The sequence below is a fragment of the Bradyrhizobium sp. CCGB20 genome (assembly GCF_024199855.1).
Lineage (GTDB): Bacteria > Pseudomonadota > Alphaproteobacteria > Rhizobiales > Xanthobacteraceae > Bradyrhizobium.
The window spans coordinates 8,432,180-8,545,404 of record NZ_JANADN010000001.1; the positions used below are offsets into that span (position 1 = coordinate 8,432,180).

The window sequence follows — 113,225 nt, forward strand, 5'->3', positions numbered from 1 at the left end:
GCGCTGACCGAGGCGGTCGCCCGCTCCCTGTTCAAGCTGATGGCCTACAAGGACGAGTACGAGGTGGCGCGCCTCCACATGCGGACCGACTTCCTGGACGAATTGAAGCGTGAGTTCGACGACGGCTTCAGCATCCAATATCACCTCGCCCCGCCATTCCTGTCATCCAAACGCGACGCCCGCGGCCGGCCACGCAAGCGCGCCTTCGGCCAGTGGATCCAGATGCCGCTCACGATGCTGGCGCGGTTGAAGGGATTGCGCGGAACGCCATTCGATCCATTCGGCTACGCTGCGGAGCGGCGGGCGGAGCGCGAGCTGATCGGCTGGTATGAAGGCCTGATCGACCGGATGCTCGGCGGGCTCGACGCGGCGCATCTGCCAAGTCTCGTCGCAATTGCAAAGGCGCCGATGGATATCCGCGGCTACGGCCCGGTGAAGGACGCCGCGATCGCCAAGGTGAGGCCCGAGGCGGAGCGCCTGCTCACCGAATTGGCAACATCCTCGCCGGCAAAGCTGCGCGCCTGGAGTTGACGCGGCGCCAACAAGGCCTCAGCCTTCCGGCTCGGGCTCCCTGATGGCGCCCCTGCAACCGGGTGATGCATGATGGATCTCGATCAGTTGACCCTAACCCATGCCGCGGCCGACCTTCGCGCCGGAAAAGTCACGAGCACCGCCCTCACGACGGAGGCGCTGACCCGCGCCAAGGCCGGCGCCGATCTCAATGCCTTCGTCACCCTCGACGAAGCCGGCGCCTTGAAGGCCGCGAGAGCGTTCGATGCGACCGGCGACAAGGACCAGCCGCTCGGCGGCGTGCCCGTCGTGATCAAGGACAATATCGAGGTGGCCGGGCTTCCCTGCAGCGCCGGAACGCCGGCGCTGCAGGGTTACGTCCCGAAGGCCGACGCGCCAGTGGTCGCCAAGCTCCGCGCCGCGGGCGCGATCATCATCGGCAAGACCAGCATGCACGAGCTCGCCTTCGGCATCTCCGGCTACAATACCGCGTTCAAGACCGGCGCGGAGTTCGGCGTGCGCAACGCCTATGATCGCAGCCTGATCGCCGGCGGTTCCTCCTCAGGCACGGGCGCAGCGATCGGCGCGCGGATCGTCGCAGGCGGGCTCGGCACCGACACCGGCGGATCGGTCAGGGTCCCGGGCGCGTTGAATGGATGCGCCTCGCTGCGCCCGACGGTCGGACGTTATCCGCAAACCGGCATCGCGCCGATCTCGCACACCCGCGACACCGCAGGCCCGATGGCCGCGACCATCGCGGATGTCGAACTGCTCGACCGCGTCATCGCCGGTAGGGACGCGATTCAGCCGGCGGATCTGAAGCAGGTGCGGATCGGCGTCGTAAGATCGATGCTGACCAATCTCGACGCCGACACCGAAGCCGCCTTCCAGGCGGCGGTCGTGCAGATCAAGGCGCAGGGCATCACGGTCGTCGAGATCGAGATGCCGCAACTCGCCGAGCTCAACGGTCAGGTCAGCTTTCCCGTCGCGCTGTACGAAGCCTATGACGACATGGTCGCCTATCTCAGGCACACCGGCACCGGGATCAGCATCGAGGCGCTGGTGAAGGACATCGCCAGCCCCGATGTGAAGGGCACCTATGAGGGCCTCGTGATCCCGCGCAAGCTGCCCGGCCCCGGCGACACACTTATCGATGCCAAGCCGATCTATGACGCCGCGATCAAGACCGCGCGTCCGGTCCTGCAGGCGCTCTACAGCAAGACCTTTTCCGGGAATAAGCTGGACGCGATCGCCTTCCCGACCACGCCACGCGTCGCAATCCCATCCAATCCCGACTCCAGCAGCCTCGAAAATTTCGGCCTGTTCATCCAGAACACCGATCCCGGCAGCAATGCCGGCATTCCCGGGATCCAGATTCCGATCGCGCTCGGCGCCACCAGCAAATTGCCTATAGGCCTCGAGCTGGATGGTCCGGCAGGCAGCGACGAGCGGCTGCTTGCAATCGGCATGGCGCTTGATGGTGTATTCGGACGGCTGCCGGCGCCGCGCTGACGCTCTTGTAGGGTGGGCAAAGCGGAGCGTGCCCACGATTTCCACCGATTGGAAAAGATGGTGGGCACGGCGCTTTGCGCCTTTGCCCACCCTACGGCACTGACGTCTTGACCTCACGAATACGGATTGATCAGCTTCTGCTGCTCGGCGCTGTGATGCACGAGCATGTCGATGAAGGTCCTGACCTTCGCCGACAGATGATGCTTGTGCGGATAGACAGCGTTCATCGACATCTCGACCGGACGGTACTCCGGCAGGAGGCGCACCAGCCGGCCCGCATCGAGATCATCGGCCACCAGGAATCCGGCCGCGAGGCTCACGCCCAGGCCCTGCAATGCGGCCTCGCGCAGCGCTTCGCCGCTGTTGGTGATCAGATTGCCCGATACGCGCACCGAGGCCGGCATGCCCTTGCGGTCGAAGAAGCGCCACTCGTCGAACGGATAGTTGATGTGACGCACGCAATTGCGCTCGGCGAGCTCCTCGAGCTTCGAGACGCGCCCATGCGCCTCGATATAGGCGTGCGAGCAGCACAGCACGTGCCGCCAGGTCGCAAGACTCCGCACGATCAGGCTGGAGTCCGGCGGCGCGATCATGCGCAGTGCGAGATCAAAGCCCTCCTCGATCAGGTCGACATTGGTTTCGCCCATGCGCAAATCGACCTTGACCTCCGGATAGGTCGCGAGGAATTCGGCCATCACAGGCGCGACGAACGGCACCATGTGGGTGGCGGTGTGAATGCGCAGCGTGCCGCGCGGCGTCGATTGCAGTGCGCCGGCGATATCGTCGGCCTGTTCGATATCGGCGAGGATCTGGATCGCGCGGTCGTAATAGGCCTTGCCGATTTCGGTGAGGTTGACCTTGCGCGTGGTGCGCTGAAGCAGCCTCACCCCAAGCCGGTCTTCCAGCGCCTGAACGTGATTGCTCACCATGGTGGTCGACATGTTGAGCTTGCGGGCAGCTGCGGAGAAGCCGCCGGTCTCGACCACCCGGCTGAAGACTTCGAGGCTCGTCAATCGGTCCATGTCGCCTGATTATCCGCTTTCGATCGATAATCGCAAGGAATTCGACCGGATTATCCATCAAACGGTCTCACCCGCCGAGATGGTGCATGTTCGCAGCAATCGCTCGATAGGCGCGGCAATCGCTCTGGGGCAGTCGCACCTCTGGTTCGATAGACCAAACACTCCAAGGCGCCGACCCCGGACCATCCACTCGGAGTGGATAATCCTTCCAGCATTTTGCCGATTATCGCTCGAACCGGAAAGACCGATAGTCCCAGCCAGCCGATAGGAGACCGCGATGTCCGAGATGCCCCGCACCGAAAACTTCCAGCAAGCAACTGAAATCACTCAAGATCATCCTCAGCCCCCACAGCCTGCGCCGGCCCGGAAGATGGTCCGGCGCGCGGCGCTGGTACTCGCGCTCCTCGCAGGCACGGCGGCGATGATCTATTACGGGCACGACTACTGGACCAACGGCCGCTATCTCGAGACGACCGACGACGCCTATGTGAAGGCGGATTCCACCATCGTCGCGCCCAAGGTTTCCGGCTACATCGCCAAGGTGCTGGTCGGCGACAACGAGAAGGTCAGAGCGGGCCAGACGCTGGCGAAGATCGACGACCGCGACTTCAAGGCCGCGCTCGACCAGGCCCGCGCCGATGTCGCCGCGGGCGAAGCCTCGGTGCGCAACATCGACGCCCAGCTCGAGCTGCAGCAGCCGATCATCGAGCAGAGCACGGCCGACGTCGCCGCGGCGGACGCCAATCTGAAGTTCGCGCAGGAGGAACGCGCCCGCTACGACGACCTCATGAAGTCGGGCTCCGGCACGATCCAGCGCGCACAGCAGACCGATGCAGCGCTGCGCGCCAGCAACGCGCAATTGCAGCACGCGAAATCGGGCCTGGTGGCCGCGCAGCGCAAGGTCGACGTACTCACCACCCAGCGCGCCCAGGCCACGGCCCAGCTCGACCGCGCCCGCGCCGTCGCGAAGCAGGCGGCGTTGAACCTGTCCTATACCGAGATCACCGCGCCGGTCGACGGTACGGTCGGCGCCCGGAGCCTGCGCGTCGGCCAGTTCGTGCAGGCCGGCACGCAATTGATGGCGGTGGTGCCGCTCGATGCCGTCTATGTGGTCGCGAACTTCAAGGAGACGCAGCTCACGCACGTTCGTCCGGGCCAGCCGGTCGAGCTGCACGTCGATAGCTTCCGCCACCAGACCCTGCACGGCCATGTCGACAGCCTGTCGCCGGCGAGCGGTCTGGAATTCGCACTGCTGCCGCCCGACAACGCCACCGGCAATTTCACCAAGATCGTGCAGCGCGTGCCGGTGAAGATCGTGCTCGACGACCACCGCCTGACCGGCCTGCTGCGCCCCGGCATGTCCGCGGTGCCGACGGTCGACACCAAGGCAACGGTGCTCGCCGAGCGCGAGACGGCCAAACGCCTCGCCGACAACGCGGTCCGCCCGAACGGCGGCTGAGGCGGGGAAGACCGGCAGGATTATCAAGTCTTGCCGGACGATCCTTCCCACACTCCCTCGATTATCGAAACCGACCGCCCGATGCATCCTGTCTCCGAGACCGAGACGAGGCTTCCATGAGCACGCTCCAACCGACCGTCAGCGCCGCTTCCGCTGCCAGCATCCCCGCCCCTGCTGCGCCCGCCACGCCGGGAGTTTCCGCCAAAACCTGGATCGCGGTGATCGGCGCGACCCTCGGCGCCTTCATGGCGGTGCTGAACATCCAGATCGTCAACGCTTCGCTCGCCGACATCCAGGGCGCGATCGGCGCCGGCATCGATGACGGCGGCTGGATCTCGACCTCTTATCTGATCGCCGAGATCGTGGTGATTCCGCTGTCCGGCTGGCTCGCGCAGGTGTTCTCGATCAGGATCTATCTGCTCACCAATGCGATCCTGTTCCTGATCTTGTCCGCTGCCTGCGCGCTGGCGCAGGACCTGTCGCAAATGATCGTGCTGCGCGCGGTGCAGGGTTTCACCGGCGGCGTGCTGATCCCGATGGCCTTCACGCTCATCATCACGCTACTGCCTCGCGCGAAGCAGCCGGTGGGCCTTGCACTGTTCGCGCTGTCCGCGACGTTCGCGCCGGCAATCGGCCCGACCATCGGCGGCTATCTCACCGAGAATTTCGGGTGGCAGTACATTTTCTACGTCAACCTCGTGCCCGGCGCGATCATGGTCGGCATGCTCTGGTACGCACTCGAGCCCAGGCCGATGAAGCTGTCGCTGCTCGCGGAAGGCGACTGGGCCGGCATCATCACCATGGCGATCGGCCTGTCGGCACTCCAGACCGTACTGGAGGAAGGTAACAAGGACGACTGGTTCGGCTCGCCCTTCATCGTCAAGCTGTCGGTCATCGCCGCCGTCGCGCTGACCGTCTTCCTCGTCATCGAGCTCACGGTGAAGAAGCCACTGCTCAATTTGCGCCTGCTGGTTCGCCGCAATTTCGGCTTCGGCATGCTCGCAAACTTCCTGCTCGGTGTCGCGCTCTATGGCTCGGTGTTCATCCTGCCGCAATATCTGGCGCGCATCCAGGGCTACAACGCCGAGCAGATCGGCATGGTGCTGGCCTGGACCGGACTGCCGCAGCTCGTGCTGATCCCGCTGGTGCCGCGCCTGATGCAGAGGTTCGACGCGCGGATCATCATCGGCGTCGGCTTCGTCCTGTTCGCGGCCTCGAACTTCATGAACATCTACATGACCAGCAACTATGCCGCCGATCAATTGCTCTGGCCCAACGTGGTTCGTGCGATCGGCCAGGCGCTGGTCATGGCGCCGCTGTCAGCAGTGGCGACATCCGGCATCGAAGCGGAGAATGCGGGCTCGGCCTCCGGCCTGTTCAACATGATGCGCAATCTCGGCGGTGCCGTCGGCATCGCGCTGCTGCAGACCCTGCTGACCAAGCGCGAGCAGTATCACTCCAACGTGCTGATGCAGTCGGTCTCGGTGTTCGAGCAGGCGACGCGGACCCGGCTGGAGCAGCTCACCCAATATTTCGTCAATCACGGCATTCTCGATCGGGCGGACGCCGCGCACCGCGCCTATGTCGCGATCGGCCATATCGTACAGAAGCAGGCCTACATCCTCGCCTTCAGCGACACTTTCTATCTGCTCGGCATGGCGCTGATCGTCGCGCTCGCCGCCGTCCTCTTCCTGAAGAAGCCCGGCCAGACCTCGGCCGGTGGTGCACACTGACCTCAACCCAGCAAGCAAGGAGAACGACCATGAAACCCCGCATGAACTTCTACCAGGCCGCCCCCGACACGATGAAGGCGCTAATGGCGCTGGAGGAGCAGATCCAGTCCACCGGACTCGAGAAATCGCTGATCGAGCTCGTCAAGATCCGGGCGTCGCAGATCAACGGTTGCGCCTTCTGCATCAACATGCACACCGAGGACGCCCGCAAGCGCGGCGAGACCGAACAGCGCATCTACCTGCTCAACGCCTGGCGCGAGTCCCCGCTCTACACCGACCGCGAACGCGCCGCTCTGGCCTGGGCGGAATCGGTGACGCTGATTTCGGAGACCCACGCGCCCGACGATGTCTATGAGCAGGTCCGCGCCCAGTTCTCCGATGCGGAGACGGTGAACCTGACGATGCTGATCGGCGCCATCAATGCCTGGAACAGGCTGGCGATCGCGTTCCGTGCGGTTCATCCGGTGAAGGTAAAGGCATCGGCGGCGTGAAGGGCAGGCCGTCCCTCACGGGCGGCCCCGTAGGGTGGGCAAAGCGAAGCGTGCCCACCACTTCTATCGAGATACAAAAGAGAAAGATGGTGGGCACGGCGCAAGCGTGCCTTTGCCCACCCTACGACAGTTGAGTATGCGGCTCAGACCGCCGTCGCCTTGGCGAACTCCACGTAGATCTCGCGCAGCCGCGTGGCCATCGGACCGGGCTTGCCGTCGCCGACCTTCTTGCCGTCGATCGCAACCACCGGCTGGACGAACAGCGACGCCGAGGTGGCAAAGGCTTCCTTGGCGGCGAGCGCCTCGGCCACCGTGAAAGAACGCTCCTCGACGCGGAGCTGGCGCTCCTCGGCGAGCGCCACCACGGCCTTGCGGGTGCAGCCCGGCAGGATCGCGTTGGAGTTCTTGCGGGTCACGATGACATCGTCCTTGGTCAGGATGAACGCCGAGGACGAGCCGCCTTCGGTGACGTATCCGTCTTCCAGCATCCAGGCTTCGCCGGCGCCGGCTTCGGCCGCGGCCTGCTTCGCCAGCACCTGCGCGAGCAGCGCCACGCTCTTGATATCGCGCCGCTCCCAGCGGATGTCGGGCACGGTGATCACGTTGATGCCGGTCTTGGCCGGGCTGGCGTTGATGATGTCCTTCTCCGAGGTGAACATCACCAGGCTCGACTTGACGTCAGCCTTGGGGAAGGCGAAGTCGCGGCCCTTGTCGGCGCCACGCGTGACCTGGAGATAGACGAGGCCGTTCTCGACCTTGTTGCGCGCAATGAGCTCCTTCTGGAGCTCGGTGATGCGCTCGACCGTCTCCGGCAGCTTCAGCTTGATCTCGCCGACCGATCGCTCCAGGCGCGTCAGATGCGAGGCGTTGTCGACCAGCTTGCCGTCGAGCACGGCCGAGACCTCGTAGATGCCGTCGGCGAACAGGAAGCCACGATCGAGGACCGAGATTTTGGCATCCGAGAGCGGAACGAATGAGCCGTTGACGTAGGCGATCGGGTCCAAGGCAGGTCTCCTGACGGGAAAATGGGGATTTAAGGCGTTATAGCCGATTGAGGGGACCAATCACCCCTCTATTCGTCATTCCGGGGCATTCGCGCAGCGAATGAACCCGGAATCTCGAGATTCCGGGTCTGGTCCTTCGGACCATCCCGGAATGACGGTGGTGGTCAGTGCGACAGAATCTTCGACAGGAACTTCTGCGCGCGGTCGCTGCGCGGCTTGCCGAAGAAGTCGTCCTTCGGGGCGTCCTCGACGATCTCGCCGCGGTCCATGAAGATGACGCGGTTGGCGACCTTGCGGGCAAAGCCCATCTCGTGGGTGACGACCATCATGGTCATGCCCTCATGGGCGAGGTCGACCATGACGTCGAGCACCTCGCTCACCATTTCGGGATCGAGCGCCGAGGTCGGTTCGTCGAACAGCATGACGATGGGGTCCATGGCGAGCGCGCGCGCGATCGCGACGCGCTGCTGCTGGCCACCGGACAGCTGCGCCGGAAACTTTTGCGCCTGCTCCTTCAGGCCGACGCGCTCCAGCAGCTGCATGGCCTTCGTCGCCGCCTTGTCATGCGACCGGCCCAGCACCTTCTGCTGCGCGAGGCAGAGATTGTCGATGATCTTCAGATGCGGAAACAGCTCGAAGTGCTGGAACACCATGCCGACGCGCGAGCGCAACTTCGGCAGATTGGTCTTGGGATCGTTGACCTTGGTGCCGTCGACCGAGATGTCGCCGCTCTGGAAAGGCTCCAGCGCATTGACGCATTTGATCAGCGTCGACTTGCCCGAGCCCGACGGGCCGCAGACCACGACGACCTCGCCCTTGGTGACGCTGGTGGTGCAGTCGGTCAGCACCTGGAAGGTCGGGCTGTACCATTTGTTGACGTGGCTGATTTCGATCATGACCGATACGCTCTATCGAATGATGGCGATGCGCGCCTGGAGGCGGCGAACGCCGAAGGACGCGATACAGGAAATTGTGAAGTAGACCACGGCGGCGAACAGATACATTTCGACCAGCCGCCCGTCGCGCTGCGCGACCTTGCTGGCCGCGCCGAGGAAGTCCGTGATCGACAGCACGTAGACCAGCGAGGTGTCCTGGAACAGCACGATGGTCTGCGTGATCAGGACCGGCAGCATGTTGCGGAACGCCTGCGGCAGCACGACGTAGCGCATCGTCTGCGCATAGTTGAGCCCGAGCGCGCTGGCCGCGGCCGGCTGGCCGCGCGAGATCGACTGGATGCCGGCACGCATGATCTCGGAGAAGTACGCGGCCTCGAACATGATGAAAGTGATGAGCGAGGATGCGAAGGCGCCAACGCTGATCGGGCGCGAGGCGCCGGTCAGCCACTGCCCGATATAGGGCACCAGGAAGTAGAACCAGAAAATGACCAGCACCAGCGGCAGCGAGCGCATGAAGTCGACATAGAGGCCGGCGATGCGGCCCAGGATCTTGAATCCCGAGAGCCGCATCAGCGCGAGCGCCGTGCCGAAGATCAGGCCGCCAAGCGCTGCGAGAGCCGTCAGCGTCAGGGTAAACGTCATGCCCTCGTAGAACAGATAGGGCAGTGAGCGGCGGATGACGTCGAAATCGAAATTGCCGAGCATCGCTTATTTCCCCGTGATGTAGCCGGGGATCGCGACCCAGCGCTCGAGGAAGCGCATCGCGGTCACGACGACGGCGTTGACGAGGAGGTAGAGGATGGTGGCGGCGGTGAAGGCCTCGAACACCTGGAACGAGAATTCCTGCATCGAGCGCGCCTGTCCGGTCAGCTCGAGCAGGCCGATGGTGATGGCGACCGCCGTATTCTTGATGGTGTTGAGGAACTCGGAGGTCAGCGGCGGCAGGATGATGCGGAACGCCATCGGCAGCAACACGTAGCGATAGCCCTGCACGGTGGTCAGGCCCAGCGCCGTCGCCGCCATCTTCTGCCCGCGCGGCAGCGAGCTGATGCCGGCCTGCAACTGGACTGCGACGCGCGCCGACATGAACAGGCCGACGCCGATCGCTGCCGTCCAGAACGGCGCGTTCGGCAATTGCTTCAGCCACAGTCCGGCGGCCTTCGGCAGGATTTCCGGCAGCACGAAGAACCACAGGAAGAGCTGCACCAGCAGCGGCATGTTGCGGAAGAATTCGACGTAAGCGAAGCCGAACCAGTAGGCGCCCTTCGACGGCAGCGTGCGCATCACGCCGACGATCGAGCCGGTGATCAGCGCGATGATCCAGGCCAGCCCGGCAGTCTTGAGGGTCAGCGCCAGTCCCGACAGGAGCATGTCGAGGTAGGTACCGGTCCCCATCGGGTTCGGCTGGAAAAAGATTCCCCAGTTCCAGTTGTAGTTCACGTGTCCCCCGCGCGAACGCGCCCATGATGTCAGGGCGCCTATGCAAATGTCCGGCCACCCTGCTGTCAAGAGTGGCCGGACATGATCCCGATCGAAAGATCGAGGTCTATCTTACTTGTAGTCGTCCGGGTTCGGCGAGTCGCTCGGCTTGGCGAACTCGTTCTTCAGCTCGGCCGAGATCGGGGTGTTGAGGTTCAGACCCTTCGGCGGGATCTTGGCGGTGAACCACTTTTCGTAGATCTTCTGGCCTTCGCCCGAGGTGTAGACCGCGGCAGTCGCAGCATCGACCACCTTCTTGAAGGCGGCGTCGTCCTTGCGCAGCATGATGCCGTAGGGCTCGGGCTTGGAGAACGCGTCCTTGGAGATGACATAGTCATCCGGCGACTTCGAGCCGGCAACGAGGCTCGCGAGCAGGATGTCGTCCATGACGAACGCGACCGCGCGGTCGGTCTCAACCATCAGGAAGGCCTCGGCGTGGTCCTTGGCCGGGATGATGTTGGCGCCGAGGCCCTTCGCGACGTTGGCTTCGGTGAGCTGCTTGATGTTGGTGGTGCCGGCGGTCGAGACCACCGTCTTGCCCTTGAGGTCTTCGATCGACTTGAGGCCGCTCGACTTCTTGAAGACGTAGCGGCTGGCGGTCAGGAAGTGGGTGTTGGTGAAGGCGACCTGCTTCTGGCGTTCGGCGTTGTTGGTGGTCGAGCCGCATTCGAGGTCGATCGTGCCGTTGGCCATCAGCGGAATGCGGGTCGCCGACGTCACCGGATTGAGCTTGACCTCGAGCTTGTCGAGCTTGAGTTCCTTCTTCACGGCGTCGACGATCTTGTAGCAGATGTCCATCGCGAACCCGACGGGCTTCTGGTTGTCGTCGAGATAGGAGAACGGGATCGAGGAGTCGCGGAAGCCCAGCGTGATGGCGCCGGTGTCCTTGATGTTCTTCAGCGTACCGGTCAGCTCCTGGGCCCCAGCCTGGCTGACGGCGAAGGTCGCGGCGAGCGCGAGGCCGATGCTACGGAAGTGTTTCACTTTTAGTCCCCTTTCAGGATGATGCCGGCGGGATGCAAGCACAAATCGGGTTGGAATAGAATGTGACTTTTGGCTGGATCGCGGCCCAGGTTAACGGCTCAGGTTGACGGTCTTGTCAGCGGATTTGGCAATTCCCCGAGATCCCAGAACAGCCCGGCCATGACCGTCAAGGCCTCTTCGGTCAATGGCAGCAGGATGTGCTCATTGGGCGCATGCTGGGAGCAGCCGGGATAGGAGTGCGGGACCCAGATCGTCGGCAGGCCCAGAATCTCGGAAAACACGTCATTAGGCAGCGAGCCGCCGAAATTCGGCAGCACCGCCGGCGTCTTGCCGGTGGTGTTTTTGACCGAATCCGCGGCCCATTTGATCCAGGGGCTGTCGAAATCGGTGCGCGAGGCGGCAAAGCTCTGGGCCGCCCGCACCTCGACCATCGGGAAGCCCTTCTGGGCCAGATGCGTGCCGATGGCCTCGATCAGGCCATCGATCCGGGTGCCGACCACAAAACGCAGTTGCAGCACGGCGTTGGCGTGGCCGGGAATGGCATTGGCCGGCTTGTCGATATTGCCGGACGACATCGCCAGCACCTCGAGCGTGTTCCAGGCATAGAGCCGCTCGGCCGCCGACAGCCCTTCCTCGCCCCAGTTCTCCGCGAGCGCCGGCTCATCCTCGGTCGGCACCACCTGCACGTCGGCAAGATAGCTGCGGATCTGGTTGGTGAGGCGTGGCGGCTTCAGCGCGTCGAGCTGAAGGCGGCCGTGGCCGTCGACCAGCGTGGAAATCGCGTTGACCAGGATGGTCGCGGGGTTGGCGAGCACGCCGCCCCAATTGCCCGAATGGTGGCCGCCATCGCGCAGGTTCACATCCAGATGAATGCGGATCCCGCCGCGGCAGCCGAGAAAGAGCGTCGGCCGGTCGGCCGACAGGCGCGGCCCGTCCGAGGCCATGAACAGATCGGCCTTGAGCGCATCACGATTGAGATCGCAGACCTTGCCGAGATCGGGCGAGCCGATCTCCTCGCCCATCTCGACGATGAATTTGGCATTGAAGCCGAGCTTGCCGCCACGGGCCTCGCGCACCGCGCGGAGTGCCGCCATGTTGATGCTGTGCTGGCCCTTGTTGTCGGCGGTGCCACGGCCATAGAGCCGCGTGCCCGCGACCGTCGTGCGCCAGGGATCGCGGCCGTCGCGCCACTCTCCCTCCATGCCGTCGACGACGTCGCCATGGCCGTAGATCAGAACGGTCGGCGCTGACGCGCTCTCGTGATGCTCGGCGAACAGGAACGGCGCCTTGCCGCTCGGGGATTCGACGATGCGGCTGGTAAAGTCGAGCGCCGCAAAGGCCGGCTGCATCTCCTGTTCCAGATAAGAACGCAGCTCGGCGCCGCGTGCCGGATTCTGGCTTTCGGTCCGATAGGCGACGCGGCGGTCGAGCTCGGTGAGGAACGCGCCGGATTTGAAATCGTCACGGGCGTGGGCGATGGCGTCGGCTCTGGTCATGGCTGGTTTTTCGAGGCTTTGAGACGAAGGACCCTACCCGAGACAGGTAGCCCTTCGAAAGTGGCAGGGACTTGGATAGTTCTTCGAGTTCTCTTGGGATTTCGTTCTTGCTCTCTTGAGATTGGCTTGCCAAGAGCGGGAGCACCGCTGATTTTGGCCTTGCCAAGCACAAGCCTTTCTATTCTTGGCCCTTGCAAAGGGCCAATTATATGCAAGAACTTCGCCAAGTTGGGGCGCACGTCTATCATTCGAAGAGCGCTCGGTACAGGGCGCCGGGGACCATCATGGCCAAGCAGATCAGGCTCAACGCCTTCGCGATGAATTGCGTCGCGCATCAATCACCGGGGCTGTGGACCCATCCACGCGACCGCACCGCCGAATATAATCGCCTGCCCTACTGGATCGATCTCGCCAGGACGCTGGAACGCGGCCGTTTCGACGGGCTGTTCCTGGCCGACGTGCTCGGGGTCTACGACGTCTATGGCAACAGCCCTGACGCTGCCTTGCGCAATGCAGCGCAGACACCATCGAACGAACCGCTGCTGCTGCTCTCGGCAATGGCCGCGGTGACGCAGAATCTCGGCTTCGGCGTCACCAGCAATCTGTCCTTCGAGCCGCCCTACCCGTTCGCGCGGCGGATGTCGACGCTCGACCATCTCACCGAGGGACGGATCGGCTGGAACGTCGTCACCGGCTATCTCGACAGCGCCGCGCGCGGCGCCGGCAAGGACAAGCAGACCGGACACGACGACCGCTACGACATCGCCGACGAATATATGGAGGTCGTCTACAAGCTCTGGGAAGGCAGCTGGGAGGACGACGCGGTGCTGCGCGACCGCAAGCGCGGCATCTTCACCGATCCCACCAAGGTTCATCGCGTCAATCATGAGGGCGCGAACTACCGCATCAACAACACCATCCATCTCAGCGAACCGTCACCGCAGCGCACGCCCGTGCTGTACCAGGCCGGCACCTCGCCGCGCGGGCGGCAGTTCGCGGCGAAGCACGCCGAATGCGTGTTCATGTCGGGACCGTCGGCCAAGGTGATCGGCCCTCGCGTGTCAGCGATCCGCCAGGAAGCCGCGGCGCTCGGCCGCGACCCGGCGGAAATCCTGATGTTCTCGATGATGACCATCATCCTCGGACGGACCGAGGCCGAGGCGAACGAGAAATACGCCGACTATCGCCGCCATATCAGCCCCGAGGGTGCGCTGGCGCTGATGTCGGGCTGGACCGGCGTCGATTTCTCCGGCTACGACCTCGACCAGCAGGTGCGCCACGTCCAGAACGATGCCGGCCGCAGCGCGATGGACAACGTCACTCGCGCCGATCCCGACCGCGTCTGGACCGTGCGCGACGTCATCGAGCATGTCGGCGTCGGCGGTGCGGGTCCTGTCGTCGTCGGCACGCCCGAGATGGTCGCGGACAAGATCGAGGCATGGTTCGAGGCGACCGATGTCGACGGCCTCAACGTCGCCTTCGCGATCTCGCCCGGCGATTTCGAGGATATCGCCGACATGCTGGTGCCGGAACTGACGCGGCGTGGCCGGTACAAGCCGGAATACGCCAAGGGCACGCTGCGGGAAAAACTGTTCGGCGACGGCCGCGCGAGGCTAGGAGCGCCGCATCCGGCGGCGGGTTATCGGGTGGGGAAGAAGGGGTAGCGGCCACACCCTCCGCTGTCGTCCCCGCGAACCCGGGGACCCATACCCCCAGGGAAAAGTTTGGCGAAGACTGGTCGTTCGGGTTTGGCAGCTCCCACGATCGATGGATCACGCGGTATGGGTCCCCGCGTTCGCGGGGACGACAGCGGAGCTACACCTTCCCGTCCACCATCACCTCGATCAGCTTCGTCCCCGGCCGATTGAACGCCGACGCCAGCGTCGCCTTCAGTTCGCGGGGATCGCGGATCTTGATCGCCTCGCAACCGAGCGCCTTCGCAACGCCGGCAAAATCGACGGGCGGATCGGCAAAGTCCATGCCGACGTAATTGTCATCGCCGTGGAAGGCGAGCAGGCGCTGCTTGATGATGCGGTAGCCGCCGTTGTTGGCGATGACGACGTTGAGCGGCAGCTTGTGATGCGCCGCCGTCCACAGCGACTGGATCGAGTACATCGCGCTGCCGTCGCCGGAGAAACACACCACGGGGCGATCCGGATTGGCGATGCTGGCGCCGACGGAGGCCGGCAGGCCCCAGCCGATGCCGCCGGATGCAAGCCCATGATAGCCGAAGCGGTCGCGGTGCGCGCGAAGCGCCGTGATCTGGCGGCTGGAGGTGAGACCTTCGTCGACGAGGATGGCGTGGTCGGGCATAGCCTCGACCATTTGCAGCACCAGATAGTCGGGATCGATCGGCGAGCGGCTGGCGGTCTTGCCGATCTGCTCGACCAGCGCGGCGCGCCGCGCGGTCCAGTTCTTCGGCGCGAGCTCGGCGAGACTCTGTTTTGCACGCTGCGCCAGCGACGCGCCGCCCATCTCCTTCAGCACCGGGATCAGCGCGCGCAGTGTTTCCTTCAGATCCGCCTTCAGCGCGATCTCGGCGCCGTAATTCTTGGCGATCTCCCAATCGACGAGACCGATCTGCACGATGCCGAGCCCGTCCGGCAGCGCATCGACCTCGCTATAGACAGACATCCGCAAGGGATCGCCGCCGAGCGCAATCAGCAGATCGTACGGCGCCAGCGTATCGCGCGCGACCTTCTGCACGCGCGCCAGCGTGCCGACGAAGCTCGGGCTCTCCGACAGGAAGTGCGAGCCATAGGGCGTCGAGGACTGGTAGGCGGCGGCGCCGAGCAGCTCGGCGAGTTCGGCAGCTTCCTTGAGCGCGTCGCTTTTCACCACCTCGTCCATGGTGACGATGACAGGACGCTCGGCCTTGAGCAGCCGCGCGGCAAACGCCTTCAGCGCTTCATCCGACGGTTTCGTGCGCGCGTCGATGCGGGTGGAGCGGCCAAGATCGATGCCGGCCTCGCTGTTGAGGATGTCGCCCGGAAGGGAGATGAACACCGGCCCGGTCGGCGGCGTCATCGCCACCTTGGCGGCGCGGCGCACGATGCGCGGCAGATCCTCCAGCCGCGTCACCTCGACCGCCCATTTCACCAGCGGCTCGGCCATGCGCACCAGCGGGCCGTAGAGCACCGGCTCCATCAGGCCATGGCCCTGCTCCTGCTGGCCGGCGGTCAGGATCATCGGCGTGCCGGTGAACTGGGCATTGTAGAGCGAGCCCATCGCGTTGCCGAGGCCGGGCGCGACGTGGACGTTGCAGGCTACGAGTTTTCCCGAGGCGCGGCTGTAGCCGTCGGCGATCGCGACCACCAGGCTCTCCTGCATCGCCATGACATAGGTGAGATCAGGATGATCCTTCAGCGCATGCATGATCGGCAGCTCGGTGGTGCCGGGGTTGCCGAACAGATGCGTGATGCCCTCGTCCTTGAGCAGCGCGAGAAAGGCGGAGCGGCCGGTAATCTTGTTCTTCATGTTCCCTCCAGAAGCGGGCGTTGCCGCAAGGACGGGCACATGATGGCCGAAGTCTTGGGAGGCGCGCAAGGAAGCGCGGTCATGGCTGCGTTGCGCGGAAGAGCGCTACATCTCCTCGCGCCCCAATTCGAACGGATCCTCGCCGCCCGTACGCTTCTTCTTTTTCGAGCGCTGCCAGACCACACCGGGAAAGCCCTTCAACGGCACCAGCGGCTCGCCGGTATAGGCCCATTCCTGCAGCTCTTCGATGGCCATGTGATAGAGCGGCTGGCGGCCGGTGCGCTCCTTGAACAGGGCCCGGGGGATGTTGACCATGTGCGGGCCGCGGGGCCGCTCGTACGCGATCGGCGTCCCGCAATGCGAGCAGAAGCTGCGCGAGGTCTTGGTGGCCTTGTCCTCGTAGCGGGCGAGCGCGGTTTTGCCGGACGTGATGCGAAAGCGCTTTTTCCAGCTTCCGACATAGGTGGCGTAAGCCGCGCCGTGGGCGCGGCGGCTGGCGGCCGAATGATCATGCCAGGCCCAGCGCGCGGGAACGTCGATCTCGAAGGTGACCTTGCCGCAAAGGCATTGGCCGGTGGCTAATCCTGCGGCGGCTGCGGCTTTGGCCATGGAAGTCTCTCCGTCGTCATTGCGAGCGCAACGAAGCAATCCAGAATCTTTCCGCGCAGACAGTCTGGATTGCTTCGCTGCGCTCGCAATGACGGAGTTTGTGGTGCGATCGGAGCAGGACAATAGCTCCGTAGCCCGGATGAGCGAAGCGACATCCGGGAAAACCATTGCTCAGGCGAAGGTCCCGGATATCGCGTCGCTCATCCGGGCTACGCGTACCTACGCCGGCGTCAGCTCGTCATAGACGGGATAATCCGTGTACCCCTTCTCTTCGCCGCCATAGAACGTCGCGCGGTTATACGGCGTGATCGGATAATCCTGCTCGAGGCGCCGCGGCAGATCGGGGTTCGAGATGAAGATGCGACCGAAGGCGATGATGTCGGCGTGTCCCTCGGCGATCGCCGCATTCGCGGTCTCGCCGGTAAAGCCGCCGGCAGTCATCAGCACGCCGCTGTAGAGCGGACGGAACAGCACCATCGCCGAGGGCACGTTTTCCCAGTGGACGTCGGCGCGGCCGGCGCCGCTGGAGCGCGGCTCGATGAAGTGCAGGTAGGCGAGACCGAGCTTGTCGAGCGTCTTCACGACATGGGTGTAGAGCGGCATCGGATCGGGCTCGCCGGAATCATTGGCGATGCCGTGAGGCGACAGCCGGACGCCGACGCGGTTCGCGCCCCAGACGTCGATCGCGGCCTGGGTCACCTCGAGCAGCAGCCGTGCGCGGTTCTCGATTCCGCCGCCATATTGATCGGTGCGCTGGTTGCTGCGCGACTGCAGGAACTGCTCGAGCAGATAGCCATTGGCGCCGTGGATCTCGACACCGTCGAAGCCCGCCGCGAGCGCATTCTTCGCGCCCTGACGGAATGCTTCCACAACGCCCTTGACCTCGTCGGTCTCCAGCGCGCGCGGCGTCTCGTAATCGGCGATCTTGCCGTCGGCGGTCATCGCCTTCATGCCTTCGGCCTTGATCGCAATCGCCGAGGCCGACACCGGCAGCGCACCGCCATGATAGGACGAATGCGAGACGCGGCCGACATGCCAGAGCTGGAGGAAGATGATGCCGCCCTTGGCATGCACGGCATCGACCACCTTGCGCCAGCCGGCGATCTGGGCCTCCGAATAGATGCCCGGGGTCGCCGGATTGCCGCGGCCGTGCGAGACCACGGGCGATGCTTCTGCGATCAACAGACCGCCTTGCGTCGCACGCTGGCCGTAATATTCGGCATTGAGCGACCGCGGCGAGAAGCTCTCGCGCTCGGCGCGCATGCGCGTCAGCGGCGCCAGCGCGACGCGATGCGCGAGCTTGTACGGACCGACCTGCAACGGTCTAAACAACGCCTCGAATTTCATGTGGGCCCCGAAATTTCCATGGAAGGACACGGATCATATAGCGAGGGGCGGCCACCGGAAAAGGCGCCGCCCCCACGAAAAGATATTCCCTCTCGCGGAACGCGAAAGAGAGCAGGTCTTACGCCGTCTTGATCCAGACGGCCTTCACGTTGAGATACTCCTCGACATGCTGCTTGCCGGACTCACGGCCGTAGCCGCTCATCTTGTAGCCGCCGAAGGGCACCGCCGGATCCATCGCCTGGTAGCAATTCACCCACACCGAGCCGGCACGCAGGCTCTTGGCAACCGCATGCGCCTTGCTGACGTCGCGCGTCCACAGGCCGGAGCCGAGGCCGAACGTGGTGTTGTTGGCGCGCTTGACCAGTTCGTCCATGTCCTTGAACGCGATCGCGGAGATGACGGGACCGAAGATCTCCTCCTGCGCGATCCGCATGTTGTCCTGGACGCCCGCGAAGACGGTCGGTGAGACGAAGAAGCCCTTCGACAGCGCGCCTTCCGTGACACGGCCGCCGCCGGCGAGCGCGCGCGCGCCTTCCTTCTGGCCGATGTCGAGATAGCCGGTGACGCGCTCGAGCTGCTGCTCGGAGACCAGCGGGCCGATCTGGGTGTTGGGATCGAGGCCGTTGCCGACCTGCAATTTCTTGCCGAACTCGGCGACGCGGCCGACGAACTCTTCGTAGATCGACTGCTCGACGAACAGACGCGTGCCGGCGCTGCAAATCTGGCCCGAGTTGGCGAACACCGCCATCGCGGCACCAGGCACGGCGGCATCGAGATCGGCATCGGCGAACACGATGTCCGGCGACTTGCCGCCGAGCTCGAGCGAGACACGCTTCAGGTTGCCGGCGGAGGCCCGGATGATCGACTGGCCCGTGACATGCGAGCCGGTGAAGGCGACCTTGTCGACGTCATGATGCGAGGCGAGCGCGGCGCCCGCGGTCTCGCCATAGCCGGGCACGACGTTGACGACGCCGGGCGGAATGCCGGCCTCCATCGCCAGCTCAGCGATGCGCAGCGAGGTCAGCGGCGCCTCTTCGGCGGGCTTCAGCACGACAGTGCAGCCGGTCGCGATCGCCGGGCCGATCTTCCAGATCGTCGCGGTGAGCGGACCATTCCAGGGAATGATGGCGCCGACGACGCCGATCGGCTCCTTCAGCGTGTAGGAGAAGATCTCGCCGGGCAGCGAGTTCTCGATAGTCTCGCCGTGGATCGCGGTGGTCTGGCCGGCGTAGTAGCGCAGCATGCCAACGGCGCGCAGGCGATAGGCGCGGGTGCGGCTGAGCGGTGCGCCCATGTCGAGCGTGTCGAGCTGCGACAATTCGTCAAAATTCTTCTCGACGAGGTCGGCGAGCTTGAGCAGCAGGTTCTGCCGCTCGAACGGCTTCACCTTGCTCCAGGGTCCCTCGAAGGCGCGGCGGGCGGCAGCGACCGCACGGTCGATGTCTTCCTTGTCGCCCTCGGCGACGGTTGCGAGCAGCTCGCCGGTGGCGGGGTTGTGGGTCTCGAAGCGCTTGCCGGAAGCAGCATCGACCCACTTCCCGTCGATCAGCATCTGCTTGTAGGACCCGTTGGCGAACGGATGGCGCGTGATCGGAATAGCCTGCGACACAGCCATGGCTGCACTCCCTATTCAGGTGATTGATTGGTTCGATCTCGGTGGGACCGTTAGGCCTGGAAGAATACAGCGCTGCACGATGGGCGTAAAGGCGGCGCGGAACGAAGACCTCCCATGCCGACTTGTGCAGGGTCGCGGCAGTGCCATGTTATATCTCGACCAAGCCCGCCCCGGAGACCAGCCATGCCCCATTCCGCCATCGTCAAGGACAATGTCGCCGTGATCACGGGAGGTGCATCCGGCATTGGACTGGCTGCCGCCGCAGCCTTCGCGCGGGCCGGCATGAAGGTGTGCATCGCTGACGTGGACCAGGCGCGGCTGGCCGAGGCCGCAACAAAACTGTCATCTGTCACGTCCGCCACACATGTGATGACCTTCGCCGCCGACGTCAGCAAAGCCGAGAGCGTGGCGGAACTCGAGCGCGCCGTGCGCGAGCGCTTCGGCGGCACCGATATCCTCATGAACAATGCCGGCATCCAGCCGGGTAGCACATTGTACGCCGAGCCCGACAACTGGCAGCGCATCATCGGCGTCAACATGTGGGGCATCATCAACGGCTCGCGCATCTTCGCACCCGGCATGATCGCGCGCGGCAGGGCCGGCCTGATCATCAACACCGGCTCCAAGCAGGGCATCACCACGCCGCCCGGCGACCCCGCCTACAATGTCTCGAAGGCTGGCGTGAAGGCGTTCACCGAGGCACTCCAGCACGAGCTGCGCAATACGAAGGATTGCCGCCTCACCGCGCATCTCTTGATCCCCGGCTTCGTCTTCACCGGGCTGACCGCGAAGGGCCGCACCGAGAAACCCGCCGGCGCCTGGACGCCGGAGCAGACGGTCGATTTCATGCTGGCCCGGCTGGAGGCCGGCGATTTCTATATTCTGTGCCCGGACAATGACGTGCCACGCGCGCTCGACGAGAAGCGCATGCTGTGGGCGGCCGGCGACATCGTCGAGAACCGCCCGCCGCTGTCACGCTGGCATCCGGATTATGCGGATGCGTTCAAGAAGTTTGTGGAGGGGGAGTAACTACCCTCATGGTGAGGAGCGCGCCCTTTGCGCGCGTCTCGAACCATGCGGGCTCGGCTGAGGCAACCCGGCCTCGATCCTTCGAGACGCCCGCCTTCGGCGGGCTCCTCAGGATGAGGGGTTAGAGTCTTCGCGGTGTGGCAAATTCGTGCGAACCGCCTCACAGCGTCTCTTGCTGATGTCCGCAATTCTTGCAGGCGAACTTGACCCGGCTCTGGCCCTTTTCCGCCTGCACCCGGTTCGGCGCGCCGCACTTGCCGCATACGGCCTCGATGCGGGTCGTGCCCTGCTTTACGACGATGGTTTTCTTTTCCATCGATTCGCGGATCAGGCGCTCGGCCTCTTCACGCAGGGATTGTTTCGACAAAGCTCGTCTCCGCCTCTGAAAGCGCGAGAGCCATATCGCACTTGCGTGAAAATCACAATCGGCAAAGCCGGATTACACCTCGACGATCACATAGCTGTCCTCGACATGCGCCGGAAACGTCTCGGCAACATACGGGCCCTTCCGGAGCTCGTCGCCCCGTTCCACCGCGACCGGATATGACCTTATCTTGACGCGCTTCGGATCGAACCAGGACTGGCCGTTGCGCATGTCGAACTCCCAGCCGTGCCAGGGACAACGCAGCATCTCGCCGACGCGCGACCGCTCATAGATGCCGGGCTCGGGCGAGGTCAGGCGCGCCACGCACGCGGCTTTCTCCAGCGGCGCGCCCTCGTGGGGGCAGCGGTTCAGCAACGCGAAGAACTCGCCATTGACGTGGAACACGACGATGTCGCGGCCGGCGACATCGACGACCTTGTTGCCGCCGGGCGGGATCTCCGAGGTGCGCGCGACGATGTGACGGGCCATATTCCTTCTCAGAACTTGTAGACCGCACGGGCGTTGGTGCTGAAGATCTTCTTCCGCTCGGCCTCGGTCAGCGGCGTCTTGAAGGCAAAGCGCGGATCGTCGAAATCCCAGTGCGGATAGTCCGACGAGAACAACAGACGGTCGATACCGACCCATTCGATCAGCGAGCGCAGGTGCCGCGCCTCGTCCGGTTCGTCGATCGGCTGTGTCGTGAACCAGAAATGCTCACGGACATATTCGGACGGCTTGCGCTTGAGATGCGGCACCTCGCTGCGAAAGCGCTCGAAATGCTGGTCCATGCGCCACACCGCCGACGGAATCCAGCCGAAGCCGCCCTCGATGAAGACGAACTTCAATTTCGGGAACCGCTCCGGCACGCCCTCGATGACGAGGCTCGCAAGCTGCGCCGCGATGGTGTGCGCGTTGGACTGGTGCTCCTCGACATAATAGGACGGCCAGCCGCCGCCGGTCGGGGCGTGGCCGCCATAGCCGCCGACATGGATGCCGAGCGGCAGGTCGAGCTCTTGCGCACGCTCATAGATCGGCCAGTAGCGGCGGCGGCCGAGCGGCTCGTTGGCGCGCGGCGAGACGTTGATCTGGATATATTCGCCGATTCTCGCACAGCGCTCGATCTCGGCAATCGCAAGGTCCGTGCCGTCCTGGCCAACCAGGATCGAGGCCTTCAGGCGCGGATCGAGATGTGACCAGAATGCCAGCTGCCAGTCGTTGATGGCGCGCTGGATCGCGGCGCCGAATTCGAGGTTCTGCTGCGAGAAGATGAAGAGATCGAGCACCTGCAGGATCCCGAACTCGACATCGAGCGGATCGAGATGCTGCTTCTGCATGAAGGCGAGATCCGAGCCGGGCGGCCCGCCGGTCGGCGGCCAGGCGTCGCGGCGCGCAATCAGCGGCGAGGAGCGCGGATAGGGCGTGGTGAAGAGATAGGGCGTGCGCAGATGGCTGCCATATTCCCTCAAGTGCTGCTGCCAGCGTTTCGGCAGGAACTCGTTGAGGTCGTCCGTCGAGCGCAGGCTCGGATGCACGTCGCAATCGACGATGCGCAGCCGCGTCGCGGCCGGCTTCTCGTCGTCGCGCAGCGGGCGGTCGATGACTTCACTCATGCGAGCCTCCAGGTCAATTGAGGGACAATCGCGAGAACGTCTCCAGCGGATTGTCGACACACATCTTCTCGATGATGCTCTTCGGCAAGTTCGGCGGGATCGGATCGTCGCCGTCGAACTGCCAGTGCGGATAGTCGGACGCGAACAAAAACATCTTTTCGGAGCCGATCTGGTCGATGATCTCCTCGACGCTTCGGGCATCGCCGGGCGCGTCGAACGGCTGCATGGTGACGCGAAAATTGTCGCGGATGATCGCGGCCGGCTCGCGCTCGACCCAGGGCACCTCGACGCGGACGCCGCGCCAGGTCTTGTTGGCGCGCCACATGAAGGCCGGCAGCCAGCTCACACCCGACTCCATCAGCACGACTTTAAGGTTCGGAAATTTTCCGAACACGCCCTCATAGATCAGACTCAGGATCTGCGCCTGAAACGCTTGGGCCTCGACGAAGTAATATTCGTAGCGGTGCGACGGCCAGCCGGCCGAGCTCGGCGCCTGGCGATATTGCGTGCCGGCATGGATCGCGAGCGGCAGCTTGTATTTCTCGGCTAACCGATAGACCGGCCAGAAGTGCCGCCGGCCCAGCAGCGTCTCGCCCTGCGCCAGCACCAGAACGGAGACGAAACGATTGTCGCCGGCGCGGCGCTCGATCTCCTCGATCGCCAGATCCGGATCCTGCATCGGCACCACGATGGAGGCGCGCAGGCGCGGATCGCGCGACAGCCATTCGGCGGCGATCCAGTCGTTGATCGCCTTGCAGAAGTCGGCCGCCATGTAAGTATCGAACACGGCCTGCGCACCGTAGAGCACATTGAGGATCGCGTGGCTCGCACCGAGCTGCTCGAACGCGCCCTTCTGCACCATGGCCAGGTCAGAGCCGGGCTTGCCGTTGGCCGGACGCCAGTCTGCGCGGCCCGACAGCGGCATGCCTGGCGGATAGGAGGTGAGATCGAGCCCGTCGATGGCGCGGCTCACCACCTGCTCTTTCCAGTGATCGCTGAGATAGGGAAGCAGCGTCGTGCGCGTGCCGCCAACGGCCGGGTGGATGTCGCAGTCGATCCGCATAGCCGCCATGGAGCGTCCTCGCCGAGATCTTGCTTATTGGCGACGTTCTTGTGCGCCGCCTGCGCAGAGTGCCCCTGCCCGCTTCAGCGCGCAAGAGCGCACGCCCGCGCGATCCGTCATGGCTCGGTTGCATTTCGCAGGCGCGATACCGCCGACGCGGAACGCGATCGGCGAATGCAGTTCGTCAAGGATGTCGCCGGTTCCGGGCACAACAGCAGCGGAGTTATTCCGCCGCTGTTTGTTTGGCGTGACCTGGCTCAGGCAATCTCTCTCAAGCCGCCTTGGAGACTTCCATCAGCAGGCGCTCGGCCTTGGCATCCTCGATGCGGTTCACCAGGCGACTGCTCTCGTGATTGTCGCGGACGGTCTTGGTCAGGGTGATGCAGGTCTGGATCAGCATCACGATGCCCATGGTGAGATAGCCCTTCATCCAGAGGTCGAGCGGCAGGAAGAAGATGCCGATGGCGACGAGGAAGGCGGAGGCTGCGAAGGACGCGTAAGTGAAGGTCACCCAAGCGCTGCTGTGGGGCTGGCCGTTCTGGTTCATGGTGGTCTCCTGTCGGTTCAAATGATGAGGGTTGAGGTTGAGATCAGGCCGTCGGTGCACGCTTGGACTTCAACCGCGCCAGCACGTCGTCGGCGGTCGTCTTGAGCCGGGGGCCAAAGCCCTGCTCGGCGAGTTTCTCGGCGGTGGCGAGCGGACCGCTGGCCGCATCGAGTTCGACCAGCGCATCGTCGGCAGCCTGGGCTTCCATCTGCCGGTCACGCAGGCGCCTCAAGGTGCTCTCCGCCTCCGGCAGCGTGGATTCGTAGGGACGCGCGGCCTCGATGCCACTGCGGCGAAGCGAGCGCACTGCTTCCGAGGCGCGGGCGACACGGCGGCCACGATCGAGCTCGGTGATGCGAGCCTGCGCATTCGCGACATGCCGCTTCAGCCGCGCGATCTCGGTCGCGAACAACGCGCGGGCCGTCATCGCCGCATCGCGGTCGGCCTCGAGGCCTGCGATGGCTTCGGCCGCCTCCTTGGCGAGATCCTCGCGGCCACCATCGAGCGCCGCAACCGCGCGGGTTTCGAGATCGGCAATACGGGCGACGGTCGCCTCGAGCTTGCGGCCTTCCTGCTGGTCCTGGGCGATGGCCAGCGCCAGCGTCCGCTTGCTGCGCTCGACGGCGGCGGCCGCGTCGCGCATCTGCTGGTCGAGGATCAGAAGGGCCGTCCGGTCCTCCAGTTCCTCGCCTGCGGCGGCAACACTGCCGCGGAAGAGTGTCACTACGGTCTTGAACATTTGCTGCTCCCTGTTATGAGCGTTGCTCACGGATGGTTTGTAGCAGAGACCTTGAACATCGTTCAATAAATATTTGAGCGACGCTCAAGAATTTGGTTAACGAATGACTAAAGCCTTGGAACGTCGAGAGAAACTTCGAACCGACCTCATCCTCGCGGCGGAGCGGATGATCGCTCAGCGTGGGTTGGCCGGCCTGAAGACCCGCGATCTGGCCCGCGAGATCGGCTGCGCCAATGGTGCGGTCTACAATCTCGTTGCCGATGTCGACGAACTGGTCCTGCGCGTCGGGTCGCGCACGCTGCACCGGCTCGACGAGGCGCTCAGCGCGGCGGTACGCGCTGGCAATCCATCGCCGCAGGAGACGCTGGTCCGCATCGCGATCGCCTATTGCGATTTCGCCGCGGAAAATCTCGAACTCTGGCGCGCGATGTTCGAGCACCGCATGGCGGCCGACAAGGACGTCCCCGACTGGTCCGCCGACGACCAGATGCAGCTGTTCCGCCACATCTACGTGCCGCTCGCCACGCTGTTTCCAGAACGAGACGCGGACGAGCTCGGCATCACCGCACGCAGCCTGTTCTCGGCCGTGCACGGCATGGTGGCGCTGGGACTTGAGCAGAGGCTGGTCGCCGTGCCGCTGCCGGCGCTGCGCAAGGAAATCGCGGGTCTTGTGCGCGCGATGATCGACGGATTGATCGCGCGCGAGCGCTAGCGTTTCACCGCCCCGCGCGCGACGGCACGCGGAGCGGTGCCCGTAACGCTCAGGCCGCCTTGCCGGCCCGCAACCGGTCGAGCACCGGCAACAGCTCAGACGGATCGGGGCGGTGCGTGTAGTCCGGATTGACCTCTGCATAGGCGATGACGCCGTCGCGGCCGATGACGTAACGCGCCGGCATCGGCAGCACCCAGGACGGATCGTCGTTGAACGTCGGCAGATCGTTCTTGAACGATTTGTAGAGCGCGGCGAGATCGTCCTGCAAAACGAAGCGGATGCCGAAGGCGTCGGAGACCTCGCTCCGGACATCGCTCAGGATCGGGAATGAGAGCTTGTTGTCGCGCTGCGACTTGCGGCTGTTCGGCGCGGTCTGCGGCGAAATCGCAACGAGGCTCGCACCGCGCGCGGCGATCTCGGGCAGAGCGTCCTGAAGCGCCTGCAGCTCGAGGTTACAATAGGGACACCAGACACCGCGATAGAACGAGATGACCAGTGGTCCCTTCGCGAGCAGGTCGCGCAAGGAGACGGGCTTGCCGTCGGGATCCCTCAGGGTGAATTCGGGTGCGACGTCGCCGGCCTTCTTCGCGCGCTGCGCCTGGCCGCTGGCGATCAGTTCGGCGGTGGCGCGGTGCATGGTGTCCAGCGCCTCCTTGCCCGGCTTGAGCGGAAAGCGACCGGCTTCGAAGTCGGCTTTGAAGGCGTCGAGTTTGTCTTGCAGGGCCATGAGGAAACTCCATCGGTTGTCGTTGGCCCGGCCTATCTGGATCATTTGGAAATGAAGGGGTATATGGCCGCTACGGACAATATTTATTTGGAAGACGAATGAGTGACCGGCTCCAGGAATTGACCGTCTTCGTCCGGGCGGCAGAGAGCGGCAGCTTTTCAAAGACCGCGCGCGAGCTCGGCCTGTCGCAGCCCTCGGTGTCGCGCATCATCGGCGAACTGGAGACCCGGCTCGGGGTCAAGCTGCTGCTGCGGACCACGCGCCGCATCACAGTGACGGACGCCGGCGCACTGTTCCTCATCCGCGCGCGCGACGTGCTGGCCGACATCGAGGACGCCGAGGACGCCGCGCGTGGCGTCGATTCATTACGCGGAACGCTGCGCATCACGATGCCCATCGTCTACGGCACAAGGCTCATCATCCCGCGCCTGCCGAAATTCCTTCGCGCCCATCCCATGTTGCGCGTCGAGCTGTCCGTCGCCGACGAACGGCACAACCTCGTCGCGGAAGGCACCGACGTCGCGATCCGCCTGGGCCCGCTGAGCGACTCCGGCTTTGGCGCGCGCAAGCTTGCGACGCTGCCGCGCTTTCTCGTCGCCGCGCCGTCCTATCTCGCCGAGCGCGGCACCCCGAAGACGCCGGCCGATCTCGCATCGCATGACTGCATCTTCGGTCCCGGCCTGTTCGGCCGCACCACCTGGTCGTTCACCCGCAATGGCGCCGAGACCTCGGTCGATGTCCACGGCCGCATCACCACCGATTCCGGCCCCGGCGTGTTCGCGAGTGTGCTGGCGGGGCTCGGCATTGCCATGACCTCGCCGGTGATGGCCGGCCCCGAGATCGCGTCAGGCGCACTGGTCCCGCTGCTGAAGAGCTACAAGCTCGCGCCGGTCGACGTCTACGCCGTGTTTCCGGCGGGCCCCCGCCCCTCGACCAAGGTGCGCGCGCTGGTCGATTTCCTGGCCGAGGAGTTGAGATAGATCGCGGGGACGCAAAGGGCTAATCCCTCTTGACCACGCGAATGGCGCGTGAAGCTGCTCGCGCCTGCTCGGTCGGAAAGCCCCGCTCCAGCCGCGCCGCGCTCGCCTGCAGCATCGCCGCATCCAGCTTGCCCTGCCGCGATCCCTCCAGGGCGCAGGCGAAGACGCGGTAGAATTGCGCGCCGTCATAGGCGACCAGCAGCACATCAACACCGGCGTTGATCGCCTCGACGACCGCTTTGCAGACGTCGTGCTGGTAGATCGCACCCATCACCAGGTCGTCGGTCATCACCATGCCCTGATAACCCCACTTGCCGCGGATGATCCCCTCGACGACGCTCTTCGAATGCGAGGCCGCGCGATCGGGGTCGACGGTCGTGAGCGTGACGTGTCCAACCATGAGCGCACTGCGCGAATGCGACAGCACCTCGCGGAACGGAAGCCAGTCGGTCACCTCCAGCTCCTTCACCGGCGTGTCGAGATTGGCGCTGAAATGATGCGTGTCGGCGCGGACGCGGCCGATGCCCGGAAAATGCTTCAGCGTGGCGCCGACGCCCGACTCTTCCAGCCCGCGGACATAGGCGCTCGCGATCGTGCTGACGACGGCGGGATCGGTGGCAATCGCGCGCTGGCCGATCAGCGTGTGGAAGTCGAGGCGATTGCGCCTCGCCGGCGGCTTGAGGTCGAGCACCGGCGCGAGGTTGAGGTTGACGCCGACGCCGGCGAGCTCGCGGCCATGGATGCGGCCGAACTCTTCCGCCTTGGCCTGCTGCTCGTCGGGGGCGAGCCCGGTAAGTGTCGCCAGCGCCGGCACCTTGGTCAGCGGCGGCGCGAGATGCCCGACAATGCCGCCCTCCTGATCTGCCGCAACGACCAGCGGCGGCAGGCCGGCGGCGCGCCGCTTGCCCTGGAGCGCCGCGATCTCGGCCTGCAGCGCCTCGATCGTCCGGCCGCGGATGTTGTGCCGGGTGACGTAGACGCCGCCGATCATCCCCTGCTCGGCAAGGCGCGCGACCTCGGGAAACGAGGAATAGCCGACCATGAAGTGCGGTCCGAGCTGACGCGCTTCAGTGGCGGACGCGGCAAGCACATCGTGCTTGCGCAGCTCGAACTTCAGATGCGCGGCTGACATCAGCAGCGGCGGCAGGCACCAGAGCATGACGAGCAGCTTGCCTGCGATGCTGCGCCAGCGCCCGAGGCGCAGCAGGACGATGACGATCACGATGCTTGCGACGACAAGCGCGATGTTTCCGGCGCCGCGCAGCACGAGCAGATAAGGATCGTTCTTGTTCACTGCCGCGAATGCGACGACAGGTGCGGCAAGCCAGAGCAGGATGAGACCGATGCGATTGATGAATTGCATGATGCGTCACGTCCAAAATGATGAACGCATCGCACCTATCAGCGCGACTTACGCTGCGCGAGGGGCAAAAGCACGCCTGCACGAAAACTGCAAAAGACTCCTGAAAGCGTGCTGACGAAGGTCCCGGTTTCTGCGCAAGCGCCGTGCAGACTGCACGACATCGAACTTCACGAAAGGTCATTTGCATATGACGAGCCTGGCGACGACATCGACGACGGACATTCAGCCGATCAGGCCTTCGGCGATTTCGACCAAGCTCGCGATGGCGCTGGTGCTCGCCGCGCTCGCCGACTGGCTCTTCTATGGCCAGCGAATGGGGCTATCGATGGTGATCTTTGCCATCGCGATCGCCTGCGCCTCGCTGCTTGCCAATCATGCGACGCTGGACTTTCGCCGCGCAACCATCGGAGGCGTAATCATCGCCCTCGGCCTGGTGCCAGCCGTGGAGGAGCTCAACACGATCTCGTTCCTCATCCTCGTCGCGGCACTGGTCATCGCCCTGCTGCTCGCGACCAATCCGGAGACGACGGGGCTTGCGGACCGCGCCCGCGCACTGCGAAACTTCTTCTTGTTCGGCCCCTTCAGATTTTTCCCCGACGCTCTCCAGGTCTTCAACATGTCGGCTTTCACCCGCGGCATCGCACTGTGGCTGATGCCGGTGGTGCTGAGCACCGTGTTCGTCGCGCTGTTCGCCGCCGCCAATCCGGTGATCGAGCAATGGGTGTCGCTGCTCAATCCGAAGGTCATCTTCGAGTATGTCAGCGTCTGGCGCGTGCTGTTCTGGACATTGATGCTGGCGCTGGTCTGGCCCTTCCTCCATGTGCGCTGGCGGCGCAAGAAGGTCGCCGTCCCCACCGAGACCGACGTCGCGGAGCCGCCGCTTCCGCCCTTCGTCTCGCCGGAATTTCTGGGCGCCTCCACCATTCTGCGCTCGCTGATCCTGTTCAACCTGCTGTTCGCAGCGCAGTCCATTCTCGACGGCATCTATCTCTGGGGCCATGTCGCGCTGCCCGACAATTTGACCTATGCGTCCTATGCGCATCGCGGCGCCTACCCGCTGATCGCGACCGCCCTGCTCGCCGCCGCCTTCGTGCTGGTGGCGATGCGTCCGGGCGGACCGGCCGAGAAATCGAAGGTGATCCGGCCGCTGGTCTATCTCTGGGTCGGGCAGAATGTCTTGCTCGTCGCCTCCTCCATCCTCCGCCTCGATCTCTACGTCGACATCTACATGCTGACCTACTGGCGCATCGCGGCGTTCATCTGGATGGGGCTGGTGGCGCTCGGGCTGATCCTGATCGTCGCCCGCATCGTGCTCGACAAGTCCAACGAGTGGCTGGTCGGCGTCAACCTGATCGCGCTGGCGATCGTGCTCTACGGCTGCTCGCTGGTGAACTTCGATGCCTTCATCGCCAACTATAATGTCGCCCATAGCCGGGAAGCATCGGGCAAAGGCCTGCTGGTCGACATCAACTATCTGCTGACGCTCGGGCCGCAGGCGCTGCCCGCCATCGACAAGGCCATCCTGCTACGGGCCGGCAACCCCGAGAGCTGCCTTGTGTCGCGCCGCGACCGCCTTGTAGAACAGCAGCGCCAGGATCTGGCCTGGCGGAGCTGGGGCTTCCGGAACTGGCGGCTCCAGCACAAGCGGGACGCGCAGGCGAAAAATCAGCCGGCCGGCTGACAGGGAAGCGGAGAATTTCTTGGCGCATCGCATTCTCATCGTCGACGACGAGAGCCATATCCGCGAGGTTGTCCGCGTCGCCCTGAGGAAGGCCGGCATGGACGTCATCGACGCCCGCGACGGCAAGGAGGCGCTCGCCCGCTTTGCCGCCGACAAGCCCGATCTCATCGTGCTCGACATCGGCATGCCCGAATTCGACGGCCTCGACGTCTGCCGCGAGATCCGCAAGACGTCCGACGTGCCGATCCTGTTCCTGTCGGCGCGCGACGAGGAGATCGACCGCATCCTCGGCCTCGAGATCGGGGGCGACGACTACGTGACGAAGCCGTTCAGCCCGCGCGAGCTGGTGGCGCGGGTCAACGTCATCCTGCGACGTCTCGGCCCGCGCAATGGCGAGGCCAAGGCAAGTCCGGCCGCGCTATCGCAGGGCGGCCTGCTGATCGATCCCGAGCAGCATGTCGCAACCTTCGCCGGCACGCCGCTGAAGCTGACTGCGATCGAGTTCGGCATTCTGCGCGCGTTCCTGACCCGGCCGACCTCGGTCTTCAATCGCGAGCAGCTGATGCGGGCGGCCTATCAGCTCAACATCCAGGTCTCCGACCGCACCATCGACAGTCACATCCGCAACATCCGCGCCAAGTTCGCGGCGCTGGCCTGCGAGAACGTGATCGAGACCATCCACGGCGTCGGCTTCAAGCTCGGCCGCTGCGAGAAAGAGGCATGAGCGCGGCACCCGACAAATGGCGGCCCTCGCTCACCCTCGTGATTTTCACGGTGCTGGCGACCGTCGGCGTACTGCCGCTGGTCGGCCTGTTCTTCTTCCGCCTCTACGACAACCAGCTGATCCGCCAGACCCAGGCCGAGCTGATCGCGCAGAGCCGCGTGCTCGCGACGATCTATGCGCAGGAGGTCACGGCAAGGCTCGGCGGCGGCCTGACGCTCGGCGCCGAGGTGCCGCCGAACGTGCTGCCCGACCCCGGCGACCAGGTTACGCCGATCCGTCCCGCGCTCGACCTCACGGCCAACGACCTGCTCAGGCGGCGGCCGGATGCGCAAGCAGCGGCCCAGCCGGCGCAGCCCGCCTATGTCGAGATCGGCGCAAAGCTGACGCCGATCATCCGCGAGACCCAGAAGGTGACGCTGGCGGGCTTTCGCATCCTCGATCCGCAGGGCGTGGTGATCGCCGGGCGCCAGGAGGTCGGGCAGTCGCTCGCCCATATCGAGGAGGTCGCCGACGCGCTGCACGGGCAATATCGCGCCACCTTGCGCAACCGGGTGCCGGACAAGCCGCCGCCGCCGATCTATTCCTTCAGCCGCGGCCTCGGCGTGCACGTGTTCTCGGCGATGCCCGTGATCGTCAACAACCGCGTTGCGGGGGTGATCTACACCACGCGGACACCGAGCAACATCTTCGACCACCTCTACCAGGAGCGCGCCAAGTTCGTGCTAGCGGGGCTCGCCGTGATCCTCGGCACCATCGCGATCGGCCTCGTGTTCTCGCGCACCATCACGCTGCCGATGCGTGAGCTGATTGACCGCGCCGCGCGCATCGGTCGCGGCGACCGCGAGGCGTTTCAGCCGCTCCGGCATTACGGCACGCGCGAGTTCGCCCAGCTCTCGCACAGCTTCCTCGGCATGGCCGAGCAGCTCGCCAGGCGCTCCGACTATATCGCGACGTTCTCGGCCCACCTCACCCACGAGCTGAAATCACCGCTGACCTCGATCAAGGGCGCCGCCGAGCTGCTGCAGGATTCCTATCAAGGCAAGCCCGAGGGCCTGACGCCGGCCGAGCAGAAGACGTTCATCGCCAACATTCTCTCGGATACTCAACGGCTGGAAGCGATGGCGCAGCGGCTGCGCGAGCTGGCGCGGGCCGAAAGCCTGCCGCAGAACGAGCGCACCGAGCTTGCGCCCGTCATCGCCGACCTCAGGAGCCGGTTTCCGCAGAGCGCAATCGAGGCCAGTGGCAGCCTCGACCGTCCCATCGGCATGTCCGGCGAGAAGGCACTGATCGTGCTGTCGCATCTCACGGATAATGCGATGCGGCACAGGGCTGGGACAATCAGGCTGGAGGCGGTGGACGAGCGCACCACCCTGCTTCTGACGGTGAGCAATGACGGCGAGCCGATCTCGGCGCCCAATCGCGACAGGATTTTCGATGCCTTCTTCACCACCCGCCGCGACCAGGGCGGGACCGGGATGGGACTGGCAATCGCGCGCGCGGTGATGGCGAGCCATGGCGGCTCGATCAGGCTCAAGCCGACCGACGACGGCGTCGCCTTCGAACTCCAGTTTCCTGTCGCCTAGATCGCGAACACCCAGGCGGCGACGATGGTGCCGATGGTGACCAGACCGGCGATGGTCCAGCCGGCGGCATATTCCAGCTCAGGATGACCGGTCGCCCGCATGATCTCTGCCGGATCGGCGGTATGCTTCTCTGCCATGACAGCCTCGCACGTTTTTTTCCGTGTCCTATGTAAGTCGCACCAGCCGCCAATAGGTTCCATCACGGAAATGCGAGGAATGACCCAGCTTGGCTTGTTCGCCGACCCGGCAGGAGGCCCGGCCGGCCTTCGCTATACTGACAATTTTATCGAGGCCGCCACTGAACAGGATCTGATCGGCGGCATCGCGGCATTGCCGCTGCAGCGCTTCCAGTTCGGCGCCTTCGAGGGCAACCGCCGGGTGGCCTCCTTCGGCTACCGCTATGATTATTCGCTGCAACGGCTGGCCGAGGCCGAGCCGATCCCGGACTGGGTCCTGCCCGTCGCGCGGCAGGTCGAGGCATGGGCCGGCCTCACTGAGGGCAGCGTGCGGCAGGTGCTCTGCACCGCGTACGACGCCGGCGTCGGCATCGGCTGGCACCGCGACAAGCCGCATTTCAAGGAGATCCTCGGCCTGTCGCTGGGCTCGCCGTGCAAATTCCGCTTCCGCCGCCGCAGCGGCGACACATGGGAGCGCCACACGCTCGAAGCCCTGCCGCGCTCGCTTTACATGATGGACGGCGAGGCGCGCTCGCAATGGGAGCACAGCATCCCGCCGGTCGAGGCACCCCGCTATTCGATCACCTTCAGGACGATGAAGCGGGCGTGACAGGCCGGCTCCAAAATAAAAATGCGAAAACAACCCCATGCACAGTAGAAAGCCCTTTCCGGCGCGAGGCGGGCGCGCGCGCGGCAACCGTTTGACACATCGGTGCAAAACAGCGTCAGCGCGCAAGCGTCACGAAAACGGCAGCTTGCCTTCCGAATCGGGCTGCATGCTAGATTGGATGCACGCCATTCAGGCAGGAGGGAAGCATGGCCGACAACAAGGCAAAGCGGGGCGGGGCCGATCGGGCGCTGATCGCGCTCACCGAGAAGTACGAAGTCGCCTACTGGTCGAAGAAGTTCAAGGTGACGCCGGCCAAGCTGAAATACGCGGTCAAGAAGGTCGGCCGCTCCGCCAAAAAGGTCGAAGCCTACATCAAGCTGCAGAAGCACCGCGCCTCCGACAAGAGCCGGATCGCGCTGAGCGAGGCCTATGAGGTCCGCTACTGGTCGACAAAGTTCAAGATCACACCAGCCAGGCTGAAGGCCGCCGTGGCCGCGGCCGGCCATTCCTCCAGGAAGGTCGAGGCCTATCTCGCGGCCCAGAAGGCGGCGAAGAAGAAAAAGGCCAAGAAGGTCGCCAAGAAGACGACGAAGAAGGCCGTCAAGCGATAGATCGCCGCCTGCGGGTACGGCGCCACCTCTCTCGAAGTTCTCTTGCAACCCACACGGCCGAACCCCGGCCGTCGTGGCACTACTCTCGACTCCCCCTGAGATTGCACGCTAAGCTTCGTACCATCCGCCGATTTCCGGCGGCATTGCTGCATTTGCGAGCCGGGCGGCCACGGCGCCATCAGGCAGAAGACATTTTCCAAGGAAGCACGTTCAAAGGAAGCACGCGATGCGTTCGCTGTTTGCGCGGCTGCACCGGCGCTACGGGCCCAAAATTTCGGGGGCAGAGCGCCAGCGGCGGGTCAGGGACAAGGTCGCCCTTCAGCCTACCCCGCCCTCGATCCGCTCACCCGCCGCGCTCCGCGCGCTGGCGGTGCGACGCCCGAAGGTCGCGATCATCGGCGGCGGCTTCGCCGGCCTGATGGCGGCGTCCGAACTCGTCGCGCATTGCGAGGTGACGCTGTTCGAGGCCCGCAACCGCTTCGGCGGCCGGGTTTTCAGCAAGACGAAGCCGAGCGGGATCGTCGAGGCCGGCGGCGAGCTGATCGGCTACAACCATCCGCTCTGGCTGCAATACGCCAAGCGGTTCGAGCTCGGCCTGTCCGTCATCACCTCGGACACGAATTTCGACGCACTCGAGCTCGACATGCCGCTGTTTCTCGATGGCCACAAGCTTTCCGACGGCCAGATGAAGCTGGTCTATCACGAGATGGATGATGCCTTCGGCAAGCTCAGCCGCTGGGCCGGCAGGGTCAACCCTCGCAAGCCCTGGCTTGCCAAGGGTGCAAAGAAACTCGACGCCAGGTCGATTGCGAAGTGGATCGCCAGCCTCGACTGCTCGAAGCTCACCAGATACGCCATGGAGGAGCAATTCTCCAACGACGCCGGCCAGCCGACCACCGAGCAGAGCTTCCTCGCCAATCTGGCCGTCGTCGCCGGTGGGCGGATGAAGAACCAGATCGACGCCTTCTTCACCCAAACCGAGACCCTGCGCTGCTCGGAAGGCAATCAGGAGCTCGCCATTCGTCTCGCGCAGGACATCGGGAAGAAGGGCGCCAGCACCCATTTGTCGACGCCGGTACGCGCCATCCGCATCGAGGACGAAGGCGTGATCCTGGAATTCAGCCCGGCCGAGAACGGAACCACGCGCGCCGCCTTCACCGCCGATTATGCCGTGCTGGCGATCCCTCCGAGCCTGTGGCCGGACTCACCCAACGCCAAGATCACGATCACGCCCAACCTGCCGCACGACTACTACGTGACGATGGGGACCGCTGTGAAATATCTCAGCCCGCTGACGAAGCGCTTCTGGATCGGCGAGGGCCTCGCCCCGACGGCCATCTCGAACCAGTTCGGTGTCACCTGGGAAGGCACGGACAACCAGATCGCCCCGCCGGACCGCCCGGTCGAACTCAGCCTGTTTGCCGGCGCCGACGTCGCGGCGGCAGCTCTCAAGCACTACCAGCCCGGTAACCAGACGCAGGTCGACGCGTTCTACGCACAGCAGATCGGTAGCGTCTACAAGGGCTACGTCAAGCACCTGGCCGCTCAGCCGGAGTTCATGGCCTGGCCGCGCGACGAATGGACCGCCGCCGGCTACTCCTGTCCCGCCCCCGGCGAGGTCTGCCGCGCCGGGCCGCGGCTGGCGAGGGGTTTTGAGGACCGCCTGTTCTTTGCCGGTGAGCACACCTGCTTTGCCTATTTCGGCTACATGGAAGGGGCGCTCCAGTCCGGCCAGACGGCGGCGGCTGCGATCATCAAGGCCATCGACAAGCAGCCTGAAGCGCATGGCTCGGCCAGCAACGGCGATTCCGCGATAGGCTCGGGCCGCCTTGCGGCATCGAAGCCGTGACGAGGGAAGCAGCGATGCGCATGAAATTCACGACATCGTCCCGATCCAGGAATTGGGTCTGCATCCTCGCCGCTCTCGTTCTCGCCGGTGCCTGCAACATCGCCGATGCCTCCGGCGCGACGCCCGCAAAGGTCTCGGGCTCGACGGCGCTGGCGCTCGCGGGCGTGATTGCACCGCTGTCGCCGGACCTGACGGGCGCCGAGAAGAAGGCGGTGGCGATGCTGTTCGCCGGAAACAGCGACATTCCCTACAAGAAGCCCATCGTCGTGACTGCGGACAGGATCGTCTGCCGCACCGGCAATGTCGACATCACGTTACGCAATTGCGAGGTGACCTCCGGCAAGAAGACCAGGACCGTGAACGGCGCGACGGCCAATGAAATTTTCGCGACGGAAGCGCTCGCCGGCGTTCCGTCCGACGGTGCGGCGGGATCGAACTTCGAGAGCCTCAGCAAGCTGAGCTGCACGATCAACCCCAACGCGATCAGGCGGAAGGACGGCAGCGGGGCGGACTGCACGTTCCAGCCGGGGAATTGAGCTGAAGGTGCGGAAGAAACGCGGTGCCGTGAAATCGCCTCAGACGAACTAACTAATAAGGCGAATTGAAAAGACAGGCCAAACAAGCGAGCCCATATCGGGCACGCAGGGCTGGCACCAAGATGAAGAATTATCTCGCATTTTTTCTAAGCTTGAGCGTGACGGCGGCCTCCGCACAGGGCCCGTTGCCGGCGCGGCTCACAGTGCCGACCGATCTCGTCCGCGTGGGCCTCACCGATAACGACACGACCGCCGGCGGCACCGCACGTTTGTGCGAGCAGGTCTCATTCTCGCGCGGGCTGCGCTACGGCGAGAGCGAGGCCAATGTGCTCGACGTCGCCACCAGCAGCGAGACCAAGGCGGATACGCCCCGGCCCGTGCTGCTGTTCGTGGCGGGCGACACCTTCACCGGCGACCGCGGCGCGCCGGACCTGTCGCGCGAGATCCAGGACCAGGCGATGTGCTTTGCCGCGCGCAACGGCATGATCGGCGTGCGCGTCAGCTATCGCCTTGCGCCCTCGGCGACCTGGCCGATGGGTGCGACCGACGTCGCGGCGGCGCTGTCCTGGGTCCACGGCAATATCGACCTGTTCAACGGCGACGCCCGCGAGATCGTCGCGGTCGGTTACGGCGCCGGCGCCTTCCATGTGGCCACCCTGCTGGCGCATCCCGAGTTCCAGACCGACCGCGCCGATGTCGCCGCCGTGGTGCTGGTGTCCGGCATCTACCGCGCCGGCAAGGACGCGAGCGACAGCGAGAAAGCCTATCTCGGCACTGACGCCACCCAATATGACAAGCGGTCGGTCTTTCCCGGCATCCTCAACATCGACGCGCCGATCGTGCTGGCCTGGGCCGCGAACGATCCCGCGAGCCTCATCGCGCAGGGCGAGATCCTGAAGAAGACGCTCTGCGGCGCCGGGCACTGCCCGCGCAGCACGCTGCTGCGCAACCGCGACGGCATCGCGAGCGCCTTCGGCCTCGACGGCTCCGGCGACAGCCTCGCCGAACCGACGCTGCTGCTGGTGCATCAGCTCGAGGCGCGGGGGTTGCCGTAGCGCAAATTTGCCGCAGGCTCGCTTGACCTCTCGCGCTAGACCTTGTGCACGACTTTGTCGTCGGTGGTGACCTTGATATCGGCGTAGCGGCAAGCGCCATGACGGCGCTGGAACGGCGCCACGGCCAGCAGCCAGATTTTCGAGATCGCCTTCGCGGGTCCGCCGATATGGGCGGCATAATCTGCTGCGATGTCGCGTTCCTGCTCTTTCCAGCTTCCGAGGTCAGCCTTCCCGGAACGAACGATCATATGTGTCTCGATCGCATTCCAGGCGGGCAACGGACACCGGAAAACCTTGCCTTCAGGCAGATGTTCGCTCCAGATATATGTCAGATCCTGCCCGTCTTCGAACTTCACGCCGATCGAAAGGTAATCGTGGGTCGCGGCCTGATCCTCCGCGACGACGGACGGCAATTGATCGATTTTCCAGCGCCATGCGAGGCGCGGACGGGAGACTAGCGAAAGCGGCAGCGGCCTCTCGATGATACTGACATGGCCCGTGGTGTCGCAAATGATCTCGCCGTCGGCACCCTGGCTAAAGACTTCCTGACCGCCGCCAAACCCGAGCAGGTTCGACCAGCCCGCCGGCAGCTTGCCGCCACGCTGAAGACGCGCAAGCTCGGAGTTGAGCAGTCCGTCGACGTCGCCCTGCGCCAGCAGACTCTTGACGCCGACCGCGGCATCGCCGCGCCACAGCAGCGCTATCCCGGTGATCTTGACGTCCGCTTTCTTGTAGATGTCTTCCGGCGTACCCAATGTCCCGTCCTCACTGGTCCATTCCGCCGCCGAACGCGCCACCTCGATCCGTCCATCGTGGGCGACCGTCATGGTTCCCGTGTCCAGCATCGGATTGTACATTGGCTGGAGTCCGTGCGTGCGCGCGTGAAAGACCAGCCCCGGGCTGAACCAGAGATCGTGGTCGCGCGACAGCCACATCTTGCCGTTCAGCAGGAATGTCAGCTGTTGGCCCCGCGCCGCATCGAGCCCGAGATCGGTCCATGGGAGATCGCCGCCGTTGATCTCGAAAGCCTTGGCGGCGAGCAGTTCGGGCGAACGCGCCTTGGCGATGATATCCTTGATGCCGCTTACTACATCCGCTGGAGGAGGAGCGCCCTGCTCCGCCGCTTGCGCCGGCCGCAACGCGGAGCTCGCAAAGGGCAGAACCAGGCCCAGTGCCGATGCACGCAACACCACATCACGTCGGGAAAATTTCCCGGCTGAAGACGACAAACCAAGACAAGCAAAGCACATGCATTCCTCCCTGGTCCCGATCGACGCGGGCATTTGACCGTGTTCATCGACGGGGACCCGGATGCTATGCTGTCGCTGCGAACTCAGCCTGCCATGATGCGCCGACATGGCAGCCACTTTGGCGCGTGAGGGCAGATGCACCAGACCGGCTACACCCGCGCGAGCACGCTTGGTCCGATCGCCAAGGTCGTCGCTGCGGCCGGCGGATCAATCGAGCGAGTCTTTCGCCGCGCCGATCTTCCTCTCGCCTTGCTGGAATCGCCGGACACGCTGTTGCCGTTACGCGATCATTTCCGCTTGTTGATGGTGACCTCTCGGGAATTGCACGACGAAGTCTTTGCGGCCCGGCTTGGCCGCCAGACATCGATGGCGGGCCTCGGCGTTTACGGCAGATGGGTGACCCAGGCCCCGACCTTGCTCGAAGCGATCCATCGCGCCGGAGCCAGCCTGCCGCACATGCTCCAGAACGCCACTCAGCTGGTCGTCCGCCGTTTTGGCGGCGAAATCCACTGGTCATATGAATTGTCCGACCCCGCGCGCGACGGGCGCCAGCAGAACGAGATGCTCGCCGTCTGGTACATGATTGCCGTCATCAGGCATTTTGCCGGCGCCAGGTGGCTGCCGGGCCGGATCATTCTTCGGGACCTGCCGAACCGGCTGCGATATCCGATCGCCGAAGTGATGTGTACCGATGCGGCTGTCGGCAACGCCGCCAGCGCGATCGTGTTCGATCGGCGGCTGCTGACGGCCGTCAATCCAGAGCTCAAGCAGGGCGACGGTCTGAGCGCGAGCGAGCTCGGACGCGTTTTTGACCTGCCGGATCCAGAGGACCTGCCGGGCCATCTCTCCGTGCTGATCGAATTGGAGCTACTCGATCGGCGCCCCACCCTGTCACGCATCGGGGACCGGTCGGGACTCGCGCGACGAACGCTGCAGCGCAGGCTCAGCGAAGGCGGACTGAGCTATAGCGACCTGCTGCGAAACGCACTGCAACGACGAGCCGTGAGACTTCTGTGTCAGACGGACCGGTCGATTAGCGACATTGCATCAATGCTCGGCTATGACGACCCCGCTCATTTCAGCAGGGCTTTCGAGCGTTGGAGCGGTGTTGCTCCCACCCGTTGGCGGCGTCTCCTTGAATCGCAGGTGCCGCCGGGCACAAAACGCGTCGCCAGGACGATCCTGGACCGGACAGAATAGTGCAAACCATCGAGCCAGAGAGCGGCTCGCCCCTCGGTGGCTTCGGCCTCGACGGCGGGACAAGCCCGGGCATGACGAGTGGCGCGTCAGCACGCCTGCCGTTTCTTTCGAGGATGGCAGCTGCGCTGCTTTGAAGCGGCAACAAGCCACAGCTTTGCCAAACGCTTGACGTAGATCAACCCAACGTGGGGCAGATCGAGCCGACCTCGCCGAGGGGCCAACGTCAAGGTGTCGAGCATGCGCGTCACCGGCAGACTGCTGTTCGTCTTGATTGCCGCTCTCGCCTCGCTGGGGGCGATGTCCGAGCAACGCGCAGACCAACCCGCAAGTGACAAGGAAATCCGCATCGGCAATGTCATGCCGTATTCCGGACCGCTCTCGGAATTCGGCGCCATCGGCCAGGCGGAAGTCGCCTATTTCGACATGATCAACGCGCGCGGCGGCATCAACGGGCGCAAGATCCGCTTCATCACGCGCGACGACAATTCCGATCCCGCGACCGCGCTGGAGCTGACGCGCAATCTGGTCGAGAAGGACGACGTGCACCTGATGTTCGGCTCGTTCGGCACGCCCGGCAATCTCGCCACGCGCTGGTACCTGAACGAGAAGAAGATCCCGCAGTTGTTCGTCGCCTCCGGCGACGAGGAACTGAGCCAGGCCAAGGCGTTTCCCTGGACGATGGGCTGGCAGCCCTCGTTCCGCTCGGAGGGGCGCATCTACGCCAACTACATCCAGGCCTATTATCCCAGGAAGAAGATCGTGGTGCTCTGGCAGAACGACCAGTTCGGGCGCATGCTCTATCGGGGCATCCAGGAAGGCCTTGGCGATCTGAACCGTCTGGTCCTCGTCGACATCGCCTTCGACATCAACGACGAGCATCTCGAAGGGCACGTCTCGATCCTCAAGCGCGCCGGCGCCGACATCTTCGTCTTTCTCGGTGTACCGTCGACGGCGTCCAAGGTGATCAAGCTGGCGGCGTCACTCAAATGGCGCCCGGTCTTCATCGTCAACGATGCTTCCGCCTCGATCGCCAATGCGATGGCGCCCGCGGGCCTGGAGAATTCCGCCGGCGTGATCTCGGCTGCTTTTCTGAAGGATCCGAGCGATCCCGCATGGAAGGACGATCCCGCCATGAAGGACTGGTTCGCCTTCATGGACAAGTATCATCACGCGGAGAGCACGAACAACAGCGCCGCGGTCTACGGCTACGCCGCGGCCGAGGCGCTGACGCAGGTGCTGAAGCAATGCGGCGACGACCTGTCGCGCGAGAACATCATGCGTCAGGCGGCCTCACTCAGGGACCAGCAGCCCTCCGTTGCCTTGCCCAACATCAGAATGAATACCTCGCCCAGCAACTACCTGCCGATCAGGCAGATGCGGCTTGTCCAGTTCGACGGGCGGTCGTGGCAACCTTTTGGCGAGGTGATCGAGACGGCGTTCACGGAAGGGGCGGCGCGGTGAGCGGACGCACGGCGATCATACGCGCACCGTTTGCTGGGCTACCCCTCTCCCCCGCCCTCCCCCGCAAGGGGGGAGGGAGCGCAGGGTGCCGCGCAGTGAGAGCTGGGCTCAAGGCAAAAATTCAACGCGAATGATCGTCGCCTGATCCAACCACACGCGCTGGCGCATTCCCTCCCCCCTTGCGGGGGAGGGTTAGGGAGAGGGGTACCACACGGGGACTCCCTCGATTAACGACTGTGTAAGTCCGCGCATCCTCACGCCGGCTTCAGCGAGGCCAGCGCGCTTTCCAGCAGCGCGCGCACCCGTGCTGCGTCGCCGGATTTCACGACTGCAGGGTCGAGATACAGCTCGAGGCCGGGCGCGCGCTCGGTGATGACGCCGCTTCGCTCCGCCGCTGCGTCGTTCAGCGCGTCGACCGAATAGGGAATCACCTCGCGGCTGATGCCCTTCATCGTGATTGCCGGCAGCGCGTGGGCGCGGACGATGTCGCTGACCAGCGCGAAGGTCTCGTAGCTCAGCACGATGCCGCCGGGCTCGGCGATCGATTGCAGGCGCGCGGCGAGGTTCGCTTCGGCGCCGATGATGGTGTAGTCCATGCGATCGCTGCTGCCGAAATTGCCGACATTGCAATAGCCGGAATTGATGCCCATGCGCGAGCGGAACGGCTGCTCGATGCCGGACGCCCGCCATTTCGCATTGAGCTCGGCAAGGCGCTGCTGCATGCGCCAGGCCATCTGCAGGCAGGCCTGCGCGTCGGCACGGTCGCCCCTGGTCTCGGGGTCACCGAAGAAGATCAGCATGGCATCGCCGATGAACTTGTCGATGGTGCCGCCATATTCATGCGCGATCGCCGACATCTCGGTGAAATATTCGTTGAGGAGCTGGGTCAGCAACTCCGGCTGGAGCCGCTCGGCGGTCGCGGTGAAGTTCTGGATATCGGAGAAGAAGATGGTGAGCTTCTTGCGCTCGGTGTGGATGGTGACGTCCTTCTGGCCGCTGAAAATGCTCTTGTAGACTTGCGGCGGGATGTAGCGCGAGATCTTCATCGACAGCGACGCCAGGAAGTCGTTGGCGGATTCCAGCTCCTTGTTCATGCCCTTGATACGGCCGGCCTGGCGGCGCTGCAGCGAGAGGAACGACAGGCCGCAGCCGGCGGCGATCAGGAAATAGGCCAGGAGGAACTTGAACGAGAAGATGTTGGCGGCGATCGGCTGGCCGATGATCACCTCCTGGATGCCGCGGACGTCTCCCACCTTCCAATCCTTCTTCGGGCTCTCGGGGTGGCTGTTGTGACAGCTCACGCAGGCCGGGCCCATGGTAACAGGCGCGACCAGGCGGACCTTGTCGGAGAACAGCGAGGTCTCGGTCTCGACGATCTTCTGCTCGGGATCCTTGCGGAGCGCATCGAGCGCGTCCTTCTCGAACTTGTCGAGCTGGTGCGCGGCGCGGTTCTGGAACGGGAAATCCGAGACGAAGCGGTAGGTGATGTTCTCCTGCTGCGCGCCGATCACCCGTCCGAGCTCCAGTGACAGCGTCGCCGGAATCGGGATCGCTCCGGGAACGGATTCGTAATTGTGCACGACCCTGGTGGCGCCGCCAGGGTTGGCCAGGATGCGGCCGACCACGTTGGAGGCGTAGTAGCTGCGCACGCTCGTGATCACCGAATTGAGATCGGCGGCCTGCCGGCGCAGCGCCGTCTTGCTGAGCTCGGTCAGGTCCAGCCACACCGCGAGCGGCAGAGCGAGCAGGAGGAAGGCGATCACGGCACCCGTCAGGATGCCGCTCTTGCGCTGTTCGTCGGAGATCTCTTGTTTCACCTTGTTGCTCCCCGTGTGCGATCTTGCCGCAAATCTCTGGAACTCGCGGCAAAAGCATGCGGCGCCACAGAGCCAATAAACCCGCGCCCGCGCAACCCCATTTTATGGTGGTCGCAGCAACTGGCTTTTCGTTTCATGACGTTGTTTAAGATCGGTATTAACCTGCATTCACTCCGCCGGGAGACCTGGACATGACCGAGACCATCCGCATCAAGCGCTTCAACGCGCGGCCCGTGATCGTGCCGATGAATTTGCCGCTGAAAACCTCGACCGGGGCCGTCGCCAAGGCGCCGCTGGTGCTGATCGACTGCGAGACCGACCAGGGCGCGGTGGGGCATGCCTATCTGTTCTCGATCACGCCTTCGGCCCTGAAGCCGCTGACGGCGATGGTCACGGAAATGTCGGAGCTGCTCGCCGGCGACGAGCTGTTGCCGTTCGAGATCGAGCGCAAACTCGCCCAGCGCTTCACGCTGCTCGGCCTCGCCGGCCTGCAGCGCCTGGCGCAATCCGGCATCGACATGGCGGCATGGGACGCGCTGGCCCGTTGCAGGGGCCTGCCGCTGGCGCGCCTGCTCGGCGGCGCGCCGAAGCCGGTGCGTGCCTATAATTCGAAGGGCCTCGGCATCATGCCGGCGGGCGCCGCGGTGGAGGAAGCCCACAAGCTGCTGGCCGAAGGTTTCCAGGCCGCGAAGATCCGCGTCGGCCGGCCCGATGCGCGCGACGATCTCGCCGTGGTGCGCGCGATACGAAAAGCCGTCGGCGATCAGGTCACGCTGATGTGCGACTACAACCAGGCACTCACGGTCACCGAGGCCATCCGCCGCGGCGAGATGCTCGACGACGAAGGGCTGACCTGGATCGAGGAGCCGATCCGCCACGACGATTATGAGGGCTGCGCCCGCATTGCCGATGCGCTGCGCACGCCAGTGCAGATCGGCGAGAACTTTGACAGCGCGTTCTCGATGCAGGCCGCGCTGACCGCGGAAGCCTGCGACTACGTGATGCCGGATGTCCAGCGCATCGGCGGCGTCACCGGCTGGCTGCGCGCCGCCGCGCTGGCGCACGCCGCCGGCATCGAGATGTCGACGCATCTGTTCTCGGAAGTGAGCGCGCATCTTCTGTGCGTGACGCCAACCGCGCACTGGCTGGAATATGTCGATTGGGCCGACGCCGTGCTTTCGACGCGGCTGAAGATCAAGGACGGTTTTGCCTTGCCGAGCGAAGAGCCGGGGAACGGGATCGCGTGGGACGAGGCGGCGGTGAGGAAGTATCTGGTGGAGTGAGCAGCTTCCTTGTGGCCATCCTTCGAGACGCCCGCTTTCGCGGGCTCCTCAGGATGAGGTTTTGTTGCGCGGCAAAACCGTAGACCCTCGTGGTGAGGAGCGCCGCCCGCGGCGCGTCTCGAACCATGAAGGCCGAGCGATCGCCGCGCACGACCGTAACACTGACCGCAAGCGGGGAGAGGCAAAGAGCTACTCGCTCACCGCGCAGCCGCGTTCAAATCCATCGTCTCGAGCAGGCTGTTCTGGCGCCAGTCGATGAAGGCATCCTTGAGGCGGCTGATCTCGCCCGCATGCTCGGGCGCGCCCCAGAGATTGTGCTGCTCGAGCGGATCGCTCGCGAGATCGAACAACTGGCCGTCCTCGGCGCCGTGGATGAACACGACCTTCCAGCGGTCGTCCCGCACCATGGTGATCAGCCGCGCGCCGGTCATGGCGACATCGCCGGCCTGCTCGCTGAACACGAAATCGCGGCCAGCCCATTCCTCGCCCTTCAGCGCCGGCAGCAGGCTGCGGGCCTGGAACGGCTTTGGGTGCTGCGCGCCGGCAAGATCCAGGATGGTGGGGCCGAGGTCGAACAGCTGGCACTTTTCGCGGATCCGGCGCCCGTCGGAAAACAGGCTGGGCGACCAGAACAGAAGCGGGATGCGCGTGACCGGCTCGTACATCGACCATTTCTGGCTGAGGCCGTGCTCGCCGAGATTGTCGCCATGGTCGGACATGAAGATGACGACGCAATTGTCGAGATAGCCCTTGGTGTCCAGCATCTCGATCAGGCGGCCAATCTGCTCGTCGATCATGGTGACATTGGCATAGTAATGCGCACGCAGGCGGCGCATCTCTTCATGCGTCGGCTGCAGCTTCCATGACACCGCGTCGTGGTCGACCTCGGTATCGTGGCGGCGCTTCTCCTTCAGATAGGCCGGCAGGCCTTCGATCTCGGCCTCGGTCGGCTGCGGCACCGGAAGATCGTTGCGGGCGAGATAGTGCTCGAGATATTCCGGCAAGGGATCATAGGGCGGATGCGGGCCGGGCAGGCCGATCTGCATGAACAGCGCCTCGGGCTTGGGCCGCGTCTCCAGCCACCACATCGCGGTTTCAGCGACGAAGATGTCGGGATGCAGCGACTTCGGCATCTCCCAGGTGAAGGCGCCCATGCGATCGCCGTAATCAGGCAGGCTGCGATAGCCGGCGCGCGACGGCTTGGTCAGCTTGTGCGCGGCAAAGGCCTTGTCGAGCTCGTCGGCGAACCAGCGCCCCTCGAAGAAGCGATCCTTGTTCTCGACCACGAAGCGCTCGTGGAAACCGGCCTTCGCGTCATAGGGAATGGTGTGCATCTTGCCGACATTGACGCAGTGATAGCCGGCTTCCCCCAGCTGGCTGACCCAGGTCTTCTGCCAGTGCTGGCCGTTCTTCAGCACGCCCGAGGCGTGCGGATAGAGACCAGAGAACAAAGCCGCGCGCGAGGGCACGCAGCTCGGCGCGTTGATGAAGCAATTGTCGAAATAGACGCCCTCGCGCACCAGACGGTCGAGGTTCGGCGTCTTCATATAGGGATGCCCCGTCGCCGCAATCGTGTCGAAACGCTGCTGGTCGGTCATGACCAGTATGATGTGGGGTTTTGTCACGATCGATTTGTCCTACGCGGCGTTGGCATAATAGAAAATATGTCTGACATAATAATTCTTGTCAAACCTCGCGCGCTCGGACTATCTTGCAAGAATAGGCCGCATTCTTCGCAGCCAATCCGTTCGCACTTGCAATAAATCAGACATTTAAACTGACGGATCAGATTGACGTGGCCAAGGCCGACAATCCGCAATCGAGCGCCCAGGTCGCCCGCGAGGTGGCCCGGCTGATCCTGACCGGCGTGTGGCGCGAGGGCACGACGCTGCCGCGCGAGATCGAGCTGGCGTCGCGCTTCGATGTCAGCCGCGCCTCGATCCGCGAGGCGCTGTCGCTGCTCAAGGCGAAGGGGCTGATCGCCTCGAAGCAGAAGGCGGGCACGCATGTGCGCGCGCGCTTCGACTGGAACATGCTCGACGAGGAGCTCTTGAACTGGACGCTGTCGGCGCTGCCGACGCAGGAGTTCGCCAAGCAGATCCTGGAGGTCCGCCGGATCGTCGAGCCCGAGGCCTGCGCGATCTGCGCGGCGCGCGGGACCGACGAGGATTTTGCCCGGATCGAGCGCGCCTATCGCGGCATGGACGCCGCCGGCATGGACCGCGTCGCCTATGCCGAGCCGGATTTGCAGTTTCACCGCGGCATCCTGATCGCCACGGGCAACGATTTCCTGATCGCGTTCGGCGCGACGGTCGCCGCAGCCTTGCGGATGTCGTTCGACCTGTCGAGCACCAATCCGGGCGCACCGCGCAAGAGCCTGCCCTATCACCGCGCGGTGCTCGACGAGATCTGGGCGCGCAACCCTGATGGTGCGCGCCGGGCCATGCACAAGCTGATGGACCTCACCGAACAGAACATCGTCACGGCCATGTCGCGCCAGAAAAAGAAAGACACCGAGGACGAGAACGCCCGCACCAGACGGGCGCGTTGACACGGCAAGCAATAATCTGAGGGAGATAAGCATGAAGACTTCATCACGCGCGCGTTCGCTCACCCGCCGTAACCTGCTCAAGGCCAGCGCCGCGACCGCCGCCCTTGCGGCATTCCCCGCGCCGCTAATCGCACAGACAAAGCCGTTCGCCGGCGTGACGCTGCACGGCGCCTCGTTCCAGCACCGCTTCTTCACGCTGCTGCAGAAATACATTCCCGAGTTCGAGGAAAAGACCGGCATGAAGGTCGACCTCCAGCTCTCGGCCTTCCCGGTCTACAACCAGCAGGCCAATCTCGAACTGTCCTCAGGCGGCTCGGCCTACGACTTCGTCAACGTCACCTTCATCCTTGCCGCGCGCTGGGTCGCCGCCGGCCTGCTCGCCAATCTCGACGAGTTCACGTCCGATCCGAACCTGACGCCGGCCGAATGGAATCCCAAGGATTTCGTCGAGGGCGCGCAGGTGCCCTATCGCGATGCCAAGGGCGCGACCTACGGCTATTCCTGGGAAGGCGGCGCGATGTTGATGGGCCTGTCGCGCATGGATTTGATGGAGAAGAAGGGCCTCAAGGTCCCGAAGACGTTCGCCGAACTGCAGCAGGTCTGTGCCGAGATCAACGGCACCGACGGCATTAGCGGCATCACCTCGTTCCAGCTGCATCACTGGAACCTGCCGCCCTACATCCAGGGCTTTGGCGGCAACATCTTCCGCAAGCCGCCCGGCGACATCATGCCGGCGCTGAACACACCCGAGACCATTCAGGGCATCGAGTTCTACGCCAACCTGCTCAAGAGCGCGCCGAAGGGCGTCCTCACCTACACCGAGGACCAGGCGCGGCAATCGCTGCTGACGGGCCGCGCCAACATCTTCATTCACTCCAGCTCGTGGGTGACGCCGATCCTGCTCTCCGAGGAGAGCAAGGTGAAGGAGACCTCGCGCGTGGTGCGCTCGCCCGCCGGCCCCGTGCACGACTATCCCGCGTCGAACAGCCAGGGCCTCGGCATTCCCAAGAACGCCAAGAACAAGAAGGCGGCGTGGGAATTCATCAAATGGGCGCTCTCGCCCGACATCTCGATGCGGCTTGTCAAGGAGCACGGCCACTCCTCGGTCTGCCGCCGCTCGATCATCACCAGCGAGGCCTATCGCAAGCTCAACACGGTGAACGGCCAGGACCTCGGCGCGCTCTATCTCGAAGTGCTGGAGCTGCCAGCCAAGGGCGAGAACTACATGGCCTATCGCACCGTGAAGGAATTCCCGATCGTCGGCGACGTCCTCAACAAGGCGTTCGAGCAGGTCGCGACCGGCCAGCTGCCGGCCAAGGACGCGATGAACGCCGCGCAGGACCAGGCCATCGCCGCACTCCGCCGTGCCGGGACGCAGCTTTGAGCCAGTCGGGAATTGACGGAGAGCGTCGCAGATTCATTGCCTGGGCGCTCTCACCAAGCTTGATCGTGCTGCTCGCGGTCGCCGTGCTGCCGGCGGTCTATCTCGTCGTGACGAGCCTGACACCGTTTCAGCTGACGACGCCGGGCTCAGCGACCGATTTCAGTTCGCCCTTGCGCAACTACGGCCTCCTGCCCGGCGATCCCCGCTTCGTCAATTCGCTGTGGGTCCAGGCAAAACTGTCGTGCTGGGGCGTGCTATTCCAGGTGCTGCTTGGCATGCTGCTGGCGCTGCTGCTCAACGTTCCCTCGCGCTTCGTCGAGTTCGCCCGCACCTTCTTCCTGATTCCGATGGTGCTGCCGCCCATCGTGGTTGCGGTGATCTGGAAGCTGATCTACACGCCCGACATCAGCCCACTCTATTACGCCGCGCAAACGCTGCACTTCACCATGCCGGCGCTGACCTCGAGCGTCGATTTCGCGCTGACCGCGATCGTCATCGCGGACACCTGGGAATGGATGCCCTTCACCTTCCTGATGGTGCTGGCCGCGCTCCAGACCATTCCGGATGAATATTCGGAAGCCGCCCTCGTCGATGGCGCCAATACGCTTCAGATCTTCTGGTACGTCACCCTGCCCTTCATTACGCCTATTCTCGTGATCTCAGGCATGTTCCGCCTGATTGACAGCGTGAAGGCATTCCCGCTGATCTTTCTACTGACCAGTGGCGGCCCCGGCACGGTCACCGAAGTCACCAACTACTATGCGTATCTGCTCGCCTTCGACACCAACGAGATCGGCTATTCCAGCGCAGTCACCGTGGTGATGCTGCTGCTGGTCGCCGGCATCAGCCTTGGCCTCGTCTGGATGGGCCGCCGCCGGGAGGCGATGGGATGAACGCGCCCTCCGCACGCAAGGCCACGCCGGGCCGGCTCGCCGCGATCATTGTGACGCTGCTCATCCTGCTCTCGCCATTCCTGTGGCTGTTGCAGATGAGCTTCAAGACCAATGACCAGATCCTGCAATTCCCGCCGCCTCTGATCTTCACGCCGACGCTGGAGCACTATGCCGCGCTCTGGCACAGCGCGTTCTCGGCCTCCTTCGTCAACAGCCTGCTCAGCGCCTCGCTCTCGACGGCGCTCGCACTGCTGTTCGGCGTGCCCGCCGCCTACGCCCTGTCGCGCTGGGCCGGGCGCGGCAAGCACGCGCTGTCCTTTGCGATCCTGGTGACGCGGATGGCGCCGCCGATCGCGTTCACGATCCCGTTCTTCCTGTTCTACCGCTGGATCGGCCTGCTCGACACCATCACCGGCCTCGTGCTGGTCTATACCAGCTTCAACCTGCCACTGGTGATCTGGATGATGCAGCCGTTCTTCGACACCATCCCGGTCTCGCTCGAGGAGGCTGCCCTCGTCGATGGCGCGCGGACGCGCACGGTGTTCACAAAGATCGTGCTGCCGATGGTGACCCCGGGAATCGCGGCGACCGCGATCCTGTGCTTCCTCTACGCCTGGAACGACTTCTTCTTCGCGCTGATCCTGACCCGCACCAATGCACGCACCGCGCCGGTGGCCGTGGTCAATTTCATGAACTACGAGGGCTGGGAATGGGGCAAGATCGCCGCCGGCGGCTCCTTGGTGATGGCGCCGGTGCTGATCTTCTCGCTCGCAGTGCGCCGCTATCTCGTCAGCGGACTGACGGCCGGCGCGGTCAAGGGGTGACGTCATGAAGCTTCCGACCGGCGCATCGCGCACCGTCTTCATCTTCGCCCACCCTGCCGGCCATGTCGCCGCGCCGCGCTACTACACGCCCTACTTCGAGGAACAGGGCCTCGACTGGCACATGGTGCCGATGGACATCGCGCCGAAGCATCTCGCCGAGACGATCCGGGCACTGGCGAAATCGCCGAGCACGGCCGGCTTCAACCTGACCATGCCGCATAAGCCTGCCGCGTTCGAGCTGTGCGATGAGGTCGGGCCGGCCGCAAAGTTCGAAGGCGTGGTCAACACCATCCGCATCGAAGCCGGCGGCAAACTCGTCGGCGAGTCCTTCGACGGCGGCGGCTTTCTGAACGCTGCGCGTGAAGCCAGCATTTTCGATCCCGAGCGCCGTACCGTCGTAATCGGTGCAGGCGGCGCCGGACGCGCGATCTGCCATGCGCTGGCGGCGGCCGGCTTGAAGCGCTTGCGTATCCTCAACGAGGTGCCCGGTCCGGTCGAAGCCCTCGCAGCGAAGCTGCGCGGGCAATTTCCCGATCTCGATGTCGACCTCGCGGAGCGCTTCGACGACATCGGTCTGTGCGTCAATGCCACCTCGCTCGGCCTGCACGCGACCGACCCATTGCCGATGGACCCGGCCAGGATGCCTGGGGATTGCGCAGTGTTCGACATCATCGCCGCGCGGCGCACCGGCTTCATGGAAGCCTGCGCTGCGCGGGGCCTGAAGGTCATCGACGGTGTCGCGATGATCCGACACCAGTTGCCGCTGCAGACGGCGTTCTGGCGGGCCGCATCCCCACCGCACTGAGCCGCGAGCGCTTCCACATCGTCATTGCGCGTGCAGCGAAGCATCCAGAATCTTCCCGCGGCGGCGATCTGGATGCTTCGCTACACTCGCAATGACGGAGCAAGGGCACCGGCGTCGTTCTCAAACTCGCTCCACCCGCATTGCGCCATCGCGCAAAGCCGACTAACGATCCCCCATGACTACTTGGCGCCCTCACCCCCACATCCGCGTCGTCGCGCTCGGCCTGCACTGGCGGGACGGGCGGCTGCTGGCGGCCGAGGTGCGCGACGATGCGGGACGGATCAAGGGCGTGCGGCCGCTCGGCGGTGAGATCGAGTTCGGCGAAAGCTGGCGAGCGGCGCTGGTGCGGGAGTTTTTCGAAGAGCTCGGCATCGACATCACCATCACAAGCGAGCCGCTGGTGATGGAGAACATTTTTGTGCACGAGGGAGCGACCGGACACGAGGTGATGTTCATCGCCGAGGTCGCGCTTCCGGACGGCGCGTTCAGCGGCCAGGACCGCATCGATTTCCGCGAGGATAACGGGGAGCAGATCGTCGCTCGCTGGTTCGACCTCGCCGACCTCGACGTCGAGGGCAGTCCAGGCCTCTATCCGACCGGACTGAAGGATGTGCTGCTCGGGCGGAAGACCAGGTCCACCTGACAGGCGCGCTGGCTACCACACCTCGGCGCCCGGGATTTTCTTGCGCACCGCCATGCGCTGGATCCAGATGCAGCGGCGCACGGACCTGTTGGAGCGGCCGACGGCAGATATCCCCTCGCCGGCTTGCAGCAGCGGCGCCACGTTCTGCCGCAGCGTGCGGCAGCGCTGGAGCTCGGCCTGCCAGTCGATGATCGCTGCGTCGGCGCGCGACGCCATCAGCGCCAGCATCGCCACGGCAAGACAGCTCACTCGCGTCATCCGCATTCCCTCATTGTGCTGTTGCAACTCTTTGGCCTTGTGAGATGGACCACATTTGCGACCATCTCAAGGTTGTATAATCGCACAGCATAAATCGAAAGCCGGGGCGGCAGGCGCCCGCAATCCATTTTTGACCATCTCATTTTCGAGCACGGAGCAGAAGGAGGCAAGGCTTCGCTCAGGTCGCGGCACTCGCTCGTCTCTCGACCGGGCACCTGCCGGAACCATAAGTTGAACATCGCGATCGATTCACGCAGGTCCGTTCAGCCTGTGGTCCGGTCGCCCACGTAAGGCCGCCCGATGTTCATCAGCGGGCACGCGCGCATCAGCGCGCGCGAACGACGTGTCATGCCCGGCACAGGGCGGACTCGCGAGACGCAATAGCGCAAGGCGCAAGAGCAAGGCGCAAGAGAAGGACCCATCTGCCCGGACAGCCGGCCCGGAGGAACGCCGGCATCGACAGTTGCAGCATCACGAGGGATCACCATGGACGAGCCCAAGCCACTCACCAGTGCATTCACGAAGACCGCGAACTTCTCCATCCACGAGGTCGACGAGGTGTTCAGGGATGCCGCACAGCCCGCCGCCGCCCGAGCCGCGCGTCCGCCGATCACCTTGCCGCCCATCCTCGGTCCGCTGTCGGCCTTCACGGGCACCTTCACCGGACAGGGGTTCAATACGATCTTCCGGCCCGACAGCAAGATCACGCCGACGCCGATGCCGGGGCCGATCAACACCACCGACCCGGACGACAACGTGCTGGAGCTGAATCTCACCGACGAGACGATGTCGTTCTCGAACAATCTTGGCTCGATCCCCAATCGCGGCTCGCTGCAGCAGGCAGATGCCTTCCTGAACGGCGTGCCGTATCTCCAGACCATCAACGACGTCACCACCGGAACGCCCGTGGGCATTCACTTCGAACCCGGCATCTGGCTGGCGGTGCCGGCCACCACCCATCCGAACGAGCCGTTCACTGTTGCGCGCATGGCATCGATCCCGCACGGCACGACAATCGTCGCGCAAGGCACGGCGCTGCCGCCGGTCGCCGGCAAGCCGACCATCGCGGCGATCGACATCACGCCGTTCATCGGAGGCAATCCGGCCAACAAGATCCCGTTCCAGAACCAGACTGCGACCAACCAGACCACGCGCAGGCTGCCCCAGGATCTGACCGCGCTGATCGCCTCCGGCAAGCTCACCCAAGCCATGATCACCGATCCAAACACGGTGCTGCGCAACCAGATCGCGCATCAGACCATCACCCAGACCATCGTCATCGAGACCTCGACGAAGCCCGGCTCGCCGCTGTCCGACGGCCCCTTGCCGGCCATTCCCTCGCCGGGACCTCATCCGACCGCGCCGAGCTTCGCCGGCGGCACCGCGAACATCGCGTTCCTTCAGGGCCTGCCCGTTCCTCCGCCCGGCGGCAATGGCGCCAACGCCAACGCCTTCCAGATGGACGCGGTGTTCTGGACCGAGACGGTGGTCTACGACATCGACGTGCCGGCTTTGCCGCCGGGAACGCCGCCGGTGATCCTGCAACCGCGCCAGAAGAGCAACGTGCCGCTGGTTCCGAGCTTCGTCGCCGCGATCCCGTTCGTGCCCAACAAGGGCTTCAAGGGCGGCCACATCAAGGTGGCGACGACGCAGATCCAGTACTCGCAAAAGGTCATGCTGGATTTCGCCGGCCTGACCTGGCCGCACGTTTCGGTGGCATCGCTCGTGCCGGCCGCGCCGGTGCCGATCCCGGATCATCTGCTGCCGCTGACGTGATGCGGATAGCGGTGTGACGACGATGCGCCACGTTCCGCGGCATCGGACATGGGCTGAACCAACGCATCCGTGATGCAACGGTGACCGCCGCTCGCGCGATCCTGAAAAGCCGGCGAGGTGATCTATGGCATGATCATTGTCATCCAAAACAGAGATGAACATGCCCCCTTCCAAGCTGTCTCGAGGCTCCATCAGGCTACGACGATTTGCACAAGGCCCTCGTGCTGCGACGGTGACCGCAGCACTGTTTCTCTCGGCGACGGCCTGGTCACCCGGACCTGTGCTGGCCGCGGCAGATGATGCGGAGGCGCGAACCATCTTCGAGAAGTTCATTGCCGCGCAGAATGCGCACAACGCGGACGATGTGAAAGCCATGCTGTGGAATTCGCCGGGCACGCTCTTGTTCGCGAGAGGCATCGAAACCAGAGGTCGCGATGCGGTCGCCGACCGCTTCAGGGGCTATTACGAGGGCACCTGGCACCTCGAACCCGACATGTCGAAATTCCACGTCGCCGTGATCTCGAACGAGGTCATGCAGGTCCTCGTTCCCATCGTCTTCACGCGCGGCCTTCCCGGCAAGCCACCCCAGCAAAATACGTTTCTGATCAGCCAGACCTACGTGCGGGATGCGAACGGCTGGTCCGTCGCCTCCGTCCTGCCGGTCGCGAACACGGAACTGAAATAGCCGGGATCGAGTATCGGAGCCTGGATGGAGTGCAGCGTAATCCGGGACAGCGTCCGAGAGGATACACCCCGGATTGCGCTTCGCTCCATCCGGGCTACACGCACGCTTCGCAATGTCGGATTGTTTGGGCCTGCCCAGCCGAAGCTCGCGGCGGCAGCCCGCCTGCGCCCGTTGGGCTTCGGCGTGGCATCCTTCACTCGGCTATCGCGAGCGAAGGATGGTGGGCGCGACAGGGATCGAACCTGTGACCCCTACCATGTCAAGGTAGTGCTCTCCCGCTGAGCTACGCGCCCTAGATGTCGTATCGGGTCGGGTCCCTATAACGGCTCAGGGGAGCCGGTGCAAGGACCGAAGGGGGCCGATTTAGGCCGCCAGCATCTTGTTCACTTCGCTGACCAATTCGCGCAGGTGCACGGGCTTGGACAGCACCTTGGCGTTCTTGGGGGCGTCCGAATCCGAGTTCAGGGCGACCGCGGCGAAGCCGGTGATGAACATGATCTTGATGTCGGGGTCGAGTTCCGAAGCCCGGCGGGCGAGCTCGATGCCGTCCATTTCCGGCATCACGATGTCGGTCAGCAGCATCTCGAACGGCTCTTCACGCAACCGCTGATAGGCGGCCATGCCGTTATCGTGGGACGAGACCTGAAAACCGGCGTTTTCCAGCGCCTTCACCAGGAAACGGCGCATGTCGTTGTCGTCTTCGGCGAGCAGGATCTTTGGCATGGCAGGAAACGTCGAATCCCCAGAGGATTATCAGCAGAGGTCACTAAGCCCGACAGAGGGTAAATTTGTGGTGAAAATCTTTACCCCGGGAGGGCCGCGCTCCTGCACTCTTGTGAACCCGAATGCGGATCGAATCAATCGAGCCGAACGGGCGTGTCCCCGCCTCCCTGCCCGCAGGGTTAAGACATGTTCCAGCGACGATCACATCTTTTCGCTTGGCAGAATGGTTGCGATTCCGGACAATGAGGACACATAAGAGCCGCTCGATCGGCCGAATCATTCGATCCGGAGCCCATGCCGGATCCCTGCGGCGCCGAGGGATGAAGCCTGAGAGTAAGGGACGAAGCCTGAGAAGATGACCCGGTTTGACGGCGAGGTGTCGCCAGCGTTCGAGATCGTGGAGCCCGCGCAATGGCGCGCGCCGGTTATCTTCAACTCGCCCCATTCCGGCTCGACCTATCCGGACGAATTTCTGGCGGCCTCGCGGATCGACCTGCCGCAGCTGCGGCGGTCCGAAGATTCCTTCATGGACGAGCTGATCGGCCATCTGAGCGAGCGCGGCTTTCCGACCGTGCGGGTCAACTTTCCCCGCTCCTATGTCGACGTCAATCGCGAGCCCTATGAGCTCGATCCCCGCATGTTCACCGGGCGCCTGCCGAGCTTTGCCAACACCCGCTCGATGCGGGTCGCCGGCGGCCTCGGCACCATTCCGCGCGTGGTCGGCGATGGCCAGGAGATCTACCGCGACCGCATCCTGGTCGACGATGCGCTGGCGCGGATCGAGACGCTCTACAAGCCCTATCATCGCGCGCTGCGCCGGTTGATCAACAAGGTGCACCAGATGTTCGGCACCGTGGTGCTGGTCGACTGCCACTCGATGCCCTCGGTCGGCGTCAGCAGAGACGAGCCACGACGGCCCGATGTCGTGATCGGCGACCGCTACGGCACGAGCTGCACGCCGCTCCTCCCCGACAGGGTCGAGGAGACCATGACGGGGCTCGGCTATTCGATCGGCCGCAACAAGCCCTATGCCGGCGGCTTCATCACCGAGCATTACGGCAACCCGGCAAGCGGGCTGCACGCCGTGCAGCTCGAGCTCAACCGCGCGATCTACATGGACGAGCGGCGGCGCGAGCGCGGTCCGCGCTTTGCGCAAGTGGCAAGCGACTTCGGTGTGCTCGCCGACGTGCTGGCGACCACGATCCCGTTCGGCGATCTCGGCCCGTTCCAGGCCGCGGCGGAATAGACGGAAGCTTTTCTTCGAACGCTCGTGTCGTCTGCGATTGGCGCGAACGCGTTTTCGCTTCGCGTCCCAGCGCGCGCCAAAATGAAAACAGAGGCGCCAAGAAAAAAGGGCCGCTTCTGATGAAGAAGCGGCCCAAGTCTAGGGAGGAAACGCCCAAGGAGGGCAGCGGTAACGCAAAGCGCTACCGCACCGCAACAATATGCGGCCGCGCCGCACAAAGTGCAAGGGCTTTTGAGCGGTTTCCCATGCAAAACAGACATGGCTCAGTTGCTTATAAAGAAACCCGGATTCAGTTTCTTTGATAAGGAAATTCAATGGGTTGATTGTCATTTGCATACGAACAAGGCATGTTCGGAACTAAGTTTTCAACTCTGTGATCGATATTTGGCCAGCAGATGACTGGGATGGGGCAGCCGACTTCGGCATTCAAAATACCAGGGTGCAAATCAAGACAGCGCTGCACGCGAGGGACGAATTGGGTTAGGCAGGAGCGAGCTTCATCCGCCTTTCGCTTTGAGGATACGCCGTGACGGTGATCGACTTCTCCGCCTTCATCGGACGGCTCGCCACCGCGTCCGGCGAAACCATCCTGCCGCTCTTCCGCACCTCGCTGTCGATCGACGACAAGGGCAAGGCCAGGGATTTCGACCCCGTGACGGAGGCCGACCGTGCCGCCGAGGCGGTGATGCGGCGGCTGATCAAGGCCAGCTTCCCCCAGCACGGCATCGTCGGCGAGGAATTCGGCAATGAGCGCGAGGACGCCGACTATGTCTGGGTGCTCGACCCCATCGACGGCACGAAATCCTTCATCGGCGGCTTTCCGATCTGGGGCACGCTGATCGCGCTGCTGCACAAGGGTTCGCCGGTGTACGGCATGATGCACCAGCCCTTCATCGGCGAGCGCTTTTCCGGCGATAACGGCTCGGCGAATTACAAAGGCCCCTCCGGCGAGCGCCGGCTCCAGGTCCGCCGCTGTGCCTCGCTCTCGGAGGCGACGACCTACACCACCAGCCCGCTGTTGATGAACGAGCGCGACCGCGCCATTTTCGGCCGCATCGAAACCGGCGCGCGGCTGTCGCGCTATGGCGGCGACTGCTACTCCTATTGCATGCTTGCGGCCGGTCACGTCGATCTCGTGGTCGAGACCGAGCTGAAGCCTTACGATATCGCGGCGCTGATCCCGATCGTGACCGGCGCCGGCGGCGTCGTCACCACCTGGGAAGGCAAGCCCGCGCAAGGCGGCGGCCGCATCATCGCGGCCGGCGATCCGCGCGTACACGAAGAAGCACTGAAACTGCTCAACGCATAGGCGCCCCAAGGAGCCTGCATGAAAAACTGGCCTAAGCTCCTCCTCGCCATCCTGTTGCTGTTTCCAACGCTCGCCTTCGCCCAGAATTTTCCGACAAAGCCGATCAAGCTGATCGTGCCGTTCCCGGCCGGCGGGCCCAACGACATCATCGCCCGCGTGATCGGCCAGCGCATGTCGGAGCTGTCAGGGCAGCCGGTGTTGATCGACAATCGCGGCGGCCAGGGCGGCGTGCTCGGTACCGACGCGGTCTCGAAGGCGCCGCCTGACGGCTACACCATCGCCATCTCCAACGCCGGCGCGCTCGCGATCAGCCCGAGCATGGAGCGGGTCGCCTACGACACCTCGAGCGATCTCACGCCGGTGACGCTGGTTGCGACCGTGCCGGAAATGCTCGTCGTCGCCACCAATGTGGAGGCTAAAAGCATCGGCGAGCTGATCGCGCTGGCCAAGGCGCAGCCGGGAAAACTCAACTTCGCCTCCTCCGGCCCCGGCAGCCTGCCGCATCTCGCCGGCGAATTGTTCAAGCTCACGGCCAAGATCGACATCGTGCACGTGCCCTATCGCGGCGCTGCGCCTGCGGTGAACGATCTGCTTGGCCAGCAGGTGCAGATGACGTTCCTGGATCTCCCTGTGCTGCTGCCGCAAGTCAAGGCCGGCGCCCTGCGGCCGATCGCGGTCGGCTCGGCCGAGCGCGCACCGACCGCGCCTGACGTCCCCACGCTTTCGGAAGCGGGTTTTCCCGACCTGCGCGTCGAGAACTGGTACGGCATGGTGGCGCCGAAGGGCACGCCGAAGGAGATCGTCACCGCGCTGCATGGCCTCACCACCAAGGCGATGGCGGATCCCGCGGTGAAAGAAAAGCTCGCCGCGCAAGGCGCGACGCTGATCGGTGACGAGCCGGAGCATTTTCGCGCGTTCATCGCGGACGAGACGAAGAAGTGGGCGAAGGTGATCAAGGACGCTGGGGTCGAGACGGCGAAGTAGCGCGCAAATTAGAGGGCGGACGTCGCCAAGAGCACTCCTGCGTCCCCTCCCCCCCTTGCGGGGGAGGGCTAGGGAGAGGGGGTCACACGGGGACTCCGTCGATCTCTGTTCTTCGCAACAATCACACCTTTTGCTGGGCTACCCCTCTCCCCCGCCCTCCCCCGCAAGGGGGGAGGGAGCGCAGTTGAGTGCGCAGCTGCAGCGTCGGCCCACGTCAACTCGCTTGCTCACACCGCCTCCGCTCGCAAATGCTCCACCAGCATCTTGGCCGGCCGCGGCAGTGCCTTGAAGCTGCGTGCGCAGATCACGAGCTTGCGGTTGGCCCAGGCATCGCGCAGGCGGACCGTGGCGAGCGGCATCAGCTTGGCGCAGCGGCGGGCGGCGGAGATCGGGACCAGGGCGATGCCGACGTCGGCGGCGACCATCTGGCAGATCGCGTCGAAGTCGCGCAGGCGCGCACGGTAATGCGGACGCATGCCGAGCCGGGCGGCGTGCTTTGAAATGTGCATCTGGAGTGCGGTGGCGCTGGTGAGCCCGACGAAGTCGCAAGCGCCCGTCTCCTGAAAATCGATCTGGCGGCGGCCCGCGAACGGGCCGCGCCGCGACGTCACCAATGTCAGGTGATCCTCGCTGAAGACGAAGCGCTCGATATGGTCGGGCAGCGCGTGTTCGGCGGCGAAGCCGAGATCGGCGGCACCGGCGGTGATCGCGGCTGCAATATCTGTGCTCTCGCGCTCCTCGATGTCGATGGCGACGTCGCGATGCTCGCGCAGGAAGCCCGCCAGCGCCTTCGGCAGATGCTCCGACAGCCCCGACGTGTTGACGAGAAAATGCACGCTCGCGCGCACGCCGCTGGCAAAGCCGGCGAGATCGCCGCGCATGGCGTCGATCTGGTGAATGACGACCCTCGCATGGTCGAGCAGGCTCTCACCCGCCGCGGTCAACTCCACGCCGCGCCGCCCGCGCTTGAGCAGCGCGACGCCGAGCGCGTCCTCGAGCCCTTTGATGCGCGCGCTGGCCGAGGCCAGGGCCAAATGCGACCGTTCCGCGCCGCGGGTGATGCTGCGCTGGTCGGCGACGGCGATGAAGAGCTGGAGGTCGACGAGGTCGAAGCGCATGGCAGGTCTCCGCAGCCTTCGTATCTGACGAAGGCTTTCTCCGTAACCTCCAGATTGTGCTCGCGCGCGGCTTCGGTCAATGTGCGAGATATGATCGACCCGCTGCTCATCCTCATCGCCGCCGTCTTCCTGATCGCCGGATTCGTCAAGGGCGTGGTCGGACTCGGCCTGCCGACCGTGTCCATGGGCCTGCTCGCGGTGAGCATGGCGCCCAGCCGCGCGATCGCCATCGTCATCGTGCCCGCCATCGTCACCAACATCTGGCAGACCTTCGCCGGCCCCTATCTGCGCGACATCCTGAGGCGGCTGTGGCCGCTGATGATCGGCACCGTGATCGGATGCTGGCTCAACGCCGGCGCGCTGACCGGCCCGCACGCGCGCTACGGCACGATCGTGCTCGGAATCCTCCTGGTGATCTACGCCATCATCGGGCTGAGCAAGTTCAAGTTCCACGTCTCGCCGCCAAACGAGAAATGGGTCGGCGGCGTGGTCGGTGTGGTCACCGGCATGATCTCGGCCTCGACCGGCGTGCAGGTGATCCCGTCGATGCCGTTCATGCAGGCGATCGGCATGGAGAAGGACGAGCTGGTGCAGGCGCTCGGCGTCTTCTTCACGACGGCCACCCTGGCGCTCGCCTTCAACCTGACCGCCGGCGGATTGCTGACACCGGCCAATGCCGTGCCGGGCGCCGTGGGCATGGCCATGGCCTTTGCCGGCATGTTCATCGGCCAGTCGGTGCGGGCGCGGATGCCGGCGGAAGCGTTTCGCCGCTGGTTCCTGATCGCGATGATCCTGCTCGGCCTCTATCTCGCCGGCAGCGCGCTGCTGAAGGAATTCGCGTAAGCGCAGATTGTAGGGTGGGTTAGCCCCGGGCTGCGCGAAGCGCAGTCCCTTGGCGTAACCCACTTCTTTGGTTTCCGCGGAGACAAACAGTGGTGGATTACGCTTCGCTAATCCACCCTACGAAGCTAACCACCCTACGCACCCATCATTCGTTCGAACGAGTTACCGCGTCTCCAGCATGGCGACGCGGATGCCGAGATAGACGAAGAGGCCGCCGAGTGCGCGGTTGACCCAGGCGATCGCGCCCTCGGAGCGCCGCAGGCGGTGCGCGGCCCTGGCTGCGAACGCCGCCAGCACCAGGCACCACAGCGTCCCCGTAGAGATGAAGATCAGGCCGAGCGTCAGGAAGGCGAGCGGCTTCTGTGCTGAATCGGCTGCGACGAATTGCGGCAGGAAGGCCAGGAAGAACAGCGCGACCTTGGGATTGAGCGCGTTGGTGAAGACGCCCTGGAGGAAAACCCGCCGCAGCGAGCTCCGCGCCGGCTCGTCGATGGCTGAGGCCAGCACCGGGCGTGACCACAGCATCTGAAGTCCTGTCACAACCAGATAGGCGGCGCCGACCAGCTTCAGGATCGAGAAGGCGGTCGATGAGGCCATCAGCAGGGCCGAAAGGCCGATCGCCGCGCCCGCGACGTGGAAAAAGCAGCCGCAACTGATGCCGAGCGCCGCTGCGGCGCCGCCTCGCCAGCCCATCTGCATGCTGCGCCCGATCACATAGACCGTGTCAGGCCCCGGCGTGATGTTGAGCAGTATGCCCGACAGAATGAAGAGCCAGATTCCGTGAATGCCCAGCATGCGAGGTGTCCCCGTCAGCCCTGAAAGGCAGGCTTATTCGGTTCGGCCGCCGCCGTCCACCGCCAGGATTGCAGAGAATTTACCTAGAATTTGCAATGCGGATCATACTTTCGCTCGGCCTCATCTGCTTTATAAAGGCAGGGTTCTTGAAATGCGGGATTCGAGGCGACTGCCACGCCGTGGCCGGTCATCGATCCCTTGGAGCTCCGGGATATGGAAAGACGCCTGGCCGCCATCGTCTGCGCCGATGTCGCCGGCTATTCGCGCATGATGGGCAGCGACGAGGCCGGCACCCATGCCGCCTTCAAGGCCCATCGCAGCGCGATCCATCCCATCATCCTCAACCACGGCGGCCGCGTCGTCAAAAACACCGGCGACGGCTTCCTGCTCGAGTTCGCGAGCATCGTCGGCGCCGCCGAGGCTGCGATCGCGATGCAGACGCTGATGGCGGAGCGCAACCATCACCTGCCTGCCGAGCGCGCCATGCAGTTTCGCCTCGGCATCCACATGGGCGACGTCATCGCCGACGAGGACGAGGTATTCGGTGACGATGTCAACATTGCCGTCCGCCTCGAATCCGTGGCAAGCCCCGGCGGCTTCGCCATCTCGGCCAAGGCCTACCGGGAGGCGAGCAAGCACCTGACCGTGCCGCTGGTCGATGCCGGCAACCATCGCTTCAAGAACATCAAGGATGCGGTCGGGGTCTGGACCTGGACGCCCGAGGGCGCGCCGGCGCTCGCGCCCGAGCTGAGGGAGGCCTCGGCCCTGTCGCAGCAGTACCGCACGGCGATCGTCGGTGTGCTTCCCTTCGCCAATCTCAGCGACGCCCAGGACGAATATTTCTCCGACGGTCTCACCGAGGATCTGATCCACGCGCTGTCGCTGCAATCCTTCTATCGCGTGCTGAGCCGCAACTCGACCTTCGCCTTCAAGGGCAACAATGTCAGCACGCGCCTGATCGCGCGCGAGATCGATGCCACCTATCTGATCCAGGGATCGGTGCGGCGCGCCGGAGCCAAGATCCGCGTCACCGCCGAGCTGATCGCGCCGGAGACCGGCGAGCAGCTCTGGACCGGGCGCTACGACCGCGACATCGGCGACCTGTTCGCGATGCAGGACGAGATCACCACCAATTTGTCCGCCGCCATCGCCACCGAGATCGTCCGTGCCGAGGCCTCTGCGCCGGCGCGGCTCTCCACCGACGTCAGCGCCTGGGACCGCTTCCTCAAGGGGCTGTCGCACTACTACCGGCAGACCAAGGAGGATTTGGCCACCGCCGTAGACCTGTTCCGGGAAGCCATCAGGCTCGATCCCAAGCTGTCGATCGCGCACGCCTATCTTGCCACGATCCAGATCCAGAGCATCCAGTTCGGATGGGTCAAGGGCACGCGCGAGATGTGGGCCGAGGCGATGAACCTCGCCGAGACCAGCGTCCGGCTCGACCCGCGCTCCTCTTTCGCGTTCTCGATCCTGTCCTGGGCGCATGCGATGGAGGGGCACTACGAGGCCGCGATGGACGCCGCCAAGCGCGCCGTCGCGCTCAACCCCTACGACATGGGCGCGCGCGGCGTGCTCGGCATCTGCCATTTCGTCACCGGCGAGCACCGCGAGGCGATCGAGATGTTCTCGATGGCCTCGCAGCGCGACAACAGCGACCCGCGCTACCAATGGGCCGCGCTGAACGCCTTCAGCCATTATCTGCTGAGGCAATACGACGCGACCTTATCCTGGGCCCGCGAGCAGCTCTACATCAACCCGAACCACATGCAGGCGCTGGCGATCCGCGCCGCGGCGCTGGCACAGTTGCGCCGGGACGACGAGGCGGCCGAGGCCGCCGGCGTGCTCATGCGCAACTACCCGACCCTGAATGTCGACCGTCACTTGCGCAATTTCCACTGGAAGCGGCCCGAGGACCTCGCCCATTACCGCGAGGGGCTCCTGAATGCGGGCGTGCCGCTGGGCAAGCTGACCCTGGTCCAGAGCGACGTCAAACGCGCCGCCGAGTCCTGACGGGGGCCGCCGGCCCTCAAAGGTTCTTCTCAGTCCTGCTGGCAACGTCGCACCGGCTTTTATTGACACGACAGTGAATTCGGCCACACTTCGCTACACGCTGAAGTAGTATAACCTGCTGTCGGTTTGTTAGGACTTTCCGCGCTTGATCGGCGCGTCTGCATTTCACGATTCGCTGTTTTCAGGAATTTGGGCCATGAACGACCCCGCCTCGAAGCCCCCCTTCGATCCCTCGATCCAGGTCTCGCCAGACAATCCCTGCCCCTTCCTGCGCGGCCTCGTCGGCGAAGGTTTTGTCGACGGCGGCACCGTCCCGATCGGCAAGCTATCGGAGACGATCGCGAATGCCAGCGGCGACAAGGGGCTGATGAAGACGGTGGCCCGCGTCGAGACCCGCGGCATCGCGCTCATCGCCAACGGCTTCGGTCACATGCTGAAGAGCATGTTTTCGGGCGCACAGCTCGATGCCCTGCGCGGCGGCCCCCTGGACAAGCACGGCGCCGGTTCGCGCATCCTCAGCGTCGACGGCAAGGTCGATGAGGACCAGATCGCCCGCCTGGCCAGCTTCGGCAGGGCCTATTCCGATCCGAACGGCGGCGGCACCGAGCCCGGCATCAACGCGTCGGAAATACAGACCTACATGCGCGACAACCTCAAGCGCGCCGGGAGCGCCGTGCGCTGGTATTACCCGATATTGATGCAATTCGAATGGCCCATCCTGCTGAAGATCATGGGCAAGGGCGAGGGCGAGAACCGCTATCTCGCCATCGCCGACGTGCGCACGCTGTTCAACGAGCGCCAGTTTCCTGCTCGCATCAACCAGCGGGTCGTGTCGCAGCCGGTGCTGTCGACCTGCCAGCGCGTGGTGCGGGGCGCCCTCAAGCTTGCGGCGCTGCTGATCGCCCTCGGCCTTGTCGCCCTCGTCGCGGTCTCCGAATTCCCCAACCAGGTCCGCGCCATGCTGCCGCAGAAGGGGATCCTCGTGAATCTTCTGCCGCCGCCCTTGCCCACGGTCCCCGAGACGACGGCCGCCTTCTGGCTCGAGCAGAACTGGTCGCTGAAGGACCGGCACTGGTTCCACCATGCCAGTCAGGGCACCGCGACCTTTCCGGTGCCCTATGAGTGGTTCATGGCGCTGGAGCAGCCGCGCCTGCATCTGTTCTCGCGGCCGGGCATGATGAAGGACAGCGCCTATCTCGAGAGCTTCGGCTTCATCCCGAGCCCGCAATCGATCCAGACCGACGCGACGACGCTGCGCCGCTTCGGCTATGCCAATGTCTACGAGACGACACAGGTGCCGGACTGGTCGACGAGGTGGACCCCCGCCGAGAACGTCGACGGCCTGCCGGTCGGCTTCGCGCGCATGACCGGCGTCGTCGATCCCGCGACGGGCCATCGCGAACAGGACAAGATCGGGCTGACTTGCGCGGCCTGCCATACCGGCCAGATCCATTACCAGGGCATCGACGTCCGCTTCGACGGCGGCCCGGCCATGACCGACCTGAAGAAGCTCGAGCTCTCCACCGGCCTGTCGATCGCCTACACGCTGTACGTCCCGTTCCGCTTCCAGCGCTTCGCCGATCGCGTGCTCGGGCCCGAAGCCAGCAAGACGGACCGCGACGCGCTCAAGCAGAAGCTCAGCGCGATCGGCAAATTCCTCATCGACTGGCAGGAGAAGTACAACGAGACGATCGAGCACAAGCAGACCTGGGACGGCAAGCAGCAGAAGGATACCGAGGAAGGGTTCGGCCGCCTCGACGCCCTCAACCGCATCGGCAACCAGGTGTTCTCGCAGGATCTCGCGCTCAGCGGGGTCAAGGGATTTGAGAAGAACCTGCACGCCCAGGACGCGCCGGTCAGCTTCCCCGCGATCTGGACCGTGCCGTGGTTCAAGTTCGCCCAATATGACGCCTCGATCGAGCAGCCGCTGATCCGCAACGCCGGCGAAGCCCTCGGCGTCACCGCGCTGCTCAACCTGTCCGACGCCTATCCGGAGGACAGGCTCTGGCGCTCCACGGTTCACATCCGGACGCTCGGCTGGATCGAGGACATGCTCAGGGGTCCCGATCCGTTCAAGCCGGCCGATCCCTCCGCCGATCCGAAATTCGGCGGCCTGCTGGCGCCGCAATGGCCCTCGCAGATCCTCGGCGACGCATGGAGGATCGATCAGAAGAAGGTCGACAATGGCCGCAAGATCTACGCCGAGATGTGCTCTGGATGCCATTTGCCGGCCGTCAACACCAAGGCCTTCTGGTCCTCGGGACATTGGGAGCCGAGCGGCGACAGCAAGGTCCTGAACGCGGTGACGATCCCTCTCGACGAGATCAAGACGGATCCCGAACAGTCGCTCGTGCTCAGCAAGAGGATCGTCGACGTGCCCGGCTTCCTGAAGGTGAATACGGCGGACCTCCAGACCTGGTGGCAATGCGACATCCCGACCAAGAGCTCGCCGACCGAGATGGTCTACGCGCTCGGCCTCATGACGGTGGTCGATCTCGTCGCCCGCAAATGGATGGACGACGAGAAGGTCCCGGACGCCGAGCGGGCGAAGCTGTGGAACATGGCGCGCAAGAACTGTCTCAATCCGGCGCCCGATCCGCGTTACCGGGCGCGCCCGCTGAACGGCATCTGGGCGACCGCGCCCTATCTGCACAACGGTTCGGTGCCTTCGCTCTACTGGCTGCTCAAGCCGCAGAACGAACGCCCGCAAAGATTCTGCATGGGCCGCCGCGACTATGATCCCGTGACCGTCGGCTTCGCGGTCACCGCCGACGAGCGCTGCAAGACGGGCGAAACGCAGTTCTCGATGACCGGCTCCGACGGCAAGCCGGTGCAGGGCAACAGCGTGCTCGGCCATTCCTTCGAGCGCAAGGAAGGCGAACCGAAACGCCCCGGCGTGATCGGCCGCGTGTTCAAGGACGACATCGAGCGCTACGAGCTGATCGAGTATCTGAAGACGCTGTGAGCTGCTTTCTTACCTCTCCCCGCTTGCGGGGAGAGGTCGGAATTCGCGCGTAGCGCGGATTCCGGGTGAGGGGGACTCTCCGCGAGTTCCGACTCTCACCGCCCCTGCAGAGACTCCCCCTCACCCCAACCCTCTCCCCGCAAGCGGGGCGAGGGAGCAGACCGTCTCTCACTTGAACAGCGGCGTGCCCGGCACGAAGGCGTCGAAGGCGGCCCAGAACTGGGAGCGGTAGCGGTCCTGCTCCTGGAGGATCTCGTGCTTGGCGCCGGCGATCACGAGATGGGAGCCGGCACGCAAATGATAGGCGAACTCCTCGATCGCCGCGGTCGAGACCACGGTGTCGCTGGAGGCCGCCAGCATCAGGATCGGCTGGCGGATCTCGGAGGGGTAGTTCACGCCCTTGAAGGTGTTGATGGCGCGGAAGGCGGTATCGGCCCAAGCGATCGTCGGTGACGCGAGCCCGAGCGTCGGATCCTCCTCCAGGATCGCAGCATTGCGCGCGTACCGCACGGGATCGCTGGTCAGGGGATTGTTGATGAAGGGATTGAGCCCGGTGATGCGGTCAGTGCCGCCGGGAACATAGCGGCCGCCCTGCCCCAGCAGGCGCATCGTCCTGAGCAGCATCCGCGCCGGAAACGAGGTGGCGCGGCCGGGCAGATCGATCATCGGCGCGGACAGCACCATGCGGTCGAACCAGCGCTTGCCGGCATGCGCGATCCGCAACATCACGGTGCCGCCCATGGAGTGCGCGAGTGCGAAGAACGGCGGCGGACAATCCGGCAGCACCACCTGCTGCACGAAGGTCTCGACGTCGATCTCGAAATCGGAGAAGTCGCGCACATAGCCCTTGCGCGGATCGCGCAGGCGGCGCGAGGAGTGGCCCTGCCCCCGCCAGTCGATCATCGCCACCGCAAAGCCGCGGTCGCGCAGGTCGCGCACGGTCTCGAAATATTTCTCGATCTGCTCGCTGCGTCCGGTGAAGACGCAAACCGTGCCCTTGCGGTTCGCCGGCGGCGCCCAGCGCGCAAAGCGCAGCTCGACGCCATCGGGGGTCTTGATGGTGCCGCTGACGACGTCTTCGGGTACGGGATTGGACGGGATCGAGACCAGCGTCATGGGCGGGAAGTACTGCAAATCAAGGGGCTAAAGCGCCGAAAAGGCGCGAATGCCGCCCTCTTGAACGCCGTCTCGCTCCACCCATATCATTTTCGTGCAGGCCGCTACCAGTGTTTCGGAACCGGAACATCAGGCTGCACACAGACTAAAGCCCGGCCCGATTGGCGGGCGGGTTACCAACAGTCGCTCAATGGAGGACTTGACCATGCGTACCTACGATCTCACTCCGTTCTACCGTTCCACCGTCGGCTTCGACCGCCTCTTCAACCTGCTCGACCAGGCCGGTTCGGACGGCAGCCCCGGCTATCCCCCCTACAACATCGAGCGTACCGGCGAGAACGCCTACCGCATCACCGTTGCGGTCTCGGGCTTCGCCAAGGACGAGCTCTCCATCGTCGCGAAGGAAAACACGCTGACGATCAAGGGCGAGAAAGTCGCCAACGAGAACTCGAAGTCCGAAGTGCTCTACCGCGGCATCGCCGCGCGTGCCTTCGAGCGCGCCTTCCAGCTTGCCGACTTCGTGCAGGTGAAGGACGCCTCGCTCGAGAACGGGCTGCTTCACGTCGACCTCGTACGCGAGATTCCCGAAGCCAAGAAGCCGCGCCAGATCGCGATCAACACCAGCGCGCCGAAGGCGCAGGTGATCGAGAGCTCGGTCGCCGCCTAAGCACGCACGCCACTTCCAGGTTGGGAAAACGCCCCGGTGCCCCGGGGCGTTTTTTCGTTTTGCACCGCATCACAGAACGGTGAGGACCGTAACGCCGCGACTTCACGCTCCGTCCTTTGGGCATCGAACCCAAAACAAGACGGAGAACGATCATGTCACTTTGGCGCAGCCTTTTCGTCGCCGCGAGCCTGCTGGCGGCCCCCATCAGCCTCGCTCACGCGCAGACACCGCAAACGGTGAAAGCGAAGAACGTCGTGCTGGTGCACGGCGCCTGGGCCGACGGCTCGAGCTGGTCCGAGGTGATCCCGATCCTCCAGGCCGCAGGCCTGCATGTGACCGCCGTGCAGAATCCGCTGTCGTCGCTGGCGGAGTCCGTCGAGGCCACCAAGCGCGCGCTGGCCGAGCAGGATGGACCGACCGTGCTGGTCGCGCATTCCTGGGGCGGCACCGTGATCAGCCAGGTCGGCAACGATCCGAAGGTCACCGGCCTCGTCTATGTCGCCGCCCGCGCGCCCGATGCGAACGAGGATTTTGTGGCCCTGTCGAAGCAATTCCCGACGGGGCCAGTGCGCGCCGGCATCGTCGAGCGCGACGGCTACACAAAACTGTCGGAAGACGCCTTCCTGAAGTATTTCGCCAATGGCGTCGCCCCGGAACGCGCGAAGGAGCTCTACGCGGTGCAATGGCCGACGGCAGCCTCGATCTTCGCCGGCCGCACCACTGAAGCAGCATGGCATTCCAAGCCGAGCTGGTACGCGGTGTCGAAGAACGACGGCACCATCAATCCGGATTTCGAGCGCTTCCTCGCCAAGCGCATGAACGCAACCACGGTCGAGCTCGATGCCGGCCATCTCTCGCTGGTGTCGCATCCGAAGGACGTGGCGAATCTGATCCTGGACGCCGCGGGGTATCCGCGGAGCTGAGCGGAGATTGCCTCAATGCAAAAGCGCCCGAGGTGTCGGGCGCTTTTGTTTTGCTCGACTGTCTCCCACCGTCGTCCCTGCGAACGCAGGGACCCATAACCACAGGGAGAAGTTTGGCGAAGATGAGCAGTCCGGTACTCGCACATCATCCCACCGACAGACCACGCGGTATGGGTCCCTGCGTTCGCAGGGACGACAGCGTGGGTGTAATGCGCGTCAAGCTCGCAGCGTTAATCCAGCCCCTGCGCCGCCGGCATATCCTGCGTCGGCATGATGGTCGGAGCCGGCTTGGCCTGGCCAACGGTTGGCGCGGCGGCTTGCGGTGCTGCCTCAGGGGGCTTGGCCTGCACGGCGGCGGTCTGCTGCTGCTGCTGTGGTGCTTGCGCCTGCTGCGTCGCGGGCTCGGCCGGCTTGGCCGCGACAACCGGCGCCTCGCCACGCCGCGGGGCGGCCTTGGGCAGCGGCACGGTGCGGCTGGCCACATGCGGGATCGCGGCCGGCGGACGCGGCGGGCCGCTGCGGACCATGGTCGGCGGCGGCAGCGCGCTTTGCGGGCGGTAAGGTGCAACCGCCGGCGCCTCATAAGAGGGCGCCATGCCGAAGGCATCGGCGGACGGCATGAAACGGATAATCCGGCCATCGCGGGCATCGATCACGAGCCGGCCGTCGTCGCCGCGGCGGTCGATCACCGCGATGGTGTAGACGCTGCCGCGCAGGCGCGGGATGCCGAGCGGCGAGAAGCCGTTTTCGCGCAGCACCGCGTAGACCTCGATCGACGGCAGCAGCGCCGGGGCCGGGCCGCGCTCCTCGTAGCCATAGCCGTAACCGTAGCCTTGGCCGTAACGCGGCGGCGGTGGCGGCGCGGCGTCCGGCGGTGCGTAGGGACCGTCGAAATCGGACACCGCGACGACCCCGCCTGCGGGAACTTGTGCAAGAACCGGCGCCGGCATCGCGGTTGCGGCCAGCGCCAGCGTGGCAGCAGCCACACATCCTGTGAAAAACTTCATGGTCGACACGCTCCTGTCAGGCCCCGAACGTCTCGCGCTCTTTCGCTTCTTGCGGCGTGGCGCGCCTTTCGAAGGGCTGATCCGAAGCTTCATTCGGGATTTCGGCGTCGGCAGGGCCGGATCAGGGCACGTTTGCTTCAAAACCGGGGCCGCGCAACTTTCGAAAAGCGATTGATTGACATATCGGGAGTCGGGACTTCCGCGCGCTTGTGTGATAGACAAAAATTTGGCAAGGTGTTGTTTAGGACAGGAAGACTGTCTCAATTTTGCTTGCGATTCCGGCACAAGGATTGCAGCAAAAACTGGCACTTTCGAGCGCCGGCAAGGTACCAGGCAAAGCCGTTCTCGGGGACGAAGAACGCCTAGGCCTGAATTTAAGAAAATGCGGCTCGCAACGGACGAGCGGTGACCCAGAGGCGGGTGCCGCGGAACGCCCAAGGTGCGCCGAAGAGAGCGGTGAGGCAGCTTGCCGCATGGAGAGGATTGGAACAATGAACGGGTCGCAATTCGAGCGCGCAAACATCGTGGCAGAAGAGCTGTCGGCGACGGTCGCCTCGAAAACGACCGATCCGATTCAGGAACACAATTCGCGCCCGCCGGCCGTTGGTCTTTACGATCCGAGCCTGGAAAAGGATTCCTGCGGCGTCGGCTTCATCGCCAACATCAAGGGCAAGAAGTCCCACGAGATCGTCGCGGACGCGCTCAACATCCTCTGCAATCTCGAGCATCGCGGCGCCGTCGGCGCCGACCCGCGCGCCGGTGACGGTGCCGGCATCCTGGTGCAGATCCCGCACGCCTTCTTCAGCCGCAAGGCGAAGGAGCTCGGCTTCGCGCTGCCCAATCCCGGTGAATACGCCATCGGCGCGCTGTTCCTGCCGCGCGACACCGCCTGGCGCAACGTCATCAAGAGCATCATCGCCGACCAGATCAAGGAAGAGGGCCTGACCCTGCTCGGCTGGCGCGACGTGCCGACCGACAATTCCTCGCTCGGCGTCACCGTGAAGCCGACCGAGCCCGCCTGCATGCAGGTGTTCATCGGCCGCAACGGCACCGCCAAGACCGAAGACGAATTCGAGCGCCGGCTCTACATCCTGCGCAAGTCGATCTCGCAGGCGATCTACCAGCGCCGCGACCGCGGCCTTGCGGGCTATTACCCCTGCTCGATGTCCTGCCGCACCGTGATCTACAAGGGCATGTTCCTCGCCGACCAGCTCGGCAAGTACTATCCCGATTTGCACGAGGCGGACTTCGAGAGCGCGCTGGCGCTGGTGCATCAGCGCTTCTCGACCAACACCTTCCCGGCGTGGTCGCTGGCGCACCCCTACCGCATGATCGCGCATAACGGCGAGATCAACACGCTGCGCGGCAACACCAACTGGATGGCCGCGCGCCAGGCTTCGGTGAGCTCCGAGCTCTACGGCAAGGACATCAACCGGCTCTGGCCGATCTCCTATGAGGGACAGTCGGACACCGCCTGCTTCGACAACGCGCTCGAATTCCTGGTGCAGGGCGGCTACTCGCTGCCGCACGCCGTCATGATGATGATTCCGGAGGCGTGGGCCGGCAATCCCCTGATGGATGAGAAGCGCCGCGCCTTCTACGAATACCATGCCGCGCTGATGGAGCCGTGGGACGGCCCCGCCGCGATCGCCTTCACCGACGGCCGCCAGATCGGCGCCACGCTCGACCGCAACGGATTGCGGCCGGCGCGCTATCTCGTGACCAGGGACGACCGCATCGTCATGGCGTCCGAGATGGGCGTGCTGACGATCCCCGAGGACCAGATCATCACCAAGTGGCGCTTGCAGCCCGGCAAGATGCTGCTGGTCGACCTCGAGCAGGGCCGTCTGATCCCGGACGACGAGATCAAGGCCGAGCTCGCCCGCAGCCATCCCTACAAGGAGTGGCTGGAGCGGACCCAGATCGTGCTGGAAGAGCTGCCGAAGGTGCCGACCACCGGCGTGCGCTCCAACCTGTCGCTGCTCGATCGCCAGCAGGCGTTCGGCTACAGCCAGGAAGACATCTCCATCCTGATGACGCCGATGGCCTCCACCGGTGAGGAAGCCGCCGGCTCGATGGGCAACGACACGCCGATCTCGGCGCTGTCGGACAAGGCCAAGCCGCTGTTCACCTACTTCAAGCAGAACTTCGCGCAGGTCACCAACCCGCCGATCGATCCGATCCGCGAGGAGCTGGTGATGAGCCTCGTCTCCATCATCGGACCGCGGCCGAACCTGTTTGACCTGCAGGGCCTCGCCACCACCAAGCGCCTCGAAGCGCGCCAGCCGATCCTGACCGACGCGGATCTCGAAAAGATCCGCTCGATCTCCGACGTTGCCGAATCCCACTTCAAGTCGCGCACGCTGGACACCACCTTCCACGCCGGCCTCGGTGCGGCCGGCATGGACCAGGTGCTCGACGAGCTTTGCGCCCGTGCGGAAAGCGCGGTGCGCGAGGGCGTCAACATCATCATCCTGTCCGACCGCATGGTCGGCACCGACCGGGTGCCGATCCCGGCACTGCTCGCCTGCGCCGCCGTGCATCATCATCTGATCCGCGTCGGCCTGCGCACCTCGGTCGGCCTCGTCGTCGAATCCGGCGAGCCGCGCGAAGTGCATCACTTCGCCTGCCTCGCCGGCTACGGCGCGGAGGCGATCAATCCTTACCTCGCGTTCGAGACCATCATCGCGATGAAGGACCGCCTGCCCGGCTCGCTCGACGACTACGAGATCGTCAAGCGCTACATCAAGTCGATCGGCAAGGGCCTTCTGAAGGTGATGTCCAAGATGGGCATCTCGACCTACCAGTCCTATTGCGGCGCGCAGATCTTCGACGCGGTCGGCCTCAAGGCCGACTTCGTCGGAAAGTTCTTCGCCGGCACGCACACCCGCGTCGAGGGCGTGGGTCTCGCCGAGATCGCGGAAGAAGCCGTGCGCCGTCATTCCGACGCGTTCGGCGAGGCTCAGGTCTACAAGACCGCGCTCGACGTCGGCGGCGAATATGCCTATCGCAGCCGCGGTGAGGACCATGCCTGGACCGCCGAGTCCGTGGGGCTGCTCCAGCACGCCGCCCGCGGCAACTCGCAGGAGCGCTATCGCGCCTTCGCAAAGATCCTCAACGAGCAGTCGGAGCGCCTGCTGACGCTGCGCGGCCTGTTCCGGATCAAGAACGCGGACGAAGAGAAGCGCAAGCCGGTGCCGCTCGACCAGGTCGAGCCGGCCAAGGACATCGTCAAGCGTTTCGCCACCGGTGCGATGAGCTTCGGCTCGATCTCGCGCGAAGCGCACACCACGCTCGCGATCGCCATGAACCGGATCGGCGGCAAGTCGAACACCGGCGAAGGCGGCGAGGAGGCCGATCGCTTCAAGCCGATGCCGAACGGCGATTCCATGCGCTCGGCGATCAAGCAGGTCGCCTCGGGCCGCTTCGGCGTCACCACGGAGTATCTCGTCAACTCCGACATGATGCAGATCAAGATGGCGCAGGGTGCCAAGCCCGGCGAAGGCGGCCAGTTGCCCGGCCACAAGGTCGACGCGACCATCGCAAAAGTCCGGCACTCGACGCCGGGCGTCGGCCTGATCTCGCCGCCGCCGCATCACGACATCTACTCGATCGAGGATCTGGCGCAGCTCATCTACGACCTCAAGAACGTCAACCCGACGGGCGACGTCTCGGTCAAGCTCGTCTCCGAGATCGGCGTCGGTACCGTGGCCGCGGGCGTCGCCAAGGCGCGCGCCGACCATGTCACCATCGCGGGCTTCGAAGGCGGCACCGGCGCTTCGCCGCTGACCTCGATCAAGCACGCCGGCTCGCCGTGGGAGATCGGCCTCGCCGAGACCCACCAGACGCTGGTGCGCGAGCGGCTGCGCAGCCGCATCGTGGTCCAGGTCGACGGCGGCTTCCGCACCGGCCGTGACGTCGTGATCGGCGCGCTTCTCGGCGCCGACGAGTTCGGCTTCGCCACCGCGCCGCTGATCGCGGCCGGCTGCATCATGATGCGCAAGTGCCATCTCAACACCTGCCCGGTCGGCGTCGCGACCCAGGACCCGGTGCTGCGCAAGCGCTTCACCGGCCAGCCCGAGCACGTGATCAACTACTTCTTCTTCGTCGCGGAGGAAGTCCGCGAGATCATGGCCTCGCTCGGCTTCAAGACCTTCAACGAGATGGTCGGCCAGGTTCAGCTGCTCGACCAGACCAGGCTGGTCGCGCACTGGAAGGCCAAGGGCCTCGATTTCTCGAAGCTCTTCGTCAAGCAGAAGGAAGAGAAGGGCCAGAAGATCTATCACTCCGAGCGCCAGAACCATCATCTGGAAGCCGTGCTCGACCGCACGCTGATCGAAAAGGCGACGCCCGCCCTCGACCGCGGCGCGCCGGTGAAGATCGAGGCCAGGATCAACAGCACCAACCGCTCCGCGGGTGCGATGCTGTCGGGTGCGGTCGCCAAGATCTACGGCCATGCCGGCCTGCCGCACGACACCATCCATGTCGGGCTCAAGGGCACCGCGGGCCAGGCGTTCGGCGCATGGCTGGCGCAAGGCGTCACCTTCGAGCTCGAAGGTGAGGCCAACGACTATGTCGGCAAGGGCCTCTCGGGCGGCAAGATCATCGTCAAGCCCCCCGCCAACAGCGGCATCGTGCCGGAAGAGAGCATCATCGTCGGCAACACCGTGATGTACGGCGCCATCCAGGGCGAGTGCTACTTCCGCGGCGTCGCCGGCGAGCGTTTCGCCGTGCGCAACTCGGGTGCGGTCGCGGTCGTCGAAGGCGCCGGCGATCATTGCTGCGAATACATGACCGGCGGCATCGTGGTCGTGCTCGGCAAGACCGGGCGCAACTTCGCGGCCGGCATGTCCGGCGGCATCGCCTATGTGCTCGACGAGACCGGCGGCTTCGACAGGCTGTGCAACATGGCAATGGTCGAGCTCGAGCCGGTGCTGTCGGAAGAGCTGATCAACGCCGGCACCTATCACCACACCGGTGACCTCGAGGCGCACGGCCGGGTCGACGTGTTCAAGGACCTGCTCGACTCCGACGTCGAGCGCCTGCACGTCCTGATCACGCGCCACGCCAAGGCGACCGGCTCCAGGCGCGCAGCCGAGATCCTCGCCAACTGGAAGGACTGGCTGCCCAAATTCCGCAAGGTGATGCCGGTCGAGTACCGGCGCGCGCTGCGCGAGATGGCCGCCAACGCGGACGCTGAGCCGAAAATCGCGATCGGGGCGTAAATAAAAGAGCCTCATGGTGAGGAGGCGCGGAAGCGCCGTCTCGAACCATGAGACCACCAGCCGGGCCTTCATCCTTCGAGACGCGCGTTCCGCGCTCCTCAGGATGAGGGTCTAGCTAGAGAGCAGACGAACTAAGCGGCAGGGACTTCGGGTTTAATGGGCAAGATCACGGGTTTTCTCGAAATCGAACGGCATGACCGCAAGTACACCCCGGTCGCCGAGCGCGTGAAGCATTTTGGCGAGTTCGTCGTTCCCTTGACCGAGAAGGAAACGCGCGACCAGGCCGCGCGCTGCATGAACTGCGGCATCCCCTATTGCCACGGCACCGGCTCGGTGGCGCCCGGCACGCCCGGCTGCCCGGTCAACAACCAGATCCCCGACTTCAACGACCTCGTCTATCAGGGCAACTGGGAAGAGGCCTCGCGCAACCTGCACTCGACCAACAATTTCCCGGAGTTCACCGGCCGCATCTGCCCGGCGCCGTGTGAAGCCTCCTGCACGCTCAACATCGACGACAACCCCGTCACCATCAAGACCATCGAATGCGCCATCGTCGACCGCGCCTGGGACAATGGCTGGCTGAAGCCTGAGGTCGCCGCCGTCAAGACCGGCAAGAAGGTCGCGGTGATCGGCTCGGGTCCGGCCGGCATGGCTTGCGCGCAGCAGCTCGCGCGCGCCGGCCACGATGTGCACCTGTTCGAGAAGTTCGCCAAGGCCGGCGGCCTGCTGCGCTACGGCATTCCGGACTTCAAGATGGAAAAGGGCGTCATCGACCGCCGCGTCAAGCAGATGGAAGGCGAAGGCGTCACCTTCCACTACAACAGCCATGTCGGCGCTGAGGGCAATGTCGATCCGCGTGAGATGCTCAACGACTACGACGCCGTGGCGCTGACCGGCGGCGCGGAAGCCCCGCGCGACCTGCCGATCCCCGGCCGCGACCTCGTTGGCATCCACTACGCGATGGACTTCCTGCCGCAGCAGAACCGCCGCGTCTCCAGCGAGCCCCTGAACGGCGTCGAGGAAATCTTGGCGGGCGGCAAGCATGTCGTCGTCATCGGCGGCGGCGACACCGGCTCCGACTGCATCGGCACCTCGCTGCGCCAGGGCGCGCTCTCGGTGACCCAGCTTGAGATCATGCCCGCCCCGCCCGAGCGCGAGAACAAGGGCCTGACCTGGCCGAACTGGCCGCTGAAGATGCGCACGTCCTCGAGCCAGGCCGAAGGCGCGATCCGCGAATTCGCTGTGCTGACGCAAAAGTTCACCGGCGAGAACGGCAAGGTCAAGAAGCTGCACTGCGTCCGCGTCGACGACAAGTTCAAGCCGATTGCCGGCACCGAGTTCGAGCTGGATGCCGAACTCGTCCTGCTCGCGATGGGTTTTGTGCACCCCGTGCACGAGGGCCTCTTGAAGCTGCTGTCGGTCGACCTCGACCCCCGCGGCAACGTCAAGGCCAACACGCTGGACTATCAGACCTCGCGCCCGAACGTGTTCACCGCCGGCGACATGCGCCGCGGCCAGTCGCTGGTGGTCTGGGCCATCCGCGAGGGGCGGCTGTGTGCCCGGTCAATCGATACGTTCCTGATGGGGAAGACGGATCTGCCGCGCTGAGTTTTTTGCTCCGCTGCCGGACTAACAAGCGGTGTCATCGCCCGGCTTGACCGGGCGATCCAGTATTCCAGAGACGTTTGTGATTGAAACGATGGGCCGCGGCGTACTGGATGCCCCGGTCAAGCCGGGGCATGACAGCGGAGTGAGTGGCAAGGGCGCCGCTAAACCGCATTCGCTCGAACGCGATCCGCTCCCTCAATTCTGCAGCCTCACCCCGACCATCACCACCGTCCCCTGCGAGCTGGACCCCGCCACGTTCGAATTCAGGATGTCGTGGCGCAGCGTGCCCTTGATCCAGATGTTGCGGTTGAGCTTGTAGATCAGATTGCCTTCGAGCGAGTAGGTCTTGTCGTTGCGATTCTGGTTTTGGTAGTCGTAGGTGCCGTAGGTGAACCTGCCGACCGCGGTGAGCCAGCGGCGGAAGTCGTGATCGACTTCGGCGGCGTAGGTGTGCACCAGCACGCCGGAGGAGCCGGGGACCGTGGACTCGGCGATCTGCGTGTCGGTGAAGAATTTCACGGTGGTCAGGCCACTCGCATTCCAGATCAGCGAGCCCGCGGTCAGGAAGCCCGCGAGCTGGCTGAGGCGCGGGTCGACGTAGTTGCGCGCGGTATAGCCGACCGAGATTTCGCCAACGAGGATGCGCGTGAACTCGAACGTCGAGCCGACCTTGGCATAGCCACCCGATGAATCGCGGAAATAGCCGTTGCGGTCCGCGGGCTGGTCGTGCACGCGGCTGTCGCCTTCGATCTCGACGAACGGCTTCAGCCCCGGCTTGAGGTCGTAGGAGAAACGTCCCACACCGCCGTACTGGTTGAAGTCGCGATCGTCGTTGCTCGAAATCGTACCGTCAGTGAGCTTGGAGTTCGTGTAGGCGGTGCGATCTACAGTCACGCCGGCCGCGACCTGGAAACGGTTGAAGGTCTGGTCGAAGCCGAGCGTGGTGCCGTAGGCGGCGTAGATTGGATATTTCTGCAGGCCGGCCTGCACGTTCGGGCTGCCGGGATTGTCGGTGGCGAGCCGCAGGCGGAGCTGCGAGGTCAGCTTGAAGTCGCGGTCGACGTCGAGGCGGCCGTCGACATGGCCGGTGAAATCGGGGCGGTCGATCTCGACCGGCGACGGCGAGGCAAAGCCGTCGATCGTCGCCGGCATGTTGTTGGTGTAGCCGGAGAACGAGCCGCGCAGATCGGCGACCAGCGCGTGGCGCTCCCAGTCGGACGCCACGAGAAGATCGGGCGCGACGACATAGACGGGCGAGCCGACCGGCTTGTTGAGACGCGCGGGATTGGTGTCGTAGCCGGTGGAGAGCTCGAGCCCGCCCTTGATCAGGAAACTGCCGGCATAGTCGCCGACGGCGCCGAACGCATCGTCGTCGGCCTTGAGGCGGCGGCGCTGCGGCTGGCCCGGCACGGTGCCCGCCATCGCCGCCGGCACCGGCGCCCTGTTCGCGGTCTCGGATGGCGGCGGCGCGATCTTGGGCAGGCCGAGCGTGGACACCGGCGGCTTTGCCGACGGCACTGGCGAGCCCGGCCCCGCAGCGCGCTTCGGCTTCGGCTGACCGGGATAGAGCTTTGGTTGCTGCCGCTTGCGGTTCAGCGAGTCGTAGCCGGAGCTGCTCGCGCCGTTGGCGGCGGGCAGGCCATAGGTCGGGACCTGATTGGCCGGGGTTTGACCGGTGCGCGAGGTGGCCGGCGCCGGCTGGCGCCCGCGCGGATCGGCGTTTGGATCGGGCAGCGCCGGCAGCGCGTCCGACGGCGCCTGCGGCACGCCCGCCGTGCGGCGCGTCGGCAGCGTATCGGGCGCGGCAAAGCCGCCGCGGTTGGGATTGAAGAGGTCGGGCGTGAGGCTCTGTGCGGCTACCGGGGCGCTCCCGAGGCCGGTCAGCGCAAGGCACGGCACAAGGCACGGCAAAGCCGCGCGCAGGAAATGCCCGCGCTTGCTCCGGCCCGTGCCTGGAGACGACCCCACGATGGAATTACCTCAACGAAATCAAACACTTTCACGACGACCTCCGCCGGGTGGCGGGAACCATCGTTAATGGAGTTAAAACAATTATGGTTAATGACCGGTTGAGGGCTTTTGGGGCCTCGTCGCCTCACCAGCCCGGGCATGCTAAGCAGGCGCCAACGGGCGAATGCCCCCTTCCCTGGACCTGAACATGCCGAGCTCGAAACCGCTGATGACCCCATCATCCGGCCCCATCACGACAAGCGTCGAATCCGCGCTCCGCACGCTGGAGACGGAGAGCGGCGGCATCAACGCGCTCGCCGCCGCGCTGCGCGGCCCGCTGGGCGCGACGTTTGCCAAGGCGGTCGACCTGATCCGCAACGCCAAGGGCCGCGTCATCGTCACCGGTCTCGGCAAGTCCGGCCACATGGCGCGCAAGATCGCGGCGACGCTGGCCTCCACCGGCACCCCCGCCTTCTTCGTCCACACCGCGGAAGCCGCCCATGGCGACCTCGGCATGATCACGACCGACGACGTCATCATGGCGCTGTCCTGGTCCGGCGAGCAGCCGGAGATGAAGACGCTGGTGAACTATTCGGCGCGGTTCGCGATCCCGATGATCGCGGTGACGTCGAACGCTTCGTCCTCGCTGGGACAAGCCGCCGACATCGTGATCGAGCTGCCGAAGGCGCGCGAGGCCTGCCCGCACAATCTGGCGCCGACCACCTCGACCATGATGCAGGTCGCGATCGGCGATGCCATCGCGATCGCCCTGCTCGAGGGCCGCGGCTTCACCGCGCTGGAGTTCGCGCATTTCCATCCCGGCGGCAAGCTGGGCGCGATGCTGAAATTCGTCCGCGACTACATGCGCACCGGCGCGGAAATCCCGCTCAAGCCGCTCGGCACCAAGATGTCGGACGCAGTGATGGAAATGTCCGCGAAGGGGCTGGGCTGCGTCTGCATCGTCGATGATGCCGGCGGGGTCGCAGGCATCATCACCGACGGCGATCTGCGCCGCCACATGCGGCCGGATCTTCTGACGGCGTCGGTCGACGACATCATGACGAAGCAGCCGAAGACCGTGCCGCCCTCGATGCTCGCCACCGAGATGATCGAGGTGCTGAACACGAGCAAGATCACGACGCTGGTGGTGACCGAGGCGGACAAGGTGGTCGGCATCGTGCATCTGCACGATTTGCTGCGGGCGGGTGTGGCGTAGGGCACTCTCCGCGCCGTCATTGCGGGCGCCGCGAAGCAATCCAGAAGACCCTCACCCTGAGGAATTGAGAGCTACGCCGGAAATCTTGCCGCCTTCTCCTCCAGCGGCAGCCGCAGCCCGTTCGCCAGATACGACACCGTGCGGTAGAAGCCGCACAGCAGCATGATCTCCAGGATCTGGGCCTCGTCGTAATGCGCCGACAGCGCGGCGAACTCGGCATCATCGAGCGTCGCGCGGGTGTGCAGCGCGTCTACCGCCGCGATCAACGCCTGCTCCGCCGGCGACCAGCATGGTGACGTCGCATCGCCCCGCACGGTCGCGTGCACCTCCTCATCGGTGAGTTTCGCAGGCCCGGCAAAGACCGCGACATGCACGCCCCATTCATATTCGCATCGGGTCAGCGCGCAGGTGCGGTCGATGACGATCTCGCGCTGGCGCAGGGAGAGTGGACCCGGATCAAGCAGCCCGCCGGCGCGAAACTTGTCCCAGGCGCGACCGTGCCCCGCCATCACCCGGAACAGCACCAGCGGCGGCGCGCCGCGCATGATGCGGTCGAATTGTTGCTGGATCTCCGGGGGATAAGGCGGCGCGAGCGGGACGATGCGCGGCATGGCCTGGGACACGGGACGTCTCCATTGCTACATTTATCGTAGCAATACGCTACATTATCTGTAGCAAGACGCAAGAGGGTGACGATGGCGAAGCAGGCAGCAGCATCAGGGACCATCCGGGGATCGCGTACCGGGCGGCCGATCATGGCGCTGCTCGATTTGCTCGGCCGGCGCTGGAGCCTGCGGATCTTGTGGGAGTTGCGCGAGGCTCCTCTCACCTCCCGCGCGCTGCGCGCCGCCTGCGACGAGGCTTCGCCGACGGTGCTCCAGGCCCGGCTGACGGAGTTGCGCGAGGCCGGGTTCGTGGAGCTGGGTGACGGCGGCGGTTACGGGCTGACAGCGCTCGGACGGGAATTGTGCGAGACGTTCATGCCGCTGCACCGGTTTGCGGAGAGGTGGAAGAGATGAGCTCTTGCTTACCCTCCCCTGGAGGGGGAGGGTCGGCTCACATTGAGCGTAGCGAAATGTGAGACGGGGTGGGGTGAAAGTCTCTCCACATCCAACAGCGCCCGAGTGGAGAGATCACCCCACCCCGCTCGCGCTGCGCGCGATCGACCCTCCCCCTCCAGGGGAGGGTAAGAGCGGCTACGCCGCCGCCACCGTCAGATTGGCACCGTCCACCTGCACCACCTTCACCTTCGTCCCTGCCGGCGTATCGGGCCCGGCCACGCGCCATACCGTATCGCCGATGCGCACCGTGCCGCTGCCATCGATGATCGGCTTCTCCAGCGTGAACTCGCGGCCGAGCAGCGCCTCGGTACGCTTGTTGAGGAAGGGGCTGGCGCTGGCATCCAGCTTCGGGCGGGCAAGGCGGCGCCACACCGGTACGGCGGCGGCGGCGAACACCGCGAACATCACGAGCTGGATCTGCCAGGAGATGGCGACGGTGAACGAGATCAGGCCGACGAGCAGTGCTGCGAGCCCGAGCCAGAACAGGAAGATGCCCGGCGCCAGCACCTCCAGCGCCATCAGGATGAAGCCGAAGATCAGCCAGTTCCAGGTGCCGAGCGATACGAACATGTCGGTCATGACACGACCTCAAAATTTGGCGCATGCCCTTTCGGAAGGGCATGCGCGGATCCTATCCCTGCCGCGGCGGCACCGCCGGCGGCGTGCTGCCAGTCGGTGGCACTGAACCGGGGCGGCGCGCGGCGGCGGCCGCGGATGCCGCGCTTTCGCCGAACGTTGCTTTCGCGATCTCGCCGATACCGGCGAGCGAGCCGAGCATGCTGGTGGCTTCCATCGGCAGCATGATGATCTTCTGGTTCGGCGCTTCGGCGAACTGGCCGAACGCCTTGATATATTTGTCGGCGATGAAATAGTTCAACGCGGCGACGTCGCCCTTGCCGATGGCTTCCGACACCGCCAGCGTCGCCTTGGCCTCGGCTTCGGCGAGACGCTCGCGCGCCTCGGCGTCTCGGAAGGCGGCCTCGCGGCGGCCTTCCGCCTGGAGGATCTGCCCCTGCTTGGCGCCCTCGGCGCGCAGGATTTCCGACTGGCGCTGGCCTTCGGCGGCCAGAATGTCGGCGCGCTTGACGCGCTCGGCCTTCATCTGCCGGCCCATGGCTTCGACGAGGTCGGCGGGCGGCACGATATCCTTGATCTCGATGCGGTTGACCTTGACGCCCCAGGGCGAGACCGCGGCGTCGACGACGCGGAGCAGGCGCTCGTTGATCTCGTCGCGGTGCGACAGCACCTGGTCGAGATCCATCGAGCCCATCACCGAGCGGATGTTGGTCATGGTCAGCACCGTGATCGCCTGGTTGAGGTTGGCAACCTCGTAGCTCGCCTTCGCGGCATCGAACACCTGATAGAAGGCGACGCCGTCCACCGTCACGGTCGCGTTGTCCTTGGTGATGACCTCCTGCTCGGGGATGTCGATCACCTGCTCCATCATGTTGATCTTGCGCCCGACGCGATCGAAATAGGGCACGATCAGATTGAGCCCGGGGCTCAGGGTCTGGGTGTATTTGCCGAACCGCTCGATGGTCCAGTCATAGCCCTGCGGCACCGTCTTCACGCCGGCAACCAGCGTGACGATGACGAGCAAGACCAGGACAATCGCGAAAATGTCGAAACCGCTCATATCTCCTCCAAGGCGGGAAAAGGCCCTTTCCCGCGCTGTCATTGGTCGGGGTCATGACCTCAACGGTTCAGCGGTCACGACTCAACGTCGGCATGGGCACGATTGTGCACAAGACGCACGGAGAGGGAACGGTCACGATTAAGTATTTGCAGGACGCTCTTGAAAGCCATCAAACGGAGACCTAGCGGGAGGCCTACTCGATGACTTCGTTCGCGATCGCGAGCAGGCTCGAGGAAAGCGTGGCGCCGATCGCCCTCGCCGTCTTCAGGTTGATCGCCAGCTCGAACTTGGTGGGATTCTGGACCGGAAGGTCGGCCGCCTGCGCTCCCTTCAGGATGCGATCGATGTAGGAGGCGGCGCGGCGGACCTGCTCGGCGCTGTCCGTGCTGTAGGACATCAACCCGCCCTCGTCGACGAAGGTGCGGCTCCAGAACACCGCGGGCACGCGGGCTTCACCGATCGCGGCCAGGAGATGCGCACGATTGGCCATTGTGAAGAAGTCCGGCAGGATCAGGAGGCCGCAATCTTTCCGCGACGCCAGCGCGGCGATCGAGGCGGCGTCATGAACCGGCGCGGCTTCGACCGTCACATGAAGCGACCGTGCGGCGTCCTCGATCGTGCGCAGCATCAGGGGCGCGAACGGCGCGGTGGCGGGATTGTAGACGACGAAGACGCGGGACACTTTTGGCGTGACCTGCGTCAGCATCTCCAGCCATTTGCCGGCGAGCGGGCCGTCATAATCGGTGAAGCCGGTGATGTTGCCGCCGGGATGGGCGAGGTTTTTGACAAAGCCCTGACTGACGGGATCGGTGACGACGGCGAACACGATCGGGATCGTCGTGGTGCGCCGGCGCAGCTCCTCGACCGAAGGCGTTCCGACCGCGAGCAGGATGTCCGGCTTGAGCGCCACGAGCTCGTCGGCGAGCCGCGCGATGCGTGCCCGGTCGCCGGCGCCGCTGCGCCAATCGATCCTGAGATTGTCGTGCTCCTTCCAGCCATGGAGGGCGAGCGCCTCGACCAGGATCGTGCTGCGGGCCTGCCCGATCGCGTCATCCGCGGCGGTGACCGAGAGCACGCCGAGCCGCCGCGTCGCGTTCGGCTGCTGCGCCAGCACCGAGGCGGGCAATGGGGCGATCGTCCCAAGAAGCGCCAGGCATTCGCGGCGGTTCATGGGAGACACCATCAGATCCAGCCCTGAAGCTCGCGCCGCACCAGCATGCGGATCACGTCCATGCCGGGATCGCTGTCGTTGAGACAGGGGATCGCGGAAAACTGCTCGCCGCCATTATGCTTGAAGATCTCGGCGTTCTCCTGCGCGATCTCCTCCAGCGTCTCGAGGCAATCGGCGGAAAAGCCCGGCGTCACCACCGCGATCCGGCGCACGCCTTCTTTCGCCAGCCGCTCCATGGTCTTGTCGGTGTAGGGCTGCAGCCACTCGTCATTGCCGAAGCGCGACTGGAAGGTCAGCAGCAGCTTTGTCTCATCCATGCCGAGCCGGCGGCGCAGCGCCTCGGTCGTGGCGACGCACTGCTCCTGATAGGGATCGCCCTTGTCGACATAGGATTTCGGCATGCCGTGGAAGGAGGCGACGATCAACTCCGGCTTGAACGGCAGCGTCGCCAGATGGGTCTCGATCGAGATCGCGAGCGCCTCGATATAGGCCTCGTCCTGATAATAAGGCGGCGTCACCCGCAGCGTCGGCTGGTTGCGCAAACGGGCAAGCACGCGGAACACTTCGTCGCAGACGGTCGCCGAGGTCGGGGCGGAATATTGCGGATAGAGCGGCACCGCGAGGATGCGGTCGCAGCCTTTGGCGATCAGCGCGTCGATGCCCGACTTGATCGAGGGATTGCCGTAGCGCATCGCCCAGTCCACCACGACATGGTCGCGGTCAGACAGTGCGGCCGCAAGCTTGTCGGCTTGCGAGCGCGTGATGGTCTTCAGCGGCGACTCGTTCCGCTCGTTGTTCCAGATCTTCCGGTAGTCGAGCGCCTTGGTGCGCGGACGGCTGCGCAGGATGATGCCGTTGAGCACGAGCTGCCAGACCAGCCCCTGGTCCTCGATGACGCGGGCGTCCGAGAGGAACTCCTTGAGATAGACCCGCACGCCGGGCGCATCGGCCGTATCGGGCGTGCCGAGATTGACCAGGAGCACGCCGACCTGCTTCGGGCTGGACTGAACGGTCGGCTTCGTTGTCTCGATGGGGGCTGACATCGTCATGGCACCGTTGCGTCGCGCGTTGCTCCGAACTTGTCAAGATGAGGCGGATTTCGCTAGGGTCGCCCCCAAGCGGGGAGGGGCTGATGACACTCGCGGAATTCTGCGTATTTGGAGCGCTGCTGCTTTATCTGGCGACGATCGTCTCGATCAAATGGACACGGTTTCGCACGTTCGACAATTCCCGGCCGCGCGACCCCACCTTCTACGAGGACGCGCTGGCGCAGCGCGCGCTCGGCGCCCACCAGAACGGCATCGAGACCTTTCCGTTCTTCGCCTTCGCGGTGCTGCTCGCCGAATTCCGGGATTCGCCGCAGCGGCTGATCGACGAGCTCGCCGTGCTGTTCCTGATCGTGCGGATCGCCTACGTGCTGACCTATCTCGGCAACCGCCCGACGCTGCGCTCGATCCTCTGGAGCATCGGTTTTGCGATCAATCTCGGGATCTTCTTCATGCCGGCGCTGAAGCGGTTTCTGCCGGTGTGAGCCTATGAGACCGCAGCCCGGATGGAGCGAAGCGTAATCCGGGCTACATAGCTCCCGCTCAAAAACACGTCGTCCGTTCGGCGGCAATGTAGCCAAGCAACAGGCCCGCGCCGAACAGGAGCACGAGGGCGGCAGCACCGAACTCGATGCCGCGCATGAAGAGGGCGCCGCCACCGTCGCGCCCGGCGCTGAGGCGGGCCGCGATGTCCTTGGCGGAGACGGCGACGACGGCGATGGCCGCGACCGTGATCGCGGTGCCGAGCCCCATCAGCAAGGTGGCGGCGATGCCGGCCCAGAACAGGCCCTGCGCGAGCGCGAATACCAGCACCAGGATCGCACCCGAGCAGGGCCGGATGCCAACGGTCAGGATCGCAGCAAAACCGCGCCGCCAGCCGCCGGGACCGGCGAGCTCGCTCGGGGTGGGGCCGTGGGAATGGCCACAATGCTCGTCATGGACATGGTCGTGCCCGTGGTGGTGATGGGCATGCGCGTGATCGTGGTGATGGTGATCATGGTCGTGATGATCATGCGCATCCCGATGATGGTGATGGCCGTGATCATGATGGTCATGCGGCACGCCGGCGATCGCCGGCACCGGCTGGGCCGCCTGCAGCGCACGGATGAAAGTGCGGCCCTTGACCCAGACCAGGCGCAGGCCGAACAGCGCGATCAAGGCGTAGCTCGCGATCTCGATCGCGCCTTCCGCCTTGCACATGGTTTTCGCAGTGGCGTTCAGCACCCAGGCCGAGATGCCGACGATCATGATCGCGACCAGCGCCTGCATCAGCGCCGAGGCAAACGACAGCGCGATGCCGCGCCGGGCGGTCTCGCGGTTGGCGACGAGATAGGAGGCGATCACCGCCTTGCCATGGCCGGGACCGGCGGCATGGAAGATGCCGTAGGCAAAGGAGATGAAGAGCAGCGTCCACACCGCCGAGCCGTCCGACTTGGCGGCACGGATGGTCGACGACATCTGCCGATAGAATTCCGACTGCTTTGCCAGGAGCCAGCCGATAACGCCGCTGGCCTCGGGCTCCGCTGCCTGCGCCGGGCGCGGCGCGCCGAACGGATTTTGCGCGAGGAGATCGTGAAGCGCGGCATCCACCACGCTCACGACCACGACAACAGCAGCGCAGGCAAGCAGCCCACGCACGACTGGGGAGAGTTGCGGCTTCAAGGGCAATCCACCGTGATCTTGTTGGCGAACATCATGCCGAAATTCGAGTTCTCGCCGTTCAGGAAGGTCTGCTCGTTCAGCTTCTGCGCCGTGGCGGAGCCGTCGCTGGGCCGATCCAGCTTCATCTGGCAGCCGGCGGGCGCGCCGACCAGCTTGACCGGATTGTCCTTGGCCATCTGGAAGTCGATGAAGAAGGAGCGGTCGAACACTTCGAGCACCAGTTGCTTGGGCTTGACCGGGTTCTTCAGCGGCAAGGTGAAGTGCAGGGTCAACACCGTATCCTTGTAGTCGAGGAAGTAGTCGATCGGCTCCAGGAATCGCTCCTTCTTGCCGTCCGCTCGCGCGAAGGTGAAGTAGGCGTATTCCTTCAGCGACTCGACATTGGTCTGCGCCAGCGGGCCCAGCTCCTCGCGGGTATAGGCGCCCTTGGTCTTGCTCTCGAGCCCCTGCACCGCATAGGCCGAGAACATGTCATCGAACGTCCAGGCATGGCGGACGCCGGTGACAGTGCCGTCGGCGGCGTACAGCAATTCGCTGGTCGCGGTGATCCAGACATGCGGATGCGCGCGTGCCGCCCCGGCCGCGAGCGTGAGGCCGGCGGCGAGCAACAGACCGAACAGGGCGCGCATGCCCATCAGGCCGCCTTGGCGTCGTCGAGCAGGCCGCGCCGGCGCAGCAGCGCATCCGGCTCCGGCGGACGGCCGCGGAACGCCTCGTAGGCGGCCTCCGGATCGACCGACCCGCCCGAGGAGTAGATGTCGTCGTGCAGGCGTTTTGCCACGGCCGGATCGAAGATGTTGCCGGCCTCCTCGAAGGCACCGAAGGCGTCGGCGTCCATCACCTCGGACCACATGTAGCTGTAATAGCCGGCGGCATAGTGATCGCCGGAGAAGATGTGGCCGAACTGGGTGGGCCGGTGGCGCAGCGAGATCTCCTCGGGCATGCCGATCTTCTCAAGCTCCTTCTTCTCGAAGGCGCGCACGTCGCTGGCGGCCTCGGCCGGCTGGGTATGGAATTCCAAGTCGACCAGCGCGGAGGAGACGAACTCGACCGTGGCAAAGCCCTGGTTGAATTTTCGCGCGGCAAGGAAGCGCTGGAGCAAATCGTCCGGCAGCGGCTCGCCGGTCTGGTAGTGGCGGGCGAACTGCTGGAGCACCTCGGGCCGCTCCTGCCAGTGCTCGTAGAGCTGGGAGGGCAGCTCGACGAAGTCGGTGAACACGGAGGTGCCCGACAGCGACGGATAGGTCACGTTGGAGAGCATGCCGTGCAGGCCGTGGCCGAACTCGTGGAACAGGGTGCGGGCATCGTCGGGCGACAGCAGCGAGGGCTCGCCGCCGGCTCCCCTGGCGAAGTTGCAGACATTGATAACGAGCGGCGCGATATCGCCGTCGAGCTTCTGCTGGTCGCGCAGCGAGGTCATCCAGGCGCCGGAGCGCTTCGACGGCCGGGCGTAGTAGTCGCCGTAGAACAGCGCCTTGTGCTTGCCGTCCGGCCCCTTCACCTCCCAGACCCGGACGTCGGGGTGCCAGGCCGGCACATCCTTGCGCTCCTCGAAGGTGATGCCGAACAGGCGCGTGGCACAGTCGAAGGCGGCGGCGATCATGTGATCGAGCGTGAGATACGGCTTGATCGCGGAATCGTCGAAATTGGCGCGCTGGAGGCGGAGCTTCTCGGCATAGAAGCGCCAGTCCCAGGGCGCGAGCTTGAAATTGCCGCCCTCCTCCGTGATCAGGCCCTGCATCTCGTCACGGTCGGCGAGCGCCCGCACCCGCGCCGGCTTCCAGACCCGTTCGAGCAGGCCCCGCACCGCGTCGGGCGTCTTGGCCATGGAATCCTCGAGCCGGTAGGCGGCGAAGGTCGGATAGCCCAAAAGCTTGGCGCTCTCCTCGCGCAGCTTCAGGATCTCGACGATCGTTCCATTGTTGTCGTTGGCATTGCCGTTGTCGCCGCGCGCCGTGAAGGCCTTGTAGACCTTCTCGCGCAGGTCACGCCTCGCCGAGCTCTTCAGGAACGGCTCGGTCGAGGAGCGCGACAGCGTCACGATCGCCTTGCCTTCCATGCCGCGCTCTTCTGCCGCAGCCTTGGCGGCGGCGATGAAGCTCTCCGGCAGGCCCTGGCGGTCGGCCTCCCCGAGCTCCATGAACCACTCCTGCTCATCGCCGAGCAGGTGATGGCTGAAGCTGGTGCCGAGCTGCGCGAGCCTCTCGTTGATCTCCGCCATCCGCGTCTTGGCCTCCTCGGAGAGGCCGGCGCCGGAGCGGTGGTAGCGGGTGTAGGTGCGCTCCAGCAGGCGGAGCTGCTCAGGCGTCAGGCCAAGCCTGGTGCGGTTCTCGTGCAGATGGGCGATGCGACCAAACAGCACGGCATTCATCATGATCGGATTCCAGTGCCGCGCCATTCGCAAGGAGACCTCCTTGTCGATCTCCAGGATGGCCGGGTTGGAATGCGCCGAGACGAGGTCGTAGAAGACGGCCGCGACCTTGCTCAGGAGCTTGCCGGAGCGCTCCAGCGCCGTGATGGTGTTGGCGAAGTCGGCGGCCGCCGGATCGTTGGTGATCGCGGCGATCTCGGCGGAGTGATCGGCGAAGGCCTGCTCGAAGGCCGGGAGGAAGTGCTCGGGCTTGATCTCGTCGAAGGGCGGCGTCGCAAACGGCGTCACCCAGGCCTTCAGCAGCGGGTTGGTCTCGAGGTCCGTGGTTTGGCGGGGTTCTGACATCGCAAGTCCCGGTTTTTGAGCTGATTTGTTGGGGTCAGCTATAGCACGCGATGGGGCTTTTTTGGGCCATTTGCCCTTGCTCCCGGCCGGCTTTTCGGGGAGATTGCGGCCCTCGAAGACTAGGGACTCCTGAGCTCATGAACGCGCCTGCCTCCTCCTCCCGTCAGATCGTCTGGCCGAGCGTCATCACCGTCATCAGCGCTGCCATTCTGATCGGCGCCGAAGTGTTCGGCGCCGCGTTCGCCGGCGGCTGGGCGCTTGCGATCCTGTTCGGGCTCGGCGACCAGGGCGCGCACATCCTTCAGGCCGTGCTGTTCGCACTCGGCGTGCTCGTGATGACCGCGTTCATCCGCGCGGCTCAGCGCGTCGAGCCCTTTACCAAGCGCGGCTGACGCTTCCTCGCGCGCGAGAGACGCGCGCGCTGTAAAAACTTAACGCGCGTTCATCTTCCGCGTCGCTCGCGCAACACAGCGCAAGCGGATGTTAGGCAATTCTGTTCTCAGCCTAAAAAAATTCTTGCGAACCAGAGTCAAAACGCTTATGTGCGGACTTGCCCAATTTCGCACGTGCCTGTGGTCGTGTGTCAGTCGGTAGGTATCCGGACAAGAGGCCGGACAGCCGCCAAGGGGTGAAGAAGCCGAGGGGCTCTTCGGAAGTGCGGAAGTCGGAAGGCTCATAGCCGGAAGACGAAAGCAAACCCGGAGCGTCCAGCATCTCTCTCAAAGAGATGCCATGTCGAAGGTGACTTCACTTTTTGCAACCGTGACTGGCAGCCGGAGGCGAACCGGCGCACCCCGCTCTCAACGGGGGACGCGACTTAAAGCAACGACGGATCGGGCTTTTTTGGTCTCTACCGGCATTCCACCGCCGGCGCGGGCTACTGAAAAGGCTTGTCCTTCATTGCCAGGTGTGCGGGCGGGAAACTCTCCCAACCAATCCACGGCAGCACAGTCTGGTTTGAGTCTTTTGGCTTCAGCGCGCCTCCATCGCGCGATGTGGCCGAAGCGCTCTTATCCGACGTCACGTTGATGCGGATCCCGTCGCTGGGACCGTTGGAGAGTGCCATGACCGAACGTATCCAGGAATTCCTGCGCAACCGCCGCAAGGAAGGTCTCGACACCGAGCCGTGCCTCGTCGTCGACCTCGAGGTCGTGCGCGACAATTACCAGACCTTCGCCAAGGCGCTGCCCGACAGCCGCGTGTTCTACGCCGTCAAGGCGAACCCGGCGCCGGAAGTGCTGGCGCTGCTGGCCTCCATGGGCTCCTGCTTCGACACCGCGACGGTCGCCGAGATCGAGATGGCGCTGGCCGCCGGTGCGACGCCCGACCGCATCTCCTTCGGCAACACGATCAAGAAGGAGCGCGACATCGCGCGCGCCTTCGCGCTCGGCATTCGCCTGTTCGCGGTCGACTGCGCCGCCGAGGTCGAGAAGGTCGCCCGTGCCGCTCCCGGCGCCAAGGTGTTCTGCCGCATCCTCTATGACTGCGCCGGCGCCGAGTGGCCGCTGTCGCGCAAGTTCGGCTGCGACCCGGAAATGGCCGTCGACGTGCTCGACGTCGCCAAGCGCCTGGGCCTGGAGCCGTGTGGCATCTCCTTCCATGTCGGCTCGCAGCAGCGCAAGGTGAAGGCGTGGGACCGTGCGCTGGCGATGGCCTCGCAGGTGTTCCGCGACTGCGCCGAGCGCGGCATCAACCTGACCATGGTCAACATGGGCGGCGGCTTCCCGACCAAGTACCTGAAGGACGTGCCGCCGGTCGTGACCTACGGCCGTTCGATCTTCCGCGCACTGCGCAAGCACTTCGGCAACCAGATTCCGGAGACCATCATCGAGCCGGGCCGCGGCATGGTGGGCAACGCCGGCATCATCGAATCCGAGGTCGTGCTCATCTCGAAGAAGAGCGACGAGGACGAGGTGCGCTGGGTTTATCTCGACATCGGCAAGTTCGGCGGTCTCGCCGAGACCATGGACGAGTCGATCCGCTACGCCATCCGCACCCCGCATGACGGCGCGGACATGACGCCGTGCGTGCTCGCGGGCCCGACCTGCGACAGCGCCGACGTGCTGTACGAGAAGAACCCGTATCCGCTTCCGGTGACGCTCGAGATCGGCGACAAGCTGCTGATCGAGGGCACCGGGGCCTATACGTCGACTTACTCGGCGGTGGCGTTCAACGGTATCCCGCCGCTCAAGACGTACCACATCTGATAAGCCTCCTTCTTGAGGCCTGACGAACCCGGGAGCCGGTCCGCCGGCTCCCTTCCTGACATTGCAATTCTGACGACGTCTTGGACAGGCGTGCCTATCGGGCACGTCCGTTCAAGCGGGGACTGACGCGCCATGACTGCTTTTCGGAAGCCACAAGTCGCCCTCACTTCGAAAGCCGCTCCGTTCGCGATCCGTGCGGAACGTGCTGCCGACGTCGCTGTGCGTGAAGCGCTGCTCGATGCCTGCTTTGGCGAGAACCGCCACGGCCGCACCTGCCAGCGCCTGCGCGACGGACGCGCACCCGCCGCTGGGCTTGCCCTGTCGGCCGTGCGCGAGGGGACGCTCGTGGGAACCGTGCGGCTGTGGCACGTCAGCGCCGGAGGCAGGCCCGCTCTGGTCCTCGGACCGCTGGCGGTGGACCCTGCCTTCCGCGAGCTCGGGATCGGCGCCGCGCTGATGCATCAAGCGCTGGCCGCCGCCCGGGCGCGCGGGCATGCCGCCGTGATCCTGCTCGGCGACGCCCCCTATTACGCCCGCTTCGGCTTCACGGGCGAGAAGACCGGCCAGCTGTCGCTGCCCGGCCCGTTCGAGCGCGACCGCCTGCTGGCGATCGAATTTACCGACGGCGCTCTCGATGGCGCCGAGGGGATGATCGTCCCGACCGGAGCGGCCTTGCCCAAACGGAGGTCGGTTCGCGGCCTCCACGCGCAAGCGGCCTAAGGGATTGCCATGATGGCGACGACCCAAGCCGCGTTCCGCGGCAGCGCCCGGCCGCGCCTGCGCCAGACCCTGTTCCTTTGGGGTTGCGCGGGCCCCTGAAACGCCCTTTAACCCCACGAAATTCCCTCTTTCAGTCGAGGCCGAACCGATGTCCCGCCGCCTGATTTCCACCGGCTCCCCGTTCGAGAAGACCGCCGGCTACAGCCGCGCCGTGATCGACGGCGAGTTCGCCTTCGTCGCGGGAACCACCGGCTACGACTACACGACGATGACGATGCCGGCCGATGTCACGAGCCAGTCACGCAACTGCTTCAAGACCATCGAGGCCGCCCTGAAGGAGGGCGGTTTCGAGATGGCCGACATCGTCCGCGTGACCTACTACCTCACCGACGCCAAGGATGCGGACGCCCACTTCGCGGTTTGCGGCGAAGTCCTCGGCGAGATCCGCCCGGCCGCAACGCTTCTCGTCGTCTCGGCGCTCTACAAGCCCGAGATGAAGGTCGAGATCGAAGTCACCGCCAAGCGCCGCAGCGCCTGATCCACCCCTCACCCTTTGTCTGCCAGCACGTCCCGGAGAAACCATCCCATGAGCCCCGCCTCGCAGATCTACGCGAAGATCACCGGTCCCATCGTCATGGTCGGCTTCGGCTCCATCGGCAAAGGCACGCTGCCGATGATCGAGCGGCATCTCGATTACGACAAGTCGCGCGTCACCGTGATCGATCCCAAGGACGAGGGCCGCAAGGCGCATTGCGAGAAGCAGAATGTGCGCTTCATCCAGAAGGCCGTGACGAAGGACAATTACCGCGAATTGCTGACCCCGCTGCTGACCGAAGGCGGCGGCCAGGGCTTTTGCGTCAATCTCTCGGTCGATACCGGCTCCACCGACATCATGGAGCTCTGCAACGAGCTCGGCGCTCTCTACATCGACACCGTCAACGAGCCCTGGCTCGGCTTCTATTTCGATTCCTCGAAGGGCCCGGAAGCGCGCTCCAACTACGCGCTTCGCGAAGTGACGCTGGCCGCCAAGAAGGCGCGCCCGGCGGGCTCGACGACGGCCGTCTCGTGCTGCGGCGCCAATCCCGGCATGGTCTCGTTTTTCGTCAAGCAGGCGCTGCTCAACGTCGCCGCCGATCTGAAGCTCAATGCCCCCCGGCCGAAGACCAAGGCTGAATGGGCGGACCTGATGCGGCAGGCCGGCATCAAGGGCATCCACATCGCCGAACGCGACACCCAGCGCTCCAAGTCGCCGAAAGAGCCGGACGTCTTCGTCAACACCTGGTCGGTGGAAGGTTTTCTGTCGGAAGGCGTGCAGCCGTCCGAGCTCGGCTGGGGCACCCACGAGAAATGGATGCCCGAGAATGCGCGCACCCACGAAGCCGGCTGCGGCGCGGCGATCTATCTGATGCAGCCCGGCGCCAATACGCGCGTGCGCACCTGGTGCCCGACCCGCGGCGCGCAGTATGGCTTCCTCGTCACCCACAACGAGTCGATCTCGATCGCCGATTACTTCACGGTGCGCGACGCATCGGGCAAGGCGGTCTATCGGCCGACCTGCCACTATGCCTATCATCCGGCCGACGACGCCGTGCTGTCGCTGCACGAAATGTTCGGCCGCGCCGCGAAGATGCAGGAAAAGCACCACATCCTCGACGAGAACGAGATCGTCGACGGCATCGACGAGCTCGGCGTGCTGCTGTTCGGCCATGACAACAATGCCTACTGGTACGGCTCGCAGCTCTCCATCGAGGAGACCCGCAGGCTCGCGCCCTATCAGAACGCCACCGGCCTGCAAGTGACCTCTGCCGTGCTCGGCGGCATGGTGTGGGCGCTGGAAAACCCGAACGAAGGCATCGTCGAAGCCGACGAGATGGATTTCGATCGCCTGCTGGAAATCCAGCTGCCCTATCTCGGCCCGGTGAAGGGTTTCTACACCGACTGGACGCCGCTGACGGATCGCCCGGGACTGTTTCCGGAAGACATCGACACGAGCGATCCCTGGCAGTTCCGGAATATCCTGGTGCGTTGATCGCGCACCACGCATGATCGATCATGATGCCCGGCCTCGCGCCGGGCATTTTCTTTTCGCGACCTACTTCGCCATGTAGTCGAACGCCACGCTGCCGAGCCCCAGCGTCAAATCCGCCTTGAAGTGCAGCGCGGAGACGACCTCGCGCACTGGCAGGCGGGCGACATCGCAGAGCGCATGGGGAAACAGGCCGAGCGCGGCGGGACCGGTCCAGGCTTCCTTCAGCGTGACGTCCTCGAGATGAAACCGTACCAGCTCGCAAATCCGCGGGCTGCCGTCCACGTGCGGAATGATCTTCAGGATGAAGTTCGGCGCCTTCATCGAGTTCAGCACGGTGTCGTGATCGAGCGGGCGGTGCTTGTAGCCCATGGTCGCAGACGCGCAGAGCACCGAGCCGTAGTGCAGCGAGCCGACGAGCACGTCGCTCTCGACCTCGATCTTCGGCTTCGCCAGCTTTTTCGGAAAGCCCCACAGCTCGCGGCCGCCGGCGATCGGCCCCTCATCGTCGAGGTACATCGCGTGGGTGTAGGCGCCCAATTCGCCCTTGAAGCGGACCGGGATCACCTGCCCGGTTTCGGTGTAGTCGCCGAATCCGGTCGAATCGGGCATGCGAATGAATTCGTATTTCACCACCGGCTCCGCCACCTCAAGCGGCTCCGGCACGATTCTGGCGAGGGCTTCGGGATCGGTCGTGTAGGTGATGATGAAATATTCGCGGTCGAAGAAGCGATATGGCCCCGGCGGGAATGACGGGTTGGTGAGCGGCATCGAATAAGCGGTGCGGCGGACGTCTTCGATCTTCATGGGAGGCCCCATCTGTCGTTGGCGCGACAGATTATGGAACGGGCCGTTTGCCGAGGCGAGATCAAATGCGCGTCACAATACGCCTGCCGGCGGGCTACTTCTCCTTGATCGGCGGCGCGATCTTCTCGGCAGGGGCCGGCGGCAATGCCGGTTTGGCCCCGCCCGCCGCGCCCTGCGTCTGCGGATCGGGACGCGCCGGCTCGGGCGCCGGCGTGGTCGGCCGGTCGCCGCCGGGCCTGGATTCGGCGGGTGTCTTGCTCTGGTCGTCGGACGGCCTGCCCTGGAGCGGCGGCGTCGCCTGCGCCGTCTGCATCCGGCTCTCGGCGCGGATTTGCGCGATCGATACGCCCGATATCACGACGCCGGCCGCAAACAGCGAGCAGGCAATCATCAGGTCGAGTTTCAGTCTGCGCTTGTCATTGCCGGTCATGTCGATCACCGCATCTGTTCGCGGGATCAACGAACTTGCCCCCACGACAGTTCCGCTGCCGGCAAGGCCGGAACCGGTCGCCTGACGCTAAAACGCCGCGCCTATTCCGTGGTGCTGACTTCCCAGGTGGCGTGGCGCACGCCGGGCAGGTGCTGGAGATCGGTCGCGACGGTGTTCAACTCATTCGGATCGACCGCGGTCGCGACCAGCTTGGCGACGATCTCCAGGATGTCGTCGCCGATCTCGACCACGTCCACATCGGCGACCGGATATTTCGCGACCTCCAACCTGTCGACCAGACGGTCGCGCATGTCTGGCAAGGCGTCGGCCGCGACTGCGAGCTTGAAGTAATAGGTCGCCTCCAGCGCCTTCTCGTTCAGCGGGATACGGTTGATGGCGTTGACCAGCGGCCGCAGCATGGTGTTGCCGGCGATGACGAACACGGTAAGCGCCGCGGCCTGGGCAACCATGTCTGCGCCGGCGCAGGAGCCGACCGCGGCCGAGGCCCACAAGGTGGCGGCGGTGTTGAGCCCGCGCACGTCCATGCCCTGCTTCATGATGACGCCGGCGCCGAGGAAGCCGATGCCTGAGACGACATAGGCGATCACCCGCACAGCGCCGTCCGCACCGTCCAGATGCATGGCGAGATCGACGAAGGCGGCGGCACCGACGGCGACGAGCACATTGGTGCGCAGGCCCGCGGTGCGCTGGCGATACTGCCGCTCGGCGCCGATCAGCGTGCCCAGCACGAAGGCCGTGGTCAGGCTGACCAGCGTGTCCGCGAAGTCGGCAAGCTGGAAGGTCGTCAAAAACCGCATGGTCCCCTATACGGTCAGAACCATGACAGATTAAAGCTCCAGCAGGCCGCCGTCCCCACTTTCGTCGGCGAACGCCAGCAGCGTGCCCTTGGCGTTCCAGGCGAGCGCGGCCACTGGCGGCGTGCCGTTGCGGCGGACCAGGATCTCGGCGCCGTCTTCCAGACGCACCATCAGCACGGTGCCGTCGCTGTAGCCGGCGGCGAGGATGTCGTTCTTTGGATGGCAGGCGACCACCGACACGCGGGCCTGCAGCGGCGCCAGCATCGCGGGCTCCTTGCCCATCGGGCCGTCCTTGCTGGCGAACGGCCATATGATGACGGTGTCGGCACCCGAGGTCGCCAACCCCTTGCCGCCCGCGCTCCAGGACATCGAGCGGACGCGGCCGGGATAGCCGGTCATGCGCATGTGCCGGTTGTCGGCGAGCCGCCAGCCGTGCAGCGCCGCCTCATGCATGGTGGTGACCAGGAATTTATTGTCAGGGCTGAAGGTGACGCCGAGATGCGAGCCCGCCCAGGGCAGGAATTCGGCTGATCCCTCCATGTTCGGAAACCACAGCGTCGCGCCGTTGTAGTGGGCGATCGCGAGCCGCAGGCCCTTCGGCGCGAACGCGAGCCCGCCAACGGTCGAGGGCACCTCGAGCGACTTCTCGTCTTGCTTGCCGCTCTTGACGGTTGCCGTCTTGCCGGCCGACCAGGCGAAGGCACCGTCGGGATGCAGCGCCACCGCGTCGATCCAGCGCCGCTTCGGATCGGTGGCCAGCAGCGTCACCTCGCCCTTTGCGTCGAGCGAGACGACCTTGCCGTCGTCGCCGCCCATGACGAGGCGCTTGCCGTCGGATGCGATCGAGAGAATGCCGCCGCTGTGCGCGGCAACCGTGGTGACTTCGCCCTTGCTATCGACGAACGCGACATTCTCCTCGCCGCCGACGAAGGCGGCGCGGGGGCCGAGGAAATGCACGGAGGTCACGCCCATGCCGAGCGCAACCGGCTTGACGCGGTCGGTGACGGAGACGATCGAGGCGGAATCGGGCGCGGGCGTAAACTCTTTCATCACGAGACGATGCAGCTCTCAAAACCCTCGCGAATGGCCTTTTCCGGCAATTCGCGACCGATGAAGACGAGACGGCTCTCACGCGGCTCGCCCTCCTTCCACTTCCGCTGGTGATTGCCCTCCAGCATCATGTGGACACCCTGGAAGACGTAGCGGTCGTCGTCGTCGTGGAAGGCGAGGATGCCCTTGGAGCGCAGGATCTTGCCGCCTTCGACCTGCACGAGGTTCTGGAGCCAGGGCATGAACACGTTGGGATCGAGCGGCTTGTCGGTCTTGAGCGACAACGACTGCATGTCCTCGTCGTGATAGTGCTTCAGGCCGTGACCATGACCTTGGCCGTGATCATGGTGATGGTGGTCGTGGCCGTGATGGTGGTGATGATCATGGTCGTGGTCATGATCGTCGGCCTCCAGGAAATCAGGCTCGATGTCGAGGATACGGTCGAGGTCGAACGCGCCGCGGTCGAGCACGTCCGCCAGCGCCACCGAGCAGCGCTCGGTACGATGCAGCTTGGCATAAGGATTGATGCCGCGGATGCGGGCCTCGACCTCGGCAAGCTCGGGCTTGGTGACGAGATCGGTCTTGTTCAGCACGATGACGTCGGCAAACGCGATCTGGTTCTTGGCCTCCGGCGCGTCCTTGAGCCGGTCGGACAGCCATTTGGCGTCGGCGACGGTGACGACGGCGTCGAGCCGGGCGTTCTTCTGGACGTCCTCGTCGACGAAGAAGGTCTGGGCGACGGGCGCGGGATCGGCAAGGCCGGTGGTCTCGACGATGATGGCGTCGAACTTGCCCTTGCGCTTCATCAGTCCGTCCATGATGCGGACGAGGTCGCCGCGCACGGTGCAGCAGATGCAGCCGTTGTTCATCTCGAACACTTCCTCATCGGCGCCGATGATGAGGTCGTTGTCGATGCCGATCTCGCCGAATTCGTTGACGATGACGGCGTATTTCTTGCCGTGGTTTTCCGACAGGATGCGGTTCAGGAGCGTGGTCTTGCCGGCACCGAGATAGCCGGTGAGGACGGTCACGGGAATTTTCTGGGAGGTCACTTCAGACATAACAACTCCGGACTTCGGGCTTTTTCGCGCGACGCCAGGCGGGGTGGCCCCTGCCCTAATGGTCAAGCGCGCTGGTCAGCGCCTTTATATTGTGCCTGACCATGTCAATGTAAGTGGGTGCAGGCCCCTTTTCGCCGGTCAAACCGTCCGAAATCAGGGTCCCGCCGACCTTTGCGCCGGTCTCGGCCGCGATCCGCCGGATCAGGCGGTCGTCGCTGATATTTTCCAGAAATACCGCCGGAATCCTCGCGGCCTTGATCTGGCCGATGATGGCCGCGATGTCCCGGGCGCTGGGCTCGGTTTCGGTCGAGACGCCCAGGGGGGCCACGAACTGGACGCCATATTCGGCGGCGAAATAGCCGAAGGCGTCGTGGGTCGAGATCACCTTGCGCCGCTCGGGCGGAATTTTGGCAACGGCGTCGCGGACCTCGCGGTCGAGGGCTTCGAGCTTGTCCAGATAGGCTTTTGCCTGGGCGCGGAAGAATTCCGCATCATCCGGGTCAGCCGCGGCCAGCGCATTGACGATGTCGGTCACGTAGATCTTGGCATTTGGCACGGACTGCCAGGCGTGGGGATCGGCGGCCGAGCCGAGTTTTAGCGGTGCGATACCGGCGCTCGCGGTGACGACTTGCGCCTTGGCGCCGGACGACTGCACGAGACGCGGCAGCCAGCCTTCGAGGCCGAGCCCGTTGACGATGACGAGCTTCGCGTCCGCGATCCGCTTCGCATCACCAGGCGCCGGCGTGTAGACGTGGACGTCGCTGTCGGCGCCGACCAGCGTGGTCAGGTTGATCCGGTCGCCACCGACATTGCGGACGAAGTCGGCAAGGATCGAGAAGCTCGCGACGACGTTGAGCCGCTCGGCGGCGTGCAGCGGCGCGGCGATCAGCAGCAGGGCAAAGACCAGAAGGAAGCGCATCCTCACGCCTCCAGATGCCGGCCGGGAAACATCTGCCTGACGACGCCGCCGACGCGGCCGAACAGCACGGAGACGATGTAGATCACGGTCGCGACCAGGATGATCGCGGGGCCTGACGGCACGCGGGTCTGGAACGACAGCACGAGGCCGGCATAGCCCGAGACAGCGGCGGCGACGACCGCGATGCAGATCATGACGGTGAGGTCGCGCGACCAGAACCGCGCGATGCCCGCCGGCAAAATCATCAATCCCACCGCCAGCAGCGTGCCGAGCGCCTGAAAGCCGTTGACGAGGTTGATCACGACCAGCGCGAGAAAGGCGAGATGCGCCGGCCCACCGGCGCGGCTGACTGTGCGCAGAAACAGCGGATCGACGCTTTCGATCACCAGCGGGCGATAGATCACCGCCAGCACCAGCAGCGTCACCGTGGCGTTGAAGGCGACCACCAGCAATGTCTGGTCGTCCATCGCGAGGATGTTGCCGAACAGCACGTGCAACAGGTCGATATTGGTGCCCTTGATCGAGACGATGGTGACGCCGAGCGCCAGCGAGGCCAGATAGAAGGTCGCGAGCGAGGCGTCCTCCTTCAGCCCGGTCGAACGCGCGACGACGCCGGCGAGGATCGCGACGGCAAAGCCGGCGATCAGGCCGCCGGCCGTCATCGCGAACAGATTGAGGCCGGAGAGCAGGAAGCCTACGGCCGCGCCGGGCAGGATCGCATGCGCCATGGCATCGCCGACGAGGCTCATCCGCCGCAGCATCAGGAACACGCCGATCGGCGCACCCGCCAGCGACAGCGCGATCACGGCGGCGAGCGCCCGCCGCATGAACTCGAATTCGGTGAACGGGCCGATCAGGGCGTCATGGACCATCTGTGATCACGCCGCCCGCGAACCGACTTCGTCGGCCGCGCACGCAGCGGCACTGTCGTCAAAGGCCTCGCACATCCGCATCGCAACCATCAGATTTTCCGGCGTCAGCACCTCCGCCGTCGGGCCCCACGCCACGGGACCGCGCGCCAGCACCAGGGTCTCGGTGAAATGGTTGCGCACCATCTCCATGTCGTGCAGCGCGGCGAGCACGGTGCGGCCCTCGCCGTGCCAGTGCTTCACCAGCGCGAGCAGGTCGGTCGTGGTCTTGCTGTCGATGGCGTTGAAGGGCTCGTCGAGCACGATCAGGCGCGCATCCTGGAGCAGCACGCGCGCGAACAGCACGCGCTGCATCTGCCCGCCCGAGAGCGTGCCAATGGGGCGGTTCTCGAAGCCATTGAGGCCGACGGCAGCGATCGCGCGCAAGATCTTTCCGCGCGCAGCCTTGCCGATGCCGCCGAACAGGCCGGTGCCGCGCCACAGCCCGGTGCCGACGAAATCGAACACCGAGATCGGGAAGCTGCGGTCGATCTCCGCGCTCTGCGGCAGATAGGCGATGTCCCTGCTGTCGAGCCCGCCAAGATGGATGCTGCCGTCGAGCGGCCGGACAATGCCGACGATGCCGCGCAGCAGCGTCGATTTGCCGGCGCCGTTCGGGCCGATCACGGCAACCAGCGCACCGGCGGCGACCTCGCCGTTGAGATGATGCACGGCCGGATGGCGGTCATAGCCGAGCGTCACATTATGGAAGTGCAGCGCCGCCGCCATGGTCACCTCATCGCCAGGAAGACCACGCCCCAGAGCACGGCACAGACGGCGAGTGCGGCCGCGAGGCGGCCCGCCAAGGTCATGCGCAGGATCGACCAGGGCGCGTCCTGGGCCGGATGCGGCGAGGCCGCATCGTGGACATGGGCGTGAGTGTGGTCGTGCCCGTGCGAATGCCCGTGGTCGTGGGTATGGCCGTGGGAGTGGCCATGAGCATGGTCGTGATGATGGGCGTGGGACGCGGCGGGAACCATGTCCATGACGTTATATTATAACATTACGCCTGTCCACGGCCGGCTCAGGGCTTGCCGATCACCATCGCGATGGCGGCGGCGACGAAGGGGAATGGCACCGAGACGGCGCAGCGAAACCAGACGAAACGGGCCGGCATGAACGGAATTTCCCACAAGATCACCCGCTGGAAGGCGAACAGGGCCCAGGCGACGACATAGGCGACCACCTGCGGGACCCCGCCCCCGGATTTCAGCGCGACCGTGCCGATGGAGAAGCCGATCACGGGCCCGCCCGGCGTGGCGGCGCCGGCGACCACGGCGGTCGCAACCCCGAGCCAGCCGCTGTCCGGCCCGAGCCAGCCGGTGATGACCTCCTGCGGGATGATGGCGGCGATGTAGCCGGAGCCGATTACGCCCAGCGCGATGCGCGGCACGATGTTGATGAAGTCCATCGAGCCTTCGCGCAGCGAGGCCTTGAACACCGGAGGGCCGCGGCGGAAGGCGATCAGGCCGACGCCGAAGACCGAGCCCCACAACAGGATGTCGATGAGAAGCGCGGCGCTCAAGTCTCGTCATCCTTCGCGGCCGGCTGCGGATAGACCCGGACATAGACGAAGCGGCCGAGCGCGCCGGCGAGCACCGGCAGCGGCAGCGAGATCAGGATCCGCCACAGCGTGAAGTCGGTGCCCATGATCGGGATTTCCCAGGCCACCGCCCGGCCGTAGCCGATCAGGGTCCAGCTCACGACCATGGCGATGGTGGCGCCGAAATCGGCGCCGACCGCGAGCAGCGCGCTCGCCACCGGATAGGCGGTGAAGGGTCCGCCCGGGAGAATTGCGCCGAAGGCCGTGCCGATCAGAAGACCCATCAGGCCGGATTTCGGCCCGAGCGAGCGCGAGACTTTTTCGTGCGGCAGGATTTCGGAGATGAAGGCCCCGAGCAGGCAGCCCGCCAGCACGCGCGGCAGGATGCCACCGAACAGCGAGAGGTCGTGCGTGAGAATCTCAAGGACACCGTCGGTGCCGTCACGGCGCCAGACCAGGCCCGCACTCACCGCCACCAGCGCCGCGATGATGATGGTCGACCAGCCGATCGGCTTGCGCACACGCCCCGGCCGCGGCTCGGACTCCGCGTCCTCGGCAGGCGCCGGATTGTTCGGGGAAGGTTGTGACAACGGGTGTGGGGCGGCTCGAGGGTGATGCCCATCCTGATTAAGGGTGCCGCCGAGGTGATGCAAACGGTACGATGACAGACCTGTGCGCGCACCGCGCAGGGCAATTCCGCACAGCAAAAAGGCGGCCGCGTGAGCGACCGCCTTTCTTGATGTCGTCAGTCCGAGGCGACGACTTACGCCTTGTTGAACAGGGACTCGACGTATTCCCAGTTCACGAGGTTCTCGACGAACGCCTTCAGATAGTCCGGACGGCGGTTGCGATAGTCGATGTAGTAGGAGTGCTCCCAGACGTCGCAGCCGAGGATCGGCGTGGCGCCGTGCACCAGCGGATTCTCGCCGTTCGGGGTCTTGGAGATCTCGAGCTTGCCGTTCTTGACCTGGAGCCAGCACCAGCCGGAGCCGAACTGGCCGACGCCGGCCGCCTGGAAGTCGGTCTTGAACTTCTCGAAGCCGCCGAGGTCCTCGTTGATCTTCTTCTCGAGCTTGCCGGGGAGCTTGGTGCCGCCACCGCTGGGCTTCATCCAGCTCCAGAAGTGGATGTGGTTGTAGTGCTGACCGGCATTGTTGAACACAGCGGGGTTCTTGCCGAACGAGCCCTTGACGATCTCCTCAAGGGACTTGCCTTCCCATTCGGTCCCCTTGAGCGCGTTGTTGCCGTTGGTGACGTAGGCCTGATGATGCTTGTCGTGGTGGAATTCCAGCGTCTCCTTCGACATGAACTGGCCGAGGGCGTCATAGGCGTAAGGGAGGGGGGGCAGCGTAAAGGTCATGGGTTGTTGTCCGCGACTGATGGGGAACTGGCTTAACGGCGACTCTTATAGAAGGTTCCAGGGCCGTTAAATACCGCCAATTTGCGAAAATGCCAGATGCGGCGGTTTGGCCGGATTGCATAAAAGCGTCGCGAGCCTGAGGGGCGCTTCAACCCGTCCGTAAAATATCATTGCCTTTGAGGCGCTTATGGCAGAACGAACGCACCACGGCGCGGAGATGCGAAAGAGAGCACGATGAGCATCGAGATCGACATTTTGAACGGCGATGCTTCCTGGCGCATCGCGGAGCCGCTGCATCAGGCGGTCTGGGGACCGCAGATGGTCGCAGACAAGCCCTGGGCCAATGTCAAATGGGCCAATGCCGATTTGCGTGTGCTGATCGAGACGCCCGAGGACGGCCTCGTCTGCCATGTCGGCATCTACTTCCGCACCATCACCTGGAACGGGCAGAAGGTGCATATCGGCGGCATCGGCGGGGTCTGCACGCGCGAGGACCGGCGCGGCCGCGGTTATGCGACGGTGGCGATCGACGCGGCCGTGCATACCATGCGCGCCAACGAGGCCGTTCGCTTCGCGCTGCTGTTCTGCGAACCACACAATTTTGCATTCTACCAGACCCGAAGCTGGCTGCCCTTCCAAGGCGAGGTCTATTGCGAGCAGCCGGAGGGGCGGATCCGCTTCACCCACATGGCGCCCTACGTCTTCAACATCGTCCGCGCGCCGACGCTGGGCACCATCGACCTATGCGGCCTGCCCTGGTGAGCCCTGCGTGAGCGAAGGACTGGCGCGAAGGTGCTGCGCCCTATAAAATGTCGATCATCATCCAATATTCCGCCCGGTGAACATGACGATCGACGCCTCCGCAGACGCCGCGCCGCGTGCCCCGGTCGCCTCCCCCATCGCCAGCCTGCTGACGGCGCCGATCCTGCCGACGCTGCTGCGGCTCGCGATCCCCAACATGATCGCGATGGTCGGAAGCACGCTGGTTGCGATTGCCGAGACCTCCTATATCGGCCGGCTCGGCACCATCCCGCTCGCGGCGATCGCGCTGGTGTTTCCGTTCGCGATGCTGACGCAGATGATGAGCGCGGGCGCGATGGGCGGCGGCGTTTCGTCCGCGATCAGCCGCGCGCTCGGCGCAGGAGATCGTGAGCGGGCGGCGACGCTGGCGCTGCATGCCGCCATCATCGGTCTCTGCGGCGGAATGTTCTTCACGGTGATGATGCTCGCCTTCGGCCGCTCGTTCTTCACGCTGCTCGGCGGCCGCGAGCGCGTGCTCGAGGAGGCCTCCGGCTATTCGCAAGTGCTGTTCTCCGGCGCGGTCGCGATCTGGCTCGTCAACACGCTGGCCTCGGTGATTCGCGGCACCGGCGACATGCGCCTGCCTTCGATGACGCTGATCGGGGCAAGCGCGCTCCAGATCGTGCTTGGCGGCACGCTGGGGCTCGGCCTGTTCGGCGTGAAGCAGTTCGGCATGCCCGGCGTCGCCGCCGGCCAGTTGATCGCGTTCACCTGCGCCGCGATCTTCTTCCTCTGGTATCTTCTGTCCGGCCGCAGCCGGCTCCCGCTGCAGGTCCGCGCCTTTCATTTCGAGCGCGCGATGTTCCTGGATATCCTCAAGGTCGGCGCGGTCGCCTGCCTGTCGCCGCTCCAGACCGTGCTCACCATCTTGATCTTCACGAAGATCCTCGCGACCTTCGGCACCGAGATGCTCGCCGGCTACGGCATCGGCTCGCGGCTGGAATTTCTGCTGATCCCGATCACCTTCGCCTTCGGCATCGCCTCGGTGCCGATGGTCGGCATGGCAATGGGCGCCGGACATGTGAAACGCGCGCGGCGCGTGGCCTGGACCGCCGCTGCGGCGTCGGGACTTACCGTTGGCCTGATCGGGCTCGTCGTCGCGCTCGATCCCGCGCTGTGGGTGTCGCTCTTCACTGGAGACCCCGGCGTCACCGCGGCGGCGCACAGCTATTTCCACTGGGCAGGCCCGGCCTTCATGTTCTTCGGCATCGGCGTGTCGCTTTATTTCTCCTCGCAAGGCGCGGCGCGCGTCGGCGGTCCGGTGCTCGCCTCTACCGCGCGGCTGCTGATCGTCGCGATCGGCGGCGTCGGCCTGATGACGGCGCAGGCGCCGGCCTGGACGTTGTTCGCGCTGGTCGGCGGCGCCATGGTCGTGTTCGGGCTTTCGACCGCAGCCTCGGTCGCCTTCGCGCGCTGGGGCAAATGAACGCAGGCAAAATACGGGCAGGCGAATAAGCTCAGAAATGTGATTCCATCAGGCGTTGCACTCGCCCGATTTGCTGCTATGGAGGCGCCTCCATTCTGGGACTCTCTCCATGACATTCAGATTCGCCGCTCTCATCATCATTCTGGCTGCACTGTTCGGCACGGCTTCCGCCCAAGCGCAGAGCGCCGACGGGACCTGGCTCACCCAGGCCGGCGATGCCCGCGTCAAGATCAGCAAATGCGGCGGCGGCATCTGCGGCCACATCGTATGGCTGCGCGAGCCCATGGACACCGCGACCGGCCAGCCCGCCACCGACAGCAAGAACCCCAATCCCGCGCTCACCAGGCGCCCGATGATCGGCTTGCCATTGTTCAGCGGCATGCAGCCGACGGCTCCGAACAAATGGTCGGGCCAGATCTACAATGCCGACGACGGCGGCACCTATGCGAGCAGCGTCACTGTGACAGGCGCGGACGCGCTACGGGTCGAAGGCTGCGTCGGCGCACTCTGCGGCGGCGAGACCTGGACGCGCGCGGGGCGCTAGCAACTCACGCCATCATCGCCTTCAACGCCGTTGCCGCCGAGGCGTAGCCGCCGCGCGCACCGTCGATGAAATGGACGTGATCGCTGCGCAGCGCCGACGGCGTGAAGCAGGTCATCATCGCGGCGTCCTGCTGGTAGAGGCCGTAGCGCACGACGCCGTCGCGCGCTGCGGCCGCGAGACGATCGCTCAGGGCGCGTTCGAGCTGCGGCGTGCAGTCGAGGATCATGCGCAGGCCATCATCATATTTGCGGAAGTCCGAGTTCTCGACCACCTGGCGCTTGTAGACGTTTGGCACGAAGCCGCCGACGTTGAGGTCGAAGCGCATGATCAGATAGGCGAACAGCGTGTAGGCCAGCACGCCAGCCCGGCGTACGAACAGCGGGCCGCCTCGCCTGGTGCGAGCTTCAAAGTCGAGCCCCTGCGGCGGCCATTTCAGCGGCGGTCCCTGCGGTGGCACCGGGCGGCCACCATCCGGACTACGCTCGACGAGATGAATGATGTCCTCGATCACCTTGCGGAAAGCCGCGGGATCGGCACCCCGCGCCGGCATCACCAGCACCGACAGGATCAGGCCTCGCGCAGCCGGCATCACCTCGAACCGGCAGGACAGGCCCGAGAGATCGGGCTGCGTGCCGGCGGGCGCCTCAGCGACCGCGAACTCGCCGCGCTTCATGGCAGCATCGGCCCAGGCGAGCCCGCCGCCGGAAAACATCGCATAGGACAAATTGGCCGACGGACCGAAGCGTGCGACGCGCACGTCGAGCCCTTGCGCCCGGATCGCACTCACCGGCACCAGCGCGATACGCATCTTCAGATCGAGATCGTCCCGCACCCAGGTCGCGGTCGCGGCGAGCGCCTCGCGCGCACGTTCGAGATCGGAAGGCGCGACCGCAAAGCTCGCGCCGTCGCCGCCGAACACGAAGGGGAATTCGCGTCCCTCCAACGCGTTCGTCACCGCCGCGATGACGGCGGCGCCGGCCATGTTGACGGCCTTGTAGCGCTGCGCCGCGATCGCCTTGGTGGAATCGACGATATCGGCGACGCCGATGCTCCAATCGTCCGGCAGCGGTGCATAGAGCCCGGGATCCATCAGGCTGGTGAAGCCCCGGAAGACGCGAATGCCGCCGTAGAAGGATTGGCCTGATGTCATCGGGTGATGCCGGATGGTTGGGAACGCGTTGCGAGGAAGATACGAGGCAGGATCGATCCGGGTTCGCCGGCCGGCGCCCTTTCGATTCCCGATCATTGGCCGAAATGCACCCTGACAACAAGATCGCGCCGCGCTGCAATGCCGCGGCCCGTCATTGATCGGCGTCAAATAGTCGGCCGGACGAGCGGCTATGGTTGAGGCATCCGCAGAGATCGCAAGGGATGATCGAGGTGCCTGACTTCGGCGACAAGGACTCGCCCCCTCCGGTGCGCCGGCCCACGGGGCTCGACCCGATCAGCGCAGTGAGGATGCCGGAGGAACTGACCGCGGCCGTCGACGCCTGGGCCGAAGCTCATCACCTGTCGCGCTCGGCTGCGATCTGCAGGTTGGTCGAACTGGGCCTGAAGATCGCGCCCCCGGCACGCACCTCATCGCGCCCGATCGCGTCGGACGCCACCAGGATCGAAGAACTTGCCGTGCACGAGATCGAGGCGCTGCTCGATCCGGCATTGCCGGTGGGCGAACGGGAGCGCCGCATCCGCCGCCTGACCGAAGGGCCGCCGGAATTCTCACGCGAACGGATCGACTTGCCCAAGGACGTGTCGAAGGACTTGCCCAAGGACTTGCCGAAGCACCGGACGTGAGCGGCTAGTGCAGCTTCTCGTCCTGACGCTTGCGCAAGGCATCCAGCGATGCGTCATGGCAACCGACCAGGCGCACGAATTGCTGCGGATACATTTCATGGCCGTGACTGCCCGAATTCTGGTGCGTCATCGGCGGGCAATGCACGTCGTCCGGCTTTGCGCTGGCTTGCTCGGTCCGGCCCTGAGTTGAAGCGGTCATGTCTGGCGTGGTCATTGACTGCTCCCTGTCGGTTAGGGCAGATCGATTGACGTAACCCAATCGATTGCGGGGCATCTTACGACCAAATCCGGCTTGATGTCATTGTGCCGGATCAACCCAATTGTCGCGGCGGAGTTCCAGTTACGCCGTATTCCCCGCATCGATCGTAAACACGGTGCCGGTGACGTTGCGTCCGCCCTCGCCCAGCAGATAGTCCACCATGCGCGCGACGTCATCCGTCTCCGGCAAGCGGCGCAGCGCGCTGCGCCCGGCGATGCGCTTGCGCGCCTCGTCGGAAAGATTATGCGTCAGCTCAGTGTCGATGAAACCGGGCGCGATCGCGTTCACGGTGATGCCGAGCTTGCCGACCTCCCGCGCGAGCGAACGGGTAAAGCCGGTGGCGGCGGCCTTGGTGGCGCCGTAGACGGAGAGGCCGTTATAGCCCGTGGTCGCGATAATCGAGGAGATGTTGATGATGCGGCCGGCGCCATCGGCCATCATCTGCCTCGCGACATATTTGGTGAGGATGATCGGCGACAGCACGTTGAGCTGCACCAGCGCCTCGATCTCGGAATTGTGCATGGTGGCGAGCAGGCCTTCGGTGCCGAGGCCGGCATTGTTGACGAGGCCGTAGATCGGGCCGAACTCGTCGCGGACGAGCTTGGCGAAAGCCGGGATCGCATCGATCACGGCGAGATCGCAGGCGCGGAAATGCAGGCGCCCTTCGGAGACGGCGATCGCCGCCTTGAGCTCGTCGCTCTCGCGCCGCGCCGCCGCGATCACGTTGTAGCCGGCGCCAACGAGGCGCTTGCCGATCGCCAGCCCAATACCGCGGCTGCCGCCGGTGACGAGAACATTATGCATCGGTACGCGCCAGTTTGCCGGCCGGGGTGACGTCGAGGGACTCGACGAAGCGGATCACCGCCGGCACCTTGTGGGATGCGAGCTGCGCGCGGCACTGACCCAGGATCTGGTCGCGGATCTCCTTCACCCGCGCCTGATCGGTGCCGTCGGCGAGGATCACGTCGGCCACGACGATGCCGCCGGTAATCGGGCTGCGGCGCGATTTCGCGCGCGACATCCGCACGTCGGCATGACGGTTGATCACCGCCTCGATCTCCTCGGGGTGAACCTTCAGCCCGCCGATGTTGATGATGCCGCCGCGGCGGCCGACGAAATAATAGCGGTCACCGCGCAGTTCGACGATGTCGCCGCTGTCGACGAACCCGTCGTCATCGGTCAGCGCGGCCGCATTGCGGCCGATATAGGCATGCGCCGTGCGCGTCGAGCGGATGCACAGCGAGCCATCCACGACCTTCATCTCGACGCCGTTGCGGTTGCCGAGATAGTCGGCCGGAAAGCCCTCGAGCCCGTCATTGACGGCGAAGCCGACGCCCGCCTCGGTCGAGGCATAGGCGTGACCGACGGAGGAATCGGGGAACGCGGCCTTCAGGCCGTCGAGCACAGCCTGATCGGCGATCTCGCCCGAGAGGCGGACATAGCGCGGCGCGAACTGCGCGGCCGAGCCGCTCATCAGGAGCTTGCGCCAGTGCGAGGGCGTGCCCGAGATGTGGGAGACGCCGCGCGCGTTCAGCCGCGCGACGTGATCGCCGAGCGCCTCATGCGGATCCGACAGCACCATCGAGCCGCCGGAGAGGATGGCGCGTAGGAAGATCTGCAGGCCGCCATAGCGGCGAATGTCGTAGAACGTCGCCCACACCGGCGCAGGTCCGCGCGCGGGGCCTTCGGCGACGATCGCGCCGGTGAGTGCTTCCAGCGTATGGCCGACGATTTTCGGCACGCCCGAGGTGCCCGACGTGAGCATCAGCCATTCGGTCGCGCGCTCGGATCTGGCCGGCGCGGTGGCTTGAAGCGGCAATTGCGCGGCGATCACGAGCGATACATCGGTCGCGCCCCAGCGCTCGGGCTCATCCGTGACGACCGCATCGATGCCCGCATCAGCGATCAGGGCTTCGAGATATGCCGGGTTGAGATCAGGCGGGCACAGCAGCATGCGACGGGCGATGCCGTCGAGCTCGATCATGGCAAGGCCCGACCGGAGCTGGTCGGACAATTTCAGCAGCACCGCGCGGCCGGACAATTCGCGCAGGCGGCCGCCGAGGACCGTTTGCGACAGGATGTCCGTCAGCGACACGACATGGTGCGCATCCGACAGGGTGCGGCCGGTCAGCTCCGCGCCGAGATGGTCGCGGAGCGCGAAGATCTCACGCGGGGACATTTTCGTAGGCCCGCACGAAATCACCCACCGTGGCAGGGAACGCAGCGTCCTCGGAAATGGTGAAGGGGTCGACGCCGGTCTCGTCCTCGAGCCGCGCCACCAGGATCGCGAAGGCGAGCGAATCGAAACCCGTCTCGTGCAGGGACAGATCGTCCGAAAGGGCGGGAAGCGCGACGTGCTGCTCTTTGGCGATCTGCTGGATCGCTTCAATGACCTTTGACCTTACCGACATGGCTGGCTCGCTCTTGTTATTGACGGTTCGTGTTGCGGCGGCTCTTGATGACCGCCTCCCCATGGCCGCTTGTTTACCCGACAGAAGTAAATGGCTTCTTGGACAATTCAGATAAAATTGGACCTATCTCTGCATTTTCGCGCGGCTATAGCCTGATCGTGCCGTTGAGGATTTGCTCATGGGCCTCGGAATCGAGCGCGACATAGGCGTCCGACTTCGGGTCGCGCATGAACAGCGGATCGGAGATCGCGGCCGGATCGAAGCCTTCCCGCGCCAATTCGCCCTTCTTCTGCTTGAACGTCTCGGTCGCATCGAGCTCGCGGGAGATGCGGATGAAGACGGGACGGGCATAGGCCGGCAGGCGTTGCGCGAGATGGGTGGGGAGCCCCGCGATGTCAAAGCCCTCATTGACGACGATCGCGCTCATGCCGGCGCGGCCGTCGGCGCCCAAAATGCTGACGCCGTAGGTCGTGGCGTCGACCACGCCGGTGAAATCGCGCACGGCGTCGTTGACCTCCGACGTCGCAACGTTCTCGCCCTTCCAGCGAAAGGTGTCGCCGATGCGGTCGACGAAGTGGAAGAAACCCTTGTCGTCGATCCGCATCAGATCGCCGGTGCGGAACCAGGCATCGCCCTTGGCGAAGACATCGCGCAGGACTTTCTTTTCGGTCTCGCCGGCATCGGTGTAGCCCTCGAACCGGCCGCCGCCCTCGTCCGCGGTGCCGATGCGGCCGATCGCCTCCCCGGCCTCGCCGCGGGCGCAGGCGAGACAGAAGCCCTCGTCATTGCGCAGCGGCACGCCGCTGTCAGGGTCGAGCCTGACGAGACTGGCGGGAAAACGATGCGCGAGCAGCGGCGGGATGCGGCCAATCGCGCCCGGCTGGCCCTCGACGTTGAACAGCGAGAAATTGCCTTCCGTCGCTGCGTAGAATTCGAGAATGCGCGGAATGGCGAAACGGGCCTGAAAGTCTTCCCAGATGTCGCCGCGAAGCCCGTTGCCGCAGACCAGCCGCAGGCGGTGACGGTTCTCGTATTCGGACGGCGCCGCCTTCAGAAGGTAGCGGCAGAGCTCGCCGATATACTGGAACAGCGTGCAGTCATGGCGCACGATGTCGGGCCAGAAGTTCGAGGCCGAGAATTTTTCTGCGATCACCACCGAGCCGCCGGCGGCAAGCATGCTGCAGGGCGCGACGATGCCGCCGACCGAGTGGAACAGCGGCAGGCAATCATAGAGCCGGTCCTGCGGAGTGGCGCCGGTAAGGCCGGCGAACCAGAGGCCCCAGTTCAGGATGCGCCGGTGGCTGATGCTGGCGGCCTTCGGCAGGCCTGTCGTGCCCGAGGTGTAGATCAACAGGGCACGGTCGTTGATCGTGACGTCGCCATGCTCGTCCGGCGAAAGGGGCGCATCGTCAAGCGCGGCAAGCGCGACGTCGATCGCACGTTCGCTGCGGGCATCGCCATGGGTCCAGACTTTTGCTTCTGTCTTTAGGTGCGGCGACGCGCTATCCAACGCCTCCATGAGCTCATGCGCGACGATGACGTGCGACGGCCTGGCAACATCGATGCAATGCGCCAGCGACTGGCCCACGAGCTTGGTGTTGATCAGCGCGACCACGCCGCCGACGCGGCTGATGCCGAGCCACGCGGCAACATAGTCGATGCCGTTCGGCATGATCAGCGCGATGGTATCGCCCTTGGCCACACCGACCGAGCGCGCCCAGCGTGCATAGCGGTTGATGCGCTTCGAGAGGCCATCGTAGTCGAGGCTCGCGTCATCCACGATCAGCGCAGCACGATCGGGCTGACGCCGCGCCCAATCGTCGACCACGTCGGCAAACAGCCGGCCCGGCAGCGTCTCGATGCGCGCGGTGAGCTCGATCGCCTTCAGCCAGATCTTTGACGCCGAGGGCGCGCGCGCGGCTTTTGGTTGCTCGATGACGCCGGTGGTCATGCCGTCCATTCTTTCGGAGCGTGTCTGCTGGTTCCGGCAGCTTAGCTCGCACGCCCTGCCCAGGTGTTAAGAGACAAGGTAAAACCCGGTTAGGACGCGATTAACTCTAGTTATCCTCGACAAGGCCGGCGTGCGCAGCCGCAAGGTCTTTGCAATCTCTCACCACATGCGAAAGCTGACGTTGTCGGTCATCAAAGGAGCAGCGATCTGGCCGACGAGCCATCCGGCCTCGCGAGGCTAGGCACCCACGGGTCATCGGGCTAAGCTTTTGTACACTGCGTCGTCCGGGCTACGAAAGGGAGGCGACCCTTGGCTCTCGATCCATCACAGATTCCTGTCCAGGCCATGCCGTTCGAGCGGCCGCTGACCAACTTTGCCAGCCGCCTGAAGGACGGACAGGGCAAGGTGGTCGCGATCGGCTCGTCGACCACGGCGGGCGAAGGCGGCATCGCTCCCTATCCGCAGCGGCTGCTGGCGGACCTTCGGATCAAATTTCCAAATGTCGCAATCGATGTGATCAATCGGGGCGTCGGCGGCGAAGACGCTCCCTTGGAGCTGAAGCGGTTCGACTACGACGTCTTCGATCTGAATCCCGATCTCGTCATCTGGCAGGTCGGCACCAATTCGGTGTGGCAATCCGACGGCCCCTCGTTCGCGGACACCACGAAGGCCATCCGCAAAGGTGTTGACCGACTGCTCGGCGCCAAGCGGATCGACGTGATCCTGATGGACCTTCAATATGTGCCTGCGGTGCTGACACCGGCCAAGCG

Annotated in this window: 109 protein-coding genes and 1 tRNA gene (2 of these 110 running past the window's edge); 52 read left to right on the forward strand and 58 right to left on the reverse strand. The window is 64.9% G+C overall.

All coding sequences use genetic code 11. The features are described 5' to 3' along the window. Positions 1–531 carry the 3' end of an indolepyruvate ferredoxin oxidoreductase family protein gene (locus NLM15_RS39700; protein ID WP_254123390.1) on the forward strand. 2,919 nt of this gene lie to the left of the window's left edge, so 531 of the gene's 3,450 nt are visible here — the last part of the coding sequence; the start codon falls outside the window, past its left edge; it ends in the stop codon at positions 529–531. A gap of 72 nt (positions 532–603) precedes the next feature. Then, positions 604–2,022, forward strand: a complete 1,419-nt coding sequence (gene iaaH / locus NLM15_RS39705) for an indoleacetamide hydrolase (RefSeq protein WP_254124661.1) — start codon at positions 604–606, stop codon at positions 2,020–2,022. 113 nt (positions 2,023–2,135) lie between these two features. Here the strand turns inward: iaaH and NLM15_RS39710 are convergent, their stop codons facing one another. Beyond that, positions 2,136–3,044, reverse strand: coding sequence for a LysR family transcriptional regulator (locus NLM15_RS39710; protein ID WP_254123391.1), 909 nt, complete (start codon positions 3,042–3,044; stop codon positions 2,136–2,138). 277 nt (positions 3,045–3,321) lie between these two features. Between NLM15_RS39710 and NLM15_RS39715 the strand changes: the two genes are divergently transcribed. From NLM15_RS39715 to NLM15_RS39725, 3 genes are all read left to right on the forward strand, one after another. After that, positions 3,322–4,503 (forward strand): HlyD family secretion protein, encoded by a 1,182-nt coding sequence (locus tag NLM15_RS39715; RefSeq protein WP_254123392.1) that lies wholly within the window; start codon positions 3,322–3,324, stop codon positions 4,501–4,503. A gap of 116 nt (positions 4,504–4,619) precedes the next feature. Further along, positions 4,620–6,236 carry an MDR family MFS transporter gene (locus NLM15_RS39720; protein WP_254123393.1) on the forward strand — a complete coding sequence of 539 codons (1,617 nt, stop codon included), beginning with the start codon at positions 4,620–4,622 and terminating at the stop codon, positions 6,234–6,236. A gap of 29 nt (positions 6,237–6,265) precedes the next feature. Beyond that, complete coding sequence (locus NLM15_RS39725) at positions 6,266–6,727, forward strand: carboxymuconolactone decarboxylase family protein (RefSeq protein WP_254123394.1); 462 nt, start codon at positions 6,266–6,268, stop codon at positions 6,725–6,727. 143 nt (positions 6,728–6,870) lie between these two features. Here the strand turns inward: NLM15_RS39725 and NLM15_RS39730 are convergent, their stop codons facing one another. From NLM15_RS39730 to NLM15_RS39755, 6 genes are all read right to left on the reverse strand, one after another. Continuing rightward, positions 6,871–7,731, reverse strand: coding sequence for a D-amino-acid transaminase (locus tag NLM15_RS39730; protein WP_254123395.1), 861 nt, complete (start codon positions 7,729–7,731; stop codon positions 6,871–6,873). 164 nt (positions 7,732–7,895) lie between these two features. After that, positions 7,896–8,627 (reverse strand): amino acid ABC transporter ATP-binding protein, encoded by a 732-nt coding sequence (locus NLM15_RS39735; RefSeq protein ID WP_254123396.1) that lies wholly within the window; start codon positions 8,625–8,627, stop codon positions 7,896–7,898. Between the two features lie 12 nt (positions 8,628–8,639). Then, entirely contained in the window at positions 8,640–9,332 is a 693-nt protein-coding gene (locus NLM15_RS39740; protein ID WP_254123397.1) for an amino acid ABC transporter permease, read from the reverse strand. A gap of 3 nt (positions 9,333–9,335) precedes the next feature. Further along, entirely contained in the window at positions 9,336–10,067 is a 732-nt protein-coding gene (locus tag NLM15_RS39745; protein ID WP_254123398.1) for an amino acid ABC transporter permease, read from the reverse strand. A gap of 111 nt (positions 10,068–10,178) precedes the next feature. After that, positions 10,179–11,090, reverse strand: coding sequence for an amino acid ABC transporter substrate-binding protein (locus NLM15_RS39750; RefSeq protein ID WP_254123399.1), 912 nt, complete (start codon positions 11,088–11,090; stop codon positions 10,179–10,181). A 98-nt stretch (positions 11,091–11,188) separates the two neighbouring features. Next, positions 11,189–12,586 (reverse strand): M20 family metallopeptidase, encoded by a 1,398-nt coding sequence (locus NLM15_RS39755; RefSeq protein WP_254123400.1) that lies wholly within the window; start codon positions 12,584–12,586, stop codon positions 11,189–11,191. Positions 12,587–12,870: 284 nt separating this feature from the next. Here NLM15_RS39755 and NLM15_RS39760 point away from each other — a divergent pair, with 284 nt between their 5' ends. Continuing rightward, a complete protein-coding gene (locus NLM15_RS39760; RefSeq protein WP_254123401.1) occupies positions 12,871–14,250 on the forward strand; it encodes an LLM class flavin-dependent oxidoreductase in 1,380 nt (459 codons plus the stop codon). Positions 14,251–14,401: 151 nt separating this feature from the next. Here the strand turns inward: NLM15_RS39760 and NLM15_RS39765 are convergent, their stop codons facing one another. From NLM15_RS39765 to NLM15_RS39780, 4 genes are all read right to left on the reverse strand, one after another. After that, on the reverse strand, positions 14,402–16,063 hold the full coding sequence (locus NLM15_RS39765) for a thiamine pyrophosphate-binding protein (protein ID WP_254123402.1): 1,662 nt from the start codon (positions 16,061–16,063) through the stop codon (positions 14,402–14,404). 105 nt (positions 16,064–16,168) lie between these two features. Continuing rightward, positions 16,169–16,672 (reverse strand): GFA family protein, encoded by a 504-nt coding sequence (locus NLM15_RS39770; protein ID WP_254123403.1) that lies wholly within the window; start codon positions 16,670–16,672, stop codon positions 16,169–16,171. Positions 16,673–16,891: 219 nt separating this feature from the next. After that, a complete protein-coding gene (locus NLM15_RS39775; RefSeq protein WP_254123404.1) occupies positions 16,892–18,019 on the reverse strand; it encodes an alkene reductase in 1,128 nt (375 codons plus the stop codon). Between the two features lie 118 nt (positions 18,020–18,137). Next, positions 18,138–19,634: an aldehyde dehydrogenase family protein gene (locus NLM15_RS39780; protein WP_254123405.1), complete on the reverse strand. Its 1,497-nt coding sequence runs from the start codon at positions 19,632–19,634 to the stop codon at positions 18,138–18,140. Positions 19,635–19,817: 183 nt separating this feature from the next. Between NLM15_RS39780 and NLM15_RS39785 the strand changes: the two genes are divergently transcribed. Continuing rightward, positions 19,818–20,663 (forward strand): SDR family NAD(P)-dependent oxidoreductase, encoded by an 846-nt coding sequence (locus NLM15_RS39785; protein WP_254123406.1) that lies wholly within the window; start codon positions 19,818–19,820, stop codon positions 20,661–20,663. Between the two features lie 160 nt (positions 20,664–20,823). Here NLM15_RS39785 and NLM15_RS39790 read toward each other — a convergent pair whose 3' ends face one another. The 6 genes from NLM15_RS39790 to NLM15_RS39815 form a co-directional block, all read right to left on the reverse strand. Next, on the reverse strand, positions 20,824–21,030 hold the full coding sequence (locus NLM15_RS39790; protein WP_195800657.1) for a hypothetical protein: 207 nt from the start codon (positions 21,028–21,030) through the stop codon (positions 20,824–20,826). Between the two features lie 72 nt (positions 21,031–21,102). After that, the gene (locus NLM15_RS39795; protein WP_254123407.1) at positions 21,103–21,516 is read right to left on the reverse strand and encodes a Rieske (2Fe-2S) protein; all 414 of its coding nucleotides are present in this window, start codon (positions 21,514–21,516) and stop codon (positions 21,103–21,105) included. An 8-nt stretch (positions 21,517–21,524) separates the two neighbouring features. Continuing rightward, positions 21,525–22,637 (reverse strand): amidohydrolase family protein, encoded by a 1,113-nt coding sequence (locus NLM15_RS39800; RefSeq protein ID WP_254123408.1) that lies wholly within the window; start codon positions 22,635–22,637, stop codon positions 21,525–21,527. Positions 22,638–22,650: 13 nt separating this feature from the next. Beyond that, positions 22,651–23,709, reverse strand: a complete 1,059-nt coding sequence (locus tag NLM15_RS39805) for an amidohydrolase family protein (protein WP_254123409.1) — start codon at positions 23,707–23,709, stop codon at positions 22,651–22,653. Positions 23,710–23,971: 262 nt separating this feature from the next. Continuing rightward, complete coding sequence (locus tag NLM15_RS39810) at positions 23,972–24,247, reverse strand: YiaA/YiaB family inner membrane protein (RefSeq protein ID WP_254123410.1); 276 nt, start codon at positions 24,245–24,247, stop codon at positions 23,972–23,974. 43 nt (positions 24,248–24,290) lie between these two features. Further along, positions 24,291–24,986, reverse strand: a complete 696-nt coding sequence (locus NLM15_RS39815; protein WP_254123411.1) for a PspA/IM30 family protein — start codon at positions 24,984–24,986, stop codon at positions 24,291–24,293. Between the two features lie 103 nt (positions 24,987–25,089). Here NLM15_RS39815 and NLM15_RS39820 point away from each other — a divergent pair, with 103 nt between their 5' ends. Further along, positions 25,090–25,698: a TetR/AcrR family transcriptional regulator gene (locus NLM15_RS39820; RefSeq protein ID WP_254123412.1), complete on the forward strand. Its 609-nt coding sequence runs from the start codon at positions 25,090–25,092 to the stop codon at positions 25,696–25,698. Between the two features lie 49 nt (positions 25,699–25,747). Here NLM15_RS39820 and NLM15_RS39825 read toward each other — a convergent pair whose 3' ends face one another. Further along, positions 25,748–26,425: a peroxiredoxin-like family protein gene (locus tag NLM15_RS39825; protein ID WP_254123413.1), complete on the reverse strand. Its 678-nt coding sequence runs from the start codon at positions 26,423–26,425 to the stop codon at positions 25,748–25,750. A 98-nt stretch (positions 26,426–26,523) separates the two neighbouring features. On the opposite strand from NLM15_RS39825, the gene NLM15_RS39830 reads away from it, so the two are divergent. Next, positions 26,524–27,405 carry a LysR family transcriptional regulator gene (locus NLM15_RS39830; RefSeq protein ID WP_254123414.1) on the forward strand — a complete coding sequence of 294 codons (882 nt, stop codon included), beginning with the start codon at positions 26,524–26,526 and terminating at the stop codon, positions 27,403–27,405. 19 nt (positions 27,406–27,424) lie between these two features. On the opposite strand, the gene NLM15_RS39835 is transcribed toward NLM15_RS39830, so the two are convergent. Then, positions 27,425–28,768, reverse strand: coding sequence for a glycoside hydrolase family 3 N-terminal domain-containing protein (locus NLM15_RS39835; protein ID WP_254123415.1), 1,344 nt, complete (start codon positions 28,766–28,768; stop codon positions 27,425–27,427). Between the two features lie 187 nt (positions 28,769–28,955). Between NLM15_RS39835 and NLM15_RS39840 the strand changes: the two genes are divergently transcribed. Genes NLM15_RS39840 through NLM15_RS39850 form a run of 3 tightly spaced genes read left to right on the forward strand, consistent with a single transcriptional unit; the run spans position 28,956 to position 32,756 of the window. After that, on the forward strand, positions 28,956–30,449 hold the full coding sequence (locus NLM15_RS39840; protein WP_254123416.1) for a DUF4153 domain-containing protein: 1,494 nt from the start codon (positions 28,956–28,958) through the stop codon (positions 30,447–30,449). A gap of 19 nt (positions 30,450–30,468) precedes the next feature. Further along, positions 30,469–31,173, forward strand: coding sequence for a response regulator (locus tag NLM15_RS39845; RefSeq protein WP_254123417.1), 705 nt, complete (start codon positions 30,469–30,471; stop codon positions 31,171–31,173). Beyond that, positions 31,170–32,756: an ATP-binding protein gene (locus NLM15_RS39850; protein ID WP_254123418.1), complete on the forward strand. Its 1,587-nt coding sequence runs from the start codon at positions 31,170–31,172 to the stop codon at positions 32,754–32,756. Before NLM15_RS39845 ends, NLM15_RS39850 begins: the two co-directional genes overlap by 4 nt. Here the strand turns inward: NLM15_RS39850 and NLM15_RS39855 are convergent. Next, positions 32,753–32,893, reverse strand: coding sequence for a hypothetical protein (locus NLM15_RS39855; RefSeq protein WP_007597071.1), 141 nt, complete (start codon positions 32,891–32,893; stop codon positions 32,753–32,755). The genes NLM15_RS39850 and NLM15_RS39855 overlap by 4 nt on opposite strands. 79 nt (positions 32,894–32,972) lie before the next feature. On the opposite strand from NLM15_RS39855, the gene NLM15_RS39860 reads away from it, so the two are divergent. From NLM15_RS39860 to NLM15_RS39880, 5 genes are all read left to right on the forward strand, one after another. Next, entirely contained in the window at positions 32,973–33,542 is a 570-nt protein-coding gene (locus NLM15_RS39860) for an alpha-ketoglutarate-dependent dioxygenase AlkB (protein WP_254123419.1), read from the forward strand. Positions 33,543–33,748: 206 nt separating this feature from the next. Beyond that, a complete protein-coding gene (locus tag NLM15_RS39865) occupies positions 33,749–34,153 on the forward strand; it encodes a DUF3606 domain-containing protein (RefSeq protein ID WP_254123420.1) in 405 nt (134 codons plus the stop codon). Between the two features lie 226 nt (positions 34,154–34,379). Further along, positions 34,380–36,002: a flavin monoamine oxidase family protein gene (locus NLM15_RS39870; protein ID WP_254123421.1), complete on the forward strand. Its 1,623-nt coding sequence runs from the start codon at positions 34,380–34,382 to the stop codon at positions 36,000–36,002. 20 nt (positions 36,003–36,022) lie between these two features. Then, positions 36,023–36,538 (forward strand): hypothetical protein, encoded by a 516-nt coding sequence (locus NLM15_RS39875; RefSeq protein ID WP_254124663.1) that lies wholly within the window; start codon positions 36,023–36,025, stop codon positions 36,536–36,538. Between the two features lie 122 nt (positions 36,539–36,660). Next, positions 36,661–37,593, forward strand: a complete 933-nt coding sequence (locus tag NLM15_RS39880; protein WP_254123422.1) for an alpha/beta hydrolase — start codon at positions 36,661–36,663, stop codon at positions 37,591–37,593. A 35-nt stretch (positions 37,594–37,628) separates the two neighbouring features. Here the strand turns inward: NLM15_RS39880 and NLM15_RS39885 are convergent, their stop codons facing one another. Beyond that, positions 37,629–38,876, reverse strand: coding sequence for a DUF3047 domain-containing protein (locus NLM15_RS39885; protein WP_254123423.1), 1,248 nt, complete (start codon positions 38,874–38,876; stop codon positions 37,629–37,631). 102 nt (positions 38,877–38,978) lie between these two features. Here NLM15_RS39885 and NLM15_RS39890 point away from each other — a divergent pair, with 102 nt between their 5' ends. Together NLM15_RS39890 and NLM15_RS39895 are read left to right on the forward strand one after the other, a co-directional pair. Continuing rightward, on the forward strand, positions 38,979–40,043 hold the full coding sequence (locus tag NLM15_RS39890; RefSeq protein WP_254123424.1) for an AraC family transcriptional regulator: 1,065 nt from the start codon (positions 38,979–38,981) through the stop codon (positions 40,041–40,043). A 237-nt stretch (positions 40,044–40,280) separates the two neighbouring features. Beyond that, a complete protein-coding gene (locus NLM15_RS39895) occupies positions 40,281–41,504 on the forward strand; it encodes an ABC transporter substrate-binding protein (protein ID WP_254123425.1) in 1,224 nt (407 codons plus the stop codon). Positions 41,505–41,758: 254 nt separating this feature from the next. On the opposite strand, the gene NLM15_RS39900 is transcribed toward NLM15_RS39895, so the two are convergent. Next, on the reverse strand, positions 41,759–43,321 hold the full coding sequence (locus NLM15_RS39900; protein ID WP_254123426.1) for an adenylate/guanylate cyclase domain-containing protein: 1,563 nt from the start codon (positions 43,319–43,321) through the stop codon (positions 41,759–41,761). Between the two features lie 191 nt (positions 43,322–43,512). Between NLM15_RS39900 and NLM15_RS39905 the strand changes: the two genes are divergently transcribed. Next, positions 43,513–44,604 (forward strand): enolase C-terminal domain-like protein, encoded by a 1,092-nt coding sequence (locus tag NLM15_RS39905; RefSeq protein WP_254123427.1) that lies wholly within the window; start codon positions 43,513–43,515, stop codon positions 44,602–44,604. Positions 44,605–44,801: 197 nt separating this feature from the next. Here NLM15_RS39905 and NLM15_RS39910 read toward each other — a convergent pair whose 3' ends face one another. Next, on the reverse strand, positions 44,802–46,229 hold the full coding sequence (locus NLM15_RS39910; RefSeq protein WP_254123428.1) for a sulfatase-like hydrolase/transferase: 1,428 nt from the start codon (positions 46,227–46,229) through the stop codon (positions 44,802–44,804). Positions 46,230–46,399: 170 nt separating this feature from the next. On the opposite strand from NLM15_RS39910, the gene NLM15_RS39915 reads away from it, so the two are divergent. The 6 genes from NLM15_RS39915 to NLM15_RS39940 all read left to right on the forward strand — a co-directional run bounded on the left by NLM15_RS39915 (position 46,400) and on the right by NLM15_RS39940 (position 51,704). Next, positions 46,400–47,155: a FadR/GntR family transcriptional regulator gene (locus tag NLM15_RS39915; RefSeq protein WP_254123429.1), complete on the forward strand. Its 756-nt coding sequence runs from the start codon at positions 46,400–46,402 to the stop codon at positions 47,153–47,155. 31 nt (positions 47,156–47,186) lie between these two features. After that, positions 47,187–48,539, forward strand: a complete 1,353-nt coding sequence (locus NLM15_RS39920) for an ABC transporter substrate-binding protein (RefSeq protein ID WP_254123430.1) — start codon at positions 47,187–47,189, stop codon at positions 48,537–48,539. Positions 48,540–48,604: 65 nt separating this feature from the next. Then, positions 48,605–49,432 carry a carbohydrate ABC transporter permease gene (locus NLM15_RS39925; RefSeq protein ID WP_254123431.1) on the forward strand — a complete coding sequence of 276 codons (828 nt, stop codon included), beginning with the start codon at positions 48,605–48,607 and terminating at the stop codon, positions 49,430–49,432. Beyond that, a complete protein-coding gene (locus NLM15_RS39930) occupies positions 49,429–50,256 on the forward strand; it encodes a carbohydrate ABC transporter permease (protein WP_254123432.1) in 828 nt (275 codons plus the stop codon). The genes NLM15_RS39925 and NLM15_RS39930 overlap by 4 nt, the downstream gene beginning before the upstream one ends. Positions 50,257–50,260: 4 nt before the next feature. Further along, positions 50,261–51,061: a shikimate dehydrogenase gene (locus tag NLM15_RS39935; protein WP_254123433.1), complete on the forward strand. Its 801-nt coding sequence runs from the start codon at positions 50,261–50,263 to the stop codon at positions 51,059–51,061. A 175-nt stretch (positions 51,062–51,236) separates the two neighbouring features. Continuing rightward, positions 51,237–51,704: an NUDIX hydrolase gene (locus tag NLM15_RS39940; protein ID WP_254123434.1), complete on the forward strand. Its 468-nt coding sequence runs from the start codon at positions 51,237–51,239 to the stop codon at positions 51,702–51,704. A gap of 12 nt (positions 51,705–51,716) precedes the next feature. Here NLM15_RS39940 and NLM15_RS39945 read toward each other — a convergent pair whose 3' ends face one another. Further along, positions 51,717–51,962 (reverse strand): hypothetical protein, encoded by a 246-nt coding sequence (locus tag NLM15_RS39945; RefSeq protein WP_254123435.1) that lies wholly within the window; start codon positions 51,960–51,962, stop codon positions 51,717–51,719. A 486-nt stretch (positions 51,963–52,448) separates the two neighbouring features. Between NLM15_RS39945 and NLM15_RS39950 the strand changes: the two genes are divergently transcribed. Together NLM15_RS39950 and NLM15_RS39955 are read left to right on the forward strand one after the other, a co-directional pair. Then, on the forward strand, positions 52,449–53,738 hold the full coding sequence (locus tag NLM15_RS39950; RefSeq protein ID WP_254123436.1) for a heme-binding protein: 1,290 nt from the start codon (positions 52,449–52,451) through the stop codon (positions 53,736–53,738). Between the two features lie 232 nt (positions 53,739–53,970). Next, positions 53,971–54,423 carry a DUF4440 domain-containing protein gene (locus NLM15_RS39955; protein WP_254123437.1) on the forward strand — a complete coding sequence of 151 codons (453 nt, stop codon included), beginning with the start codon at positions 53,971–53,973 and terminating at the stop codon, positions 54,421–54,423. A gap of 218 nt (positions 54,424–54,641) precedes the next feature. Here the strand turns inward: NLM15_RS39955 and NLM15_RS39960 are convergent. Beyond that, positions 54,642–54,716 (reverse strand) — tRNA-Val (locus tag NLM15_RS39960). Between the two features lie 70 nt (positions 54,717–54,786). Continuing rightward, entirely contained in the window at positions 54,787–55,146 is a 360-nt protein-coding gene (gene cpdR / locus NLM15_RS39965; protein ID WP_007597092.1) for a cell cycle two-component system response regulator CpdR, read from the reverse strand. A 355-nt stretch (positions 55,147–55,501) separates the two neighbouring features. Between cpdR and NLM15_RS39970 the strand changes: the two genes are divergently transcribed. The 3 genes from NLM15_RS39970 to NLM15_RS39980 all read left to right on the forward strand — a co-directional run bounded on the left by NLM15_RS39970 (position 55,502) and on the right by NLM15_RS39980 (position 58,685). After that, positions 55,502–56,392: an N-formylglutamate amidohydrolase gene (locus NLM15_RS39970; protein WP_254123438.1), complete on the forward strand. Its 891-nt coding sequence runs from the start codon at positions 55,502–55,504 to the stop codon at positions 56,390–56,392. Between the two features lie 526 nt (positions 56,393–56,918). Then, complete coding sequence (gene hisN, locus NLM15_RS39975) at positions 56,919–57,701, forward strand: histidinol-phosphatase (protein ID WP_254123439.1); 783 nt, start codon at positions 56,919–56,921, stop codon at positions 57,699–57,701. Positions 57,702–57,719: 18 nt separating this feature from the next. Beyond that, entirely contained in the window at positions 57,720–58,685 is a 966-nt protein-coding gene (locus NLM15_RS39980; protein ID WP_254123440.1) for a tripartite tricarboxylate transporter substrate binding protein, read from the forward strand. 227 nt (positions 58,686–58,912) lie between these two features. Here the strand turns inward: NLM15_RS39980 and NLM15_RS39985 are convergent, their stop codons facing one another. After that, a complete protein-coding gene (locus NLM15_RS39985; RefSeq protein WP_254123441.1) occupies positions 58,913–59,803 on the reverse strand; it encodes a LysR substrate-binding domain-containing protein in 891 nt (296 codons plus the stop codon). Between the two features lie 90 nt (positions 59,804–59,893). On the opposite strand from NLM15_RS39985, the gene NLM15_RS39990 reads away from it, so the two are divergent. Then, on the forward strand, positions 59,894–60,646 hold the full coding sequence (locus NLM15_RS39990) for a sulfite exporter TauE/SafE family protein (RefSeq protein WP_254123442.1): 753 nt from the start codon (positions 59,894–59,896) through the stop codon (positions 60,644–60,646). Positions 60,647–60,808: 162 nt separating this feature from the next. On the opposite strand, the gene NLM15_RS39995 is transcribed toward NLM15_RS39990, so the two are convergent. Then, on the reverse strand, positions 60,809–61,441 hold the full coding sequence (locus NLM15_RS39995; RefSeq protein ID WP_254123443.1) for a LysE family translocator: 633 nt from the start codon (positions 61,439–61,441) through the stop codon (positions 60,809–60,811). 213 nt (positions 61,442–61,654) lie between these two features. Between NLM15_RS39995 and NLM15_RS40000 the strand changes: the two genes are divergently transcribed. Together NLM15_RS40000 and NLM15_RS40005 are read left to right on the forward strand one after the other, a co-directional pair. Beyond that, positions 61,655–63,451: an adenylate/guanylate cyclase domain-containing protein gene (locus tag NLM15_RS40000; protein WP_254123444.1), complete on the forward strand. Its 1,797-nt coding sequence runs from the start codon at positions 61,655–61,657 to the stop codon at positions 63,449–63,451. 196 nt (positions 63,452–63,647) lie between these two features. Beyond that, positions 63,648–66,416, forward strand: coding sequence for a di-heme-cytochrome C peroxidase (locus tag NLM15_RS40005; RefSeq protein ID WP_254123445.1), 2,769 nt, complete (start codon positions 63,648–63,650; stop codon positions 66,414–66,416). A gap of 168 nt (positions 66,417–66,584) precedes the next feature. Here NLM15_RS40005 and NLM15_RS40010 read toward each other — a convergent pair whose 3' ends face one another. Next, complete coding sequence (locus NLM15_RS40010; RefSeq protein ID WP_254123446.1) at positions 66,585–67,532, reverse strand: alpha/beta fold hydrolase; 948 nt, start codon at positions 67,530–67,532, stop codon at positions 66,585–66,587. A gap of 205 nt (positions 67,533–67,737) precedes the next feature. Between NLM15_RS40010 and NLM15_RS40015 the strand changes: the two genes are divergently transcribed. Beyond that, positions 67,738–68,199, forward strand: coding sequence for an Hsp20 family protein (locus tag NLM15_RS40015; RefSeq protein ID WP_254123447.1), 462 nt, complete (start codon positions 67,738–67,740; stop codon positions 68,197–68,199). Positions 68,200–68,351: 152 nt separating this feature from the next. Further along, positions 68,352–69,122, forward strand: coding sequence for an alpha/beta fold hydrolase (locus NLM15_RS40020; RefSeq protein WP_254123448.1), 771 nt, complete (start codon positions 68,352–68,354; stop codon positions 69,120–69,122). Positions 69,123–69,352: 230 nt separating this feature from the next. Here NLM15_RS40020 and NLM15_RS40025 read toward each other — a convergent pair whose 3' ends face one another. Continuing rightward, the gene (locus NLM15_RS40025; RefSeq protein WP_254123449.1) at positions 69,353–70,129 is read right to left on the reverse strand and encodes a hypothetical protein; all 777 of its coding nucleotides are present in this window, start codon (positions 70,127–70,129) and stop codon (positions 69,353–69,355) included. On the opposite strand from NLM15_RS40025, the gene NLM15_RS40030 reads away from it, so the two are divergent. From NLM15_RS40030 to NLM15_RS40040, 3 genes are all read left to right on the forward strand, one after another. Next, positions 70,128–70,304, forward strand: coding sequence for a hypothetical protein (locus NLM15_RS40030; RefSeq protein ID WP_254123450.1), 177 nt, complete (start codon positions 70,128–70,130; stop codon positions 70,302–70,304). The genes NLM15_RS40025 and NLM15_RS40030 overlap by 2 nt on opposite strands. Before the next feature lie 316 nt (positions 70,305–70,620). Further along, on the forward strand, positions 70,621–75,354 hold the full coding sequence (gltB, locus tag NLM15_RS40035; RefSeq protein ID WP_254123451.1) for a glutamate synthase large subunit: 4,734 nt from the start codon (positions 70,621–70,623) through the stop codon (positions 75,352–75,354). Positions 75,355–75,510: 156 nt separating this feature from the next. Beyond that, positions 75,511–76,962 carry a glutamate synthase subunit beta gene (locus NLM15_RS40040; protein WP_254123452.1) on the forward strand — a complete coding sequence of 484 codons (1,452 nt, stop codon included), beginning with the start codon at positions 75,511–75,513 and terminating at the stop codon, positions 76,960–76,962. A 195-nt stretch (positions 76,963–77,157) separates the two neighbouring features. Here the strand turns inward: NLM15_RS40040 and NLM15_RS40045 are convergent, their stop codons facing one another. Then, on the reverse strand, positions 77,158–78,930 hold the full coding sequence (locus NLM15_RS40045; RefSeq protein ID WP_254123453.1) for an outer membrane beta-barrel protein: 1,773 nt from the start codon (positions 78,928–78,930) through the stop codon (positions 77,158–77,160). Positions 78,931–79,120: 190 nt separating this feature from the next. Here NLM15_RS40045 and NLM15_RS40050 point away from each other — a divergent pair, with 190 nt between their 5' ends. Then, positions 79,121–80,128: an SIS domain-containing protein gene (locus NLM15_RS40050; RefSeq protein WP_254123454.1), complete on the forward strand. Its 1,008-nt coding sequence runs from the start codon at positions 79,121–79,123 to the stop codon at positions 80,126–80,128. A gap of 71 nt (positions 80,129–80,199) precedes the next feature. Here NLM15_RS40050 and NLM15_RS40055 read toward each other — a convergent pair whose 3' ends face one another. Beyond that, a complete protein-coding gene (locus tag NLM15_RS40055) occupies positions 80,200–80,751 on the reverse strand; it encodes a carboxymuconolactone decarboxylase family protein (RefSeq protein ID WP_254123455.1) in 552 nt (183 codons plus the stop codon). Between the two features lie 72 nt (positions 80,752–80,823). Here NLM15_RS40055 and NLM15_RS40060 point away from each other — a divergent pair, with 72 nt between their 5' ends. Continuing rightward, complete coding sequence (locus tag NLM15_RS40060; protein WP_254123456.1) at positions 80,824–81,147, forward strand: helix-turn-helix domain-containing protein; 324 nt, start codon at positions 80,824–80,826, stop codon at positions 81,145–81,147. A gap of 177 nt (positions 81,148–81,324) precedes the next feature. On the opposite strand, the gene NLM15_RS40065 is transcribed toward NLM15_RS40060, so the two are convergent. The 4 genes from NLM15_RS40065 to hemH all read right to left on the reverse strand — a co-directional run bounded on the left by NLM15_RS40065 (position 81,325) and on the right by hemH (position 85,045). Then, positions 81,325–81,768 carry an NfeD family protein gene (locus NLM15_RS40065; protein WP_254123457.1) on the reverse strand — a complete coding sequence of 148 codons (444 nt, stop codon included), beginning with the start codon at positions 81,766–81,768 and terminating at the stop codon, positions 81,325–81,327. Positions 81,769–81,820: 52 nt separating this feature from the next. Beyond that, positions 81,821–82,825, reverse strand: coding sequence for an SPFH domain-containing protein (locus NLM15_RS40070; RefSeq protein ID WP_254123458.1), 1,005 nt, complete (start codon positions 82,823–82,825; stop codon positions 81,821–81,823). A 193-nt stretch (positions 82,826–83,018) separates the two neighbouring features. After that, positions 83,019–83,996, reverse strand: a complete 978-nt coding sequence (locus NLM15_RS40075; protein ID WP_254123459.1) for an ABC transporter substrate-binding protein — start codon at positions 83,994–83,996, stop codon at positions 83,019–83,021. Between the two features lie 11 nt (positions 83,997–84,007). After that, entirely contained in the window at positions 84,008–85,045 is a 1,038-nt protein-coding gene (hemH, locus tag NLM15_RS40080; RefSeq protein WP_254123460.1) for a ferrochelatase, read from the reverse strand. Between the two features lie 83 nt (positions 85,046–85,128). Here hemH and NLM15_RS40085 point away from each other — a divergent pair, with 83 nt between their 5' ends. Then, entirely contained in the window at positions 85,129–85,527 is a 399-nt protein-coding gene (locus NLM15_RS40085; protein ID WP_254123461.1) for an MAPEG family protein, read from the forward strand. Between the two features lie 58 nt (positions 85,528–85,585). Here the strand turns inward: NLM15_RS40085 and NLM15_RS40090 are convergent, their stop codons facing one another. The 3 genes from NLM15_RS40090 to NLM15_RS40100 are packed head-to-tail and all read right to left on the reverse strand — an operon-like array spanning position 85,586 to position 89,420. Next, positions 85,586–86,704 carry a nickel/cobalt transporter gene (locus NLM15_RS40090; protein WP_254123462.1) on the reverse strand — a complete coding sequence of 373 codons (1,119 nt, stop codon included), beginning with the start codon at positions 86,702–86,704 and terminating at the stop codon, positions 85,586–85,588. Further along, positions 86,701–87,339 carry a DUF1007 family protein gene (locus NLM15_RS40095; RefSeq protein ID WP_254123463.1) on the reverse strand — a complete coding sequence of 213 codons (639 nt, stop codon included), beginning with the start codon at positions 87,337–87,339 and terminating at the stop codon, positions 86,701–86,703. The genes NLM15_RS40090 and NLM15_RS40095 overlap by 4 nt, the downstream gene beginning before the upstream one ends. Further along, positions 87,339–89,420: a M3 family metallopeptidase gene (locus NLM15_RS40100; RefSeq protein ID WP_254123464.1), complete on the reverse strand. Its 2,082-nt coding sequence runs from the start codon at positions 89,418–89,420 to the stop codon at positions 87,339–87,341. The genes NLM15_RS40095 and NLM15_RS40100 overlap by 1 nt, the downstream gene beginning before the upstream one ends. A 137-nt stretch (positions 89,421–89,557) precedes the next feature. Here NLM15_RS40100 and NLM15_RS40105 point away from each other — a divergent pair, with 137 nt between their 5' ends. Next, entirely contained in the window at positions 89,558–89,812 is a 255-nt protein-coding gene (locus NLM15_RS40105) for a hypothetical protein (RefSeq protein WP_254123465.1), read from the forward strand. Between the two features lie 485 nt (positions 89,813–90,297). On the opposite strand, the gene NLM15_RS40110 is transcribed toward NLM15_RS40105, so the two are convergent. After that, on the reverse strand, positions 90,298–90,486 hold the full coding sequence (locus tag NLM15_RS40110; protein ID WP_164935684.1) for a hypothetical protein: 189 nt from the start codon (positions 90,484–90,486) through the stop codon (positions 90,298–90,300). On the opposite strand from NLM15_RS40110, the gene NLM15_RS40115 reads away from it, so the two are divergent. The 4 genes from NLM15_RS40115 (at position 90,485) to NLM15_RS40130 (ending at position 94,376) form a co-directional block, all read left to right on the forward strand. Beyond that, positions 90,485–91,627: a type III PLP-dependent enzyme gene (locus NLM15_RS40115; RefSeq protein WP_254123466.1), complete on the forward strand. Its 1,143-nt coding sequence runs from the start codon at positions 90,485–90,487 to the stop codon at positions 91,625–91,627. The genes NLM15_RS40110 and NLM15_RS40115 overlap by 2 nt on opposite strands. A gap of 132 nt (positions 91,628–91,759) precedes the next feature. Further along, on the forward strand, positions 91,760–92,347 hold the full coding sequence (locus tag NLM15_RS40120) for a GNAT family N-acetyltransferase (RefSeq protein ID WP_254123467.1): 588 nt from the start codon (positions 91,760–91,762) through the stop codon (positions 92,345–92,347). 148 nt (positions 92,348–92,495) lie between these two features. Further along, positions 92,496–92,885 carry a RidA family protein gene (locus NLM15_RS40125; protein ID WP_254123468.1) on the forward strand — a complete coding sequence of 130 codons (390 nt, stop codon included), beginning with the start codon at positions 92,496–92,498 and terminating at the stop codon, positions 92,883–92,885. Between the two features lie 48 nt (positions 92,886–92,933). Then, entirely contained in the window at positions 92,934–94,376 is a 1,443-nt protein-coding gene (locus tag NLM15_RS40130; RefSeq protein ID WP_254123469.1) for a homospermidine synthase, read from the forward strand. A 63-nt stretch (positions 94,377–94,439) separates the two neighbouring features. Here the strand turns inward: NLM15_RS40130 and NLM15_RS40135 are convergent, their stop codons facing one another. From NLM15_RS40135 to NLM15_RS40190, 12 genes are all read right to left on the reverse strand, one after another. Then, entirely contained in the window at positions 94,440–95,180 is a 741-nt protein-coding gene (locus NLM15_RS40135) for an acetoacetate decarboxylase (protein ID WP_254123470.1), read from the reverse strand. A 94-nt stretch (positions 95,181–95,274) separates the two neighbouring features. Then, complete coding sequence (locus tag NLM15_RS40140; RefSeq protein ID WP_254124665.1) at positions 95,275–95,610, reverse strand: hypothetical protein; 336 nt, start codon at positions 95,608–95,610, stop codon at positions 95,275–95,277. A 101-nt stretch (positions 95,611–95,711) separates the two neighbouring features. Then, positions 95,712–96,428 carry an MgtC/SapB family protein gene (locus NLM15_RS40145; RefSeq protein ID WP_254123471.1) on the reverse strand — a complete coding sequence of 239 codons (717 nt, stop codon included), beginning with the start codon at positions 96,426–96,428 and terminating at the stop codon, positions 95,712–95,714. A gap of 30 nt (positions 96,429–96,458) precedes the next feature. Further along, positions 96,459–97,478: a WD40 repeat domain-containing protein gene (locus NLM15_RS40150; RefSeq protein ID WP_254123472.1), complete on the reverse strand. Its 1,020-nt coding sequence runs from the start codon at positions 97,476–97,478 to the stop codon at positions 96,459–96,461. Then, positions 97,478–98,539: a GTP-binding protein gene (locus NLM15_RS40155; protein ID WP_254123473.1), complete on the reverse strand. Its 1,062-nt coding sequence runs from the start codon at positions 98,537–98,539 to the stop codon at positions 97,478–97,480. Before NLM15_RS40155 ends, NLM15_RS40150 begins: the two co-directional genes overlap by 1 nt. 55 nt (positions 98,540–98,594) lie before the next feature. Further along, the gene (locus tag NLM15_RS40160; protein ID WP_254123474.1) at positions 98,595–99,458 is read right to left on the reverse strand and encodes a metal ABC transporter solute-binding protein, Zn/Mn family; all 864 of its coding nucleotides are present in this window, start codon (positions 99,456–99,458) and stop codon (positions 98,595–98,597) included. Positions 99,459–99,460: 2 nt separating this feature from the next. Further along, entirely contained in the window at positions 99,461–100,330 is an 870-nt protein-coding gene (locus NLM15_RS40165) for a metal ABC transporter permease (RefSeq protein ID WP_254123475.1), read from the reverse strand. A gap of 6 nt (positions 100,331–100,336) precedes the next feature. Continuing rightward, positions 100,337–101,095, reverse strand: a complete 759-nt coding sequence (locus NLM15_RS40170; RefSeq protein WP_254123476.1) for a metal ABC transporter ATP-binding protein — start codon at positions 101,093–101,095, stop codon at positions 100,337–100,339. Positions 101,096–101,097: 2 nt separating this feature from the next. Next, on the reverse strand, positions 101,098–101,346 hold the full coding sequence (locus NLM15_RS40175) for a hypothetical protein (protein WP_254124667.1): 249 nt from the start codon (positions 101,344–101,346) through the stop codon (positions 101,098–101,100). 44 nt (positions 101,347–101,390) lie between these two features. Then, positions 101,391–101,891, reverse strand: coding sequence for a hypothetical protein (locus NLM15_RS40180; RefSeq protein WP_008138982.1), 501 nt, complete (start codon positions 101,889–101,891; stop codon positions 101,391–101,393). Continuing rightward, positions 101,888–102,499, reverse strand: a complete 612-nt coding sequence (locus tag NLM15_RS40185; protein WP_254123477.1) for a permease — start codon at positions 102,497–102,499, stop codon at positions 101,888–101,890. Before NLM15_RS40185 ends, NLM15_RS40180 begins: the two co-directional genes overlap by 4 nt. 173 nt (positions 102,500–102,672) lie before the next feature. Further along, positions 102,673–103,269, reverse strand: a complete 597-nt coding sequence (locus NLM15_RS40190; protein WP_254123478.1) for a superoxide dismutase — start codon at positions 103,267–103,269, stop codon at positions 102,673–102,675. A 234-nt stretch (positions 103,270–103,503) separates the two neighbouring features. Here NLM15_RS40190 and NLM15_RS40195 point away from each other — a divergent pair, with 234 nt between their 5' ends. The 3 genes from NLM15_RS40195 (at position 103,504) to NLM15_RS40205 (ending at position 106,040) form a co-directional block, all read left to right on the forward strand. Then, positions 103,504–104,031 (forward strand): GNAT family N-acetyltransferase, encoded by a 528-nt coding sequence (locus NLM15_RS40195; RefSeq protein WP_254123479.1) that lies wholly within the window; start codon positions 103,504–103,506, stop codon positions 104,029–104,031. Between the two features lie 82 nt (positions 104,032–104,113). Next, positions 104,114–105,496 (forward strand): MATE family efflux transporter, encoded by a 1,383-nt coding sequence (locus tag NLM15_RS40200; protein WP_254123480.1) that lies wholly within the window; start codon positions 104,114–104,116, stop codon positions 105,494–105,496. Positions 105,497–105,605: 109 nt separating this feature from the next. Next, positions 105,606–106,040, forward strand: coding sequence for a DUF2147 domain-containing protein (locus tag NLM15_RS40205; protein ID WP_254123481.1), 435 nt, complete (start codon positions 105,606–105,608; stop codon positions 106,038–106,040). Between the two features lie 4 nt (positions 106,041–106,044). Here the strand turns inward: NLM15_RS40205 and NLM15_RS40210 are convergent, their stop codons facing one another. Beyond that, the gene (locus NLM15_RS40210) at positions 106,045–107,190 is read right to left on the reverse strand and encodes a DUF3095 domain-containing protein (RefSeq protein WP_254123482.1); all 1,146 of its coding nucleotides are present in this window, start codon (positions 107,188–107,190) and stop codon (positions 106,045–106,047) included. Positions 107,191–107,411: 221 nt separating this feature from the next. Between NLM15_RS40210 and NLM15_RS40215 the strand changes: the two genes are divergently transcribed. Next, positions 107,412–107,834 carry a hypothetical protein gene (locus NLM15_RS40215; protein WP_254123483.1) on the forward strand — a complete coding sequence of 141 codons (423 nt, stop codon included), beginning with the start codon at positions 107,412–107,414 and terminating at the stop codon, positions 107,832–107,834. Positions 107,835–107,838: 4 nt separating this feature from the next. Here the strand turns inward: NLM15_RS40215 and NLM15_RS40220 are convergent, their stop codons facing one another. The 5 genes from NLM15_RS40220 to NLM15_RS40240 all read right to left on the reverse strand — a co-directional run bounded on the left by NLM15_RS40220 (position 107,839) and on the right by NLM15_RS40240 (position 112,464). Further along, positions 107,839–108,048 carry a hypothetical protein gene (locus NLM15_RS40220; protein WP_254123484.1) on the reverse strand — a complete coding sequence of 70 codons (210 nt, stop codon included), beginning with the start codon at positions 108,046–108,048 and terminating at the stop codon, positions 107,839–107,841. Positions 108,049–108,174: 126 nt separating this feature from the next. Next, positions 108,175–108,897 (reverse strand): SDR family NAD(P)-dependent oxidoreductase, encoded by a 723-nt coding sequence (locus NLM15_RS40225; protein WP_254123485.1) that lies wholly within the window; start codon positions 108,895–108,897, stop codon positions 108,175–108,177. Then, the gene (locus tag NLM15_RS40230; RefSeq protein WP_254123486.1) at positions 108,890–110,272 is read right to left on the reverse strand and encodes a class I adenylate-forming enzyme family protein; all 1,383 of its coding nucleotides are present in this window, start codon (positions 110,270–110,272) and stop codon (positions 108,890–108,892) included. Before NLM15_RS40230 ends, NLM15_RS40225 begins: the two co-directional genes overlap by 8 nt. Next, positions 110,259–110,504, reverse strand: coding sequence for an acyl carrier protein (locus tag NLM15_RS40235; RefSeq protein ID WP_007597226.1), 246 nt, complete (start codon positions 110,502–110,504; stop codon positions 110,259–110,261). Before NLM15_RS40235 ends, NLM15_RS40230 begins: the two co-directional genes overlap by 14 nt. Before the next feature lie 145 nt (positions 110,505–110,649). Continuing rightward, positions 110,650–112,464, reverse strand: a complete 1,815-nt coding sequence (locus NLM15_RS40240) for a long-chain-acyl-CoA synthetase (RefSeq protein ID WP_254123487.1) — start codon at positions 112,462–112,464, stop codon at positions 110,650–110,652. Positions 112,465–112,764: 300 nt separating this feature from the next. On the opposite strand from NLM15_RS40240, the gene NLM15_RS40245 reads away from it, so the two are divergent. Further along, positions 112,765–113,225 carry the 5' portion of an SGNH/GDSL hydrolase family protein gene (locus NLM15_RS40245; RefSeq protein WP_254123488.1) on the forward strand. 244 nt of this gene lie beyond the right edge of the window, so only the first 461 of its 705 coding nucleotides appear in the window; its start codon is at positions 112,765–112,767; its stop codon lies off the right edge, out of view.

Coding starts and splice junctions, on each gene's coding strand:
- iaaH (WP_254124661.1), top strand. CDS start 604: ATGGATCTCGATCAGTTGACCCTAACCCATGCCGCGGCCGACCTTCGC.
- NLM15_RS39710 (WP_254123391.1), bottom strand. CDS start 3,044: ATGGACCGATTGACGAGCCTCGAAGTCTTCAGCCGGGTGGTCGAGACC.
- NLM15_RS39715 (WP_254123392.1), top strand. CDS start 3,322: ATGTCCGAGATGCCCCGCACCGAAAACTTCCAGCAAGCAACTGAAATC.
- NLM15_RS39720 (WP_254123393.1), top strand. CDS start 4,620: ATGAGCACGCTCCAACCGACCGTCAGCGCCGCTTCCGCTGCCAGCATC.
- NLM15_RS39725 (WP_254123394.1), top strand. CDS start 6,266: ATGAAACCCCGCATGAACTTCTACCAGGCCGCCCCCGACACGATGAAG.
- NLM15_RS39735 (WP_254123396.1), bottom strand. CDS start 8,627: ATGATCGAAATCAGCCACGTCAACAAATGGTACAGCCCGACCTTCCAG.
- NLM15_RS39740 (WP_254123397.1), bottom strand. CDS start 9,332: ATGCTCGGCAATTTCGATTTCGACGTCATCCGCCGCTCACTGCCCTAT.
- NLM15_RS39755 (WP_254123400.1), bottom strand. CDS start 12,586: ATGACCAGAGCCGACGCCATCGCCCACGCCCGTGACGATTTCAAATCC.
- NLM15_RS39760 (WP_254123401.1), top strand. CDS start 12,871: ATGGCCAAGCAGATCAGGCTCAACGCCTTCGCGATGAATTGCGTCGCG.
- NLM15_RS39765 (WP_254123402.1), bottom strand. CDS start 16,063: ATGAAGAACAAGATTACCGGCCGCTCCGCCTTTCTCGCGCTGCTCAAG.
- NLM15_RS39770 (WP_254123403.1), bottom strand. CDS start 16,672: ATGGCCAAAGCCGCAGCCGCCGCAGGATTAGCCACCGGCCAATGCCTT.
- NLM15_RS39775 (WP_254123404.1), bottom strand. CDS start 18,019: ATGAAATTCGAGGCGTTGTTTAGACCGTTGCAGGTCGGTCCGTACAAG.
- NLM15_RS39780 (WP_254123405.1), bottom strand. CDS start 19,634: ATGGCTGTGTCGCAGGCTATTCCGATCACGCGCCATCCGTTCGCCAAC.
- NLM15_RS39785 (WP_254123406.1), top strand. CDS start 19,818: ATGCCCCATTCCGCCATCGTCAAGGACAATGTCGCCGTGATCACGGGA.
- NLM15_RS39795 (WP_254123407.1), bottom strand. CDS start 21,516: ATGGCCCGTCACATCGTCGCGCGCACCTCGGAGATCCCGCCCGGCGGC.
- NLM15_RS39800 (WP_254123408.1), bottom strand. CDS start 22,637: ATGAGTGAAGTCATCGACCGCCCGCTGCGCGACGACGAGAAGCCGGCC.
- NLM15_RS39805 (WP_254123409.1), bottom strand. CDS start 23,709: ATGGCGGCTATGCGGATCGACTGCGACATCCACCCGGCCGTTGGCGGC.
- NLM15_RS39810 (WP_254123410.1), bottom strand. CDS start 24,247: ATGAACCAGAACGGCCAGCCCCACAGCAGCGCTTGGGTGACCTTCACT.
- NLM15_RS39815 (WP_254123411.1), bottom strand. CDS start 24,986: ATGTTCAAGACCGTAGTGACACTCTTCCGCGGCAGTGTTGCCGCCGCA.
- NLM15_RS39820 (WP_254123412.1), top strand. CDS start 25,090: ATGACTAAAGCCTTGGAACGTCGAGAGAAACTTCGAACCGACCTCATC.
- NLM15_RS39825 (WP_254123413.1), bottom strand. CDS start 26,425: ATGGCCCTGCAAGACAAACTCGACGCCTTCAAAGCCGACTTCGAAGCC.
- NLM15_RS39830 (WP_254123414.1), top strand. CDS start 26,524: ATGAGTGACCGGCTCCAGGAATTGACCGTCTTCGTCCGGGCGGCAGAG.
- NLM15_RS39835 (WP_254123415.1), bottom strand. CDS start 28,768: ATGCAATTCATCAATCGCATCGGTCTCATCCTGCTCTGGCTTGCCGCA.
- NLM15_RS39840 (WP_254123416.1), top strand. CDS start 28,956: ATGACGAGCCTGGCGACGACATCGACGACGGACATTCAGCCGATCAGG.
- NLM15_RS39850 (WP_254123418.1), top strand. CDS start 31,170: ATGAGCGCGGCACCCGACAAATGGCGGCCCTCGCTCACCCTCGTGATT.
- NLM15_RS39855 (WP_007597071.1), bottom strand. CDS start 32,893: ATGGCAGAGAAGCATACCGCCGATCCGGCAGAGATCATGCGGGCGACC.
- NLM15_RS39860 (WP_254123419.1), top strand. CDS start 32,973: ATGACCCAGCTTGGCTTGTTCGCCGACCCGGCAGGAGGCCCGGCCGGC.
- NLM15_RS39865 (WP_254123420.1), top strand. CDS start 33,749: ATGGCCGACAACAAGGCAAAGCGGGGCGGGGCCGATCGGGCGCTGATC.
- NLM15_RS39870 (WP_254123421.1), top strand. CDS start 34,380: ATGCGTTCGCTGTTTGCGCGGCTGCACCGGCGCTACGGGCCCAAAATT.
- NLM15_RS39875 (WP_254124663.1), top strand. CDS start 36,023: ATGAAATTCACGACATCGTCCCGATCCAGGAATTGGGTCTGCATCCTC.
- NLM15_RS39880 (WP_254123422.1), top strand. CDS start 36,661: ATGAAGAATTATCTCGCATTTTTTCTAAGCTTGAGCGTGACGGCGGCC.
- NLM15_RS39885 (WP_254123423.1), bottom strand. CDS start 38,876: ATGCCCGCGTCGATCGGGACCAGGGAGGAATGCATGTGCTTTGCTTGT.
- NLM15_RS39890 (WP_254123424.1), top strand. CDS start 38,979: ATGCACCAGACCGGCTACACCCGCGCGAGCACGCTTGGTCCGATCGCC.
- NLM15_RS39895 (WP_254123425.1), top strand. CDS start 40,281: ATGCGCGTCACCGGCAGACTGCTGTTCGTCTTGATTGCCGCTCTCGCC.
- NLM15_RS39905 (WP_254123427.1), top strand. CDS start 43,513: ATGACCGAGACCATCCGCATCAAGCGCTTCAACGCGCGGCCCGTGATC.
- NLM15_RS39920 (WP_254123430.1), top strand. CDS start 47,187: ATGAAGACTTCATCACGCGCGCGTTCGCTCACCCGCCGTAACCTGCTC.
- NLM15_RS39930 (WP_254123432.1), top strand. CDS start 49,429: ATGAACGCGCCCTCCGCACGCAAGGCCACGCCGGGCCGGCTCGCCGCG.
- NLM15_RS39935 (WP_254123433.1), top strand. CDS start 50,261: ATGAAGCTTCCGACCGGCGCATCGCGCACCGTCTTCATCTTCGCCCAC.
- NLM15_RS39940 (WP_254123434.1), top strand. CDS start 51,237: ATGACTACTTGGCGCCCTCACCCCCACATCCGCGTCGTCGCGCTCGGC.
- NLM15_RS39945 (WP_254123435.1), bottom strand. CDS start 51,962: ATGACGCGAGTGAGCTGTCTTGCCGTGGCGATGCTGGCGCTGATGGCG.
- NLM15_RS39950 (WP_254123436.1), top strand. CDS start 52,449: ATGGACGAGCCCAAGCCACTCACCAGTGCATTCACGAAGACCGCGAAC.
- cpdR (WP_007597092.1), bottom strand. CDS start 55,146: ATGCCAAAGATCCTGCTCGCCGAAGACGACAACGACATGCGCCGTTTC.
- NLM15_RS39970 (WP_254123438.1), top strand. CDS start 55,502: ATGACCCGGTTTGACGGCGAGGTGTCGCCAGCGTTCGAGATCGTGGAG.
- NLM15_RS39980 (WP_254123440.1), top strand. CDS start 57,720: ATGAAAAACTGGCCTAAGCTCCTCCTCGCCATCCTGTTGCTGTTTCCA.
- NLM15_RS39985 (WP_254123441.1), bottom strand. CDS start 59,803: ATGCGCTTCGACCTCGTCGACCTCCAGCTCTTCATCGCCGTCGCCGAC.
- NLM15_RS39990 (WP_254123442.1), top strand. CDS start 59,894: ATGATCGACCCGCTGCTCATCCTCATCGCCGCCGTCTTCCTGATCGCC.
- NLM15_RS39995 (WP_254123443.1), bottom strand. CDS start 61,441: ATGCTGGGCATTCACGGAATCTGGCTCTTCATTCTGTCGGGCATACTG.
- NLM15_RS40000 (WP_254123444.1), top strand. CDS start 61,655: ATGGAAAGACGCCTGGCCGCCATCGTCTGCGCCGATGTCGCCGGCTAT.
- NLM15_RS40005 (WP_254123445.1), top strand. CDS start 63,648: ATGAACGACCCCGCCTCGAAGCCCCCCTTCGATCCCTCGATCCAGGTC.
- NLM15_RS40010 (WP_254123446.1), bottom strand. CDS start 67,532: ATGACGCTGGTCTCGATCCCGTCCAATCCCGTACCCGAAGACGTCGTC.
- NLM15_RS40015 (WP_254123447.1), top strand. CDS start 67,738: ATGCGTACCTACGATCTCACTCCGTTCTACCGTTCCACCGTCGGCTTC.
- NLM15_RS40020 (WP_254123448.1), top strand. CDS start 68,352: ATGTCACTTTGGCGCAGCCTTTTCGTCGCCGCGAGCCTGCTGGCGGCC.
- NLM15_RS40030 (WP_254123450.1), top strand. CDS start 70,128: ATGGTCGACACGCTCCTGTCAGGCCCCGAACGTCTCGCGCTCTTTCGC.
- NLM15_RS40025 (WP_254123449.1), bottom strand. CDS start 70,129: ATGAAGTTTTTCACAGGATGTGTGGCTGCTGCCACGCTGGCGCTGGCC.
- gltB (WP_254123451.1), top strand. CDS start 70,621: ATGAACGGGTCGCAATTCGAGCGCGCAAACATCGTGGCAGAAGAGCTG.
- NLM15_RS40040 (WP_254123452.1), top strand. CDS start 75,511: ATGGGCAAGATCACGGGTTTTCTCGAAATCGAACGGCATGACCGCAAG.
- NLM15_RS40050 (WP_254123454.1), top strand. CDS start 79,121: ATGCCGAGCTCGAAACCGCTGATGACCCCATCATCCGGCCCCATCACG.
- NLM15_RS40060 (WP_254123456.1), top strand. CDS start 80,824: ATGGCGAAGCAGGCAGCAGCATCAGGGACCATCCGGGGATCGCGTACC.
- NLM15_RS40065 (WP_254123457.1), bottom strand. CDS start 81,768: ATGACCGACATGTTCGTATCGCTCGGCACCTGGAACTGGCTGATCTTC.
- NLM15_RS40070 (WP_254123458.1), bottom strand. CDS start 82,825: ATGAGCGGTTTCGACATTTTCGCGATTGTCCTGGTCTTGCTCGTCATC.
- NLM15_RS40075 (WP_254123459.1), bottom strand. CDS start 83,996: ATGAACCGCCGCGAATGCCTGGCGCTTCTTGGGACGATCGCCCCATTG.
- hemH (WP_254123460.1), bottom strand. CDS start 85,045: ATGACGATGTCAGCCCCCATCGAGACAACGAAGCCGACCGTTCAGTCC.
- NLM15_RS40085 (WP_254123461.1), top strand. CDS start 85,129: ATGACACTCGCGGAATTCTGCGTATTTGGAGCGCTGCTGCTTTATCTG.
- NLM15_RS40095 (WP_254123463.1), bottom strand. CDS start 87,339: ATGGGCATGCGCGCCCTGTTCGGTCTGTTGCTCGCCGCCGGCCTCACG.
- NLM15_RS40100 (WP_254123464.1), bottom strand. CDS start 89,420: ATGTCAGAACCCCGCCAAACCACGGACCTCGAGACCAACCCGCTGCTG.
- NLM15_RS40105 (WP_254123465.1), top strand. CDS start 89,558: ATGAACGCGCCTGCCTCCTCCTCCCGTCAGATCGTCTGGCCGAGCGTC.
- NLM15_RS40115 (WP_254123466.1), top strand. CDS start 90,485: ATGACCGAACGTATCCAGGAATTCCTGCGCAACCGCCGCAAGGAAGGT.
- NLM15_RS40110 (WP_164935684.1), bottom strand. CDS start 90,486: ATGGCACTCTCCAACGGTCCCAGCGACGGGATCCGCATCAACGTGACG.
- NLM15_RS40120 (WP_254123467.1), top strand. CDS start 91,760: ATGACTGCTTTTCGGAAGCCACAAGTCGCCCTCACTTCGAAAGCCGCT.
- NLM15_RS40125 (WP_254123468.1), top strand. CDS start 92,496: ATGTCCCGCCGCCTGATTTCCACCGGCTCCCCGTTCGAGAAGACCGCC.
- NLM15_RS40130 (WP_254123469.1), top strand. CDS start 92,934: ATGAGCCCCGCCTCGCAGATCTACGCGAAGATCACCGGTCCCATCGTC.
- NLM15_RS40135 (WP_254123470.1), bottom strand. CDS start 95,180: ATGAAGATCGAAGACGTCCGCCGCACCGCTTATTCGATGCCGCTCACC.
- NLM15_RS40140 (WP_254124665.1), bottom strand. CDS start 95,610: ATGACCGGCAATGACAAGCGCAGACTGAAACTCGACCTGATGATTGCC.
- NLM15_RS40145 (WP_254123471.1), bottom strand. CDS start 96,428: ATGCGGTTTTTGACGACCTTCCAGCTTGCCGACTTCGCGGACACGCTG.
- NLM15_RS40150 (WP_254123472.1), bottom strand. CDS start 97,478: ATGAAAGAGTTTACGCCCGCGCCCGATTCCGCCTCGATCGTCTCCGTC.
- NLM15_RS40155 (WP_254123473.1), bottom strand. CDS start 98,539: ATGTCTGAAGTGACCTCCCAGAAAATTCCCGTGACCGTCCTCACCGGC.
- NLM15_RS40160 (WP_254123474.1), bottom strand. CDS start 99,458: ATGCGCTTCCTTCTGGTCTTTGCCCTGCTGCTGATCGCCGCGCCGCTG.
- NLM15_RS40165 (WP_254123475.1), bottom strand. CDS start 100,330: ATGGTCCATGACGCCCTGATCGGCCCGTTCACCGAATTCGAGTTCATG.
- NLM15_RS40170 (WP_254123476.1), bottom strand. CDS start 101,095: ATGGCGGCGGCGCTGCACTTCCATAATGTGACGCTCGGCTATGACCGC.
- NLM15_RS40175 (WP_254124667.1), bottom strand. CDS start 101,346: ATGGTTCCCGCCGCGTCCCACGCCCATCATCACGACCATGCTCATGGC.
- NLM15_RS40190 (WP_254123478.1), bottom strand. CDS start 103,269: ATGACCTTTACGCTGCCCCCCCTCCCTTACGCCTATGACGCCCTCGGC.
- NLM15_RS40195 (WP_254123479.1), top strand. CDS start 103,504: ATGAGCATCGAGATCGACATTTTGAACGGCGATGCTTCCTGGCGCATC.
- NLM15_RS40200 (WP_254123480.1), top strand. CDS start 104,114: ATGACGATCGACGCCTCCGCAGACGCCGCGCCGCGTGCCCCGGTCGCC.
- NLM15_RS40205 (WP_254123481.1), top strand. CDS start 105,606: ATGACATTCAGATTCGCCGCTCTCATCATCATTCTGGCTGCACTGTTC.
- NLM15_RS40210 (WP_254123482.1), bottom strand. CDS start 107,190: ATGACATCAGGCCAATCCTTCTACGGCGGCATTCGCGTCTTCCGGGGC.
- NLM15_RS40215 (WP_254123483.1), top strand. CDS start 107,412: ATGATCGAGGTGCCTGACTTCGGCGACAAGGACTCGCCCCCTCCGGTG.
- NLM15_RS40220 (WP_254123484.1), bottom strand. CDS start 108,048: ATGACCACGCCAGACATGACCGCTTCAACTCAGGGCCGGACCGAGCAA.
- NLM15_RS40225 (WP_254123485.1), bottom strand. CDS start 108,897: ATGCATAATGTTCTCGTCACCGGCGGCAGCCGCGGTATTGGGCTGGCG.
- NLM15_RS40230 (WP_254123486.1), bottom strand. CDS start 110,272: ATGTCCCCGCGTGAGATCTTCGCGCTCCGCGACCATCTCGGCGCGGAG.
- NLM15_RS40235 (WP_007597226.1), bottom strand. CDS start 110,504: ATGTCGGTAAGGTCAAAGGTCATTGAAGCGATCCAGCAGATCGCCAAA.
- NLM15_RS40240 (WP_254123487.1), bottom strand. CDS start 112,464: ATGGACGGCATGACCACCGGCGTCATCGAGCAACCAAAAGCCGCGCGC.